The sequence below is a fragment of the Leifsonia tongyongensis genome (assembly GCF_010686705.1).
Classification (GTDB): domain Bacteria; phylum Actinomycetota; class Actinomycetes; order Actinomycetales; family Microbacteriaceae; genus Diaminobutyricibacter; species Diaminobutyricibacter tongyongensis.
Genome location: NZ_JAAGWY010000002.1, coordinates 571,445 through 686,485, shown reverse-complemented (window position 1 = coordinate 686,485; position 115,041 = coordinate 571,445). Strand labels below are relative to the sequence as shown.

Sequence of the window (115,041 nt, the reverse complement as noted above, 5' to 3'; positions counted from 1 at the left end):
AAATGGTGTCGTCGGCTAGCGGGTGGGGATCGGCGCACTGATCGCGTCGTATACCCACGCGACGTCCTCGTGGCCGTGACCCTCCTGGCTTGCCTCGGTGTAGAGACGCTCCAGGCTGTCGAGGTAAGTGGTGGCCGAATGCCCGGCCGTCGCCTGTGCAAGGCGCAGGTCTTTCAGCAGGCCGTCGAGTGCGAACTGCGGAGCCCGGTTGCCTCCCAGGATCACTGCGCTCTTGAGGTGCGCGTACGGGCTGTCCGATGCCGACCCTGCGATGGCGTCCAGGAAAGCCTGGGTTTCGAGCCCGAAGGCGCGGGCGAGCGCAACCGACTGGGCGGTTCCGGCCGTGAGGCTTGCGACCCAGGTATTGCAGACAAGCTTCAGATCGGAGGCATCGCCCAGACGATCGCCCACAACGACCGTCCTCGATCCGATCGCGTCGAAAACGGGCTGCAATGCCGCGACGGCTCCGCTCTCGCCCGATGCGAGCACCGTCAGTGCTCCGCGTTCGGCGGGGTCCTTCGTACCGAGTACCGGCGCGTCGACGACGCTGATGTGGTGACCGGATGCGGCAGCTGCGACGCTGCGCATCCCGTCCGCTCCGATCGTTGCGCTCTGCATCCAGATTGCGGTGTCGCGTACTCCCGGAAGGAACTCGGCGGCAACGCGCAGGACTGCGGCGGCGTCGAAGAGCATCGTGAGCACGACGTCGGCGTCGCGCACCGCGCCGTACGGGTTGGATGCGGCGCGCGCACCCGCGTCGACGAGAGGCTTCGTCTTCTCGACGCTTCGGTTCCATACCGTCACATGGATCCCGGATCGCAGGAGCGAACGGGCCATAGCCGCTCCCATCGTTCCAGTGCCGAGAATTGCCACGCGAAGATCAGCGGGCTGGGGATTCGATGATTCGGACATGACTTCCTTCGATCAGTTGCCGGCGAACGGCAGGTGGGGGATGTTTTCCAGACTGACAGGGGGTTGTCGTGGTGTCTAAGACCGCTCATTGACTGGCCGATAAGCGGCATGTATCAATGGGCTGGAGGAGATGAGATGAACACCGAACAGTTGGAGAAGGTCCGCGTCGGAGCCGGCTTCGTCGCGGCGCTCGACCAGAGCGGGGGGAGCACTCCACAGGCGCTGCGTCGGTACGGCATCCCTGACGACGCCTACTCGACCGATGCCGAGATGTTCGACCGGGTGCATGAGATGCGAACCCGGATCATCACCAGTCCCAGCTTCGACGGCGGCCGGGTGATCGGAACGATCCTGTTCGAGGACACGATGAACCGCCAGATCGGCGGTCGCCCATCCGCCGACTACCTGTGGAACGTCAAGGGAAGCGTGCCCTTCCTCAAGATCGACGCGGGGCTGTCCGCCAGCGCAGACGGAGCCCAGCTGATGAAGCCGATCCCGAACCTCCCCGGACTGCTCGATCGCGCCATCGACAACGGCATCTTCGGGACGAAGATGCGTTCCTTCATCACGCTGCCCGGTCGGGGCATGCAGGCCGTGGTCGAGCAGCAGTTCTCCGTCGCGCAACAGGTGCTGGCGGCGGGACTGGTTCCCATCGTCGAAATCGAGATCGACATCCACAGCACGCGCAAGAGCGAAGCGGAGGATCTCTTGCAGGAATCCCTTCTCGTCGAGGTCGACAAGCTGGACGCGAACCACAGGATCATGCTGAAGCTGACCCTCCCCGATACCGACAACCTCTACCGGCCTTTGGTCGAGCATCCGAACGTGCTCCGGGTGCTCGCACTCTCAGGTGGCTACAGCAGGGATGAGGCTGACGAACGTCTGGCGCGGAACAATGGCATCATCGCGAGCTTCTCCCGAGCACTGCTCGAGGGGCTCACTGTGCAGCAGAGCTCCGAGGATTTCGACCGGATGCTGAACGAGACGATCGCCAGTATCGCCGAGGCATCGAGCACCTGAGCATTCTCCTTCGAGATATCCGCCGCCCACATCGCGGTAGACCGTACAGTATGCTCAGGCACGTCTGGGAGGGCCGGGTCAACGGGGAAGGGTGGACTTGTGACGACGAAGCGCGGTCACATCGGGCAACTCGGGCGGGCGGCGATAGGCGTTGCGGTGCTGGCAGCGCTGACCGGATGCGCGACGGCTGCCACTGCCGATCCACAGGCGATACCCACGCCCACTCCTACGCAGTTGGCGGTGACGGTTGCGATGCCCGATCTCGGGCCCTCGCCGGCGCCTGCCCCGCAGACCGCAGCACAGACCGAGCAGCGTCGTCTCTCGAACGCCGATCAAGCCTGGCAGCAGGTGCTGCTCCAGTACCCATCAGCTGTTCGACCCCAGGTCACCTTCGGCGGGTACATCACCGATGCCACCGAGGTAGCGGTCATGTCTCAGTGCTTGACCGAGCAGGGGGTGCCGATCGCCAACGGATACCCGGCCGGTGCGAAGAAGGGCGACGCGCCCAGCAGTGTCGGCGCAGACGCCAGCGATGAGAAGGAGGCGATCGGCGCTTGGGTGTGCAACGTCGAGCATCCATACCGGCCCGCCCCGCCGCTGACCCCACAGCAGCTGGGGTACCTCTACGACTACCTCACCGAGTTCCTGGTGCCCTGTTATGAGGCCAACGGCGTCGCTGAACCGCCGGCGCCGTCGCGCGCTACGTTCGTCGCGACGTGGCCGCACCAGAACTGGTACCCGAGCGATGGAGCCCTGATGGACGGCGACAAGGCAGCGGCGATCACGAAAGCGTGCCCACCGCCGAAATGATCGTGCCGATGCGCCGTCGTGCTCGAAGTCAGGATGAGCGAGTGAAGGACAGCCGATCGCGAACGCGCGCCGGGCTGCCGCCCGATGGGCTCTCACGGCGAGGTTGGATCGTGTTGGTCGGTTCCACCGTCGCTGTCGCGGTCGTGCTCGTGGCCACCGCAGCCTTCCTGACAGGAATTCCGGCCGGGCACGCTCAGGGGCACGCTTCGTCGGCGCCCCAGGTGGAGTGGTTGCCGACCCCGAATCCGGACCTGGCGCCGACCCCGCTGGGTCTGCCTCCACGTCCGACCCCGACAGAGGTCGCCACCGTTCCCGTGCAGCCCGTGGACTCGCTCAAGACAGGCGACTGTCTTCAGACCTTTCCCTCGCGGTGGGCCGACGGTTATCCAGTGGTCAACTGCGCCGCGCAGCACATCGCGCAGGTGCTCTCCAGGGGCGATCTGCCCGAGCCTGCCGGCGCACCCTTCCCGGGGACGAACGCGCTGGATGCCCGGGTCTCCGATCTCTGCACCGCTCTGGGCCTCTTGAACTGGGATTGGGTTGCGGTGTGGAACGAAGACGTCCAGGTCGACATCCGCTACCCGAACACTGCCGCACAATGGGCATCGGGCGCGCGTTCGTACTACTGCTTCGTCTACACGTTCTCACGCCATGAGCTCACCGGCAGCGCGGTCGCGGTCCATTGAGCACCTTTCGTCGATTCCGGCTCTCTAGCCCTGACCTTGGTCCCACAACCGCCATCCTGCCTTCGTCTGCCGGAAGCACAACGACCACGGCTCGGTGCCCGCATCCATAGATCCGTCGCTGCTTGCCGTGATCGTGATCTGGTAGTCGATGCATTCGCCGTCGGCGCCCGTCCGGCCAACGGTCTTGTATGAGATCAGTCGTGGGTCGTCGCACCATGCCCAGGTGTTGGTGGTTGTGAGCGCGCGGGTCGTCCCGCAGTCCTGATGCTTCGCAGCCTCGACGTAGGTGTGGGCGACGGTCGACATGGGTGCGAATGCACCGGGGAGTGGGCCTCGCGGCGCAAGACGCGGACAAACCCGGACACTAGTTGGGCGAACGGGACGTGAATCCTCAACCGGCGTGTCCAAGCGGCTGAGAGCGATAGGTTCAGGGCGTGAAGAGCACTTCGATCGGCTTTTCGAAGACCTGAGCGATACGGAATGCCAGCGGAAGCGAGGGATCGTACCTTCCCGTCTCGAGGGCGACGACGGTCTGACGCGACACCTCCAGTCGCTCCGCGAGCATAGCCTGCGTCCATCCGCGTGCTTCCCGCTCGGAACGAATCAGGTTGTCCATCAGGCGCTTGGGGCTCCGGTGACGAGGTTGGTGACCTCCCACGAGACGATCCCGGCGATGGCCACGATCCACCCGTTGTCGGGCACCTCGAGCCCGGCAGAGTTGAGCGTGCCGAGCGTGATGGCCGTGACGATCGCCACAGTGAAGCCGACCGCCAGCCCGGGGAAGAACAACTTGGCCTGGTATTCGTCCATCTGTCGCACACGAAGCACGATGGCGACCACGATCCACACGATGGGAATCAACGGCAGTAGTGCCCACACGAGACGCCAGGGACCCGCACCGTGGCCTAACGCGTAGAGTGCGAAATTCGCGAGCAGGAACGATCCCGCTCCCACCCACATCCGTACGCGGAAGGCGCGCCGTCGGCGCAGTTCGAGCGGTGATTCTCCTCCGGTGTCAAGGTCGCTTGTCATACGTCGATCGTAGGTGGAGCGCAGAGCCTAGTCAAGGGTCCTTGACACCGTGCATATGGGTGCGCCCGCCCGTTTGGGACGTCCCCGCCACGTCGAGCTGGCGGGAATGCCGCGAAGTGGCGGGCAGGGCTCAGCGGGCAGGACTTAGGGCGTGCCGCTGACCAGCTCCGTGGCGGCGGCGTCGAACGTGGCGAACGGCCCGAATCCGACGGGGCCGCCATCGGTCGGAAGGTCTTGCGGGTAGGCGACGTAGCCGCCGTCCTCCATCAGGATCTGCCCGACGCTCTCGGTGCCGTATGGCGTGTTGCGCACGATCGACCAGGTGTCCGCCTCGCTCACCTCGCAGAAGTAGTCCTGGCCGTCATAGGTCGTCGTCCACTGCTCTTCGTTGCTCACGGGCCAACCATATTCGACACTCCGCAACCGGCGAAAGGTGGCCGCTTCCGGCAAGCGGTATTAGCGTGGGTAGTGCGACGAGTCGCCCGAAGGCTCACCAGCATTGACAAGATGACCCGCTGAGGTCGCCGACAACACTGGTTTGAAGGGCTTTCCGATGCGTCCATTTCTGCGTTCCGCTGTGACCGGGATGGCCGCGCTCGCACTCATCGCGGGTGTCGCGACAGGCACCGCCCCACCCCTCAGTGCATCCGCGTCTCCCGCAGGGACTTCCGCAACTCCGACGCCGTCGGCGCCGAAGCCGACCCCGATATCCACGCCGAGTCCGTCGGCGTCGCCGAAACAGGCGCCCGCGCCAGCCCCGGCCGAGCCCCCAGCTCCGTCACAGTCACCGTCCACCGCGCCGGGCGCCGGGCAGGCCGCCCCGCAGCCCGATCCGCTCACACCCGACCCGTCGCTCGCGACCATGAATGCCACCGGCAACCACAGCATGGGCTCGACCGTCCGCCAGTTCGAGGGTGTTCCCGCGCCGAAGGCGTCGACGCGAATGGCTGCACCCATGGCCGCCCCGATGGCCGCAGCCCCGATGGCTGCGGCGACCGCAGCAGGGCCGCCAGGCGTCCCCGGGCTCGACGTCAGCGGCTGGCAGGTCCTCAACGCATCGAACTGGGCGACCATCCGGGCCAACGGCGCCCGTTTCGTCTACGCGAAGGCGACCGAGGCGACCGATTACACCAGCAGTCAGTTCTCTGAGCAGTACAACGACTCGTATGCCGCCGGGCTCGCCCACGGCGCGTACCATTTCGCGACGCCGAACACCTCGTCCGGTGCTACCCAGGCCAACTGGTTCATGGCCCACGGCGGCGCGGGGACCAACGATGGCCGCACCATGCCTCCGCTGCTCGACATCGAGTACAACCCGTACGGGGCCACCTGCTACGGCCTGAGCCAGGCGGCGATGGTGTCCTGGATCCATGACTTCGTCAATACGATCCACGCGCGGATCGGCCGGTGGGCGGCGATCTATTCGACGACGAACTGGTGGACGAGCTGTACGGGCAACAGCAACCAGTTCGCAGCCAGCCCGCTTTTCATCGCGCGCTACCCGAACAGCATCTCTGAGGGTGCTGGAACGCTTCCCGCCAGCTGGTCGAACTACACGCTCTGGCAGTACGCCGACTCGGGCGTCTTCCCTGGGGACCAGGACGTCTTCAACGGCAGCTCCGCCGCCCTGACCGCGTACAGCCTCGGCTCCAGCATCGCCAGGACGGTCGCGAACCCCACCGTCTACCTGATCTCTGGGGCGAACAAGTACCCGATCCCGAACGCGACGATGCTGAGCGTGTTCGCTCCGTTCGGAAAAGTCACGTACGTGTCCCAGGCGTTCCTCGACACGATGGCGACACAGCAGCCCGCCGGCCGCATCCTGCGTTCCCCGGCCGGCGCCATGTATTTCGTCGACTCCGGGATCAAGCTGCCGTTCAACTCGTGCACTCTGGTCGCCGACTACGGCGGACGCTGCGATCCCAGCGGTTACGTTCAGGTCTCGGATGGCCAGATCGCCGCCTATGTGACCGGTCCGGCGGTCGGTCCGATCATGAATACGCTCTCGGGCGCCCGGTACTACATCAGCGGAGGCCTGCGTCACCAGATCCTCGACACGGCGTCGCTGACCGCGTCCGGCGCACCGACGGGTCCCGCCAACTGGCTGTCCGACGAAGTCGTCTCCTACCTGCCGTTCGGCACGCCGATTGTGCGCGACAGCGTCTACGTCGCCCAGACCGATACGTCGTCGTACTACCTTCTGGCGGGCGGGCTCAAGCATGCCGTCGACCCGAGCGTTGTGGCGCTGGCCGGTAGCTCGACGCGCAGAGTGGGGTCGCTGCAGGCCGGAAGTCTCGCGAAGATCCCGTCCTCCACCGCGCCGTTCATCGGCGTGATGCAGGTGTCCGGGAACCCGGCCATCTCCGTCCTCGGCACGGGCGGCCTGTACACGTGGGCGCAGGGCGTCGGGGGCGCATCCCTCGACCCGGTGACGGTCTCGCAGGCGTTTGTGGGCTCGTACACGGCGATGGGCGCGGTCCAGCCCGGAACGGCCATCATGTCGGCATCCGGCGCCACCGTCTACCTGACGATGCCGACTGAGGTACTGCCGGTCGGAGCGTGGGATTCGTTGATCGCACTGTCGGGCGGAAAGGCGCCGACGATCGTGACGGTGCCGCAGAGACTGATCGCTTCGCTTCGCTTCGGGCCGGTGGCTCTGACCGCGGGCACCTTGGTCCGCACACCGCAGAACGCGACCGTGTACCTCGTCAACGGCGTGACGAACAAGGTCGCCTTCAGTGACATGCTCTTCGCGTACCAGGCCGGCATCACCAAAGTGACCTACACGACGCAGGCGAGGCTGAACGCCTACCCGACAGCGCCCACGAGGCTCGTGTTCGGTATCACCTGCGGGTCCCAGCGGTACGTGAGTGCGGGCGGATCCGTCCACCCGATCGGTGCATCCTTGCTGCCCGACTATCCGATCACCTTCGTGCCGCTCGACACGTTCACCTGCGCGTTGCTGCACAAGGGGACGGCCGCGACAGCATTCATCCGGACGCCTGACGGCTCGATCTACTATCTCAACGCCGGCAAGAAACAGCCCATCACGAGCTTCGCCCGCTACCAGCAGCTGTCGGGCGGGAAGGGCTATCTGAACGTCGCCCAGAAGCTCGCGAACCTCATCCCGACGGGCGCGAGGGCCTAGCCGGCCCACGCGCTCCCGGTCAGTGCTTGGGCGCCACCGACTGCACGGTGAGCAGGTGGATGCTCGGGTTGTCGCACGCCTGCAGCGCGGTGAATGCCACGAACGCCGAGGCACTCGATCCCGGGGGAGCGATACGGAAGCCGTCGGGTGTCACCACGGTGCATCCCGAGAAGTTCTGTGCGACTGCGACACGCAGCTGGGCCGTCACGGATGATCCGGGAGACACGAGCTGTTGGGCGGGCGGTGTCGTCGGGTCGTTGTCGGCCGGTGGCCCGATCGGGGTGCCGTTTCCGTTGCCGACGAACGACACGGCGGGATAGCCGGTGAGGGTGCAGCCCACGCTGCCTTTGTTCGTGAAGATGATCGGAACGTAGCGGCTGCCCGCGGCGCCCTCCGTCTCGCCGAGGGTGATCGTCAGCGTGGAGACCCCGCAGGTGCCCGTCCCAGCGGTCGCGGTGGGAGTCGGTGTCGGCGTGGGCGTCGGTGTGACGGTCGGGCTCGGTGTGGTCGTCGGCGACGGGGTCGGGGTCGGCGCCGGTGTCGCGTTCGATGTGGCGACCAGCCAGATGATGATCCCGACGAGGAGCGCGGCGAACACGCTGAGGATGATGATCGCGAGCGTGCGCCCACGTGTACCGGGAGTCTGCCCGCCCGCTTGCCCCGATGAATTGCTCTGAGCCATGATCCCCCACGTTCTGTCCAGGCACGGGATGCACCCATCCCGCCTTCAGCCAGTATGGTGCCGAGTCCCAGCGGTCCACCAGAAGCGGGCCGAGATGTCGCAGGTCTCTCGGGTTCTCAGTTTCGGCGAGCGAGGTGCGCGACCAGCGCATCCAGGACCGCGACCTGCCCGGCAACCACCTTCGCGCGGGCGACGTCGGCTGGGAACCAGCGCGCGTCGTCGATCTCGGGGAACTCCTGCAGCCGGCCCGACCGTGGGGGCCACTCCAGCGAGAAGGTGTTGCTGACGATCGCGGCGGGGGAGAACTCCGCTTCGGCCGCGAACGCGATGACGGTCTTGCCCGACGACTGGCGGAACTCGCCCAGCTTCTCGTACTCGGCGTCGGGTGCCGGCGTTCCGATCTCCTCGAGGAACTCGCGCCGGGCCGTGCGGAGCTCGTCCCCGTCGTCGGTCTCGTCGACCAGGCCCTTCGGAATCGACCACGCGCGGTCGTCCTTCCCCGCCCAGAACGGGCCGCCCATGTGTGCAATCCACACCTGGAGGCCGTCGTCGGCCGTGCGGCGATAAAGCAGGATCCCGGCGCTTCGGTTCATGGCGGAACTCTAGATCATGTGTTCGCCGGAGCGTTACGCAGCGCGACGAGCAAGGGTTCGAGCCGCTGGCGGGCGACTAACGTAGGAAGGGTGAATTCGGGCGATGCGTGGGTGGAAGGCCCGAGCGGCGAACGGTACTGGGGGCGGTTCGGCGCGGCCGGCCTGCTGGTGCTCGACCGCTACCGCGGCGTCCTCCTGCAGCATCGGGCTGAGTGGAGCCACCACGGTGGAACGTGGGGCCTTCCGGGCGGGGCACGTCACGAGGGGGAGTCCGCGGTGGACGGCGCGTTGCGCGAGGCGGCGGAGGAGGCGGATGTTCCTCCCGGCGCCCTGCAGCTGCTTTTCACGAGCGTGCTCGACCTCGGATTCTGGTCGTATACGACGGTCGTCGTCGCGGCGACAGCGCCGTTCGAGCCGCACATCGTGGATGTGGAGAGCATCGAGCTGCGCTGGGTGCCCGTCGGCGAGGTGACTTCACTGCCCCTCCACCCAGGGTTCGGCGCAGCGTGGCCTGAGCTCAGGGCACGGATCGCGAGCCTGTCCGACTGATCGCCGGGCCCGGCGAGGGTGCGCGCCCGGCGGCTCGGTACGTGCCCGCCACGTCGAGCGGGCGGGATCGTCCCGAACGGGCGGGCACAGCAGGCTAGGTGGGTGGCACCTCAGGAGGCGAGCGGCGTCCCGTAGGCGTGGCGCGGCATCAGGAGGTGGTGGGGCACGTCGATGAATCCTTCGACACAGCCGAAGTAGCCTGCATTGCCCGGGTAGCTCGCGCGCCCGGGGAACCGCGGAGCGCCAGGATACCCGGGGTCGACATGGTGTCGCTGCTCGATCCGCCAGAGCAGCCTGTCTTCGACCACGGTGCCCAGGTAGGCCCCGTCGCGGGTGGCGACATCGTCGTTCGACCAGGGGAACCATCCGATCCATTCGCCGTCTGGATCGAACAGGTACCGGCCGTCGTATTCGATGCGAAAAGCTACGAAAGCTCCTTTGCTGTCGTAGAGATACACTGTCATCGTCTTCGCCTCCCGCGAGGGAGTCCTCCTTGAAATGAATTATCCTCACTTTTGGGGTTGGATGCAACGGGCCCATTCGTGGCAGGTTCGGTCGTGGCAGGCCTGACAATGGATCAGTGCACATCGTCCTCGCCCGCCCCACAGTCGAGCGCACGGTAGCCATCGAACTGGACGATGACGCGAACGAGTTCGCGGAGCACGAGATCGCCAAGGGTGAGCTTGCGCATTTCGTCGCCGAGGCCGAAAAGCGGCGTCCGCGATGGGTGTGGAACGACACCCGGGCGTGGTACCCGTCCCTTCTCGCGGAAGGGGTGCGCGTCGACCGGTGCGTCGACCTGTCGCTCAGCCATCGCATCCTGCGTCTCTCGACCCTGAGCGCGCGCTCCGAGCTCGCCCTCGCGCCGCCGAGCGGATGGGATGCCGCCGCAACACTCGACGAGCAGCCCGGCGAGGCTGCCGCCCTCTTCGACCTCCACCCCGACGGCGACGCCGCGGAGGCCGCCCCGGATGCCGGCTCGGCTGCCGGTCCGACCTCGGTCCTTGCAGAATTCCGCCTCCAGCAGGCCGCGGTCGCGGGCAGCCAAGAGCCCGGGCGGCTCCGTCTCCTGCTGGCTGCCGAGTCCGCCGGAGCCTTGATCGCCGCCGAGATGCAGTACGCAGGACTTCCCTGGCGGAGTGATCTGCACGATGCGTTGCTGTCCGAGCTGCTCGGACCCCGCCCGATGACAGGAGCACGCCCCGCCAAACTCGAAGCTCTCGCCGGCGAGGTGCGCTCCGCACTCGGCGCGCCTTCGCTGAACCCGGACAGCCAGGCCGACCTGTTGCGGGCTCTCCGACGCGCAGGCCTCGTGGTCACGTCGACCCGGTCATGGGAGTTGAAGAAGGTCGAGCACCCGGTCATCGCTCCCCTCCTCGAATACAAGAAGCTGTCGCGCCTGGCGAGTGCGAACGGGTGGGCCTGGATGGACAGCTGGATCCGCGATGGACGGTTCCACCCCGATTACATCCCCGGCGGTGTCGTCACCGGCCGGTGGGCGACAAAGGGCGGGGGAGCGCTCCAGCTCCCGCGCCAGGTGCGAGGGGCCGTGGTCGCGGACCCCGGGTGGAAGCTGGTCGTCGCCGACGCCGCGCAGCTCGAGCCGCGCATCCTGACGGGGTTGTCCGCCGACACGGCGATGGCGGCCGCCGGGCGCGGGAAGGACTTGTACGAGGGCATCGTCGCATCGGGAGCGGTCGACGAACGGGCACACGCCAAAGTGGCGATGCTCGGAGCGATGTACGGTGCGACCACCGGCGAGAGCGGGCGACTCATGCCGCGGCTCGCGAGGGCGTTCCCGAAAGCGATCCGGATGGTCGAGGAGGCTGCGCGAGCCGGTGAGCGGGGCGACGTGGTCACCTCCAGGCTGGGGCGTAGCTCACCGCGCCCGGGCGCGGCCTGGCTGCAGACCCAGGGGAGCGCATCCGCCCCCGACTCGACGGAAGCGGACGAGCGGCGAGCCCGAAGCCAGGCGCGGGACTGGGGGCGGTTCACGCGCAACTTCGTCGTCCAGGCGAGCGCGGCCGAGTGGGCGCTGTGCTGGATGGCCGAATTGCGCAAGAGACTCGACTCGCTGACCCCACCGGGAAGCCGGATCGAGCACGGGCCACACCTCGTGTACTTCCTCCATGACGAGGTGATCGTCCACGCTCCGGAGGACGTGGCCGACGACGTCGCGGACACCGTGGCGGCGTCCGCGCGCGAGGCCGGGCGACTGCTCTTCGGAGCCTTTCCTGTCGACTTCCCCGTCACCACTGCCGTGGTGGACACCTACGCTGAAGCGAAGTAGCAATAAACCTGTGTCGAAGGTGGTTGGGAACTGAGACGTGAAAGAGGATGGACACCATGACTGAGACCGCAACCGCACCCGCCGACCCGCGCGACGCACTCGCGACCTACCACCGGCGTCGCGAGCAGGCCGTCACCGCGCCCAAAGGCAACCTTGCACTCGTGAACACGCAGTGGATCACAGGAGACCCTGAGGCGCCCGCACAGAGCGTCTGGGGCGTGCCCGGCCTATGGGCGCCGCTTCCGAAGGGGCAGTCCGGGCTGAAACTCACGGCGACCGCAGCCGATGGCATCACCGTCGACGGCGAACTCGTCGACGGCGACGTGATCGTGCGCGGCAAGGACGACGCGAGCCCGAGCGACATCGTCTTCAGCGACACGGTCAGCGGATTCGTGATCGCGAGCGAGGAGGGCGAGTACGCGCTGCGGGTGTGGGATGCGAACTCCGAGGCCATTCAGGAGTTCGGCTCCATCGACGCCTTCGACTACAACCCGGAATGGGTCATCCAGGCGAGCTTCACGCCCATCGAGGGTGGACTGACCGTCGGCTTCGAGCACCTCAAGGACGACGGCAAGACGCGCGACATGGTCATCCCGGGTGAGATCCGCTTCGAGAAGGACGGGGTCGAGTACAACCTGGCCGCCTTCAAGGCCGGCCGCGCGCTCCAGCTGGTCTTTTCCGACGCCACCAACGGCGATACGACCTACTCGGTCGGTCGTTTCCTGTTCGTCGCCCCGCACCCCGACGGCACCGTCACGCTCGACTTCAACCTCGCGGTCCTGCCGCCGTGCGCGTTCAGCTACAACTTCAACTGCCCGCTTCCGCCGAAGCAGAACCGTTTCGCCGTGAAGATCGAAGCCGGCGAGAAGAACGTGCTCGACAAGGCGGGCGAACTGCTGCACTGAGCGCGGGTCAGTTCTCCACGACGGCGTCGTTGACAGGCGGTCGCCCCCGCCGCGGGCGTTCAGTGCTGCGTTCCTGGAGCAGGATCTTCGGGTCGTCCTTCAGGGCTGCCGCCACCTCGTCCAGCCAGGTGATGGCCGCACGGGCGCCGAGATCGGCGGCCCGGTTCGCGGCCAGGCAGGCGCGCGTGTCTGCATCGTGTTCGAGCTCGCGGATCTTCTCGGTGAACGACAGCCGGTAGTCGTCGATGATCTGGAGTGCATCCGCCGACTCGACCGACGCGGCGACCAGCACCTGGTCCTGCATCTCGTCCCAGTCCGGGCGGGAATCCGCCGGTCCGCGGCTGAGCCACGCGATCGCCTGGTCTCTGCCGGAGTCGGTCAGAGCGTAGAGCGGGAGCCCGTCGTCGGTCGTGCCTGCAGACTCGACGAGCCCCTGGTCGGTCAGCCGGTCCAGCGTCGAATACACCTGGCCGGCGTTGAGCTGGCGACGATGGGCGGCACGTGCGAGGAATTCGGCCTGCAATTGCGAGCCGTATGCGGGCCCGAGCGACAGCAGGGCGAGAAAAGCGTTCTGCACAGACATCGAGCGGCCTCCTGTATCTCTACCGAGCATGCTATTACCTGCGCCTGCCCGAACCGCCGAATCACAATCTTGTAACTCCGCGCCGTTGTACGGCATAATTCAACCAGCGGCTCCGGCCGCACAACTTCATACACGTGCTGCAGGCATCCGTTCCACTGGTCGTTGGGGAAGACGTACCAAACCGAACGGAGGACACCATGGCAGCACCAACAGCTCGGGGAGTGCTTTTCGTGCACTCCTCACCTGGCGCGCTCTGCCCCCACATCGAATGGGCTGCTGGGCGCGCACTCGGGCGTGCCGTCAACTTCACGTGGGAGACGCAGCCCGTCCTTCGGGGTGCACACCGTACGGAGTATTACTGGGAAGGGCCGCAAGGCACCGGCGCTGCCATCGCGTCGGCACTGCGCGGGTGGGAGCACCTGCGCTACGAGGTGACCGAAGACCCGGGACCGGGCTCCGACGGGGCGCGCTGGATGCACACCCCCGACCTCGGCATCTTCTTCTCGCAGACCGACAGTGCCGGAAACACCGTCATCCCCGAAGACCGCGTGCGCTACGCGATGGAGGTCGCGGCCGGCGATGCGCTGGAACTGCACCGCGAGCTCCGGCTCGCGCTCGGGCAGGCCTGGGATGACGAACTCGAGCCGTTCCGTCACGCCAGCGATGTGACACCCGTGGTCTGGCTCCACAAGGTGGGCTGACACCCGCACCGAAACTCCCACCCGGCGGGCCGGCCCAGGCACACGCGCTGCCGCCCGGGGGTGGTGACGAACGAATCCCCGGCTGGAGACATCCAGCCGGGGATTCGTTCATGTGGTGCGAAGAACACTCGGTAACGCGAAGCGGAGGGCGCTCGCGCGGCCGAAGCGAAGCTACGCTGCGCCCCAGGAGCGGCGGCGCAGCCAGAAGAAGCAGCTCAGACGGAACGGAAGGCGACGACGGCGTTGTGACCGCCGAAGCCGAACGAGTTGCTGATGGCGAGCAGGTCGCCGTCGCCGAGCGGGCGCGGGGACGTGACGACGTCGAGCGGGATGTCGGGGTCCTGTTCGACGAGGTTGATCGTGGGCGGGGCCATACGCTCGTGCAGGGCCATCACCGTGAAGAACGCCTCGATCGCACCGGCGCCACCGAGGAGGTGGCCGGTGGATGCCTTCGTTGCCGACACGGGGATACCGTGCAGCGATTCGCCGAACACTCGGAGCAGCGCGTTGTACTCGGCGATGTCGCCGACCGGCGTGCTCGTCGCGTGCGCGTTGATGTGGCTCACATCGGAGAGCGTCGCGCCCGAGTTCTTGATCGCGGCGATCATGGCCCGTGCCGCGGCCGAACCCTCGGGGTCGGGCGCCGTGATGTGGTACGCATCACTGGTGACAGCACCGCCGACGAGTTCGGCGTAGATCTTCGCCCCACGGGCTTTCGCGTGCTCTTCCGTCTCGAGTACGAGGGCGGCAGCGCCCTCGCCGAGCACGAAGCCGTCGCGCGACACGTCGTACGGACGCGACGCGGTCTCGGGGGAGTCGTTGCGCTTCGAGAGCGCCTGCATCGCCGCGAACGACGCGATCGGCAGTGGGTGGATCGCGGCCTCGGAGCCGCCGGCGATGACGACGTCGGCGAGACCCTGCTGCAGGTGGTCGTAGGCGTTGGCGATGGATTCGGTGCTCGAGGCGCACGCGGAGACGACGGTGCGGATGCCGGCACGCGCGTGCAGGTCCATCCCGATCGCAGCTCCCGGGCCGTTCGGCATCAGCATGGGTACCGTCATCGGAAGTACGCGACGCGGCCCGCGCTCGCGCAGGGTGTCCCACGCGTCGAGGAGGGTCCACACCCCGCCGATGCCGGTCGCCCAGTCGATGGCGAGACGCTCGGGCTCCACTTCGGGTGCCCCGGCATCCGCCCACGCTTCGCGACCCGCGATGAGCGCGAACTGGCTGGACGGGTCGAGCCGCTTGACCTCGTGGCGCTCGAGCACGTCGGCGGCCGCGACCTTCGCCTGTGCGGCGAACGTGACGGGCAGCTGGGTGCGCTCCACCCATTCGTGGTCGAGGGTCGAAGCCCCGGATGCACCGGCGAGCAGTGCGCTCCACGATTCGGCGGCGGTGCCACCGAGCGGCGACGCAGCGCCCACACCGGTGACGACGATCTTCTTGGTCATAACGGCAACTCTCCGTAATTTGCTACTGACCGCGCGCGACAGGCTCGCAGGCGGCAACGGACGAGGGCCGACCCGGATTCGATTCGGGTCGGCCGCCCGTACGTGTGGTTCTAGTCCTGTGCCTTGACGATGAACTCGACGGCGTCGCCGACGGTCTTGAGGTTCTTGACCTCTTCGTCGGGGATCTTCACATCGAACTTGTCCTCGGCGTTGACGACGATGGTCATCATCGAGATCGAGTCGATGTCGAGGTCGTCGGTGAACGACTTGTCCAGCTCAACCGTGTCGGTTGCAATGCCGGTCTCGTCGTTGATGAGTTCGGCCAGGCCGGCAAGAACTTCTTCGGTGGACAATGCCATTGTTTTTCTCCTTGAGGGGTGTCGTTTGACCGTTGACAAGTTTAGGGCAGCACAACGACTTGCGCGCCGAACACGAGTCCGGCCCCGAAACCGATCTGCAGGGCGAGTCCGCCGCTGAGCTCGGGGTGCTCTTCGAGCAGTCGGTGGGTGGCGAGCGGAATCGATGCTGCCGAGGTGTTCCCGGTCGTCTCGATGTCGCGGGCGATGGCGACGGTCTCGGGAAGCTTGAGCTGCTTCGCGAACTCGTCGACGATCCGCATGTTCGCCTGGTGGGGGATGAACGCGGCCAGCTGGTCGGGTGTGACCCCGGCCGCGTCGAGCGCCTGCTTGGCGACCTTGGCCATGTCCCAGACGGCCCAGCGGAACACGGTCTGGCCTTCCTGGCGGAGGGTCGGCCAGGGCTTTTCGCCGTCGCGGAACTGGGTGAGCGTGCCGTCCATGCCGACAGCGCCGGCTTTCGAGCCGTCGGAGCCCCAGATGGTCTTCGAGATCCCGGGGAATTCACTCGGACCGATGACGACAGCACCCGCGCCGTCGCCCAGCAGGAACGAGATGGAGCGGTCGGCGGGGTCGACGACGTCGGAGAGCTTCTCGGCTCCGATGACGAGAGCATAGTGGGCGACACCGGCGCGGATGAGGGCGTCGGCTTGTGCGATCGCGTAGGCGTAGCCGGCGCAGGCGGCATTCATGTCGTAGGCGGCAGCAGGGTTGGCGCCGACGCGATCGGCGACCACCGCAGCCATCGACGGGGTCTGCTGGCCGTTGCTGATGGTGGCGATGATCACGGCGTCGATGAGCTGGGGGTCGACACCCGACTTCGCGATCGCCTCCTTCGCAGCGTCGGTTGCGAGGTCGACGGCCAGAACATCGTGGCTGGCCCGGGTGCGCGTGATGATGCCCGTGCGCTGGCGGATCCACTCGTCGGACGAGTTGATCGGCCCGACGAGGTCGTCGTTGGGCACGACGAGGTCGCCGCGCGCTGCACCGATGCTGAGGATGCGTGTGTACTGCGGGCCGTGGGACTGCTGGAGAGTCGGGTGGGTCATCGGTGTGTTTTCCGTCCTGCTCAGGCCTGCTGGTCGATCAGCTCGAAAGCTGCGGGGAGGTCGTCGGGTGTCTTGATCGCGACGGCCGGGACGCCTTTGAGGCCGCGCTTGGCGAGACCGACGAGGGCGCCGGCCGGGGCGACCTCGTTGATGCCGGTGACCCCGGCGGCGAAGGCGTCCATGCAGAGGTCCCAGCGCACGGGCGAGGAGACCTGCCCGACGAGCAGGTCGACGAAGGCTTGGCCGGATTCGACCCGCGAACCGTCGCGGTTCGTCCAGATCGGCAATGTCGGGTCGGACGCGGTGAGTGTCGCAGCGAAGGCGGTCAGATGGTCGACGGCGGGCTGCATGTAACGCGTGTGGAAGGCTCCGGCGACCTGAAGCGGAATGACGCGGGCGCGCGCGGGCGGGTTCTCGGCGAGCTGGGCGAGCGCGTCGAGGGCGCCGGCGACGACGATCTGACCGCCGCCGTTGAAGTTCGCCGGGTACAGCCCGAGCGCATCGAGCTGTGCGAGCAGCTCGGTCTCGTCCGCACCGATCACGGCGCTCATACCTGTCGGGGTCTCGGCTGCTGCGCGAGCCATCGCCGCGCCGCGCTCGCGAACGAACGCGACCGCATCCGTCTCGCTCAGGATGCCCGCGCCGGCCGCCGCCGTCAGCTCACCGACCGAGTGTCCCGCGATACCGCCGACGCGCTCGCGACGCCCATCGGCGAAGAGCGCGGACAGCGTGAGAAGTCCGGCGGCCACAATGAGGGGCTGGGCGACTGCGGTGTCGCGGATCGTGTCGGCGTCGCTGACCGTGCCGTGGGCGACGAGGTCGATGCCGACAGCATCCGAGATGCCGGTGAGCTGGTCGCGGAAGGTGGATTCTGCGATCCACGGGGTCAGGAAACCGGGGGTCTGGGAGCCCTGGCCCGGGCACACGATCACAATCACCGTACTAGTCTGCCAATCCGCCGCCGTGCGGCTGTGTCGAACGCCTACGAAGTATCTGCCGAATCCTGTGCCGATGTCGACAAAGAGGCTTCGTTCATCCTACGCACCCTCCGCCGAGCACAGTGCTCAGGAGGCGAAGTGAGCGGCAGCGAACGCGAGCTCGGCGGGGGCGAAGCGGCGCCAGTAGTCGGCGTCATGGCCTCCGGGGGTGAAGCCGCCGGACGGCCGTGGCTTCAACCCTGACACGTAGTCGCGCACCGCGGGGTAGAAGCCGTCGCCGGTACCGCAGTCGATTCGCAGTGGGATGCCCGCGAGCGCCGCCTCGTGGCCGAACGGCGTGTTGGCGTCGAAATCGGATGCGCCGTCGAACGCGATGTGCGCCGCCTCGGCGGACGTATGCCACAGCGCCGGACTCACGGCGACGACCGACGACACGCGGTCCGGTCCGAGCGTGCCGGCCAGATGCAGCGCGCCGTATCCGCCCATCGACCAGCCGTAAAGCGCGATGCGCCACGTGTCCAGGCCGCGGTCGGTCAGCAGCGGCACGAATTCGTCGATCACCATCGCTCCGGCATCCTCACCGGATGCGCGCTTGTGCCAGTACGTGTTGCCGCCGTCGACGGAGGCGATGGCGAACGGGCGCGAGCCGTCCTTCACCGCCTGGGCGAGAAATCGGTCGAGACCGAGATGACCGGCCCCGAACGCGTTGGTGTGGTTGTCCGAATAGCCGTGGAGCGCGACGAGGACGGGCAGCTTCGCACCGGGCTCGGATCCCGGAGGATAGCTGACCGCCCAGCCCGTGTTCGCTCCGAGGCGTGCCTGTGAGGTGAAGGAGCCGCTGATCATCGTGCCGGCGGCGATATCGGGGACGGTGCCCGCCGGGCCGTTCAGCCCGAGAAGCTGGTGCATGAGGACGCGCCCGGGGAGCACCCTGTTCTCGACGGCCAGCCCCGCTGCTCCGGTCAGCGCCGCCAGCCCGACCACGCCGGCCCCCACGCTGATGAGGGTGCGACGCGACACCGCGCCGCGCTGCGGATCCGTGCCCGTCACGGGCGCCGAGGTGCGTCGGGCTCGGCGATCGAGCCGACGATGAGCGCAGCCTGCAGGATGAGGGCTTCGCGCGCGCCCGTCGCGTCCCAACCGATCACCTCGGAGACGCGTTTCAGCCGGTAGCGCACCGTATTGGGGTGCACGAAGAGTTCGCGCGCCGTGGCCTCCAGAGAGCGCCCGTTGTCGAGGTAGCACCAGAGCGTCGTGAGCAGCTCGGTCGAGTGCGACTGGAGCGGCCGGTAGATGCGGTTGATCAGGGTGGCGCGCGCGAGCCCGTCGCCGGCGAGTGCCCGCTCAGGCAGGAGGTCGTCGGCGTGGACCGGGCGCGGGCAGTTGCGCCACGCCTTGGCGACGGCGAACCCGGCCAGTGCCGCTTTGGCGCTCTTCGACGCATCGACGAGTGTCGGGACTTCGTGCCCCAGCACCAGGTGTCCGGCGCCGAAGCCGGGCTCCAGCTGGGTCGCGATCTCCATGAAGCTGACCAGCGGCGTGGCGCCGATGGCGTCGTCGGGGGCGGAGTTGCTGGGCCAGGCGCGACCGATGACGAGCACGAGGCGACTTCCCTGCACTCCGATCAGGACATCCGCCGACATGTGCCGCGCCGTGCGGCGCAGCTGGTCGACATCGAGCATCTTGGGCGCCGTGCCGACCAACACGCTCACCTCGCCGTGCCCGTGCCAGCCCAACGCCGCGATGCGGCTGGGCAGCTCATCGTCGTACTCGCCGGTGAGGATCGAATCGACGACGAGTGCCTCGAGGCGGGCATCCCACAGCCCACGCGCCTCCGCGGCGCGCGCATAGACATCCGCGGCTCCGAAGGCGATCTCGCGCGAGTAGAGGAGGATCGCCTCGCGCAGGGCCTCCCCGCCGTTCTTGACCCGATCTTCGACGACCTCGACCGTGACCTTGATCAGCTGGAGCGTCTGCTGCAGGCTGACCGAGCGGAGCAGCTCCCGCGGCGCCGCACCGAACACGTCGGCGGCGATCCACGGCGTCGACCGGGGGTCGTCGAACCACGAGATGAATGACGAAATACCGGCCTGGGCGACCAGCCCCACCGCGGACCGCCGCCCCGGGGGCATGTCGCGGTACCACGGCAGGGTGTCCTCGAGGCGCTTCAGCGTCGCCGTCGCGAGCTCACCGGAGATCTTGCGAAGCCAGGTGAGCGTCTCTTCTTTCGTCTTAGGCACTGGTGCCCGGCCCGGTGTCAGCTCTCGCCGCCGGCGGTTCCGGTGGTGCCGGCGTTCACGTCGTGCAAGCGGTACTTCTCGATCGCACGGATGGGCGCGCTCGGGTCGACCTGTCCGCGTGCGGCGAGCAGTTCGAGCGTGCGCACGACGAGCGAGGGTCCGTCGATCTTGAAGAACCGCCGCGCTGCCGCCCGGGTGTCGGAGAAGCCGAAGTCGTCGGCGCCGAGCGTGGCGAACTCGCCGGGCACGAACGGACGGATCTGGTCGGGGACCGAGTGCATGAAGTCGGAGACGGCGACGAACGGCCCGTGCGCGCCCGACAGCTTGCTCGTCAGGTAGGGCACGTGACGCTCCTGGTCCGGGTGGAGGAAGTTGTGCTCCTCGGCGGCCAGGCCGTCGCGGCGCAGCTCCGACCACGACGTCACCGACCAGACATCGGCGGAGACGCCCCAGTCCTGCGCGAGCAGGTGCTGGGCTTCGAGTGCCCACGGAACGGAGACGCCGGATGCGAGCAGCTGCGCCTTCGGCCCCGCCACTTCGCCTTCGCGGAGCCGGTAGATTCCGCGCACGACGCCGTCGACGTCGAGGCCGTCCGGCTCGGCCGGCTGGACGATCGGCTCGTTGTAGACCGTGAGGTAGTACATCACGTTCGGGTTCGGGTGCGCTCCGCCGTACATCCGGTCAAGACCGCTGCGCACGATGTGCCCGATCTCGTAGCCGTAGGCCGGGTCGTAGGCGACGACGGCCGGGTTGGTGGAGGCGAGCAGCAGCGAGTGACCGTCGGCGTGCTGCAGGCCTTCGCCGGTCAGCGTGGTGCGGCCGGCTGTCGCGCCGACCATGAAGCCGCGCGCCATCTGGTCGCCGGCTGCCCACATGGCGTCGCCGGTGCGCTGGAAGCCGAACATCGAGTAGAAGACGTAGACCGGGATGAGCGGCTCGCCCTGCGTCGAGTACGAGGTTCCCACAGCGGTGAAGGCGGCGAGCGCGCCCGCTTCGTTGATGCCGACGTGGATGATCTGGCCCTGCGGGCTCTCCTTGTAGGCGAGGAGCAGTTCGCGGTCGACCGAGGTGTAGTGCTGGCCGTTCGGGTTGTAGATCTTCGCATTCGGGAAGAACGCGTCCATACCGAACGTGCGTGCCTCGTCGGGGATGATCGGGACGATGCGGTGACCGAAGTCCTTGGCGCGTAGCAGGTCTTTCAGCAGCCGGACGAACGCCATGGTGGTGGCGATCTCCTGGGTGCCGGAGCCCTTCCGGGCGATCGCGTAGGCGGAGTCGTCGGGCAGCGAGACCTGGGTGTACTTCGTGCGGCGCTCGGGAACGTAGCCGCCGAGCGCGCGACGGCGCTCGTGGAGGTACTGGATGGCCTCATCCTGCTCGCCCGGGTTGTAATAGGGCGGCAGGTACGGGTTCTCTTCGAGCTGCGCGTCGGAGATCGGGATGCGCATGCTGTCGCGGAACGTCTTCAGATTGTCCAGCGTCATCTTCTTCATCTGGTGGGTCGCGTTGCGGCCCTCGAAGCTCGGGCCGAGACCGTAGCCCTTGACCGTCTTGGCGATGATGACCGTCGGCTGGCCCTTGTGCTCGCTTGCCGCCTTGAACGCCGCGTAGACCTTGCGGTAGTCGTGGCCGCCGCGCTTCAGGTTCCAGAGCTGGTCGTCCGTGTAGCCCTCGACGAGCTTGAGCGTGCGCTCGTCGCGACCGAAGAAGTTCTCGCGCACGTATGCGCCGTTCTCCGCCTTGTACGTCTGGTAGTCACCGTCGGGCGTGACGTTCATCAGGTTCAGCAGCGCGCCGTCCGTGTCGCGGGCGAGCAGCTCATCCCATTCGCGACCCCAGACGACCTTGATGACGTTCCAGCCTGCGCCGCGGAAGAAGCTCTCGAGCTCCTGGATGATCTTCCCGTTGCCGCGCACCGGGCCGTCGAGGCGCTGCAGGTTCGCGTTGATGACGAAGGTCAGGTTGTCGAGACCTTCGTTCGCGGCGACCTGGAGCTGTCCGCGGCTCTCGACCTCATCCATTTCGCCGTCGCCGAGGAACGCCCAGACATGCTGGTCGCTCGCGTCCTTGATGCCGCGGTTGGTCAGGTATCGGTTCAGCTGCGCCTGGTAGATCGCGTTGATCGGGCCGAGGCCCATCGAGACGGTCGGGAACTGCCAGAACTCGGGCATGAGGCGCGGGTGCGGGTACGACGAGAGGCCGTTGGGCGCGTGCGACTTCTCCTGGCGGAAGCCGTCGAGCTGGTCTGCGCTGAGCCGGCCTTCGAGGAAGGCGCGGGCGTAGGTGCCGGGGGAGGCGTGGCCCTGGATGAAGATCTGGTCGCCGCCGCCGGGGTGGTCCTGGCCGCGGAAGAAGTGGTTGAAGCCGACCTCGTAGAGCGCTGCGCTCGACGCGTACGTCGAGATGTGGCCGCCGACGGCGATGCCGGGGCGCTGCGCGCGGTGGACGAGGATGGCGGCGTTCCAGCGGATCCAGGCGCGGTAGCGGCGCTCGATCTCCTCATCGCCGGGGAACTCGGGCTCGTTCTCGGGGGAGATCGTGTTGATGTAGTCGGTGGTGGGGACCATCGGCACACCCAGGTGCAGTTCTTTGGAGCGCTTCAGCAGGCTCAGGATCACGTCGCGTGCCCGCTGGTGTCCCTGGGCTGCAACCAGTGCGTCGAGGGATTCCTGCCATTCGGCGGTCTCCTCCGGGTCCGAATCGATGTGATTCACCGAGTACGGGTCCTGGTCGTTTACAGTCACCCTCGACCTCTTTCTTGTGTCGGATAGATCGCGTGTGGGGCTCATCTCTGTCGGATTGCGACAGGAATGAGGCACCATCTGCAAGCCTAGCCACTCTCGGAACCTCCTGCGGACCGCTCGCTGCGAAGTGTGAGCGGAGGGGTCTAAGCTGTGTGATCGTGCGTCGGCGGGCTGCCGTCCGGATGCACGGCGAGAGGTACCGACAGGAGAGCGCAATGGCACTGGAGAACGACACCCAGGCACCCGATTTCGAGCTGGTCAACCAGTTCGGCGAGACATTCCGGCTGAGTGACTTCCGGGGCAAGCGGGCGGTCGCGCTCGTCTTCTTCCCGCTCGCGTTCTCCGGTACGTGCACGGGCGAGCTCTGCGAGCTGCGCGACAACCTGGCGCTCTTCAGGAGCCACGACGTCGAGCTCGTCGGCATCTCTGTCGACTCGAAGTACGCGCTGCGGGTCTGGGCCGAACAGGAGAACTACGACTTCACCCTCCTCGCCGACTTCTGGCCGCACGGCCAGGTCGCCAAGGAATACGGCGTGTTCCTGCCCGAGAAGGGGTTCGCGAACCGCGCGACGTTCCTGATCGACGAGACGGGCATCATCCGTGCGAGCTTCATCACGGCGCCGGGCGAGGCACGGTCGCTGGATGCGTACCGCGCCGCGCTCGAGGAACTGCCGGCCCACGTCGCCTGACGGGCACCCGCCCGCCGCGCCGCCCGGTACTATTGACACGTCGCTTCGGCGATGAGGGGCCTTTAGCTCAGCTGGTAGAGCGCCACGTTTACACCGTGGATGTCATCGGTTCGATCCCGGTAGGGCCCACTCTTTCCCCCGTTTCCCCTCCTGTGCTCGACCGCCGTCTGTCGGTGGGCGCGCGTAGGGTTTCAGCATGGCGGTCGAGGTCGTGAGTGCGGTGGGGCACTACGACGGCTTCTTCGCGGTGGTGGGCGTCAAGAAGCCGGGCGGTGGCGGATGCTGGTGCATGAGCTACCGGGATGCGCGGCTGAACAATCTCGAGCGTCCGCTCTACATGCAGGACGAGTGCTCCCGCGAACCGGGGCCAGGCGTTCTCGCCTACGTCGACGGCGAGCCCGCCGGCTGGTGTTCGATCGCCCCGCGCTCCAGTTACCGGCGCCTGATGCATTCGCGGACCATCCCGTTCCTCGACGAGCGTGATGCCTGGGCGGCCGTCTGTTTCGTGGTGCGCCCGCCGTTCCGCGGCCAGGGGCTCATGAACACCCTGCTCGGCGGCGCGGTCGAGCACGCACGCGCCCACGGTGCCGAGGTCGTCGAAGGCTATCCGGTCGAGTCGGACACCCCCGGCAGGGTCGACCTCATCTCCGGCTACGTCGGCACGACGAGGCTGTTCGAGCGGGCGGGCTTCGTGAGGGCCGCCGAGACCACAGCGCACAGCGGCGGTCGCGTGCGCTGGATCATGCGCAGGGAACTCGGCTGACCGAGCGGGAGGGCGCCGACCGGATGCGCGTCAGCCGCCCGACTCCAGCACGTCCTTGAGCGCCTGATAGCTGACAGGCGCGCCCTTTCGGGCCGCCGACCGGACCATCGGCAGCAGGGCGACGCCGATGCCCTGCCCCTCGAACGACAACGCGAACGTCACTCGGGAGCCGGCGCCACCGTCGATCGGGTCGATGGTGACCGTCATACCGGGCCGGATAGGCCCGTCGATGCCCCGCACGACCCAGCGGTTCGGCACGTCGGCCTCCACCACCTCCTGCGTCATCGTGCGGTCGGCTGGGCCGACCCGGCGCGTCGTACTGAAGCGCGACCCCACCTCGCGCGGTGTTCCGCTGATCATCCGTGCCTCGACCACATCCGACTGCCATTCCTGGAATGTGGTCGGGTCGGTGCCGTAGGCGAAGACCTCGGCGGGGCTTCTCGCGATATCGATCGTGAACACTTCAGCGTCGCTCATGTGGGCAGCCTAGGCTTACTCGGGTGAATCGCGCGATCATCCTGGGCGGCAACGGGGTTCTGGGACGAGCGATCGCCCTCCGTCTCACGGCCGCCGGCTGGAACGTCGACGTGACAGGACGGGACCCGTCGCACTTCCCGGCCGAGCTCGCCCAGGCCGGCGTGCGCTTTCACCGTTCGGAACGTCGCGAAGCGAACGACCTGGCCCGCGTCATCGGAGGCGGCGCCGACCTCCTCGTCGACGCGGTCTGCTACACGGGGGCCGATGCGCGGATGCTGCTGCCGCAGCTGGGAGCCATCCGCTCGACGGCGATGCTGTCGAGCAAGGCGGTGTACGTCGACAGGCACGGCAACCACGTGAACTCGGATATCGCTGCGCAGTTCGACGGACCGGTCGGCGAGGACAACCCGACCATGCCCCCGGGCAACGGTGAATACGACTCTCGCGAGGGCTATGGCGCGAACAAGGTCGCGGCCGAGCAGGTGCTCCTGCAGAGCGGATGGCCGGTGACGGTGATCCGCGCGTCGAAAGTCCACGGTGCCGGCGCCGCTAACCCGCGCGAGTGGATGTTCGTCAAACGCGTGCTCGACGGCAGACCCGCCGTGCTGCTGGCGCATGGCGGCCGCGGAGGCGATCACACCACGGCCGCGGTGAACACGGCCGCACTCGTCGAGACCGTTGCGGCGCATCCGGGTTCGCGGATCCTGAACAGCGCCGACCCGGATGCACCGACCGGCCTCGACATCGCCCGCACCGTCGGCCGCCATCTCGGTCACGACTGGGAGGAGATCCTTCTCCCTGACGACGCGGACCCTGCGCTCGGCGCGCATCCGTGGGATTTCGTCCCGCCGATCGTTCTCGACACGCGCGCGTCCGTCGAACTCGGCTACCGTCCCGTCGGGACCTACGCGGAGACCATCGGCGCCGAGCTCGAGTGGCTCCTCGCCTCGGAGCGGCACCGGCCGGGCGCATCCGACCCACACGTCGCCCGGTGGACCGACTACGCGGCCGAGGACCGCTACCTCGCCCGGGCCACCTGATCCGCGAAAGCGGAGAGGAGACACGGGCGCACGCAGGAGCGTATGGTGTCGGCCATGGATGTCGACCCGAGAAACGACCTCTGAGATGGCTCGCCGCAGGCAGGCGAAATCGTCCGACAAGGGCGGACGCACGAACATCGACACGGCGGGCGCCGCCGCGCAGGACGGAGCAGTGGCCGACGGTTCGCCGAGCTATCCGATCCTCACCGAGGAGCAGCTCGCCACCCTCCGCTCATACGGCGATGTGCACCGCGTCTCGGCCGGCGAACTGGTGTACCAGGTCGGCGAGCCGATCACCGACCTGGTACTCGTCGACAGTGGAGCGATCGACATCATCTCGGAAGCGACGGCCGAGTCTCCCGAGGTCCTGATCACGCGTCACCATGCGGGGCGGTTCCTCGGCGAGCTCAATATGCTCACCGGACAGTTCTCCTACCTGACCGCGCGGGTTTCCGAGGACGCCGTGATCCATCGCATCCCGCCCGACCGGTTCCGGCGCCTGATGGCCGAGGAGAGCGAACTCTCGTCGATCATCCTCACCGCCTTCCAGGCGCGGCGCGGGCTGATCCGGACGATCGCCTCCCACCACCTGGAGATTCTGGGCAGTCCGACATCGGCGACGTCGATGGCCCTGCGGACGTACGCGGAGCGGCTCGATGTGCCGCATCTCTGGTTCGACGCCGAGTCGGTCGCGGGAGTGGCCCTCATGACGGCGACGAACGTGACGCGCGAAGAACTCCCGGTGGTGTTCGTACCGGGCGGCGAGGTCAGGAACGCGACGCCGGCGCTGCTCGCCGAACGGCTCGGGCTGGCCTATCGGAGGAGCGACAAGCAGGCCGATCTCGTGATCATCGGGGGCGGTCCCGCGGGGCTCGCCGCTGCGGTCTACGGCGCCTCGGAGGGGCTTCACACCGTGCTTGTCGACGCGCTCGGTCCCGGCGGGCAGGCTGCCGCCAGCTCGCGGATCGAGAACTACCTCGGCTTTCCGAACGGCCTCAGCGGGGGCGAGCTGACGAGTCTGGCCGCGGTGCAGGCGCTCAAGTTCGGCGCGAGCATGTATGCGCCGTGCGAAGTCATCGGGCTCGACCAGGCGGCGGATGCGGTCAGCATCCAGGTCGCAGACGGCACGACCATCGAGGCGCGAGCCGTCATCGTCGCAACCGGGGCACGCTATCGCGGGCTGGCGCTGCCCAACTGGAAGCAGTTCGAGGGCGCCGGCATCTACTACGCGGCCACGAAACTCGAAGCGACCGCGTGTGCCGGGATGCCCGTGACCGTGGTCGGGGGCGCCAACTCGGCGGCGCAGGCAGCCCTGTTCCTCGCGGGCAACAGCTGCCAGGTCGACCTGCTGATCCGGGGGAGCGACCTCGGAGCCGGCATGTCCAGTTACCTGGCCGACCGGCTGAACGCAAGCAGGCTCATCCGTGTGCGCACGTCGACGCAGGTCAGCGAGATCCACGGCGACGCATACGTCGAGGCGGTAACGATCACGAACAGCTCGTCGGGCGAGGTCGTACGTCAGGCGTGCGGTGCGATCTTCTGCTTCATCGGCGCGACGCCGGCGACGTCCTGGCTGGACGGCGTCGATCTCGACGATCATGGCTTCGTCCTCACCGATGCGAACCTGGACGCGGCCGCCTTCGCCGAACGACGTGGCGCACAGGGACGCGGCCCGCTCCCGTTCGAGACGTCCGCACCCCGCATCTTCGCGGCAGGCGACGTGCGCCTCGGGTCGATGAAACGGGTGGCGGCCGCGGTGGGCGAAGGGGCAAGCGCCGTCTCATCCGTTCACCGGGCGATCGCGCTCTCCGTCTGACCGGCCGGGCCTCTCGATCCGCCGGTGTAAGATCACGAAGTCCGGTCGCGGATGTCGCGGCGAATCCACGGGCGACTCCGGCCGGCTGCAGCGATGAACGACGATCGGGGAACATGACCACTGGCAGCGCGGCGACTCACAACCTGGCCCTGGAGCCGGCGACCGAGCCGGATGGCGAATTCGGTCCGAGCGGCGGTGACGGTGCGACGCCCCGCTCCTGGCCGAACACGCACAAGCGGCCCGATGTCGTCGTCCGGAAGGGTGTCGCGCGACTCGTCAACGACCACCTCACGCCGAGCCAGGCGCTCGTCACCGACCTCCTGTTCATCGGTGATGTCCTGACCGAGGCGGGAATCGACTTCCTGATGGTTCGTGGCAACGACGAGCGCCCTGTCATCGCAATCGACCAGTCCCTGAAGGGCCGCGTCGAATCGGCGCTTGCCTCGGCCTGCGCAGACGAACCGCTCTATTCGAAGACGATCGACGCGAAGGCCCGGCCCGTACTGCTCGCCGACGGCGCGCTGTCGCCGAAACGCAAGGCTCGCATCTTCCGCCTGTACCGCCCGCGCATCGCCCCGGTCGGAGGGCTCAGCTACGGCGCATCGACCGGAGTCGAACTGCAGCTCTGGCGGTTCGGCGAGGACGTCATCGACTGTCCGGTCGAGAATTCGCTGACGAGGCGCTTGCTGCCCCGCTCCGAAGCGATTCGCACAACGGTCGAGCTCTACGGGCGCACCTGGCAGACGTTCCGGGGGATGTTCGACCCGCACGCCTCGGATGTGCGGTTCGACATCGACATCGTCTTCTCGTGGGTCGACGGCACCGATGTCGAATTCCAGCGTCAGCGCGCGAAAAGGATGAAGAGCTACGTGGTGGGGGAGGGCGACGACTCCGAGGCCCGCTACCGCCAGATCGACGAGCTGAAGTACGCCCTCCGCTCCGTGTACCTGTTCGCCCCGTGGGTGCGGCGCATCTTCATCGTGACGGACTCGCCTCGTCCGTCGTGGCTGGCGGAGCATCCGTCGGTCGTGGTCATGCCGAGTGAGGAGTTCTTCAGCGACCCTGGTGCCCTTCCCACCCACAATTCGCAGGCCGTCGAAAGCCAGCTCCAGCACATCCCGGGCCTGAGCGAGCATTTCCTGTACTCGAACGACGACATGTTCTTCGGAAGGCCCGTGCAGCCGGGCATGTTCTTCTCGCCCGGTGGCGTCACGAAGTTCATCGAGGCGACGACGCGCATCGGGCTGGGCGAAAGCGACCCCGCGCGCAGCGGATTCGAGAACGCCGCCCGTGTCAACCGCCAGCTGTTGTGGGATCGCTTCGGCGTGGTCATCACCCGGCACCTCGAACATGCGGCCACTCCGCTGCGGAAGAGCATCCTGCTCGAACTCGAGCGCGAGTTCGCCGACGACTTCGCCCGCACCCAGCACAGTGCGTTCCGCGCAGCCACCGACATCTCCGTGACGAACTCGCTGTATCACTACTACGCGCTCATCACGGGCCGCGCCGTCCAGCAGGAGAGGGCTCGCGTGCGCTATGTCGACACGACGGCGCGCGCACAACTCGCCGCGCTGCCCGGGATGCTCAAAGAGCGCTCGTACGACTTCTTCTGCCTCAACGACGGCAGCTTCCCGGAAGTGTCGGCCGCCGAACGGGCGACGCTCGTGCTCGACTTCCTCGAGAAGTACTTCCCGATCGCGGCCCCGTGGGAGAAGGAAGGCGCCCCGTGGGAGAAGGAAGGCGCCCCGTGGGAGAAGGAAGGCGACTGAGGCGAGGCTTCAGACCCCGGCGAGAATGGCGATCGGTGTGGTCGGAGGTTCGCTCGCAGCCGAAGCGGCCCGCGTGGACACCGGAACGGCCGGGATCGCCGGCGGAATCGAGATGTTCGACCGGTGCAGCAGTTCGGCCGACTCCTCAGGCGTGACATACGACACCGTCGGGAACTGTCCGACAGGAACGACGGAGTGGAGCACGGTCGAGCCGTAGACGTGCACGAGGTTGAACGCCTGGGCACCGTCTCGTCCGCGCGTGCCCCCGACCGGCACATTCAGATCCTGGGTGTAACAGGTGGCGGATGCGACGGACACCGGGATGCCCGCGAAAGTCGCATTCGTCGAATAGTGGAGGTGGCCCGCGATGATGCTGCGCACATCCGACCCCTCCAGCACTTCGGCCAGCGAGGCCTGGTCGCGCAGTTCCACCGAGACGGCGAGGTCGAGCACGCTGGGAACGGGCGGGTGGTGCATCGCGAGGATCGTGCCGTGGGGCGCCGGGATCGCCAGCTCCTCGGCGAGCCAGTCGAGCTGGCTGCTGGTGACCTCGCCGTAGTGCTCACCGGGCACCGTCGAATCGAGGGAGATCACCCGCAGGCCGTTCACGTCGTACACCCGGTCGATGGTCGCCATCGACGGTGCGAGGTCGAGCAGTTCGGAGCGGAACGCGGCGCGATTGTCGTGGTTGCCCATCACCCAGATGAGCTGAGCGCCCAGCCGGTCCGTGACGGGCTCGACGATCGACCTGAGCTTGGCGTACGCAGCGGGGTCGCCTTTGTCGGCCAGGTCGCCGGTGAACACGACCGCCTCCGGTCGCGCGCCGGCCTGCTCGAACTCGTCGAAGATCCGGCGCAGGTGGGCGTCGGCGTCCACGGCGTCATAGAGGAGACCGTCGCCGGTGACCAGGTGGGTGTCGCTCAGGTGGACCAGGAAATGGCTCGGTCGGGGATATTCCGCGATCCGTGCTGCCAGCGCCGGCGTGCTCATACGTCAATCCCACCAGCACAAACTGAACGCGAGGTGGACAAAGCGCGGCGCGTTGGAAAAGGCTGCGACACGCGAGCGCTCTGGTCGGGTCAGGTGCGCGGGGCTGGAAGGTCGAGGTTCCAGTGCCGCGAGACCGTGACGGCGTACTCCTCACCCTCGTCGGCGTGCTCGGCCGGCCCCCTCGAGATGAAGAAGCGCGAGATCACCCGCTGGCTGCCTTCGGCGTCGCTGTAGAGCACATCGACGACGAACGAATCCTCGGTTGCCAGGTGCCTCCGGATGCGCTTCGAGTATTCCGACTCCGGGTCGCGGATCGCGATCTGGCAGAAGCCGGGGTCTGTCGTCGGCACGTAGATGTCGCGGGTCAGCCGGTAGAACTCCGACGGGTCGGCGTGCTCCGCTCGTGGGTCGTCCGGGATGCTCCACCCGTGCAGCACGGCGAGACCGCTCCCGACGTTCCGCAGTGACAGCACGGCATAAACGGCTTCGGCAGTGATCTCGACTGCGGCCCGTCCGCCGTGGACGGTCACCCACTTTCCCTCGAGGTACCGCACTTTCTGGACGGGGTCGCTCCAATTGGAGGGGAGCAGGATGGGGCGGAGGCCCTCCAGGAGCGCGCGCTCTGCGCTCCGGGCCGACCGGTTGGCCGAACGCGTGGCCAGGAAGGTCGCTACGGCGAGGAGGGTCGTCCCGAGTGCGGTGGCGAGGTTCGAGACCAGGAGCCAGTCGATCATCCGCTGCCCTCCTCCGGAGCGCTGGTCGCTACGGGGCGTAGCGCGCGACTTGCCAACAGTGAAACAGTTCTTGACTATGAAGATAGACGAGATGATCGATCTCTCGGTCGTCGTCGGCCCTGCGACGCAGGTCTACCCGGGAGATCCCGCGGTGGAGTTTGCCGCTCACGCCACCATCGACCGTGACGGCTTCAACCTGCTGAGCGTGCACCTGGGGTCGCAGACCGGTACGCATGTCGACGCTCCGTACCACTTCCTCGAATACGGCATGCGGATCGACGAGGTGCCGCTCGAGCGGTTCGTCGGCACCGGCGTGATCGTCGAGGCGACCGAACTGGGACCACGTGGCCGGATCACGTGGGACCACGTCGAGCCGGTCGCGCACCTACTCGGCCCCGGTGCGATCGTTCTCCTGAAGACCGGGTGGAGTGAGCTCTTTGGATCGCCGGAGTATTTCGACAATCCGTTCCTCGAGGCCGATGCCTGCCGTCGCATGCTCGACGCCGGCGTGCGGACCTTCGGGATCGACGCGACCAGCATCGACGAGACGCCTGACACTGATCATCCGGGCGAGGGATTCCCGGTGCACCACCTGATCGCCGAAGTCGGCGGCATCATCGGCGAGAACCTCACCAATCTGGCGGCGGTCGACTTCGACGATCCGTTCATCTGCATGTTCCCGCTCGCCTTCGAGGCGGCCGACGGCGCCCCGGTGCGCGCCGTGGCCATGCGCGTGCGGCGCTAGGACACCGCGGTGGGTCAGCGGCCGGCGAGCAGCGCCTCGGTCTCGGCGAGCAGTACAGCCGTGCTGAAACCGCCCAGCGCCGTGCCCAGTTCCTCGAGTGCCGGGAACGTCGGCGCGATCCGGATGTTGCGGTCCCGAGGGTCGTCTCCATACGGGAACGTCGCCCCGGCCGGTGTTACTGCGATGCCTGCCTGGCCGGCCAGAGCGACCGCCCGGCGCGCGCATCCGTCCGCGACGTCGAGGCTGACGAAGTAGCCGCCCGCGGGCGCCGTCCAGCTGCCGGCGCCGAACGGTGCGAGGCGCTCACGGAAGATGGCGTCGACGGCGTTGAACTTCGGCTCGAGGATCGCGCGATGGTGTGCCATGTGCGCCTCGACCCCCGCCTCGTCGCGCAGCAGCTGCACGTGGCGCAGCTGGTTGATCTTGTCGGGGCCGATGGTCTGGACCGACATGTTGCGGACGATCCAGTCGATGTTGGCCGGGGAGCTGCCGAAGAACGCGACGCCCGAACCGGGGTAGGTGACCTTCGACGTCGAGGCGAAGACGAGGGGCCGATTCGGGTGACCCGCCTCTGCGGCGAGCGCCAGCACGTCGAGCGGCTCCGGTCGCGCATCCGTGAGGTGGTGCACGGCGTACGCGTTGTCCCAGAAGAGCCGGAAATCCGGCGCCGCGGGCGCCGACACGAGTTCGCGGACGATCCGCTCGCTGTAGACCACGCCGGACGGGTTCGAATAGACCGGCACGCACCACATGCCTTTGATGGTCGGGTCGGTCGCGAGCAGGCTGCGGACGACCTCGGGGTCGGGGCCTTCCTCCGTCATCGGCACCGCGATCATCCGGATGCCGTAGCGTTCGCAGATCGAGAAGTGGCGGTCGTACCCGGGCACCGGGGCAAGGAAGGTGACGGTGTCCTCGCGCGACCAGGGTCGCACACCGTCGGGCACACCGTGCAGGAGTGCCTGGACGATGACGTCGTGCATCAGGTTGAGGCTCGAGTTGCCGAGGGCGAGCAGCTGCGCCACGGGAACACGCAGCGGGCCGGCGAAGATCGACCGAAGCTCCGGCAGGCCGAGCGGGCCGCCGTAATTACGCAGGTCGGTTCCCGCCTGGTCGCGGAACTGACCTTCCCCCGGCAGCGAGAGGAGTCCGCCCGAGAGGTCGAGTTGCTCGGCGGAGGGTTTGCCGCGCGTCAGGTCGAGTTTGAGACCTCGCGCCACGAGGGCGTCGTACTGCGCCGAGAAGTCGGCGTGAAGCGCGCGGAGCTCGTCGACGCTGCGTTCGTTCAGAGGGGTTCCGGTCGATGCACTGGCTGCTGTCACGCTCTGATCGTAGCCGCGCAGAGGCCCAAGCGCCTCCCTCGATCCGCCCGGGATCGGGTCAGCGTCTGGACTGTTCGTCCGGCACGCGCGCCGCCCGGGAATCGCGGGAAGATTATGCGACCATCAGCACGTGACTTCAGTTGAACAACCGGTGCGTGGGCGCTCGACGCTCCGGATGACCATCGCGTTCGTCGTCGGCATCATCGTCGCTGTGCTGGTCGGAATGAGCACCAAGTGGACCTACGCAGTTGTCGCCGGGTGGGCGGCAGCCTGCGTCATCTACATCGTCTGGGTCTGGGCGGTTGTCTGGGGCTACGATCCGGCGTCGACCAAAGCTCACGCGCTGCGCGAAGACCCGGGCCGCGGCCTGTCGGACGTGCTCCTGCTGGTCGCGAGCGTCGCGAGCGTCGTCGCCATCGTCTTCATTCTGGTCCAGGCGCACCTGCTTCACGGTTTCGAGCGTGGAGTCCTCGCCCTCCTCGCCGTTCTCAGCGTCAGCCTTTCGTGGATTCTGATCCACACGCTCTTCATGCTCCGCTACGCGCAGCTGTACTTCGTCGACGACTCGCGGCCGATCGACTTCAACCAGAAGGCGACCCCGCAGTACAGCGACTTCGCCTATCTGTCGTTCACCCTGGGCATGACCTTCCAGGTGTCGGACACCAACGTCTCGGATGTTCGCATTCGCAAGACGATCCTTCGGCACTCCCTGCTGTCGTACGTTTTCGGCACGGTGATCCTGGCGACGACCGTCAACCTGGTCGCCGGCCTCACGGCCTAGTCTCCTGCCGCCCGCTCATAGCGGATGAAGCGGTAGCGCAGTCCTGTCCGGGAGACGTGCCAGCCCGTCTCCGGGTCAGTCGCCGCCGCAACCCATTCGCCGCCGACCGCCGGAGCGAAGGTGTCGCCGTCGACGTCCAGGTCGATCTCGGTCACTTCGAGACGATCGGCCAGGACGATCGCCGACGAATACAGTTCGGCGCCGCCGATGATCCAGATCGTCGTATCCGCGTCGACGGTTCCGGATGCGGCGATCGCCTCATCGATCGAATGCGCCGTGACTGCGCCGTCGGCCCGCCAGTCCGGCCGTCGGGTGACGACGATGTTCGGCCTGCCCGGCAGCGGGCGGAACCGCTCGGGCAGCGACTCCCAGGTGCGCCGCCCCATCACCACGGCCGATGCCCCGGTGACGGCGCGGAAATGTGCCAGATCCTCGGGCAGGTGCCAGGGCATCGCCCCGCCCGAACCGATCACGCCGGCGTTCGCTTCTGCCCAGATCAGCCCGATGGTCACCGGTGGCTCACACCGCGACCGCGGCGCGGATGGCCGGGTGGTGCTGGTAGTCCTCCACGACGAAGTCCTCGAACCGATAGTCGAAGATGCTGGCGCGTTCGTTCAGGATGCGCAGCCGTGGCGCCGGGAACGGGTCGCGTGAGAGTTGCTCGGTGACCTGCTCGACGTGGTTGTCGTAGATGTGGCAGTCACCGCCCGTCCAGATGAATTCACCGGGCTCGAGCCCGACCTGGGCGGCCACCATGATCGTCAGCAGTGCGTAGCTCGCGATGTTGAACGGCACGCCGAGGAAGAGGTCGGCGCTGCGCTGGTAGAGCTGGCACGACAGGCGTCCGTCGGCGACGTAGAACTGGAAGAACGCGTGGCACGGCGCGAGGGCCATCTGCGGGATCTCGGCGACGTTCCAGGCGGAGACGATGATGCGGCGGGAATCCGGGTCGGTGCGAAGCGTGTCGATGACCTGGGTGATCTGGTCGATGTGGCTGCCGTCCGGGGCGGGCCACGAACGCCATTGCACCCCGTAGACAGGGCCGAGCTCGCCGTTCTGGTCCGCCCACTCGTCCCAGATGGTCACCCCGTTCTCGCGGAGCCAGCCGACGTTGCTCTCACCGCGGAGGAACCACAGCAACTCGTAAGCGATCGACTTGAAGTGCACGCGTTTGGTCGTGATCAGGGGAAAGCCGTCGGCGAGGTCGAATCGCAGCTGACGGCCGAAGACGCTGCGCGTCCCCGTGCCGGTGCGATCGGATTTGGGGGAGCCGTTCTCGAGAGTGTCCCGGAGCAGGTCTTCGTACGGGGTGGGGATCGTGGCGCTCATCGAGTCGATGGTACGACGAGAGAGGCCCCGACGCGTGGATGACCCCCGGACTGGCGGCAGCCGAACCGGCGAGTGGGCTGAAAACGGGCGGTGAACGGGCTCCACAGACAGTGGGCGTGGCTAGGCTTTTGACATGGGCAGCGAAGAGGTGGGCGACGACGCCCCTGTCGTGAACGAGCCCGGTCGGAGGCGGGCGACGTACACCCCACCGGTGCGCCGCAAACCTGCCGAGAAGCCCGAGAACGCCGAGAACCCCGAGAACCCCGAGAAGGACGCCGCCGTGCATGACGCCGCCGTGCATGACGACGACGAGCTCGCAAGCGCTCTCGAGGCCCAGGTCTCCGCGCTGACCATCAGCACGCCTGTCGTCGCGGCTCCGGATGCGCCCCCGCCGGCTGATGGAGACATCCTGACCGACGACCAGGTCGTGAAACTGATCGATGACGACATCGCCTCACATGGGGACACGCTGAGCGCGATCGCGAAGCTGGAGGAAGTGCTCGCTGTGCGGGCTGCGACCATGGCGATCCCCATCCAGTACCCGGATGCGCAGGCCGAGCCAGAGCCAGAACCCGAGCCGGAGCCGGAACCTGAGGCCGAGCCAGAACCCGAGCCAGAGCCGGAGCCGGAGCCGGAGCCGGAACCCGAGGCCGCACCTGAGGTCGCAGAAGATCTCCCAGTTACGCCGGCAGTGTCAGCGACGGCCACGAGTTTCGACGACATCCTCGCTCCGCGTGCACCGGAAGCGCCGGCCAATGAGCCCGAGCCGACCTTCAGCAGCTGGATCGCGCCCGTCGCGATCGCGACTGGGGTGCTGAAGGTCATCCCCGAGCCTCCGACGCCACCAGACGAGCCGCCCGCGCAGGAGGAGCCGCCCACGCAGGAGGAGCCGCCCGCGGACGAGACGCCCGCAGAGCCCGAGCTGCCGATCGGCGCGAACGAACCGCTCGATCGGGTGCCGCTGCCTGGCGACAGTCCAGAGGAGCCCGCGCACGAGACCTCATCGGTCGCCGAGGAGGTCCCCGCCCGGCCCCCGCTGAGCGTCGACTCCGTCCCGCTGCCCATCGCCCAGCCGGAGGCGACTCAGGCCCACGACGTGCTTCCCGCCGGAATGGACGCGGACGTGGAGGACGATGCGGACGACGTCCGGATCCCGGCGATCGCGGCCACCGCGCTGGCCCCCATGCCGAGTCCGCGGGTCGGCGTCGACGAAGAGGTCCTGTTCGACGGTGAGCCTGCGCCTCAACCACTGTTCCGGCCCGAGACCGAGTCACTGGAACCGACTCCGCTGGATCGACGCGTCGGCCACGCGGCGCGCATGTTCTGGCTCTGGTTCGGCGCGACGTCATCGCTCGTCAGCGTCGGTGTGGGCGCCTTGCTCTTCACGTTCGGTCTCAGCCTCCGACAGATGATCGTCGCAACGCTGATCGGCGTCGCCCTGTCGTTCCTTCCGCTCGGTCTCGGCACACTCGCCGGCAAGTGGAGCGGCCAGCCGACCATGGTCGTCTCACGCGCGACCTTCGGGATCAAGGGCAACGTCCTGGCGGCCGTGCTCGCGCTGGTGACCCGCCTCTTCTGGGGCGCGGTGCTCCTGTGGCTGGTGGCGACGGCCGTCGCCTCGCTCTTCACCTCGCTCGGTGTGGCGGTCGACCCCGTGATCATCACCGCTGCCGCGCTCATCGTCGCGATCGTCGTCGCGGCTGTGATCGCCTACTTCGGTTACGCGCTCGTCGCCCGGGTGCAGCTGGTGGTCACGATCGCATCCGCTGCGCTCATTATCGGCACGATCGTCGTCACGTGGCGCTCGGTGCATTTCGGGGTCGCGCTCGCGCTCCCCGATGCGGTGTGGCTCAAAGTCGTGACCGGGGCCGTCCTGGTCTTCAGCTATCTCGGACTCGCCTGGGCGAACAGCAGCGCCGAGCTCGCCCGGTACCAACGACGGCGCTCATCCGGTGCCGCCTCCATGCTCTGGGCGACCTTCGGGGCCACGCTGCCGCCGTTCGTGCTGATCTCCTACGGTGGGCTGCTCTCCGCTTCGCAGCCCGGCCTCGCCGCCGACCTGGCCCACAATCCCGTCGACGCCTTCGGCCAGCTCGGGCTGCCTGCGTGGTATCCGGTCCCCCTTCTCCTCGCGATCGTGCTCAGCCTGGTGTCGGCGATCGTGCTCAACATCTATTCGGGCGGTTTCAGCCTCCAGACGCTGGGGCTCCGGCTCGAGAGGCGATGGAGCGTGCTGATCGTCTCGGCGGGGATCGCCATCGTCGGAACGATCCTCCTGACGGTCGTGCCCGATTTCACCGGTGTCCTCGGCCTGCCCACGACTCTCGCCGTGCCCGTGGCCGCGTGGGCGGGATTGTTCGCGTCCGACATCATGATCCGGACGCGCCGCTTCCATCACGAATCCCTGCTGCGGAGCGGAGGGGCCTACCCCGACTGGCGCTGGGTCAACCTGGCGATGCTCGTCATCGCGAGTATCGTCGGGCTCGGCCTCGTGCACTCCAGCATGGTGTGGCTGCACTGGGAGGGCTTCCTGTACCCGCTGCTCGGCGTCGACCCGGACGGGGACCTGGGGACGAGCAACATCGGAGTCCTCGTCGCACTCGGCCTCGGTCTGATCACGCCGATCGTCTCAGGCATTCCCGCTGTACGGCGCCAGGAGCGGGCGCATTGAGAACCGGCCGGTGTGCCCCCGCGCCCAGCAAGTAGGCTCTATTCGTGCCCCACACTCTTGCCACTGTCCTCGAAGCCGTCGAGAAGCTCTGGCCGCTGTCCGGAGCGGAGAGCTGGGATGCGCCGGGGCTGGTGTCCGGCGACCCGGCTGAGACGATCGAGACGGTGCTGCTCGCTGTGGACGCTGTCGGCGACACGGTCGACGAGGCGATCGAAGCCAACGCCGACCTGCTTCTCGTGCACCACCCACTGCTGCTCCGAGCCGTGACGAGCGTCGCCGAAGACCGTTACAAGGGCGCTCTGCTCGCCCGACTCATCCGGGCGAACTGTGCGCTGCTCGCTGCGCACACGAACGCCGACGTCGTCTCAGACGGCGTGTCGGCCGTGATAGCGGATCGTCTCGGGCTCACCGACCTCGCGCCGATCGTGCCCGGCCCTGACGGAGTCAGCGGAATCGGCCGGGTCGGAACCCTGGCCGAGCCGGTCTCGCTCGGGCATCTCGCCCGCGAACTGGCCGAGCTACTCCCGCCTACGGCCGGGGGCGTGCGCGTCTCGGGCGACTACAACCAGCCGGTTCAGCGCGTCGCGCTCTGCGGGGGAGCAGGCGACTCGCTTCTGGCGACGGATGCGGTTACCGGCTCCGACGTGTACATCACGGCCGATCTGCGCCACCACCCCGCCTCCGAAGCCCGCGAGCAGGCACTCATCGGCGGTGGACCCGCCCTCATCGACGTATCGCACTGGGCGAGCGAATGGTTGTGGCTCGAGACAGCTGCACGCCAGCTCGCCGAAGCGCTGCCGGGGCTCGACGTCAGCGTGAGCGAGACGCGCACCGACCCGTGGGATTTCGTGGTCGTCCAATGAGAACATCCCCGTCACGATCGAAGGTCAGGAACCCGTGAAAGCAAGCCCCGCCGACCAGAACGAACTGCTCCGGCTCCAGACGGCCGACACGCGACTCCAGCAGCTTCAGCATGCCGAAGCCAACCTGCCGCAGACCGCCGAGCTCGCCGCTCTCGCACCGGACGTCGACGCCATCCGCTCCAGGTGGATCGCCCGAACCGGTGAGCTCGACGACGCACGCACCGAGCTCAAGCGCGCCGAATCGGATGTCGAAGTCGTCGAAGCGCGGATCGCCCGCGACTCCGGGCGTCTGCAGCACACCTCCTCCGTGAAGGACGTTCAGGCCCTGGAGACGGAACTGACGGCATTGCGCCGGCGTCGCAGCGACCTGGAAGAGATCGAGCTGACGGTGATGGAACGCATCGAAGAACTCGAAACGCTCGTCAACGACATCGACGAGGAGCGCACGGTGCTGGGCGGGCGCGTGGACGCGCTGGAAGCGGCCCGGGCCGAGGAGAAAGGCAAGCTCGACGCTCAGCGAGAGGCACTCGCGAAAGACCGTGCGGCGATTGCCGGCGCCCTCCCGGCCGACCTGGTCGAACTCTACGAGAAGCAGCGCGCACGCTACGGGATCGGCGCTGCGCTGCTCGTCCGCGGGGTGTCGATGGGGAGCAACGTGAAGCTCAACGAATCCGATCTGGCGGTCATCCGTCGCGCAGCCCCCGACGACGTCGTGCTGTGTCCCGACAGCAGCGCCATCCTCATCCGCAACGAAGAATCGGGCCTCTGAGGCGTGCACCGGTAGGATCGAAGGCGAATGGGCCGGCAAGACGGTCGCGTCGGTCCGCTTCGGCGGTCCGCCGAGGAACGTCCGGGCTCCACAGAGCAGGGCGGTGGGTAACACCCACCCGGGGCAACCCGCGAGACAGTGCCACAGAAAACAGACCGCCGCGTGCCTTCGGGCGCTGCGGTAAGGGTGAAACGGTGGTGTAAGAGACCACCAGCGACCGGGGTGACCCGGTCGGCTCGGTAAACCTCGCCCGGAGCAAGGTCAGACAGGGAACGTTGAGGCTGCTCGCCGAGTTCCCGGGTAGACCGCTGGAGGGCTGCGGCAACGTAGTCCCGAGATAGATGGCCGTCCACGGCGCGCAAGCGCCCGGACAGAACCCGGCGTAATAGCCGGCCCATTCACCTACGGTTCATGGGCCGGCTATGAGTGCTTGTTGGCGCGCCGCCGCCTCTGCGGCGCGCTGTGCGAAGCGCCGTACACGCCGCCGCTTCGCACCTGCCGGCCCATTCGCCTACGGTTCATGGGCCGGCTATGAGTGCGTGTTGGCGCGCCGCCGCCTCTGCGGCGCGCTGTGCGAAGCGCCGTACACGCCGCCGCTTCGCACCTGCCGGCCGGGCGCGCGACTACTCGGGGTCGGGCACGAAGCGGTAGCCCATCCCGGGCTCGGTCAGCAGGTAGCGCGGTTGCGACGGGACCGGTTCGAGCTTCTTGCGTAGCTGGGCCAGGTACAGGCGCAGGTACCCGGTGTCGTTGGTGTACTGCGGGCCCCACACCTCGGTGAGCAGGGACTGCCGCGTCACCAGGCGCTGCGGGTTCCGCAGCAGCATCTCCAGGATCTGCCACTCCGTCGGGGTCAGCCGGACCGCCTCGGTTCCGTTCTCCGTCGCCCGCACCACCTGTCTGGCGGCGAGGTCGACCGAGATGGGTCCGAAACGCACGACCGGTTCGTCGGCGACGGCGGGCGTCCGCCGGGTCAGGGCACGGATGCGCGCCAGCAGCTCATCCGCGGCGAACGGCTTCGTCACGTAGTCGTCGGCGCCGGCATCGAGAGCCCCCACCTTGTCGGTCGATCCCGTGCGACCGGAGACGACGAGGATGGGGGCGTGCGTCCAGCCCCGTAACCCTTCGATGACCTCGATTCCGCTCATGCCGGGCATCCCGAGGTCGAGGACGACGAGTTCCGGGTGATGTTCCACGGCCTGGTTGAGTGCTTCCGCCCCGTTTCGGGCGACCGACACCTCGTAGCCGCGGGCCGTCAGCATGATGCGGAGCGCCCGCAGGATCTGCGGATCGTCGTCGGCGACCAGGATTCTCATCGCACCTCCTCCCGCTCGGCGATCGGGAGCGACACGACCATGGTCAGGCCGCCGCCCGGAGTGTCTTCGGCGTCGATGGTTCCGCCCATCCCTTCCACGAATCCTTTGGAGAGCGCAAGACCGAGGCCGATTCCGGTGGTGTTGTCCGTGTCGCCGAGACGCTGGAACGGCACGAAGACCGCGTCGCGCCGATCTTCGGGGATGCCGGGGCCGTGATCGACGATGCGTATTTCGACCGTTCCGCCGAATTCGCTCGCACCGATCATCGGAGGCGATTCCGGCGGGCTGAACCGGATGGCGTTGGTGAGCAGGTTCACGAGCACCCGCTGCAGCAGAACGGCGTCCGCGAGCACGGGCGACAGGTCGGACGAGAGGTCGAGTTCCACGTCCGCCGGCCCGAACTCGAGCTCGTCGAGGACGGGCAGGATGAGGTCGTCGATGTCCGTGGGCGCGATCGAGACGGCGAGCACGCCCGCCTGCAGTCGGCTCACGTCGAGGAGGTTGGTGACCAGGTTCGCCAGGCTGCGGAGACTGAGCTCTGCGGTTTCGAGCAGGGCGTCACGGTCGGCGTCCGACCAGGTGACGTCCCTCGAGAGCAGGGAGGTGACCGCGGCTGTAGCGGCGGCGAGCGGGCGCCGCAAATCGTGTCCCACCGACGCGAGGAGGGCGCTTCGTACGCGATCCGCTTCGGCCAGCGGCGCCAGCTCGCTCGCGGTCGCCGCGAGGTCCCGGGCTTCGAGTGCGGCGTCCAGCTGGGTCACGATGACCGCGAGCAGACGACGGTCGGCTGACGGCAGGTCGCGCCCGAAGAGCTCGAGGGTGCCACGTTCGCCGACCGGGATGCTCTGGACGTGCCCGCCTCCGGGCTGTTCGCCGTCGGTGTAGAGCACCTCGCCGTCGCACACCAGGCGCGCCTCGTCGAGCCCGAACGCTTCCCTGGTGCGGGTGACGAGCGCCTGGATCGTGTCCTCTCCCCGGATCACGCCTCCGGCCACCGTCGCGAGGAGTTCCGCTTCCGCGCTCGCTCGTTTCGCAGCGCGGCCGCGGCGGGCGGCGCGATCGACGACCAGGCTGACGAGCGCTGCGATCACCACGAACAGGATCAGCGCGTACAGGTGGAACGGCTCGCCGATGGTGATCGAGTAGAACGGCTTGACGAAGAAGTAGTCGAGGGTCACCGCGCAGAGCAGTGCGGCGAACACGGCAGGCCAGAGACCGCCGACCATGGCGACCAGCACGACGAGCAGTTGGTAGGTGAGCACATCCGCCGTTATCGACTCGGTCGAGCGCAGCGGCACCAGGATCGCGGTCAGAAGGGGAGCGCCGACGATCGCGAGGGCGAAGCCGTAGATCCGTCGGCGCACGGTGAGGCCGCCCCTGAAGCGGGGAAGCGTCGCACCGCCGCCTCGTGCACGGGAGACGATGTGGACGTCGATGTCGCCCGATTCGCGGATGACGGTCGAACCGATCCCGGCGCCGGTGAGCGCGGCGCCGAGCCGATTGCGCCTGCTCACGCCGATCACGAGCTGCGTCGCGTTGTTCGATCGGGCGAAATCGATGAGGGCCAGCGGAATGTTGTCGCCGATGACCTGGTGGTAGGTGCCGCCGAGCTGCTCCACGAGCGCACGCTGGGCCTCAAGTGCCCCAGGGCTCTCTTCCCGCAGGCCGTCCTGGCTGGTCACGTGTACGGCGAGGAGTTCGCCACCGGATGAGCGCGCCGCGATTCGCGCACCGCGGCGGACGAGCGTCTCGCCGTGACGGTCGCCGGCCAGGGCGACGACGACCCGCTCTCTCGTCTCCCACGTGCTGTCGATACCGTGCGCGGCGCGGTACTGCTGGAGCGAGCTGTCGACCTCGCCTGCCAGCCAGAGCAGGGTGAGTTCACGCAGTGCGGTGAGGTTGCCGAGGCGGAAGTAATTCGACAGGGCCGCGTCGATGTGCGCCTCCGGGTAGACGGCCCCGTCGGAGAGCCGGGCTTGCAGCGCCTGTGGTGCGAGGTCGACCACTTCGATCTGATCGGCCGTTCGCACGACCGCGTCCGGGAGCGTCTCGCGCTGCCGCGTCCCGGTGATCTGCTCGACCACATCGTTGAGCGATTCGATGTGCTGGACGTTGACGGTGGTGACCACGTCGATGCCTGCGTCGAGCAGCACCTCGACATCCTGCCAGCGTTTCTCGTGGGGTGAGCCGGGCGCGTTCGTGTGGGCGAGTTCGTCGACGAGGGCGAGCTGTGGGCGGCGCGCGAGCACGGCGTCCAGGTCGAGTTCGGTGAGGTCGGCGCCGCGCTCGGTGACGACACGTCGCGGCACCACCTCCAGCCCGTCGAGGAGAGCGGCGATGCTCGCGCGGCCGTGTGTCTCGACCAGCGCGACGACCACGTCTTTGCCGAGCCCCTGGAGTCGGCGGCCCTCTTCGAGCATGGCGAACGTCTTGCCGACGCCGGGTGCGGCGCCCAGCATGACTCGAAGTCGTCCGCGGGTCATGCTCCCTCTCGCACTACGCGGCGCCGGGGCGCGCCAACGCTGCCGCCCCGAGGATGCCCGCATTGTTGCGATAGACCGCGGGAACCATGGGGGTCCTCAGCTTGAGGAGCGGCATGAACTCCTCGTAGTTCTTCGAGACACCCCCTCCGATGATGAAGAGGTCGGGCGAGAACAGGAACTCGACGGTCTCGTAGTAGCGCTGCAGGCGCTTCGCCCACTGTTCCCAGCTCAGGTCTTCGCGTTCTTTGGCGGCGTAGGAGGCGCGCGATTCCGCATCCGCCCCATCGATCTCGAGGTGTCCGAGTTCGGCGTTCGGGATGAGCACACCGTCGTAGATGAGGGCCGACCCGATTCCGGTACCCAAGGTCGTGAGGATGATCAGGCCGTCCTTGTCCTTCGCAGCGCCGAACTGCGATTCCGCGTAGCCGGCCGCATCCGCGTCGTTGACGAAGTGGATGTCCCGGCCGAGGCCGGTCTCGAAGAGTTCTTCGGCGTGGAGCCCGATCCACTTCTTGGACACGTTCGCGGCCGACATCGTGATGCCGCGCTTGACGATCGCCGGAAAGCAGACGCCGACCGGTGCGCTCGGGTCTTCTGCCGCGAGCTGTGCGACGATCGTCTTCGTCGTCTCGACGATGTCGTTCGGTTTGCCGCCGGAGGGCGTGGGCAGCTTCACCCGGTCGCTGATGAGCGCACCGGTCGACAGGTCGACGAGGCCTCCTTTGATTCCCGTACCGCCGATGTCGATTCCGATTGCGGTCGTCAGAGAGGTCATACGGGAAATCTACTCTCTAGGCCACGGTGAGCACTTCGGCGCCCCGCTCGGTGACGACGAGGGTGTGCTCGAATTGCGCCGTGATGCTCTTGTCTCGTGTGGTGACCGTCCAGTCGTCTGCCCAGAGGTCCCATTCGTGGGTGCCGAGGGTGAGCATCGGTTCGATGGTGAACACCATCCCGACCTGCATTTCGGTGTCGTAGAGAGGAGCCGAGTCGTAGTGGGGGATGATCAGGCCGGAGTGGAACGTCGCACCCACCCCGTGGCCGGTGAAGTCCCGGACGACGCCGTAGCCGAACCGTCGGGCGTAGGATTCGATCGCCCGACCGATGACGTTGACCTGGCGCCCCGGCGCCACGGCCTTGATGCCCCGGTTCAGGGCCTCCCTGGTGCGCTCGACGAGCTCGCTGACGGCGTCGGATGCGCTACCGGCGATGAACGTCCGGTTGCTGTCGCCGTGGAACCCGTTCCTGAACGCGGTGATGTCGATGTTGACGATGTCTCCGTCGTCCAGCACCGTGTCGTCGGGGATGCCGTGGCAGATGACTTCGTTCACCGAGGTGCAGATCGACTTGGGGTAGCCCCGGTAGCCCAGCGTGGACGGGTAGGCGCCGTGGGAAATGAGGAACTCGTGGCCGATCGCATCCAGTTCGTCCGTCGTCACACCCGGCCGCACCGCAGCCCCGACCAGCTCGATCGCCGCGGCCGCGATGCGCCCCGACTCGCGGATGAGCTCGATCTCGTCCGGTCTGTAGACGTCACCGCGCGTCGAGGGCGTCGGACCCGGCCGCCCGACGTATTCCGGTCGCGGAATGCTCGATGGGACGGGCCGCATCGGGGAGATGCGCCCGGGTACCAGATGACCGGCGGAATCCTTGGGCATAGGATCAAGCTTATGACCGCCGAGAACAGGCACGGCATCGCCCAGGATGCCGAACATCGCTACTGGTACAACATGAAGACCGGAGCGGTCGAGCAGGGATTCATCTCACCGGCGCCCGACCGGGTCGGTCCGTTCGAGACGCGCGAGGAAGCCGAGCACGCGTTGGAGAAGCTCCGCGAGAACAGCGCGAAGTGGGCTGAGGAGGACGCCCGCGACGAGTAGCCGGCCCGGCCCGCGTCACTCGTAGGAGTGCTCGGGCCCCGGGTAGACGCCGCCGCCGACATCGGCCTTGAAGGCCGCAGCCGCACCGGCCAGCACGCCTTTGAGGTCGGCGTACTGCTTGACGAATTTGGGGATCCGTCCGGTGGTGAATCCGGCCCAGTCCGTCCAGACGAGCAGCTGGCCGTCGACGTGAGGACCGGCACCGACCCCGATCGTCGGGATGCGCAGCTCTTCCGTCACGCGCGCAGCCGATGCGGCAGGGACCATCTCCATGACGACCGCGAATGCCCCGGCGTCTTCCACGGCGTGGGCATCCGCGAGCAGTTGCTCTGCCCCCTCGCCGCGTCCCTGGATGATGTGGCCACCCAACCCGTGCTCGCTCTGCGGCGTGAAGCCGATGTGAGCCATCACGGGGATGCCCGCGTCGACGATGCGGCCGATCTGGTCGGCGCTGCGGACTCCGCCTTCGAGTTTCACGGCGTGGGCTCCGGTCTCCTTCATGAAGCGGATGGCTGTGTGCAGCGCTTCGAGCGAGCCGGTCTCGTACGATCCGAACGGCATATCGGCGATGACGAAGGCACGTTTGACGGCCCCGGCGACGGCGCGCGTCAGGGGGATGAGGTCGTCGACGGTGACGGGAAGCGTGGTGTCGTAGCCGAGGACGTTGTTGCCGGCGGAGTCGCCGACGAGGAGGAAGTCGATGCCGGCCGCATCGAAGATCTGGGCCGTGAGCTGGTCGTAGCTCGTCAGGCCGGTGATCTTGATCCCCTGCTCCTTGGCTGCCTGGAAGTGCCTGGTGCGAACTCGTTTCAGGTCGGGAAACGATGGTCCGGCTGAGAGGTCTGACATGCGCTCAGTCTAACGATCCACCGGTGGCGCGGTTCGGCGCGTTTCGGGGCCTTCAACCAGTAACCTAGGAGGGCTGACGAAAGGGGCAGGATGGACAAGCAGCGCGACTTCGTTCTTCGCACGATCGAGGAACGTGGCATCAAGTTCGTGCGGCTGTGGTTCACCGATGTCGTCGGAACGCTGAAGTCCGTGGCCATCGCCCCTGCCGAGGTCGAGGGGGCGTTCGCCGAGGGCCTCGGGTTCGACGGCTCCGCGATCGAGGGGCTCACTCGCGCCTTCGAGTCCGACCTGCTCGCGCATCCGGATCCCACGACCTTCCAGATCCTTCCGTGGCGCGGCGAGGTCGACCCGACCGCGCGCATGTTCTGCGACATCACGACACCGGATGGCCAGCCGTCCGTGTCCGACCCGCGGAACGTGCTCAAACGCACGCTCGAGAAGGCCGCCGACCGCGGGTTCACCTTCTACACGCATCCCGAGATCGAGTTCTACCTCCTGAAGTCGTCGCAGTTCGGTCCTGAAGGGCCCGAGCCGGTGGACTCCGCCGGCTACTTCGACAACGTGCCGGGTGGCACGGCTCACGACTTCCGGCGACGCTCGGTGCGGATGCTCGAAGACCTGGGCATCTCCGTCGAGTTCAGCCATCACGAGGCGGGTCCGGGGCAGAACGAGATCGACCTCCGTTACGCGGATGCGCTGACCACGGCCGACAACATCATGACGTTCCGCACGGTCATCAAAGAGGTCGCCATCGAGCAGGGCGTCTACGCCACGTTCATGCCGAAGCCCCTGTCCGGCTACCCGGGGTCGGGTATGCACACCCACATGTCGCTCTTCGAGGGCGACACCAACGCGTTCTTCGAGGCCGGCGCCCAGTACCAGCTGTCCAAGATCGGGCGGCAGTTCATCGCCGGACTCCTGCGGCACGCTCCCGAGATCACCGCCGTGACCAACCAGTTCGTCAACTCCTACAAGCGCCTGTGGGGCGGCGACGAAGCGCCCAGCTTCGTGTGCTGGGGCCACAACAACAGGTCCGCACTCGTCCGGGTTCCGCTGTACAAGCCGAACAAGGGCCAGAGCTCGCGCGTCGAGTACCGCGCGATCGACTCTGCGGCGAACCCCTACCTGTCGTTCTCGCTCATGCTCGCCGCGGGTCTCAAGGGCATCGAAGAGGGATATGAGCTCCCGCCCGAGGCAGAGAACAACGTCTGGGCGCTGAGCGACGCGGAACGTCGGGCACTGGGCTACAACCAGCTGCCGGCGAGTCTCGACCACGCCATCTCGCTGATGGAGGACTCCGAACTCGTCGCCGAGACGCTGGGGGAGCAGGTCTTCAACTATGTCCTGCTCAACAAGCGCCAGGAGTGGCATGCCTACCGAGCGCAGGTCACGCCGTACGAGCTTCGGACCAACCTCGAGATCCTCTAGGCGCACGACGCCACGGCAGTCCGTTCGATGACGCGCGAACAGCTCACACTGACGTCCCTGGCGCGAGCCGGGTTCGCCGACCTCGGCAAAGCGGGGGAGCGGCTTGACGAGCTGTCCCTGCTCTCAGGGCTTCCCGCAACGGAGGCCTTGGCCAGTTTCGCCCTGTCTGCCGAGCCGGACTCCGCACTGACGGAGGCGCTGACGCTTCTGCGCCGGGTGCCCGACCAGGCACGTCCCTTCTTCCGGAACCAGTCCGCCGCGCAACGCCTGCTCCGGGTGGTCGGAGCGTCGGCGGGGCTTGCGGAATTCTTCCTCCGGCAGCCCTCCGAGCTGGCCTCGCTGGCGCGTCCGGTCGAGTCACTCCCGACGCCGGACGAGCTGCGGGCCGACCTGCTCGCCTCCGTCGGTGCCGTCGACGGCTTCTCCGATGTCGTCGACGAGGCGGCCTGGACGCAGCTCCGTGTGCGCTATCGCCGGCGACTTGCGCAGATCGCGAGCTTCGACCTGCAACAGGACGATTCGGTCGACGGACTCGACGCAGTCGCCGCCGCCCTCTCCGACCTCGCAGCCGCCGCCCTTGAGGCCTCCCTGGCCATCGCCCGACGCATGGCCAGCGGTTCGGGCCCAGGCCGTTTCCCGGAGTCCGAGGTGCGCGCGACCCGGTTCTCGGTGATCGGCATGGGCAAGGCCGGCGCACGCGAACTGAACTACGTGAGCGACGTGGATGTGATCTTCGTCGCCGAGGGCGACGAGGAGGCCGGTGTGTCAGCCGGACGGGCCGTCGACATCGCGACCAGGCTGGCGGTCCTCACCATGCGAGGGATCGATGCGCCCGCTCTGGAACCCGGTCTCTGGGAGGTCGATCCCAACCTTCGGCCGGAGGGCAAGGACGGCGCGCTCGTGCGCACCCTGGAATCGCACCTCGCGTATTACGATCGCTGGGCGAAGGGATGGGAGTTCCAGGCGCTGTTGAAGGCGCGCCCGCTCGCCGGCGATGCTGTCCTCGGCGCCCGCTACGTCGAGGCCCTCGCGCCCAAGGTCTGGGCGAGCGCATCCCGTGAGAACTTCGTCGAATCCGTGCAGCGGATGCGCGAACGGGTCACCGACAACATTCCGGACGACGAGGTGGACTACCAGCTCAAACTCGGCCCGGGCGGCCTGCGCGACATCGAGTTCACGGTGCAGCTGCTCCAGCTCGTGCACGGCCAGCTCGATGACCGCGTACGGCAGGCCGGGACTCTCCCCGCACTCGCCGCCCTGGCAGCACAGGGCTACATCGGTCGGGCCGAGTCCGCTGACTTCTCACGCGACTACCGCACCCTGCGTCTGATGGAGCACAGGCTGCAACTCCGTCACCTCAGGCGCACACATCTCATGCCACGCGACGAGGCGGACGTACGCGTGCTGGCGCGTGCGACGGGTCTGGCCTCCGGCGCCGCCGAGCTTGACGAGCGCTGGCGTGCGATCAAGCACCGGGTGCGAGGACTCCATGAGCGCCTGTTCTATCGCCCCCTTCTGAGCGCCGTCGCCGCCCTGCCCAACGAAGAGCTGAACCTGACGAGTGCGCAGGCCGAAGCCCGCCTCGCGGCGATCGGTTTCCGCGACCCGCGCGGCGCGCTGGTGCACATCGGTGCCCTCACCGGTGGCGTGTCGCGGCGAGCCGCGATCCAGCGCACGCTCATCCCGGTGCTGCTGCAGTGGTTCGCCGACGGCGCCGACCCCGACTACGGGCTCCTCACCTTCCGCCGGCTGAGCGAAGATCTGGGCTCCACGCACTGGTTCCTGCGGATGCTGCGCGACGCATCCGGTGCCGCGGAGCGCCTGACCCGCGTGCTGTCCGGCTCCCGCTTCGCCGGCGAGCTGCTGGGCGGCATTCCCGAGTCGGTGGCGTGGCTCGAGTCGGAGGAAGAGCTTCGTCCTCGTACGGCACCGCTGCTTCACGAGGAGACGCGGGCGATCCTGTCGCGCCACACCTCTGCGGACGCCGCGGCCGCGGCGCTGCGGGCCGCACGAAGGCGGGAGGTCCTCCGGCTCGCTTTCTCTGCCATCCTCGGGTTCTGCACACTCGACGAACTCGCGCAGGGACTCACCGATGTGACGGAGAACATCCTCTCCGGAGTGCTGGAGGCGATTCGCAAAGAACGTCCGGATGGCCGGAGCATCGAGTTCGCGGTCATCGGAATGGGCCGCTTCGGTGGCCGCGAGCTCGGGTTCGGCTCGGATGCCGACATCATGTACGTCTTCCGGGCCGGGCAGACGGACGCCGACACGGCGCACTCCACGGCGAAGGCGATCGTCGCCGAACTCGGCCGCCTCACGGAGGACAACCGTCTGCCGCTCGACCTCGACATCGGTCTGCGCCCTGAAGGCAAGAACGGGACGCAGGTGCGCTCGCTGGACTCCTACCGCGCGTACTACGAGCGCTGGTCTCTCACCTGGGAGGCGCAGGCCCTCCTGCGCGCGAGGGGCGTCGCCGGCGACGCGCCGCTGCTCGCCGATTTCACAGCGCTGGCCGACGAGGTGCGCTATCCCACCGCGATCAGCGAGCAGGCCGTGCGCGAAGTCCGCCGTATCAAGGCGCGCGTCGAGAACGAGCGGCTGCCCCAGGGCGCCGACCCCAACCGGCACCTCAAGCTGGGGCGTGGCTCTCTCAGCGACGTGGAATGGTTCGTACAGCTCATCCAGCTCGAGCACGCCGCTGAGTTCCCTGCGCTCCGGACGACCTCCACGCTCGAGGCCCTCGCCGTCGCAGCCGAGGCCGGGCTGGTAGCCGAACCGGATGCCGAGCGCCTGCGGGATGCGTGGATCCTGGCATCCCGGGCGCGCTCGGCCATGACGTTGTGGTCGAACAAGACGGCGGATGTGCTCCCTGTCGACCGCGTTCAGCTCGAGGGCGTCGCGCGCCTCCTCGAGTATCCGCCGGGCTCGGCGAGCGCACTCGAGCAGGACTATCTCGCCGTGACGCGACGCGCCAGGGCAGTCTTCGAGCGCTCCTTCTACGGTCGTGTGGAGCGTCCGGCACCCTCGACGGCGTGACGTCGCGGTGCGCCCCCGCTAGAGTGCGGGCATGACAACTGAGCCTGCCCCATTCGTCAACCCAGCGCTGCCACTCGAGATCGGTGCCACCGCCGAGTGGAGATCGCCTGCCGGCACCTACCAGCTCACGCAGGTCGACGCCGACACGATGTCCGTGACGGTCGCCGGCGACCCGTCCTACGAGGCGCTGATCACGCGCACCGACGAGTTCTACGACATCACGTCGAACTCCGAGACCGGCAACTTCACTGGCACTGCGGAGACCTGGGACGAGATCCTCGCAACCTTCCTCGGCCGGGCGGACGCGAGCTGAACAGCAAGAGGCCCGGTCAGGAATAACTCCTGACCGGGCCTCTGTGCGCTGTGTGTGACTACACGCCGTAGTAGAGCTCGTACTCGAACGGGTGCGGACGCTGCGCGAGGGGCTTGATCTCCTTCTCGCGCTTGTAGTCGATCCACGTCTCGATGAGCTCCGGGGTGAACACGTTGCCCGCGAGCAGGAAGTCGTGGTCGGCCTCGAGAGCGTCGAGCACCTCGGAGAGGGTGCCGGGCACCTGCGGGATGCTCTTCGCCTCCTCGGGCGGGAGTTCGTAGAGGTCCTTGTCGACGGGCTCGTGCGGTTCGATGCGGTTCTTGATGCCGTCGAGGCCCGCCATGAGCTGTGCCGCGAAGGCGAGGTAGGGGTTGCCCGAAGCGTCCGGCGCACGGAACTCGATGCGCTTCGCCTTCGGGTTGGTGCCCGTGATCGGGATGCGGATGGACGCCGAACGGTTACCGGCCGAGTACACCAGGTTGACCGGCGCCTCGAAGCCCGGAACCAGGCGGTGGTAGGAGTTCACCGTCGGGTTCGTAAAGGCCAGCACCGCGGGGGCGTGCGCGAGCAGGCCGCCGATGTACCAGCGTGCGATGTCGGAGAGCCCGCCGTAGCCGGCCTCGTCGTAGAACAGCGGCTTGCCGTCGTTCCAGAGCGACTGGTGGGTGTGCATCCCCGAACCGTTGTCGCCGAACAGCGGCTTCGGCATGAAGGTCGCCGTCTTGCCCCACTGGTTCGCCGTGTTCTTGACGATGTACTTGAACTTCAGGATGTCGTCGGCCGCGTGCACCATCGTGTCGAAGCGGTAGTTGATCTCCGCCTGTCCGCCGGTGCCGACCTCGTGGTGCGCGCGCTCGAGGATGAGCCCGGCGTCGATCAGCTTGAGCGAGATGTCGTCGCGGAGGTCGGCCTGCTTGTCCACGGGGCTGACGGGGAAGTATCCGCCCTTGTACGGGGTCTTGTTGCCGAGGTTGCCGCCCTCTTCGTCGCGGCCCGAGTTCCAGGCGCCCTCTTCGGAGTCCACCGAGTAGAAGCTCGAGTTCTGCTTCACTTCGTAGCGCACGTCGTCGAAGATGTAGAACTCCGCCTCGGGTGCGAAGTATGCGGTGTCCGCGATCCCGGTCGAAGCCAGGTACTTCTCGGCCTTCTTGGCGACCTGGCGCGGGTCCTTCGCGTAGATCTCACCGTTGCGGGGGTTGTAGATGTCGAACACCATGATCAGGGTGCGCTCGACGCGGAAGGGATCGATGTAAGCGGTCGAGACATCGGGGATGAGCTGCATGTCGGACTCGTGGATCGACGCGAAGCCGCGGATGGACGAGCCGTCGAACAGCTGGCCGACAGAGAAGAACTCTTCATCCACGGTCGATGCGGGGATGTTGAAGTGCTGCTGGACACCGGGAAGATCGGTGAAGCGGATATCAAGGAACTTGACGTCGGTGTCCTTGATGAACTTGAGCACCTCGGAAGAATCACGGAACATGCGGAGGACTCCCAATGGCTTGGAACGGGACGGACCGCACCTGCGGCCCGCCCTCTGAGGGTATGGGGAGGGGGTTTCCCTGCGGTGTCGCTAATGTTTCCAACATGTTACGCGTACCCCGGGCCGGTAAACTCAGGGGGTGCCCAGCCAGAATGCCCAGCCCGCCCGTTTCGGAGACATGGCTCCGAGCCGTTACCCGGGGGAGCGGCTCGGCTTTCCGGAGGAGGGGCGCGGTTCGATTGCGCGCCCGGGCCGGCGCATCATCGCCCTCCTGATCGACTGGGGGCTCGCCATCCTCATCGGCTACCCGTTCTTCCACAACGACGCGTGGGCGAACCTCGGCATCTTCGTGCTGATGCAGATCGTGTTCATTCCGACGATCGGCGGCAGCATCGGGCACCGGCTGCTCGGGCTGCGCCTCGTCGCTCTGAGCGGAGGATGGATCGGGCTGTGGCGCCCGATCGTCCGGACGCTTCTCCTCGCGATCGTCGTGCCCGCGCTGATCTGGGATTCGGACCAGCGCGGATTCCACGACAAGATCGCGGGGACGGTGCTGCTGCGCCTTTAGCGGTCAGCGAGCACAGGGTTAATCGAGCACAGGGTCAGCGGGAGCGCTGCGGCCGAACCTTGAGCGGGTCGACACCCTTGGGGATCGGCATCTGGCTGCCGAGCGAGCTGAGGCGGTTGCTGATGGCGAGCACCTCGGCCTTGGTGAGTGTCGGCTTGATCCGCGTGAGGGCGCGAGGGACCTTGTGGAGCGGCACCGAGTCCGCGTCGGGGCCGACACTGATCGTGGTCACCGGCACGTTAGGGAGCACGCGCGTGACGCGCCTCCGCTCCTCGTCGACCATCTTGCCGGTGCGCGACTGCGGGCCTTCGCTGATGAGGACGACTCCACCGCGACCTACGGCGCGGTAGACGGCGTCATGCGTCTTGCCGTTGACGGCGACGGGCATCTCGGACCCACGCCAGCTCTTGCGCAGCGAACTGCGGAGCACGGCACCGACCGCACCCGGCTGGCCCTCGATCTGCGAATACGCGGCGCGTTCCGCCCGCCGGCCCAGGATGATCAGGGCGAGCAGCACGCCGGCCAGCACGCCGGCGACGATCCACAGCACCATCGTGAAGACGCTGCCGTCGGAGAGGAAGATGGCGAGAAGGATGCCGGCGATGATCGGGAGTGCGAAACCACCGACGATGTACAGCAGCGCCCGCGAGTCGTAGCGGCGGGTCATCTGGAACACCTGCCACATCTGCTTGAGACGGCCTGGTTCCTTCGTCGCGGACGTGTCCTTGCTGCGTGCCATGATCTCTAGGATACCGACTCGTCAGGGCCTGTCGTGACCGCGTTCGCGGTCAGGAGACAGCCTGGGCGAACCCGAGCGACGCATCCGCCAGCTGCCGGAGTTCCTCGGGGATGTCCCGTCCCTTTGCAACCATCGACTGCGCCCACAGTCTGCCGGCCCGATACGACGAGCGGACGAGCGGACCTGCGAGTACTCCGAGAAATCCGATCGCTTCCGCTTCCTGCTTGAGTTCGACGAATTCCTCCGGGCGAACCCACCGTGCGACCGGCAGGTGGCGAGGGCTGGGGCGAAGATACTGGGTGATGGTGACGATGTCCGTGCCTGCATCGTGGAGGTCCTGCAGCGCCTGGCTGACCTCTGCGCGCTCCTCGCCCATGCCGAGTATGAGGTTCGACTTCGTGATCAGGCCGGCGTTGCGGCCCTGTGTGATCACGTCGAGCGAGCGGTCGTACCGGAAGGCGGGGCGGATGCGCTTGAAGATCCGGGGGACCGTCTCGACGTTGTGGGCGAAGACCTCCGGATGCGCGCTGAAGACTTCGCCGAGGTATTCGGGGTTCCCCGAGAAGTCGGGGACGAGGATCTCGACGCCGGTGCCGGGGCTCTGCCGGTGGATCTCCCGGATCGTCTCCGCGTACAGCCACGACCCTTCATCCGGGAGGTCGTCGCGGGCGACGCCGGTGACCGTTGCGTAGCGCAGGTTCATCTGGGCGACGGATTCGGCGACGCGACGCGGCTCATCGGTGTCGTAATCGGCGGGCTTGCCGGTGTCGATCTGGCAGAAGTCGCACCGGCGCGTGCACTGGGACCCGCCGATCAGGAAGGTGGCCTCACGGTCCTCCCAGCACTCGTAGATATTGGGACAGCCCGCCTCCTGGCACACGGTGTGGAGTTGTTCGCCCTTGACGAGCGCCTGCAGCTCGCGGAACTGTGGACCCATCTTGGCTTTTGTCTTGATCCACTCCGGTTTGCGCTCGATGGGTGTCTCGGCGTTGCGGACCTCGAGCCGGAGCATCCGGCGTCCTTCGGGCGCTGCGGTCATGCGACGGTCTCCAGTTCGGTGTTGCCGAAGACGCGTGCGAAGGCGTCCTCGATGTGCGGCACGACATCGGCCGGTGTCACGGTGCGTCCAAGGACCTCACTGATGGAGGTGACCCCCGCATCCCGGATGCCGCAGGCGACGATGTGCTCGTAGGCGTCGAAACCGTTGGAGCAGTTCAGCGCGAATCCATGCATGGTCACGCCTTCTGCGACGCGGATGCCGATAGCGGCGATCTTGCGGTCCGGTCCGTCGCCGACGATCCAGACTCCCGACCGCCCCTCGACCCTCACCCCAGGAACGCCGAGCGTCGCGAGTACGTCGATCAACAGGCTCTCGAGCTGGCGGACGTAGCCGACGACGTCGATGGGTTCGACGAGATGAAGGATCGGATACCCGACCAGCTGCCCCGGCCCATGCCAGGTGATCTTGCCTCCGCGGTCGACATCGATGACGGGTGTGCCGTCTGTCGGCCTCTCGGAGTCCTCGGTGCGCTTGCCGGCGGTGTACACCGACGGGTGCTCGAGAAGGATGACGGTATCGGGCGCCCGGCCTGCGACAACGGCGGCATGAAGGTCACGCTGCTGCTGAAGGGCCTCGAGATACGGCACGGAGTTGGCGCTTAGCCCCGCGACGACGAAGTCGATCACTCGAACAGTCTAGGTGCATCGGGAGGGCGTTTCGGCATAGTTGGACTGAGTCCAATAACTACTTTCACGCCTCCTCCCCAATCGCGGCGCTCCGCAATTCGTCCACGGATGCGCGCATCCGGCCGCGCCGCGCCGATCCGCTGGGGTGGACTCGATCCATGACGAGACGGCGCGAACGGACAGCACAGGCCAGCGAGGCGCGGCTGGAGCTCCGGGTCGATGCCGCAGCGGCCTCGGTGGGGCTCCGGGTCCTCCGCGAGCTCGGCGATGGCGGTACCTCGCGGGTGTGCCTCGTCGTCCCGCGCGACGCCGACCCGCTCCGTTCACTGGATGCGTCGCGTGCAGCCATGAAGGTTCCACGATTCGAGGCGGTCTCCGATCGGCGCGTTCGAGAAGACCGGGTGCTCGCTTCCGTGCGGTCGCCGCATGTGGTCGCTCTGCTCGGAACACCCGACGCGGGAACGGGCACGCTGCTTCTCGAACACCTTCCCGGTGGGACGCTCGGCGAGCTTCTCGCTCGACGGGAATTCCTCCGGATCGGGGAAGCGGTCACGATCGTGGTGTCGCTGGTGCGTGCACTCGCCGTGCTGCATGCCGCTGGATACCGGCACGGATCGCTTTCGTCGTCCAAGGTCATGTTCGCGGCGGACGGACGGCCGGTGCTCGTCGGGCTCTCGCATGCGGTCGCCGTCGCGCCCAGTCCCATGGGAGGAGCGGCGCCGGCGGAGAGCGCTGACGATGCCGGGTTCCGGGAGATCGTCGGCCTTGTGGCGAGCGCCGTGGGTGACGCCGCAATCGAGCCCGCTGTGGCGGAGCTGATGGCCCTGACGAGACCCGGGCTGGCTGAGTCGATGGATCCCGCCGCGTGGCTCCAGCTCGAAACCCGCATCTTCAGGGTCGGTCGCCCCGAACCGGTGCTGCTGGTTCCACTGTCCGCGCCGCTGATCTCCGCGGCGGGAAGGGGTGCGCCCACCGATGCGGTCCGGCGCCCAGGGGAGGCGACAATGATGTTCCGGGCACGGTTCGGCGGTGATCGCCTAGCCGGTTTGCTGAGGCTCGCGCGCCAGAAGCGAAAGCTGCTGATCTACTCGGCCGGCTGCATTCTGGTCACCGGAGCCGTCGTGGTCGCGCTGGTGGCGCCCCCGTCAGGCGATCGGGGGCGCGCCGCCACTGCGGCGACGGACGCACCCTCAGGAGCCCGTCACGAGGCACTGGCGCCGTCCTCCGTTGCGCCGACCAACCCGTCTCCCACTCCGACCCCTGGGGCCTCACCAGCCGCTGTGAGCGAGGCGCAGCCCGTCGATCCTGTCGACGCGGCTGCGCGGCTTCTTCGCGCGCGCTTCGAATGCTTTGCAAGCAATCCTGCTGACGAGCATTGTCTTGACGCAGTGCTGCAGCCCGGTTCAGCGATGGAAGGCAGCGATCGGGCCGATCTGCGGCTCGGCGACCATGCTGCCTCGGCTGCCCGTCGCGACTATCGGGCCCACGAGGTCTCGCTGATCGAGCGGATGGGAGACGCGGCCCTCCTTGCGCTCACCCCGAGCGCTGCGTCCACACGTACGGATGGAACATCGGCACAGACGAAGCCGGCCTCGCTCCTGATCGTCAGGGGTGAGGCCGGCTGGAGGCTCCGTGAGCTCTTCGAGAACTAGTTCCGGATCAGATTCCGAGGTTCGCTTCGAACGCGCCGCCTTCGAGCCGGTTCTTCACCGCCACGAGGAAGCGTGCTGCGTCGGCACCATCGACGATGCGGTGATCGTACGACAGCGCCAGGTACACGGTCGAGCGGATCGCGATCGAGTCGGTTCCGTCGGCGCTCACGACGACAGGCTTCTTCGACACGATGCCCGTACCGAGGATCGCCACCTGCGGGAGGAAGACGACCGGCGTATCGAACAATGCGCCACGCGAACCCGTGTTCGTCAGCGTGAAGGTTCCACCGGCGAGTTCGTCGGGCTTGAGACGGTTCTCGCGCGTGCGCTCGGCCAGGTCCGCGATCTCGCGCGCAAGACCGGCGATATCGAGGTCACCTGCGTTGCGGACGACCGGGGTGAGGAGGCCACGCTCGGTGTCGACCGCGATCGACATGTTCTCGTGGTCGGGGTAGACGATCGAATCGCCGTCGATGGTGGCGTTGATCACGGGGTAGGTCTTCAGCGCTTCGGCCGCGGCAAGAGCGAAGAACGGAAGGAACGAGAGCTTGACGCCCGTCTTCGCCTGGAAGTCGCCCTTCACGCGGTCGCGGAGGGCTGCGACCTTGGTCACATCGACCTCGACCACCGTGGTGAGCTGCGCCGACGACTGCATCGAGAGCACAGCGCGTTCAGCAACCACCTTGCGCAGCCGCGACATCGGCTGGGTGGTGCCGCGGAGCGGCGACACCTCAGGTGCAGCTGCAGCCGCAGGCGCCTCGGAGACAGCAGCGGCAGCGGGAGCGGCACCGGCCTCAAGAATGTCCTGCTTGCGGATCCGACCGCCGACACCGGTACCGGTGACGCTCGAGAGATCGACACCCTGCTGGTTCGCGAGCTTGCGAACGATCGGCGTGACGTATCCGGAGCCGGCGTGGGCGCCGCTGGGGGCTGCGGCGGGAGCCGGTGCAGCGGGAGCGGCGACGGGCGCCGGCGTGGCGACAGGCGCAGCCGGGGCTGCGGGCGTCTCGGCGACCGGAGCAGCAGCTGCGACGGGCGCGGGCGCGGCGGGCGCTTCGGCGACCGGTGCCGGTGCGGCGACGGGCTCGGCCGGAGCGGCAGGCGCCTCGGCCACGGGTGCGGGTGCGGGTGCGGCGACAGGCTCGGCCGGGGCTGCGGGCGCTTCGGCGACCGGAGCGGGCGCAGGTTCGGCAGGAGCCCCAGCCGGCGCGGGAGCAGACTCTGCGGGAGCAGCCTCTGCAGGAGCAGCCTCGGCGGGCGCGGCCTCAGCCGGGGCGGCCTCGGCTGCGGGAGCGGCAGGAGCCTCACCCGAACCGGATCCGTCGCCGATCGTTACGAGCGGAGTGCCGACCTCGACGGTCTCGTCCTCCTGCACGAGGATCGCCTCGATCACACCTGCCACGGGGGAGGGGATCTCGGTGTCGACCTTGTCGGTCGATACCTCGAGCAGGGGCTCGTCGACCTCGACACGGTCCCCTACGTTCTTCAACCAGCGGGTGACCGTGCCTTCCGTGACACTCTCACCGAGTGCCGGGAGGCTGACGGATTCGCTCATGACGTTGTCTCCTTCAAAACCATTTTTCGTTCAGTAGCTTATTGCAGGTCCGTGCGCCAGGCGCGGGATTACAGGGTGTGGAGCGGCTTTCCCGCGAGGTACATGAACGCCTCGCCGAGAGCTTCGCTCTGCGTGGGGTGCGCGTGAACCAGCGGAGCGATGTCCTCGGGGTAGGCCTCCCAGTTCACGGCGAGCTGTGCTTCGCCGATGAGCTCGCCGACACGGGCCCCGATCATGTGCACGCCGACGACGGGCCCGTCGTTCACGCGAACGACCTTGACCGAGCCCGAGGTTCCGATGATCTCGCTCTTGCCGTTGCCGGCCAGGCTGTAGTCGTAGCTGGAGACGTTGTCCGCCCCGTACTGCTCGACCGCGCGCGCTTCGCTCAGACCGACCGAGGCGACCTCGGGGTCGCAGTACGTGACCTTGGGGATGTTCACGTCGGGGATGACGACAGGATTCAGGCCCGCGATCTCCTCCGCGACGAAGATGCCCTGCTGGAAGCCGCGATGTGCGAGCTGGAGACCGGGGACGATGTCGCCGACGGCGTAGACGCCCGGGATGTTGGTCGCGAGGCGCTCGTTGGTGATGACGAAACCGCGGTCCATTGTGACGCCGACCTCTTCATACCCGAGATTGGCCGTCACCGGGCCGCGACCGACCGCGACGAGCAGGAGCTCGGCGTCGACCGTGTCGCCGTTCTCGAGCGTGACGACGACACCGTCGTCGTTCTGGGTCACGCCCTGGAAGCGCACGCCGAGACGGAAGTCGATGCCGCGACGGCGGAAGGCCCGCTCGAGCGACTTGCTGATCGCCTCGTCCTCATTCGGGACGAGGTGCGGGAGCGCCTCGACGATGGTCACGTCGGCCCCGAACGACTTCCACACGCTGGCGAACTCGACGCCGATGACACCGCCACCGAGCACGGCGACCTTCTTCGGCACGAAGTCGAGCTCGAGTGCCTGCTCGCTCGTGATGACGCGGCCACCGATCTCGAGACCGGGAAGCGAACGCGAGTACGACCCCGTCGCCAGGATGACGTTCTTGCCGACGATCGTGTCGTCGCCGACCTGGACGGTCGTGGGGGAGGTCAGGCGGCCCGTGCCTTCGATGACCGTGATGCCGCGAGCCTTGACGAGGCCCTGGAGTCCCTTGTACTTCTTGGCGACGATGCCCTCGCGATATGTGGTCACACCGGCGATGTCGATGCCCTCGAACGTGGTGTTGATGCCGAATTTCGACGACTCACGCGAATAGTCCGCGACCTCGGCCGCGTGCAGCAGTGCCTTCGTGGGGATGCAACCCCGGTGAAGACAGGTGCCGCCGACCTTGTCCTTCTCGATCATGCCAACGGTGAAACCGAGCTCGGCCGCGCGCAATGCTGCCGCGTAGCCTCCGCTCCCACCGCCGAGCACCACAATGTCAAAGTTCTGCTCAGACACCCAGCTACTCCCTCGCGCATCAGGATTCGTGACACGACCCTGCCCGGGAGAGGTAACTCGAGGGCAGGCGTTGAAAGGCAAGATTTTCTTGCCTCTACGACCTTACTACTGTCCCGAAAAGTCCTCGGCCAGCCGGAGCAGCGCGCGTACGCTGACGGCGGACGGGCCCTTGCCGGTGAACCCGAACGGCGACGTCGGCCCCTTCGCGGGACCCGCGATGTCGAGGTGCGCCCACGGAATACGGGTTGCGTCGTCCCCTTCGCCGGTGGTGCCCACGAACTCCTGGAGGAATACCCCGGCCAGCAGCATCCCGCCGGCCGTGTTGCCCGGGTTCGCATTCGCGATATCGGCGACCTCCGAATTGATGGTCGCCCGCAGCTCGCCGGGGAGCGGCATCGGCCAGACCAGTTCCCCGGTCGCACCCGCCGCGTCGACGACCCGCGAGACGAGGTGGTCGTCACCCATGACGGCGGCATAGCGGGTTCCCAGCGCGACCAGCGCCGCACCCGTGAGCGTCGCGACGTCCACGATCGCGTCCGGCTGCTCTTCGCTCGCCGCAACGAGACCGTCGGCCATGACGAGGCGACCTTCCGCATCCGTGTTCAGAACCTCGACGGTCTTGCCTCCGCGCATCCGGAGCACGTCATTCGGGCGGATCGCCGTACCGGACGGCATGTTCTCGGCGATGCACAGCCACGCGGTCACCCGGACCGGAAGTCCGAGCCTGGCTGCAGCGAGGGTGACGGCGAGAACGGTCGCCGCTCCGGTCATGTCGTATTTCATGCCGACCATTCCCGTCGGCGGCTTGAGCGAGAGTCCGCCGGTGTCGAAGGTGATGCCTTTTCCGACGAGCGCGAGATGCTTCCCTGCTCCGGCCGGCGAGTAGGCCACTTTCACCAGGCGCGGGCCCCGTGCCGAGCCCTGGCCGACGCCCAGGATGCCTCCGAATCCGTCCGCCTCGAGCATGGCCTCATCCCACACGGTCACCACGACGGGCAGCTCTGCGCCGCGATCGGTCGCCGCCGCGGCCAAGGATGCCGGGTAGAGGTCCGACGGGGGAGTGTTGACCAGGTCCTTGACCAGGGTCACGGCCTCGGCGACCGCTGTCGCATGCGCGATCAGCCCATCCGCATCCGTAGCGTCACCCACGACGGTGATCGAGGCGACCGGCTGCTTGACCGTAGCGGCCGACGCCACCCGGTAGGCAGTGAAGGCGTAGGCGCCGAGGGCCGCGCCCTCGAGAATCGCCCCGGCCTCCTCGTCACCCGCGAACGGGATGGCCACAGCCACGCGGTCGAACCCGGCGAGCTGGCGGATGGCCGATCCGGCCGCATATCGCAGCGTGTCGGCATTCCGCTCGGCCGGCAACCCGATCACCGCGACGGGAGCCTCGCCAATGCCGCGCGGGATACGTGCCAGTTCGTCGCGCCCGCCGCCGAAACCGATGGCGACGAGCTGCGCGCCGATCGACTCGAAACCGGGGGCGGCGTGCAGTGCGATGGAGCCGTTCGTGACGGTGGCGCCGATCACCACCGCATCGATGTCGCGACCGGAGGGAAGGGATGCGGAGAACGCGAGGGAAGGCACAGTCATGGTTCGAATGTAGTCGTTCGCTGGTGTTCGCTCTCGGCGTGCGCACTCTCCCGCGGTTCCCTGCAATGGCGCAGCGACCGCCCTTTAGAGTTAATTCATGCGGGATGCGCGCGAACTCTACGAACTCAATCCGGACCTCCGCGAGGTCCCGGAGGGGTTGAACCTGGTCGCCGGCCTGACCGGATTCGCAGATGCGGGAGCGGGCGTCACCCAGCTCGGCACCTATCTTCTCGGAACCCTCGACCACGAGGTCGTTGCGACCTTCGACGCCGACATCCTGCTCGACTACCGCGCACGCCGCCCGACGATCTACTTCGACCAGGACCACCTGACCGACTACGAGCCGGCCACCCTCAAGCTCTACCTCGCGTACGACGAACTGCGCCAGCCCTTCCTCCTGCTCACCGGTTTCGAACCGGACTTCCAGTGGGAACGGTTCACAACCGCGGTTCTCGGACTGATCGACACCCTGAAGGTCAAGGCGGTCACCTGGGTGCACTCCATCCCGATGCCCGTACCGCACACCCGGCCGATCGGCGTGACCGTGAGCGGCAACAGGGGCGACCTCATCGACGCGATGTCGATCTGGAAGCCTCACACGCAGGTTCCGGCGAATGCGCTGCACCTGGTCGAGTACCGGCTCCAGCAGCTCGCCTACCCGATCGCGGGCTTCATCCTGCTGATCCCGCACTATCTGGCCGACACCGAGTACCCCGCCGCCGCGATCACCGCCCTCGAGTCGATCAGTGCCGCCACCGGGCTCATCTTCCCGACAGACCGCCTGCGCCAGGAGGACCGCGACTTCGTGGCCAACATCGACGAGCAGGTCGCGTCGAATCCGGAGCTCGGCCGGCTGGTCGGTGCCCTCGAGGAGCGGCACGACAGTTATATGCAGGACACCCAGTTGCGTTCCCCCTTGACCGACGAGGACGGCGAGCTCCCGTCGGCGGACGAGATCGCCCAGGAGCTCGAGAACTTCCTCGCCTTCCGTCGCCACGGCGACGACGAGAACGGTCAGTCGCGCTAGCGGCATGGTCGAGCGGCCCTTCATCGAGGATGCACGCCTCGCGAGCATCCGCACGGCCTACGACACGGTCGCGGTCGACTACGCAGAACTGCTGCGCGACGAGCTGACGGTGAAACCGTGGGATCGCGGCATGCTCGCGACCTTCGCCGAACTGGTGAGCGCAGACGGCCCCGGGCCTGTCGCGGATCTCGGATGCGGGCCGGGGCGAATCACGGCACACCTGCACGACCTCGGCCTCGACGCCTTCGGCATCGACCTGTCGCCCGGGATGATCGACGTCGCTCGGGCAGCCCACCCCGCGTTTCGGTTCGACGTGGGCACGATGACCGACCTCGCGATCCCGGACGCCTCGCTTGCCGGAGCCGTCGCGTGGTATTCGATCATCCATTCGCCGCCGGAGCAGCTTCCGGTCGTGTTCGCGGAGTTCGAGCGGGTCCTCGCGCCCGGAGGCCGTCTCCTCCTCGCCTTCCAGGTCGGCGACGAGCATCGTCACATGGACGCCGGGTACGGCCACTCCATCTCGCTGGACGCCTGGCGGCTGTCGCCCGACGCGGTGGCGTTGCTCCTCGAGGATGCAGGCCTGCAGGTGGATGCGCGCCTGGTCCGGCAGCCGGATTCGTGGGAGAAGGTGCCCCAGGCGTTCCTGGTCGCGCGGAAGCCTGCGGACGAGCCGGTCGCGTCGGCGTACTAGCCTCGTAGAGTGAATTCGCGACGATCCTGGCTGATCTTCGCGGTCGGAGTGTTCGGCTACCTGGTCGCCGTCATGCAGCGGACGACGATCGGGGTCGCAGGCGTTGCGGCGACCGAACGGTTCCACAGCACAGCGTCCGTCCTGTCGACGCTGGCCGTTGTGCAGCTGATCGTCTACGCCGCGATGCAGATCCCTGTCGGTGTGCTCATCGACAGGGTCGGGTCGCGCTGGCTGATGACCGTGGGCACGGCGCTCATGATCGCCGGGCAGGTCACCGTCGCGCTGGCTCCCACGATCGGGATCGCCGTTCTGGGCCGCATCCTGGTCGGCGCGGGCGATGCCACCATCTTCACGTCGCTCATCCGTCTCACCAACTCCTGGTTCACCGGCAGGCTGGTTCCGCAGCTCTCCCAGTGGGTCGGAAACATCGGTCAGCTCGGGCAGGTGCTCTCCGCCGTCCCGTTCGCCCTGATCCTGCACCAGTCCGGTTGGACGACGGCGTTCCTGAGCGCGGCGTCGTTGTCGGTCGTCGCCCTCGTCGGCATCGTGGCCGTGATCAGTGATCGCCCTGCGGGGTCGTCCGAGGGCCCGCGACCGGCCACCTGGGGGGAATCGCTGCGCCTGCTTCGTGCCAGCCTCCAGAGGCCGGGGACGCAGCTCGGGTTCTGGTCGCACTTCGTCACACAGTCCTCCGGAACCGTGTTCAGCCTCATGTGGGGCTTCCCTTTCATGGTCTACGGGCTGGGAATCGACCCGAGCGTGGCGGCGGGCCTCCTCATCGTCATGGTGGTCGCCGGCCTGATCTCGGGCCCCATCCTCGGGCTTCTCACCGCTCGCTTCCCGTTGCGGCGCAGCAACCTGGTCCTGGCGATCGTCGCCATGATGGGGCTCGCCTGGGCGACGGTGCTGCTCTGGCCGGGGACCCCTCCCGACTGGCTGCTCATCGTCCTCCTCGTCGTGATCGGGATCGGCGGGCCGGGCTCCCTGATCGGGTTCGACTTCGCGCGCACCTCGAACCCGCTGCACAGCCTCGGGTCGGCCAACGGCATCGTCAATGTCGGCGGGTTCCTCGCGAGCTTCGTGATGATGTTCCTGATCGGTGTGGCGCTGGACGTCGAGAACAATCTGCACGTCGCTGCCGGCCAGCCTTCCGATCTGTACGCACTGGATTCGTTCCGCTGGGCGTTCGCCATCCAGTACGTGATCGTCGGCATCGGCGTCGTCTTCCTGGTCCGGGCGAGGAGGCGCACGCGTCGCCGGCTGTCCCAGGAAGAGGGAATAGAAGTGGCCCCCTTGTGGGTTGCACTCAACGAAGCGTGGAGACGGCGCAGGCGCGAGGCAGCCTGATAGGGGCCGTGGCAGGGGGCTCACCCAAAGCGTGCAATAATTGATGATCGGACCCGTTCATATCCTGGGTGCGACGTATCTGCGGATCGTCGCGAAGAGACTCAGGACTTGACATGGGTCTTAGTAATGTCCGCATGCAACCTGAGCCAGGCCGTGGCACACGAGTGCGAACCCGTCTCCGCTTGGTATGAAAGGTGTTCAGATGGCAACCCGACCAGCAAAGACCGTCGACGCGGAGGTGCCCGCACAGGCAACCGCAGCGGCGGTGAAGCCGGCTCTCAAGCCGGCCACGACGAGCAAGGCGGCGACCGCCAAGAGCGGAACCAAGACGACCCCTGCGCGCAGCGGCGCAGCGAAGGCGGCGGCCAAGCCCGCCGCGAAGACCACACCGGTCTCCGAGGCGAAGCCGAAGAAGGGCACGAGCGCAAAGGCTGCCGATGATGTTGATGTAGACGTCGACCTCGATGACGCCGTCGTCGAGATCGATGAGACCGAAGAGGTCGAGGTCGAAGAGGTCGTCGACGTCGTCGACGTCAAGGTGGAGACCGAAGAGGTCGAGGTCGATGCCGACGCCGACTCCGGTGACGACGACGATGAGAAGCCGGCGACCCCCGAGGAGCCGCTTCCGACCGGTGCGCTCGTGCTGCGCGCCGTCGACGAGGACGACGACATTCCCGTCTACTCTGCGGCGATCACGGGTGCGACGGCCGACCCGGTCAAGGACTACCTGAAGCAGATCGGAAAGGTCGCGCTTCTGAACGCGGCCGAAGAGGTCGAGCTCGCGATGCGCATCGAGGCCGGTCTGTTCGCCGAGGACAAGCTGGCGAACACCCCGAACCTCCCCAAGGAGCTCGAGCGCGAGCTCAAGTGGGTCGCCCGTGACGGGCAGCGTGCGAAGAGCCACCTGCTCGGCGCGAACCTCCGTCTCGTGGTCTCGCTGGCCAAGCGTTACACCGGCCGTGGCATGCAGTTCCTGGACCTGATCCAGGAGGGCAACCTGGGCCTCATCCGTGCGGTCGAGAAGTTCGACTACACGAAGGGGTTCAAGTTCTCCACGTATGCCACCTGGTGGATCCGCCAGGCGATCACGCGCGCGATGGCCGACCAGGCCCGCACCATCCGCATCCCCGTCCACATGGTCGAGGTCATCAACAAGCTCGCACGTGTTCAGCGCCAGATGCTCCAGGACCTCGGTCGCGAGCCCACGCCTGAAGAGCTGAGCCGCGAACTCGACATGACTCCCGAGAAGGTCATCGAGGTGCAGAAGTACGGTCGCGAGCCGATCTCGCTTCACACCCCGCTCGGCGAGGACGGCGACAGCGAGTTCGGCGACCTCATCGAGGACACCGAGGCCGTGGTCCCGGCGGACGCCGTCGGGTTCACGATGCTCCAGAAGCAGCTCGAGAGCCTCCTCGACTCCCTGTCCGAGCGCGAGGCCGGCGTGATCCGGATGCGCTTCGGGCTGGGCGATGGGATGCCGAAGACGCTCGACCAGATCGGCGACACGTTCGGCGTGACGCGCGAGCGCATTCGCCAGATCGAGTCGAAGACGATGGCGAAGCTGCGCCACCCGTCACGATCGCAGTCGCTCCGCGACTACCTCGAGTAGGCAACCGGGTGCGGTACAGGCTGGCGGTCCTCGCCGGTCGTCTCGCTCGCTGGGTGCTGCGGCTCCGTGGGGGCGGCTCTGCCGTCCCCGGCCGGGTAACGCTCGCGATCGCGCCTCGGTTCCTCGAACGCTCGATGAGCAGACTCCCGCTCGGAGTCCTGTTCGTGAGCGGGTCGAACGGCAAGTCGACGACCACGAACATGCTCACCGGGATCCTGCGCGAGCACGGTCTCGAAGTCGTCACGAACCCGTCGGGCGGAAACCTTCCCCAGGGGATCGCGTCGGCTCTGCTGGCCACCGTGCCGCTCGACGGCTACGTCCGGGGTGATGTGGCCGTGATCGAGGTCGACGAGGCGTACGGTGTGAACCTGGCTACTGTCCTGAAGCCCCGCGGCGCCCTTCTGCTGAACGTGCAGATCGACCAGCTCAACCGGTTCTTCGAGCCCACCCGGGTCGTGGGGATGCTCCGCTCCATCGCCGACACCGCATCCGAGTTCGTCGTGGTGAACGCCGACGACGACAGCCTTCGCGGGGTCGGCGCCGACCTGGCCGCGCAGGGACGCGACGTGACCGTGTTCGGCGTCGCGCCATCCCTCATCGAGGCTTCACCCAACGGGCTGGCGAATGTCGAAGACTTCGCGCCCGGTGACGAAAGCGCGCTCCCCGCGCCGCGCGTGATCGTCGGCGGGCTCGCCGCGCGCACCGCGAGGCTGGACGTCGACGGCTCGCCGATCGAGATCGCCCTGCCCGCGCGCGGACTCCATTACGCGGTCGACGCGGCCGGGGCGACAGCGACGGCGGTCCGCGTCCTCGGCGACAGGTTCTCGGCCGACGCGACAGCACGCGCGATGCTGTCACTCCGCACGGTTTACGGACGCGGCGAGACGCTGCGCGTCGGCGACGAGGACGTCGAGATCATCATGATGAAGAACCCGCCGAGCCTCCAGCTGAATCTCGACTACCTCGAAGAACCACCGGAGCAGGTGTTCGTCGCCGTTGATGAGGGCACGCCGGATCCCTCCTGGGTGTATGACATCGACCTCTCGTCGATCACCCACGTCGACGTCGTCTCGGGTACCAAGGCCTGGCAGTTCGCGACCCGCTTCGCCTACGCCGGAATCCCCGTGACATCGGTGCTTCCGGAGCTTCGCCCGGCTCTCAAAGCCTTCCTCGACCTGCCCCGGCCGTCCCGGGGGACCAAGACCATGATCGTCAACTACGAACAGATGATGCTCATCCGCAAACAGCTCGGCTTCCTCGAGCTGGAGGGAACGGCATGACGGCGCCGCTCCGCATCCTGCACCTGTATCCGCGGGAACTGGGCATCAACGGTGACGCCGGAAACGTGACAACGCTCGTGAAGCGGTCAGAGTGGCGCGGTCTCGAGGCGGCCGTCATTCAGCACGAGGTCGGCGATGAGCTCGTCTCCGCGGTGGACATCGTCCATGTCGGCAGCGGTCCGCTCTCGTCGCAGCGGATCGTCCATGCGGATCTGCTCCGTATCGCGCCCGCGCTGCGTGAGCTCGCGTCGTCCGGTGTCCCGATCCTCGCGATCGCCGGCGGCTGGCAACTGCTCGGACACCAACTGGTCACGGCCGACGGCGAGACGCTCGCAGGTGCCGGGGTGTTTCCGTCGCGAGCCACGCTCGGCACCGCCCGGCGTGTGGGCGAGATCGTCGTCGAATCCTCTGACGGGATTCTGGCCGGTTTCGAGAATCATTCGGCGAAGACCGTGCTCGATGACCGTGCCGAGGCGCTCGGCGCTGTCCGCGAAGGTTTCGGGAACGGTCCGGATGCGTCGGGTGCTCGCCTCGAGGGCGTTCGAGTCGGGGAATCGCTCGGCACGCACCTGCACGGCCCGGTCCTTCCGATGAATCCGGTTCTCGCCGACCGGATGCTCAGCGCGGCGTTGGGGCGGCGTGGCGAACAACTGCCTCAGCCGGTCTCCCGTGAGCTCAGCAGCGCCGACGGTTTCGCGGCGAATGCACGGCGGGCGATCGCGGAGCGGACGGGCGCGCGGCTCTCCCGTTAGCCCACGTAGACGCGCTGAACGCGTGGCATCACGCCGGTGACCATCTCGTCGCCGATCGTCTCAGCCCAATCCGCCCACTTCTCGGCTGTGGGCTCGCCGTCGAGTCCTGGGCCGAACACGACAGCCGTGTCGCCGACCCGGACGCGGTCGTTGCCGCTGTCGATCACTGTCGTGTCGACTCCGATGTCGACGATGGGCCTCCGCGCGCCGTTCAGGAAGACAGATGCCTTCGCCACCCCGAGCGTCGGTACGCCGTCGCCGAATCCGATCGCGAGGCGCGTCCGCGTGGTTCCGTCGAGGTGGACTTCGGTGACCGGAGCTTCGAGCCGCATCACGGGGACGAGCCCGAGCTCGGCCCCGGACGTGTCGTCGAATGGGGAGATCCCGTAGGCCGCAATGCCGAAGCGCACCAGGTCGAAGCGCGCCTCCGGCATCCGGATGCCCGCAGAGCTGGCAGCAAGGTGAAGGATTTCGAACTCCGCGCCGCGCTCGCGTGCGACAGCGACGGCCCGTTCGAACTCGGCCAGCGCGGCCTCGTCGTCGGCGATGGATGCGTCGGCCAGGTGCGACCACGCTGCACGGATCCGCACGACTCCGGCCTCCTGCAGTGCGAGCGCGGCGTCGACGAGCGCGGGCCAGTCCTCAAGGCTCGCGCCGTTGCGGCTGAGCCCCGTGTCGACCTTGAGATGGATGACGGCAGGGCGGTTGGCGGCTGCGCTCTCGATCGCGTCGAGTTGCCAGAGTGCGGAGATGCCGAGCTCGATGTCGGCTTCGATGCCGGCCTGGAAGTCGGTCTGCGGGCCGTGCAGCCAGGCGAGAAGCGGAACCGTGATCCCGGCGTCGCGCAGCAGGAGGCCGGCTGGGATCTCGAGGACCGCCAGCGAGGTCGCTCCCGCTTCGAGTCCTGCCCGGGCGACAGGAAGCAGACCGTGCCCGTACGCGTTCGCCTTGACGGCGAGCATCACCTCGGCCGGGGCGGCGAGCTGCACAAGACGGGCGACGTTGTGGCGGAGTGCGGCCAGGTCGATGATGGCGCGGGGGAGCGACGGACTGTCTGAGGGGGTCGTCATGAGTAGATCCGCTCTATCCGGCTGCCGAGCCCGCTGACGATGACGTCCGGCGCGAGACCTGTCGCATCGGCCCAGTGCGAGAGTGTGGGTTCGCCGACCTCAGGGTCCCCGAAGAGAACGGCCTGGTCGCCGACCGTGGCGGTGTTGCCGTCGAGATCGACGACGAACTGGTCCATCGCAATGCGCCCGGTCACCCGGCCGGTGAAGTCTCCGACTTTCACCGGAGCCCGGTTGGATGCGACACGCGGGATGCCGTCTGCGAACCCGAGCGCCACGAGCGCCAGCGTCGTCGGCTTCGTGGTGCGGTACGTGTAGCCGTAGGAGACGCCGCGGTCCGCGGGCACGTTCTTGACAGCGATGACTTCGCCGACGAGCCGGAGGGTGGTCCGCGCGGGCGACCCGTCGAAGCCGTACAGGCCGGGCCCGACGAGGGTGGATGCGAGCGGGCCGGCCGGATGGATGACCGCTGTGCTGATCCCCACGTCGGCGAGGGCTGCGACGTCGGTGGTCCTGGAGACGAGGAAGCCGGCCCCGCCGGCCTCGGCCAGCGCAAGCGCTACTGCGACGAGGCCGTGCCCGTAGGCATCGGCTCGCACGTCGATGAGAACCCGGTCGGGCGATGGTGCGCTGCGCGCGAAGTTCCCCGTCAGGGCCGAAAGGTCGACGAATGCCTGCCTGCGCACACCCATCGTCACCGATCGAACCCCTTCGCGTAGTCCAGCTAACGCGCGGTCAGCTACCGCGTAGTCCAGCCAACGCGCGGTCAGCTACCGCGTTCCGCGTGGAAGCAGTGAGACTAAGCGCGCTGCTCCTCGAACAGGCGAGCGGTCTCATCGTGCCAGCTGTGCGCGATCTCGGACAGCTTCTCCTGGTGCTTCTTGCCGTGGTGAGCGCAGAAGAGGAGTTCGCCGTTGTTCACGACGACACGAATGTACGCCTGGGCGCCGCAGCTGTCGCAGCGGTCAGCGGCCGTGAGTTGCGGCCCGCCGGCGAGCTCGTCAACCGCACCGTTCTCCGTGGTGATCGTCGACATGTGATGCTCCTCTCAATCCGAACCGTTCAACTCGGTAGGACTATAGAACCACGTTCACCTGTGAGAAACGATGCTAACGCCGGGTATTTCGCTCAACGCGTAGACCCCGTTCGGGAGGGTGTCGGTGGCGTATCGTGCCCGCCGCGGTCAGTACGCTTGACGGTGGCAAGGCGTTCAGCAGCACGGGCGCCTCAACGTGTGCAAGGAGCGTTCGTGTCGAGCTCAGACTATTCAGCCAGGCATCTCTCCGTCCTGGAGGGACTGGAAGCGGTGCGGAAGCGCCCCGGGATGTACATCGGGTCCACCGATTCCCGTGGGCTCATGCACTGTCTCTGGGAGATCATCGACAACTCCGTCGATGAGGCGCTGGCCGGTCACGGCAGCCACATCCAGGTCATCCTTCACCCCGACGACAGCGTCGAGGTGCGCGACTCCGCGCGAGGAATCCCGGTGGACATCGAGCCGAAGACCGGCCTCAGCGGCGTCGAGGTCGTCTTCACCAAGCTTCACGCCGGCGGCAAGTTCGGCTCAGGGTCGTATGCCGCCTCCGGCGGTCTGCACGGAGTCGGAGCATCCGTCGTCAACGCGCTCTCGGAGCGTCTCGACGTCGAAGTCGACCGCGACGGCAAGACCTGGGCGATGTCGTTCCACCGCGGTGAGCCGGGGGTGTTCGCCGATCATGGACCGGCGACTCCGGATGCTCCGTTCAAGCCCTTCGAGAAGGGCAGCGAGCTGCGGGTGGTCGGAAAGGTGGCGAAAGGCGTCACCGGTACGCGCATCCGCTACTGGGCGGATCGGCAGATCTTCACACGCGGGGCTGAGTTCCAGGGCGACGACCTCCTGGGCCGTGCCCGCCAGACGGCTTTCCTCGTGCCCGGGCTCACCCTGACGATCGCGGACAACCGTGCCGAGGAGCCCGTCGACACCACCTTCAGCTACCAGGGCGGCATCTCCGAGTTCGTCGACTACCTCGCACCGGACAGCGCGCTCACCGACACGTGGCGCCTCACCGGCGAGGGACATTTCACCGAGACGGTGCCGGTGTTGTCGGACTCGGGCGCGATGATGCCGACCGAGCTGCGCCGCGACTGCCAGGTCGACATCGCGCTGCGCTGGGGCACCGGCTACGACACTGTGATGAAGAGCTTCGTCAACATCATTGCGACGCCGAAAGGCGGCAGCCACCAGCTCGGTTTCGACCAGGGGATGCTCAAGTTCCTGCGCCAGCAGGTGGAACAGAACGCACGTCGTCTCAAGGTCGGCAACGACAAGCTCGAGAAGGACGACGTGCTCGCAGGCCTCACCGCCGTGCTGACGGTCCGGTTGCCTGAGCCGCAGTTCGAAGGCCAGACCAAGGAAGTGCTCGGCACGCCCGCCGTGCGCGCGATCGTCGCCCAGGTCGTGACCAAGGCCATGACGGACCGCTTCACGTCGAGCAAGCGCGACGACAAGGCGCAGTCCGCACTGCTGCTCGACAAGGTCGTCGCCGAGATGAAGTCGCGGATCTCGGCGCGCGCCCACAAGGAGACGCAGCGGCGCAAGAATGCGCTGGAGACCTCATCTCTCCCCGCAAAGCTCGTGGACTGCCGCTCCAGCGATGTCGCCAACAGCGAGTTGTTCATCGTCGAGGGCGATTCCGCACTCGGCACCGCCCGCCGCGCCCGTGACAGCGAGTATCAGGCGCTGCTGCCGATCCGCGGCAAGATCCTCAACGTGCAGAAGGCGTCGGTCTCCGACATGCTGTCGAACGCCGAGTGCGCATCCATCATCCAGGTGATCGGTGCGGGCTCCGGTCGCAGCTTCGACCTCGCCTCGGCCCGCTACGGCAAGATCATCATCATGAGCGACGCGGATGTCGACGGTGCGCACATCCGGACCCTCCTGCTCACGCTGTTCTTCCGCTATATGCGGCCCATGATCGAAGAAGGTCGCGTGTTCGCGGCCGTGCCTCCACTCCACCGGGTGGTGGTCATGAACCCCGGCACGAAGCCCAACGAGACGATCTACACCTACTCCGAGGCCGAGCTGCAGGGCGTGCTCGCGGGACTGAAGCGGTCCAACAAGCGATACCAGGAGCCCATCCAGCGCTACAAGGGACTGGGGGAGATGGATGCGGACCAGCTCGCGACCACGACGATGGACCGTACGCACCGCACGCTCCGGCGTGTCCGGGTGCCCGATGCCGAGCAGGCGGCTCGCGTCTTCGAACTGTTGATGGGCAACGACGTCGCGCCCCGCAAGGACTTCATCATCGCCGGTTCCGGCGACCTGTCGCGGTCGCGCATCGACGTCTGAGGCGTCAGGCGGCGGCGAGAGCCTGGTAGCGGCCGCGGGGCAGGAAGAGTGCGCCGACGAGTGCGATTCCGGATAGCGCGATCAGGGCGGTCGCGGCGTCGTGCAGGGCGGCCACCGGTCCTGACGTGATCGCGCTCTGCGTGAAGAGCGTGACGATCACCGCGATGCCGATCGACCCGGCGATGCGCTGCCAGATACTGAAGAGCGTGTTGGCGTCGGCGAGCCGGGCATCGTCGACACCCCGCAGCATCACCGCGAGCAGTGGCGAAATGACCAGACCGATCGATGCTGCTCGGCACGCCAGCACGAGCGAGGTCACCCAGAGCGGCGTGGCAAGGTCGATCGCGAGCAGTGCCACGCTTGCGGCGGTCAGCAGGGCGAAACCGAGCGCGACGGTCATGCGCACGCTGAGGCGCGTGAGCAGCTTCGGCCCGAACGCAAGGCTGAGGCCGGTGAGCACGCCCTGGGGGAGCAGCGCCGCGCCCGCAGCCAGGGCCGAGTATCCCTGCGCGGTCTGCATGAACACAGGCAACAGGAAGATGGCGGCGTACGTGACCACGGACGCGAACGCACACAGCACGAGGGAGAGCACTGCAGGGAGCCGGGTCACGAGGGTCAGGTCGACGATCGGATGCGCGGACCGCCACGCCCAGGCCGCGTAGCCTCCTAGAAGCGCGAACCCCGCGATCACCGAAAGCCAGGTCTCGGGGGTGTTCCAGCCACCCGTCTCACTGTTGCCAGCGCCGAACAGGAGAGTCGCGAGTCCCGCTGCGAGCAGGAGCCAGCCGACGATATCGAAGCGGGTGCCGGGCTGCCGCGACGGAGCGAGTGAACGGGGGATGCGCCTGGTGCTGATCGCCGCGGCGACACCGATCGGGATGTTGATGAGGAAGATCGCGCGCCACCCCCACACCCCGATGAGCACGCCTCCGAGGCTCGGGCCGAGGGCAGGCCCGAGAAAGAGCATGATTCCCGCCACCGGCGACATCGAGCGGGCGCCGCCGCCGCTTCCCAGCAGCATGCTCATCGCGAGCGGAACCATCGGCGCCCCGGCGAGTCCCTGGAGCACGCGTGCGGCGACAAGCAGCTCAGCAGTAGGAGCGAGAGCGCAGAGCAGCGAAGCTGCGGTGAAGGCGGCGACGCTCGTGAGGTACACCGGCAGAGTTCCGAAGCGACGTGCCAGGTACGACGTCGCAGCGAGTCCGATCCCGAGCGCGAGGAGGTAGCCGCTGACGGCCCACTGCACCGTCGCGATGGGCGCGTCGAGCTCTGCTGCGATCGGCGAGACGGCGACGTTGACGATGCTGGAGTCGAGCATCGACAGCAGGGGCCCTGCGAGGAGCGCGAACTGCACGAGCGCCCCCAGCCGGGTACGTGGAGCGGCAGGTGCCTCCGACGCCGTCATGGTCAATCCTCCGACAGCGGAGCCGTGGCCGCCGCGTCCCGTAGCCCAGCCAGCCAGGTTCGCTCTGCCTCGCACCGGCGGATCAGCTCGGTGGTCACGTCACGGCTCCAGAGGTCGCGCCTGCCACGGTCGAGCAGCGCGGTCAGGTGATGGATGCGAGTCTCGAGTGCCGCATCCCGCGCATCCAGGATGGTGAGCCGTTCGGCCGGTTCGAGCAGCGAGAACTGCCCGAGCCTGGTCAGGAACTCGAGATCGTCGCCAGCTGATTCCGGCGGCAGTTCGGCCAGCATGTCGTGAAGGAGTTCGAGGCCAACTGGCGTGATCGAGTAGACGTGCCGGGCCGGCCGGCCTTCCTGCTCCTCAGAGCGCTTGACGACGGCGCCGGCCTCTTCGAACCGTTTGAGTGCGGGGTAGAGCGAGTTGTTGTGAAGCACCACTCCGGTCGTCTCCTCAACGCGCTTGCGCAGCTCGTACCCGTGCGCAGGCTGCCGACGCAGGTGCCGCAAGATGAGGATGTCGATCGAGGACATACCGTCCAGTGTGACCTAGGTAACACTGGACTGTCAAGACCCATGTTGGTTCTCAGTGACTCCCTCTCAGAAACGAAGCAAGCCGCTTGCCGATCCGTTCCCCTGAGCTGATTGTCCGGTAGTAGCCGTGGTCTGCTACCCAGAATCTCGGGCCATCAGCGACACGCGGGTCCGCGGTGTAGAGGGTGACGTGCACGGTTCCTTCCTTCGATGTCCAGTTCTGCCCGAGGTATCGGGTTCTCAGACTCAGATATCGTCCAGTAGCGGTCTTGTAGGTATCGTCCGTCCCGGCTAACAGTCCTTCGGTCGTGACTGGTTCGTCCAATTCGATTACAGGCAAATCGAGTCTTTCGTCTCGGTCGGCGGGACTAGGCAACCAGGCGACAACAGTGCCGGTCACGGGTGCGCCGCCCGTGGCCGCATCGCCCCATCCGACCGAAAGACGTGCTGATGTAGCAATTCCCATAGGTCACAGCTTGCGGGGTGAGAGCACCATGGCCTGACAGCCGCGCGGTGTTCAGTGATTGAAGAGGCGGCTTCGCGACGACGGGGTCTGGTGGCCGGGCGCGGCGAGTGAGAACGCTTGCGGGCGCCGAGCGTAGTTCGACCTCGAAGGGTCGATGTTGGCCCACCAGATGGTGGCGGCGACAGCGGAGATCACGATGACGAAGGCGATGGTCGGAGTGACCGAGTGAGGAACGTTCTCCGCTTGCTCGAACACGGAGCCCACGGCTGCTGCGAATCCTCCGCTGACGATGACGAGCACAGCAACGATTGCGACCCTGCCGATTCCCTGGGCGAGGAACATCCCGATGGTCAGGAGGGGGATCGCTGCGATCCAGGGTAGGACGAGCATGGCATTGGCTTCGGCTTCAGCTCTGAGCAGTATGCCCGGCGCCAGGAAGATCCACGCAAGCAGGGCCACGAGAGCGAATCCGGCGAACGTGGCCACGGCCCTCCGCGCGCCGCTGTGTGCAATACGTCCGATGGGTTGGATGACGAGCTCGCGGAGAAGGCCGGCGGCCACGAGAGCCGCGGTGAGGGATAAGCCGCCCGTGAGGGCGACGACGAGGGAGGCAAAGGTTGTCATGTTCCCTCCTCGTTCTGAGCGCTGGCCGACTGGCACGCCCGAATCCACGATGTCAATTCGAGCTGCTGTACCGGAAGATTGGCGAAAGTGAGAGTTTCCATGCTCAACTCTTTCCCACACCGGGCCGAGAAGAATCAGGCGTGAGTCGGATCAGTGTCATCCTGGGTGCTGATCTGCGGAGCCCTCACTGATCGGTCAGGAGTCAGCCGAGCTGCCGCCCCACGCTGCCGACGACCGCGTCGAGTGGGGTGCCGGACCCGTCGCGGCGCGAACCGCCGGCGGGCAGTGTGCGTGCCACGCCATCCGGTGCCACGGCGAGAGCCGGCCCGCGACCGACCCACGCCAGCGCGAGTTCGCTCTCGCCCTTGAGGAAGCGGTGCGATCGGACGCCGCCAGTAGCGCGTCCCTTCGCCGGGAATTCGGCGTAGTCGCTTACCTTGGCGCTTCCGGGGTCGGCGCCCGGCAACGTCTCAACGCTGGTCGTGACCGTCACGACGACGGCGGCATCGCGCTCGGAAGCCGGGATGGACGAGAAGTACACGACCCGCGCATCCGCAGCCAGGTTGATCCCGGCCATGCCGCCGGCAGCCCGACCCTGTGGCCGCACCGTCGACGCGGGAAAGAGCAGCAGCTGCGAATCGGACGCCACGAAGACGAGCTCGTCGGAGTCGGCTCCCTGGACGGCGCCGACCACTTCGTCTCCGGGCTTCAGCGCGATGATCTCGAACTCGGGCTTGTTCGCCCAGTCGCCGGCCGTCACGCGCTTGACGACGCCCTGTCGCGTCCCGAGCGCGATCGACTCGTCGGACGTCAGCGAGACGAGGGCGAGGATACGCTCCGAGCGGTCGGAGAGTGCGAGGTAGTCGCCCACACGCACGCCCGCCGCCAGCTGGATCGAGTTGGTGGGAACAGCCGGAAGGTCGACGGGGGAGAACCTGATCAGGCGACCCTTCGAGGTGACCGCACCAATCTCGGTACGACTCGTGGTATCGAGGGTCGACAGCACGGCGTCGTGCTTGCTGCGCCGAGCAGGCGGCTGGATGCGGTCGAGTCCGCCGTCGTCATCCGGCTGCTGGTCGACGCGTACGATGCGTCCGGTGGTGCTCAGGAGGACCCGGCACGGTGTGTCCGCCACCTCGAGCACGACGGGCTTGCCGCGTGACGACGTCGTGGCGATCGACGGCCGCGCTTCGGTGAGCAACGTACGCCGCGGGGTACCGAACTTCGCCGCGACCTGCTCGAGTTCGTCCGAGACCATCTGGCTGATGCGCTCGCGACTGGCGAGAAGCGCTTCGAGCTCGGCGATCTCGGCGAGCAGCTGTTCCTTCTCGGTCTCGAGTTCGATGCGCGAGAAGCGGGTCAGCCTGCGCAAGCGCAGTTCGAGGATGTAGTCGGCCTGCAGTGTGCTCAGGTCGAACACGTCCATCAGCCGTGTGCGAGCCTGATCGGTGTCGTCGCTGGTGCGGATGACCTGGATGACCTCGTCGATGTCCACGATGGCGATCAGGAGGCCTTCGACGAGGTGCAGTCGCTCCTGCCTGCGTGCGAGCCGGTATTGCGACCGTCGCGTGACCACGCTGATGCGGTGATCGAGGTAGACACGGAGCAGCTCGCGCAGTCCCAGGGTCTGGGGGCCGCCGTCGACGAGTGCGACGTTGTTGATGCTGAAACCGTCTTCGAGCGGGGTGTGCCGGTACAGCTGTTCGAGCACGGCCTCCGGACTGAATCCCGTCTTGATGCCGATCACGAGGCGGAGGCCGCGCGTGCGGTCGCTGAGGTCGGTGACGTCGGAGATGCCGCTCAGCTTCTTGGAGTTGACGCCGTCCTTGATCTTCTCGATGACCTTCTCGGGGCCGACGAGGTAGGGGAGTTCCGTGACGACGAGGCCGCTCTTGCGGGCGGTGATGCTCTCGACGCTGACCTTGGCGCGCGTCTTGAAGCTGCCCCGGCCGGTCGCGTACGCATCGCGGACGCCGGCCAGGCCGACGATGGTTCCACCGGCCGGCAGGTCGGGACCGGGAACGTACTCCATCAGCTCATCGAGGGATGCGTCGGGGTTCGCGAGCAGATGGCGCGCGGCCCCGACCACCTCGATGAGGTTGTGCGGAGCCATGTTCGTCGCCATGCCGACCGCGATGCCGCTCGCACCGTTGACCAGGAGGTTGGGAAACGCAGCGGGCAGTACGTCGGGCTGCATCAGCTGGTTGTCGTAGTTGGGGACGAAGTCGACGACGTCCTCGTCGAGGTCCTCGGTGAGGGCGAGGGCGGCGGCGGCGAGACGGGCCTCGGTATAGCGCGGGGCAGCCGGCCCGTCATCCAGCGAGCCGAAGTTGCCGTGCCCGTCGATCAGCGGGACGCGCAGCGTGAAGTCCTGCGCCATGCGCACGAGCGCATCGTAGATCGCGCTGTCACCGTGGGGGTGGAGCTTTCCCATCACCTCGCCGGTGACACGGGCCGACTTGACGTGCCCGCGATCGGGGCGGAGCCCCATCTCGGTCATCTGGTACAGGATGCGCCGCTGCACAGGCTTGAGCCCGTCGCGTGCATCCGGAAGCGCGCGCGAGTAGATCACCGAGTACGCGTACTCGAGGAACGACCCCTGCATCTCGGTGGTGACGTCGACGTCTTCGATTCGTTCCGTCGACGGAGCTGCTGTGGGGTCGTTAGTCGGATTCATGCGTGCAATCTGGGAGGCGTGCCGGGTGGCACCGAGGGGACGTTTCACTACAGCCGGCCCCGCTCGCCTGTGACAAACTGGGCCGGATGCCCCCCATGCTACCGGCCGCCTTCACGACACAGCTGAGCCTTGCCGCTGTTCTGTCAAGTTCGATGGATGCGGTCCTCGGTGTGCAGAATCCGCTCGGTCTGCGCAGGGTCGAGCGGATGATCGTGGTGGTGGTCGACGGGCTGGGCGCGAACTCGCTCCGGGCGCGCTCGGGACATGCGCGATTCCTCGCGCCGTTCCTCACGAAAGCGTCGACGATCGACTCCGGTTTTCCCACGACGACGGCTGCCGCACTCGCTACGCTCTGCACGGGGACGACGCCGGGCACGCACGGGCTGGTCGGCTACCGGGTCCTCGATGCCGCATCCGATCGGATGGTCAACCAGCTCAACGGCTGGGATGACCGGCTGGATCCTGCGACCTGGCAACGGTCGGAGACCGTCTTCGAGCGGGCGACGATGGCCGGGGTGCGCAGTTATGCGATCGGCCAGCCCCGCTACCGCGACTCCGGCTTCACCCACGCGGTGCTGCGCGGAGCCGAGTACGTGCCGGGCAAGCAGGTGGCGGACCGTTTCGCCGCCGCCAGGGACATCCTTCGTCGGCCGGGCCCGAGCCTGACGTACCTGTACGTGAGCGAGCTCGATACGGTCGCCCACGCGTCAGGCTGGGAGTCGCCGGCCTGGACGGCCGAACTGGAGGCGCTGGATGGCCAGCTCGCGACGCTCTCGGCATCGCTCGGGCGCAACGACGGCATCCTCGTCACCGCCGACCACGGCGTCATCGACGTGCCGCAGAGCAGCCATGTGCTCTTCGACACCGTTCCGAAGCTCGTCGCGGGCGTCGAGTTCGTCGGGGGCGAGCCCCGGTGCCTCCAGCTCTACCTCACCGATCGGTCGCCTGCCGCCGCCGACCGCCTGGCGGCGACGTGGCAGGACGTCGAGGGGGAGCGCTCCTGGGTGGCCACCCGGGAGCAGGCCGTCGAAGCAGGATGGTTCGGGGATGCGGTCGACGAGGTCGTGCTTCCGCGCATCGGCGATGTCCTCGTCGCGGCCCGCCGTCGTATCGCGTACTACGACTCCCGTGACCCTCTGCAGTCGGGCCGGAACATGGTCGGGCAGCACGGGTCGCTCACCCCGGAGGAGACACGCGTCCCCCTGATCCGCCTGGGCGCGATCGCCTGACCGGTTCGCCGGCATCAGGCGCGAGCCCGGAACCTCAGGCCAGGTCGTCGTCCGTGCGCGCGCCGAAGACGATTTCATCCCAGCTCGGCATCGAGGCGCGGCCCTTTTTGCCGATACGCCCCTGAGGCCCCGTGTTCGACTGCCCCGTGTTTGTCTGCCCCGTGTTTGTCTGCCCGGAGTTCGACTGCCCGGAGTTCGACTGCGAGCTGGTCGCAGACTGCGGGGGAGGCGCGGGAATCTCGGCGGGCGTCACGGAGATCACGTCCAGCTCATCCAGCGGCACGTCGACGGCCCGGACGCCGTGATCCGGCGACGGCGCATCCGCTTTCTCCTGAAAACTGGCGGCCTCGCGCTCACCGCGACGGCGGCGGAGCGCCTCGAGGAGGTCAGCGGTCTGGTGCAGGTCCTTCGGCTCGACATCGTCGGAGCGCTTGATGGCGGAGATGGAGATCGAGTTGTTCGCCGACGGGATCGTGCGGCTGTAGGCGACGGGTTCGAGGAAAGGAGCCGCATCCGGCCCGAGGAGGTCGCTCGGCGTCTCGTGGAACGTGAAGGCGCCGCTGTCGAACCGCGACTCGTCCGGTTCGGACGAGTGGGGCGCGACGGCCCGCAGGCGGGGAATGAGCGCGCCTTTCAGCTCTCCCTGCTGCGACAGCGTCGTCGCTTCCGAGTTCAGTGGGGCGAGTGAGTGCTTGCGGGCGTCGTAGCCCCACCGTGCATCGTGGTCGATCTGGTCGGCCGTGAATTCGAGCTTGACGATCCAGCCCGCCTCGGCGTCCTTCCAGCTCGCCCAGCGTTCGCCGGAGACACCGAGCGATGCGAGGCGATCGCGGATGACGGCGCCGAAGGTCGCGCCCTCGCCGAGCGGGTCGACGTCGGCGGTCGTGTGGACGGGCACGCTCAGCGCAGAGGCGACGATGTGCTCGCGTTCCGCGACGATCGGGCCCTCGAAGCGCTGGATGTACTCGAGGGTCGCCCCGGTGACGGCGGCCACATCCTCGGCGGACATGCCGGAACGGATGTGAGCCTGCACTTCGCGCGGCGAGAGTTTCGGTGCGTTCGGGGCGGCTTCGGTCTTGCGCTGGCGAAGCCGGGACTGCAATACCTCGTCGATGGCGATGCGGAACCGCTCACCGTCGTCGCTCGCGGCGAGCAGTGCACCGTTCTCGACTCCGATGACCTTTAAATCCTGCATGATGAAATGCCTTCCCACCTCTCCGCCTACGTCGCAAGAATGCCACGTGCCACCCCCATTTCCGGGGAATAACCGTGGCGCGCCGGAAGTTGATCACCGAGCAGTGGCAATGAGCTACGCGAGTGGTTTGCTATTCACTGCGGTTTGATGCAAACTATGGCCGCCGATTGCGAACAATCGGTCGTTAATACGAGAAGTGGATGGGCATGGCAACGGATTACGACGCACCGCGGAAGACCGAAGACGACTCGGAGTCGATCGAGGCCCTCAAGGAGCGTGTCCCGGACAAGATGTCCGGAGTTGTCGACGTTGACGATGCGGACAACCCTGGTGGCTTCGAACTCCCCGGCGCGGACCTTTCCGACCTCGACCTCGACGTCGTGGTCCTCCCGCCCCAGGCCGACGAATTCACCTGTGTGAACTGCTTCCTGGTGAAGCACCGTTCGCAGATCGATCACGAGACGAAGCTCGGACCGATCTGCGTGGAGTGCGCCGCCTAGGAGGCGGAATTCGCAGCCGCGAGTCGACCTTCATCGAGAGCCCGGACCAGACGGTCCGGGCTTCTTGTCGAGAGCAGCCAGTACGGCGCGGGATCCTGGGGGTCGAGAATGGGCACCTTGACGACGGGCTTGACCCAGCCGCGGATGAGCAGCCAGGCACGCGCATCCAGCCGCTGGCCCCGTTCGAGCGCGGCCGCATCCGCACCGTAGCCGGTCGGCTCGCCAACCAGGGCGAGCGGGATGCTCGCACGGCCGGCGAACAGTTCGCTGTCGGTCACGCGGATGACCGGCGATGAAGCGATCAGCATGCCCACGCATCCGGCGTACAGCAGGATGGCCGTGATGATGCCGGCCACCATCGAAATGGGCGCGAAGACGATGATGCTCGCCGGGATGACGAGGGCTGTCGAGATGTACAGCCAGGGAGCGGCCCAGAGCCGTTCACGATAGAGAACCATGGCTCTATTCGATCAGACTTCTGCACTACCCTCGACACGTGACCGATACCGTTGACGTTCCCATCGTCGCCGAGCATGTGCCGGCCTACGCCCACCCTGGCGACGCCGGCGCCGATCTCTGCGCCGCCGTTGCCGTGACCCTCCGGCCTGGTGAGCGCGCTACCGTCCCCACCGGGGTGTCCATCGCGCTGCCCGACGGTTTCGCCGGTTTCGTGGTTCCCCGCAGCGGGCTCGCCGCTCGCCACGGCATCACGATCGTCAACTCACCGGGGACGGTGGATGCGGGCTATCGCGGTGAGATCCGGGTGACCGTACTGAACACGGACAGTTCGATGCCGTACGATATCGCCGTCGGCGACCGGATCGCCCAGCTGATCGTGATGCCGGTGACGCGGGCGACGTTCGTGCCCGTCGACAGCCTTCCGGAGAGCCGCCGCGGAACCGCGGGATTCGGCTCGACCGGCTACAGCGCGGAGCACAGCACCGTGCCCCACGACAGCGTCAAGTCAGGAGAACCAGCGTGACCGACACGAGCAGCACTGATCCCGTCAGCTGGGAGAAGTCGGCGCCGGCGGATCGCGAGACCGAAGGGCCGCTCGACGAGAGCGAAGCCAATCCGGTCCGGCCGTATGTGGACCTCGGCGGGGTGAAGATCCTTCCCCGTGAAGGCCTGCACCTGCGCCTCGAGGTCGAGGAGGAGTCCCAGCGCGTCGTGGCCGTCGGTCTCGACTATGCCAATTCCACGTTGCAGGTCCAGCCGTTCGCAGCTCCCCGCTCCAGCGGACTCTGGCATGAGATCCGCGAGCAGATCGCCGAGCAGGTCGAGCGCCAGGGTGGACGCACGACCGTACGCGACGGGGTCTTCGGGCCGGAACTGGTCGCGGAGATCCCTGTCGCATCGACCCAGGGCCCCGGCGGCGAGACCCGCGTCGCGCGCTTCGTCGGTGTCGATGGCCCGCGCTGGTTCCTGCGCGGCGTGATCGCCGGCGACGCGGCCATCAAGGCAGATGCAGCGGCGTTGGTCGAAGACCTCTTCCGCAGCATCGTCGTCGTTCGCGGCAACGTCCCCATGCCTCCCCGCGACCTGATCCCGCTCCGGATGCCGGCTGCTCCCGCTGCAGGCGACGGAACGATTCCCGTGTGAGCCTGCCGAACATGTCCAGCACCGGCCGACCATCGGAACCGAACGACGACGAGCGCGAGGCCAGTGTGCCCGGCGCCATCGGCGAGAGCCTCGCGAAGGCCGCGCGCACGTCGGGTATCGGTCAGCTCGCCGACAGCGAGACCTCGACCGGCACGGCGCTCATGGCCGCGCTCGGAGGCGTCCGCGGGCTGCTGGAGACCATCCTTCCGGGCCTGGTCTTCCTCATCCTCTTCACCTTCACGACGAACGTGCCGCTGTCGCTGGGAGCCTCCGTCCTCGTCGCCGTCGTGTTCACCGCGGTCCGGATCATCGGCAAGACGCCCGTCACGCAGGCCATCGCGGGCCTGATCGGCGTCGGCGCCTCGGCGATCCTCGCGCTCATCACCGGGCGCGGCGAAGACAACTTCCTGTTCGGCATCGGCCTGAATCTGCTCTACGGCGCTGCGTTGCTCATCTCGATCCTGGTTCGCTGGCCGCTCATCGGCCTGGCGTCCGGCTACCTGATGGGCGATGGTCTCGCGTGGCGTAAGGACCGGACGAAGTTCCGGGTGATGCAGGCGCTGACCTTCCTCTGGTTCCTTCTGTTCGCGGCCCGCCTGATCGTCGAGCTGCCGCTCTACCTCGCGCACACCGACGCCGCGACGACCGGCCTCGGAATCGCGAAACTGATCATGGGCGTTCCGTTGTACGCGCCGCTCCTGCTCGTCACCTGGTTCGTCGTCCGGGGACTCTACGGTGTCGGCGGATCGCCGAAGAACGACGAGAAGCACGAACCAGCCGGCGACGACCGGCCCGAGTCGAACCGGACCTGAGGGCCGCCGTGACGTACGCGCGCACAGGGGAGGGACTGACCCGCGCGGAGGTGGCAGAACGCCACGCGAGCGGGCGTGGCAACACGGTGACGCAACCGACGTCGCGTTCGATCTCGGACATCCTTCGTGAGAACGTCTTCACACTTTTCAACGGCATCCTGACCGTCTGCTTCATCGCCGTGATCGTGCTCGGCGACCTGCGCGACGGATTCTTCTACGGCGTCGTCGTCGTGAACGCGCTGATCGGCATCGTCCAGGAGGTGCGCGCAAAACTCGTGCTGGACCGCGCGGCCCTCCTCGCCGCGCCGGAGAGCCGGGTGAAACGCGACGGGTCGGTCGAGACCGTGGCCCTGGGGGACGTGGTCCTCGACGACCTCCTCGTCCTGAGACCGGGGGACCAGATCCCAGCGGATGCGGTGGTGGTGGAGAGCAACGGGCTCGGCCTCGACGAGTCCCTCCTGACCGGCGAGGCGGACCCGGTGCTGAAGGACGACGGCGACCGGCTCCTCTCGGGCTCCCATGTCGTGAGCGGTACGGGCTACGCGACCGTGACGGCTGTCGGGGCCGACTCGTACGCGAGCAGGCTGACGTCGGAGATCCGCAAGCACTCGCTCGTGCATTCCGAACTGCGTGACGCGACCAACCGCATCCTCGTCTACCTGTCCTGGATCCTCGGGCCGGTCATCCTGATCACCCTCATCGGGCGGGTACTGACCTACGGCGGACTCGCCACCCTCGGCGAGAACGGGCGCTGGCGGCGTGCCCTGCTGGATGCCGTCGCGGCCGTCGTCGGGATGATCCCCGAGGGCCTGGTGCTCCTCACGAGCCTCGCCTTCGGGGTGGCTGCGATTCAGTTGGCCGCCCGTAAGGTGCTCGTGCAGGAACTCGCTGCGGTCGAAGTGCTGGCCCGCGTCGACGTCCTGTGCCTCGACAAGACCGGCACGCTCACGAGCGGCGAACTGGCGTTCGACCGCACCGTGAGTCTGGGGGATGCGGTACCGCAGTCCCACGCAGAGCTCGCCCTCGCGGCGTTCGGGGCCGACGACGCCGGGAACGCGACCGCGGGCATCCTGTCGCGGCACTTCCGCTCGGATGCCGTGACCGTCGAGCGACGCATCCCGTTCAGTTCGGCGACGAAATACAGCGGGGTCGTGCTGTCCGCGAGCGGCGAACGGTCGTCCTGGCTGCTCGGTGCGCCCGAACGGCTTCTGACGGAGCATCCCGACGAACTCGCCCGCGCCAACACGATCGCCGCGACCGGTCAGCGCACGCTCGCCCTGGTGCGGGCCGTCGATCCGCTTCCGACCGAGGTGCATGCGCCCATCCGGGGCGTGCGCGTCGAGCCCGCTCAGCTCGTCGTCTTCGAGGAGTCGGTGCGACCGACCGCACAGGCGACGCTCGCCTACTTCCGCACTCAGGCGGTCCGCGTCGTGGTCATGTCGGGCGACAATCCGGTGACCGTGTCGGCGATCGCGCGCACCCTCGACCTGGAGGGCGAGGCGGTCGACGCGTCGAAGCTCGACGGGGATGCGGAACTCGCGGCCGCCCTGCAGACCTCTGACATCTTCGGCCGGGTGAGCCCGGAGCAGAAGCGCACAGCCGTGGGCATCCTCCGCGAGATGGGACGCACGGTCGCGATGACCGGCGACGGTGTGAACGACGCCATGGCGATCAAGGATGCGCACCTCGGCATCGCGATGGGCACGGCGACCGCGGCGACGAAGGCCGTCTCCCGTATCGTGCTGCTCGACAACCGCTTCGACCGGCTCCCCGACGTGCTCGCGTTCGGTCGTCGTGTCATCGCGAACGTCGAACGGGTCTCGAACATCTTCCTCGCCAAGACCGTCTACGGAATTCTTCTCGCCCTGGTCAGCGCTGTGCTGCTGCTGCCGTTCCCGTTCCTTCCGCGGCAGCTCACCCTCGTGTCGACGCTGGCGATCGGCATCCCGTCGTTCGTGCTCGCCCTCGCGCCCAACCGGCGCATCTACACGCCAGGGGTACTGCGGCGCATCCTCACGTATTCGATCCCGACGGGCACCATCGCCGCCGCCGCATGCGTGCTCGCATACCTGCCGCTCTACCGGAACATCCCGCTTCAGGAGGCCAGGAGCATCACGACGGTGACCCTGTTCTGCGTGTCGCTCTGGATCCTGTGCGTTCTCACGCGGCCGCTCAGCTGGCCGAGGCTCGCCCTGCTGGCCGGTGTGGTCGTCGCGATGGTCCTTGTCTGCGTGCTGCCCCTCCCGAGGGAGTTCTTCATGATGCATATCCCGGTGTCGCTCGAACTGCTCTGGGGTATCGTCGTGGGTGCGATCGGGGCGGTGGGAATCGAAGTCTTCTACCGCTTCGCGAAGCGGCGCGGACTGGTGTTCGACCGGGAATGACCGGGCATTCGACACGTCCTGCTGCGTAAAAGTGCTGTGCTAGATTTATCTCGACGTCAAGATATATTGAACATGGGGGCTGGTCATTTCCACGCCTGCCGATGAAGGAGAGGGCAACGTGTCTGCGGTAAACAGCTTTGGAGCAAAGGACACCCTCCGGGTCGGGTCGACGGACTACGAAGTCTTCCGGATCGACGCCGTCCCGGGCTACGAGAAGCTCCCGTTCAGCCTGAAGGTCCTCCTCGAGAACCTGCTTCGCACCGAAGACGGCGTGAACATCACGGCCGACCACATCAACGCCCTCGGCGCGTGGGAGCCCACCGCCGAGCCCGACACCGAGATCCAGTTCACTCCGGCGCGTGTCATCATGCAGGACTTCACCGGCGTGCCCTGCATCGTCGACCTCGCGACCATGCGTGAGGCGGTCTCCGCCCTCGGTGGCGACCCCCGCAGGATCAACCCGCTCGCGCCGGCCGAGATGGTCATCGACCACTCGGTCATCGCCGACCTGTTCGGCACCGAGAATGCGCTCGAGCGCAACACCGACATCGAATACGAGCGCAACGGTGAGCGCTACCAGTTCCTCCGCTGGGGCCAGACGGCCTTCGACGACTTCAAGGTCGTCCCGCCGGGCACCGGCATCGTGCACCAGGTCAACATCGAGTACCTGGCCCGGGTCACGATGACCCGCCAGGTGGGCGACGCGCTTCAGGCCTACCCCGACACCTGCGTCGGCACCGACTCGCACACCACGATGGTCAACGGTCTCGGCGTTCTCGGTTGGGGCGTCGGCGGAATCGAGGCGGAGGCGGCGATGCTCGGCCAGCCGGTCTCGATGCTCATCCCGAAGGTCGTCGGCTTCAAGCTCACCGGTGCCATCCCGACCGGCGTGACCGCCACCGACGTCGTGCTCACCATCACGCAGATGCTGCGCAAGCACGGTGTGGTCGGCAAATTCGTGGAGTTCTACGGTGCCGGCGTCGCCGAGGTGCCGCTCGCGAACCGCGCGACCATCGGCAACATGAGCCCCGAGTTCGGCTCCACGGCCGCCATGTTCCCCATCGACGAGGTCACCCTCGAGTACCTGCGCCTCACCGGCCGCAGCGACGAGCAGATCGCCCTTGTCGAGCAGTATTCGAAACTGCAGTCGCTCTGGCACGACGCCGACAAGGAGCCTGTCTTCAGCGAGTACCTCGAACTCGACCTGGGCACCGTCGTCCCCTCGATCGCCGGCCCGAAGCGTCCGCAGGACCGCATCATCCTGGCCGAGGCGAAGGATCAGTTCGAGAAGGACCTGGTCGACTACGCCGAGATCTCGCACGACATCGTCGACCTCACCATCTCGGAGTCGTTCCCGGCCTCCGACCCCGGCGAGCTCAGCCCCGAGGACACGAACAGCCACCACGAGCACCACCATCACAGCCACGCACCGAAGTCGGCATCCAGCCCGACGCCAGTGACCATCGCCGAGACCGGAACGTCGTTCACCCTCGACCACGGTGCGGTCGCCATCGCAGCGATCACCTCGTGCACGAACACGTCGAACCCCTCTGTGATGCTGGCCGCGGGCCTCCTGGCCCGTAACGCGGCGCAGAAGGGTCTGACGTCCAAGCCCTGGGTCAAGACCACCCTTGCGCCCGGCTCCAAGGTCGTCACGGACTACTACGAGAAGGCCGGCCTCACCCGTTACCTCGAAGACCTCGGCTTCTACAACGTCGGCTATGGCTGCACGACCTGCATCGGAAACTCGGGACCGCTGATCGAGGAGATCTCGCAGGCGGTCAACAGCAACGACCTCGCCGTTACCGCGGTGCTCTCGGGCAACCGCAACTTCGAAGGCCGCATCAACCCCGACGTCAAGATGAACTACCTGGCGAGCCCGCCGCTCGTGATCGCCTACGCCCTCGCGGGTTCGATGAACTTCGACTTCGAGGTCGACGCGCTCGGCAAGGACAAGGAGGGTAACGACGTGTTCCTCCGCGACATCTGGCCGGATGCGGCCGAGGTTCAGGAGACCATCGACTCGTCCATCAACGAGGGGATGTTCACCCACCAGTACTCGAGCGTCTTCGAGGGAGACGACCGCTGGAAGTCGCTTCCGACGCCCACCGGTTCGGTGTTCGAATGGGATGCGAAGTCGACCTACGTGCGCAAGCCCCCGTACTTCGACGGCATGACCCTCGAGACGACGCCGGTCACCGACATCGCCGGCGCCCGGGTGCTCGCCAAGCTCGGCGACTCGGTCACGACCGACCACATCAGCCCGGCCGGCAACATCAAGGCCGACAGCCCCGCCGGAAAGTACCTCGACGAGCACGGCATCGACCGCAAGGACTACAACTCCTACGGATCGCGTCGCGGCAACCACGAGGTGATGATCCGCGGGACCTTCGCGAACATCCGCCTCAGGAACCAGCTGCTCGACGGTGTCGAGGGCGGGTACACGCGGGACTTCACGCAGGAGGGCGGCCCGCAGTCGTTCATCTATGACGCGTCGCAGAACTACCAGGCGCAGGGCACGCCGCTCGTCATCCTCGGCGGCAAGGAGTACGGCTCCGGCTCGTCGCGCGACTGGGCGGCCAAGGGCACCAGCCTTCTCGGGGTGCGTGCGGTGATCACGGAGAGCTTCGAGCGCATCCACCGGTCCAACCTGATCGGCATGGGCGTCGTCCCGCTCCAGTTCCCCGTAGGCGAGACCTGGGCGTCGCTCGGCCTCGACGGCACCGAGGTCATCAGCATCACCGGCCTCGAGCAGCTGAACGAAGGCACGACGCCGAAGACCGTCCACGTCGTCGCAGAACCCAGTGGCGACTCTCCCGCCGGCAAGGCGACCGTCGAGTTCGACGCGGTCGTCCGCATCGACACACCCGGAGAAGCCGACTACTACCGCAACGGCGGAATCCTGCAGTACGTCCTGCGGAGCCTCGTGGCCTGAGCGCATCCAGAACGAGTGCCGCTGTTTCGGCTGAAACAGCGGCACTCGGTCATTCCGGAGCGCGCACGCCTAAAGTGGAACCCATGAGTATCCTCGAGACCATCTCCGGTCCCCGCGACCTGGACGCTCTCTCCAAGCAGCAGCTCGTCCAGCTCGCCGCCGAGATCCGGGAGTTCCTGATCTCGAACGTCTCGAAGACGGGCGGCCACCTCGGCCCCAACCTCGGCGTGGTCGAGTCCACCATCGCCATCCACCGGGTATTCGACTCGCCCCGGGATGCCATCGTCTTCGACACCGGCCACCAGTCGTATGTGCACAAGCTGCTCACCGGCCGGCAGGATTTCAGCATGCTCCGCCAGCGCGGAGGACTCGCCGGCTATCCTCAGCGCTCCGAGTCGGTCCACGACATCGTCGAGAGCTCGCACGCGTCGAGCTCCCTCTCCTGGGCCGATGGCATCTCACGCGCCTTCTCGATGACCGGCCAAGACGACCGCCACGTGGTCGCCATGGTCGGCGACGGCGCACTCACGGGCGGGATGACGTGGGAAGCGCTCAACAACATCACCGACGACAACACGCGCAAGCTCATCATCGTCGTCAACGACAACGGCCGCTCGTACGCTCCCACGATCGGCGGGATGGCGCGCTTCCTCAACACCGTCCGCACCCGGCGCAGCTACCGCAACCTGTACCTGACCAGCCGTAAGGCATTCGACCGCCTGGGCACCCCGGGGCGGTCGCTCTATCGGGGGATGCGCGGCGGGCTTCACGGCTTCCTCAGCCGGTTCTGGAACAACGAAGCGCTCTACTCGAACCTCGACATCAAATACATCGGGCCCGTCCAGGGTCACGACATCGATGCGATGGAGGAGGCGCTCCGCCAGGCGAAGAACTACGGCGCTCCTGTCATCGTGCACATGATCACGCAGAAGGGGCACGGCTACAAGCCGGCGGTCCGTGACGCCGCCGACCAGTTCCACGCCGTCGGGCAGATCGACCCTGAGACGGGCGAGTCCATCGAGAGCTCGAACAAACAATCGTGGACCTCCGTCTTCGCCGACGAGATCGTCAAGCTCGCCGAGCGCAACCCTCGACTGGTCGGCATCACCGCCGCGATGCTCCGTCCGACGGGTCTGCACAAGTTCGCCGAGCGTTTCCCCGACCGCGTGCACGACGTGGGGATCGCGGAACAGCATGCGGCCACGAGCGCAGCGGGTCTCGCGTTCGGGGGACTGCATCCCGTGGTCGCCATCTACGCAACCTTCATCAACAGGGCCTTCGACCAGGTGCTCATGGATGTCGCCCTGCACAAGGCGGGTGTCACCTTCGTGCTCGATCGCGCCGGCGTCACAGGGCCGGACGGCCCGAGCCATCACGGCATCTGGGACCTGGCGATCCTGCAGGTCGTCCCGAACATCCGCCTCGCCGCACCGCGCGACGGCACTCGGTTCCGGGAAGAACTCGGCGAGGCCGTGGCCGTCGATGACGCGCCGACAGTGCTGCGCTTCCCGAAGGGCAGCGTCGCCCCCGACATCGAGGCGCAGCGGCGCACCGCAGACGGCGTGGACGTTCTCCGCGAGGCGCCGCACAAGGATGTCCTCCTCGTCACCGTCGGACCGATGGCCGACCTCGGCCTCAAGGTCGCCGAGCGGCTCGCCGCCCAGGGTATCGGGGCGACCGTGGTCGACCCGCGCTGGGTCGTGCCCGTGCCGCGATCGATTCTCACTTTCGCCGCAGAGCACAGGATCGTCGTCACCATCGAAGACGGCATCCGCGTCGGTGGGATCGGAACCCGGGTGCGCCAGGACCTCCGCGAAGCCGGCATCGACACCGCGGTCGACGAGCTCGGTCTGCCTGACGCGTTCCTCGATCACGCGACGCGTGAGCAGATCCTCGAAGACGCGGGGCTCACGCCGCAGAAGATCGCTCGCGACCTGGTCGCCCAGGTGCTCGGGAGCAAGGTGCCGGTCGCGCGTCCGCTGCCCCCGGAGGCCGCCAACGGCCAGGACGTCGACCAGCGCAGCGCAGGAGAGAAGCGTCTCTGAACGCTGACGCTGCTTACGGAGCAGCGACCACGATCGGCCGGTAGGGGCTTTCGGCTTCCCTCGACTGGAACTCGAGAATGGCGGGGTTGACGATCAGGCCGTCCCGGATCTCGATCGCCCGGCGGATCGTGTCGTCGGCCTCCCACGCCACCGGACCACCCATCACGGTGCGCACGAACGGAGTGAGCGCCTCGCCGATCTCCCAGGTGGCGGAGTCCCACAGGTAGGACGGGCTGTGGTCGACGGCGTAATAGCGCACATGGTCGCCGACCTCGAAGATCGGCTCGTCGAACGTGGTGGGTCTCGCCCAGGTGAAGCCCATCCCTTCATCGCACGAGACGTCGACGATGAGGCTTCCGGGGGCGAATGCGGCCAGGTCCTCCTCGTCGAGATAAGTCAGTGGCGCGTTCGGATCCTGCAGCGTGCAATTGACCACGATGTCGGCTTCGGCGAGGAACGGAGCCAGGGGCGCTCGGCCGTGTTCGGTGATCACGTGGCTGAGATGCGGGGCGATCACGTCGTGGTCGAACTGCACGATGTGGACGGAGTGGATGGGGGAGCCGACAGCGGCTACATCACGGTTCGTCAGCACCTGCACGTCGTGCACGCCGTGCGCGTTCAGCGCCGTGACGGCCCCGCGTGCGGTCGCACCGAACCCGATCACCACCGCGCTCAGGCGACGACCGTAGTCGCCCGTGAGGCCCACGATCTCGAGAGCGTGCAGCACAGAGCAGTAGCCGGCGAGCTCATTGTTCTTGTGGAAGACGTGCAGCCCGAAGCCGCCGCTGCGTTTCCAGTGGTTCATGGCCTCGAACGCGATGAGGGTGAGCCCCTTGTCGATGGCCAGCTGGGTCATCTCCCGGTCCTGCACGCAGTGCGGCCATCCCCAGAGGATCTGCCCGTCGCGGAGGTCGTGCAGATCGCTGTGCTGCGGTTTCGGCAGCACGATGACGTCGGCCTCGGCGATCACCTCGGCACGTGTTCCGATGCCTCCGACGAGCGGGCGCAGCTGATCATCCGTGAGTCCGAACCGCAGTCCGTACCCGTGCTCCAGCATGATGCCCGATCGCAGGTCGGCGTCGATGCGGTCGAGGCGCGCGGGATGGAGCGGCAGTCGACGCTCCCGCGGTTTGCGTGAGGTCGCGAGTACCCCGAGACTCAGGGGCGGCGGGTCGAAGCTGATCGCATCGAAGAACTTGGTTTCCTGCGGAACATCCATGATGGCTCCCTTGGTGGGCGCCACGATGGCTCCGTGTGCGTGACTCTATGCCCCGAACCTGTGCGGCTGTCAGGTTCGCCCGATCAGGTGAGCCGGTAGACGAGTTCGACGGCGCCGCCCTCGAACGGTGTCGTTCGCACGAGAGGCAGGGGAGCCGTGGGCCGTGCCACGGGCAGCAGCGGCTTTCCGGAGCCGACGAGGACGGGCATGATCGTCACCCGCAGTTCGTCCAGCAGGCCGGCGTCTGCGAACTGGGCCGCCACGTTGCCGCCACCGATGACCCAGACGTCACGATCGCCCGCCGCCTCACGGAGTTCGGCATCGAGTTGCGCGATATCACCGGCCCAGAAGACCGCCAGAGAGCCCTCGATGACCGGCAGGTCGCGATGGGTGAGCACCCAGGTCGGGATTCCCGGGTACGGCCATTCGAGGTTCTGCTGCCTCAGCAGGAAGTCGTAGGTCGCCGACCCCATCACGATCGCTCCGATGCCTGCGACGAACTTCTCGTAGTCGTCTTCGAAAGCGGTGAACCCGAATTGCTCCAGCCAGTCGATACCGTTGTCCGCATCCGCGATGAAGCCGTCGATCGACGAGGCGACGTAGTAGACGGTGTGTGCCATGCGCCGCACGCTACCAGCGACGGCCGACGACGGCATCCGTTTGACTTCGAGTGCACTCTAAGTTCTATCGTGGCCACATGACCACAACACCAGCGGCGATGTCGATCTCCGACGTCGCCGAGCTCACGGGCCTCTCGACGCACACGCTGCGGTACTACGAGCGTGAAGGGCTGATGCTCACGCCGGTCGACCGTTCGTCGTCGACCCATCGTCGTTACACCGAGGCCGACCTCAACTGGGTCACGTTCCTGACGAAGCTCCGGCTCACGGCGATGCCGATCGCGCGGATGCGCGACTACGTCGAGCTCGCCCGCCGGGGAGACGACACCACGGCCGAGCGTCTGGAACTGCTGCTGATCCATCGCATGAACGTGGTGAAGCAGCTCGACGAGATGAAGAAGAGTCTCGCCGCCATCGACTACAAGATCTCGCTCTACAAGGAAAAGGTGAATGCATGAAGAAGATCACACTCGGAACCGGCAAGCTGGAGGTCTCGCGCCTCGGGCTGGGCTGCATGGGCATGTCGGCGTTCTACACCGGTGCTGGCACGGATGAGGCGGGCTCGATCGCGACGATCCACCGCGCCATGGAACTCGGCGTCACCTTCTTCGACACGGCGGAGATCTACGGGCCGTACACGAACGAGGAACTCCTGGCGAAGGCGTTCGCGGGCAAACGAGAGCAGGTCGTCATTGCCACGAAGTTCGGCACCATCCTGCACCGGTCGACCAACGAGCGCGGGCTCGACGGCAGCCCGGAGAACGTGCGGCTGTCGGTCGAAGGTTCCCTGAAGCGCCTGAACACCGACTACATCGACCTCTACTACCAGCACCGGATGGACCCGGGTACGCCCATCGAAGAGACCGTCGGTGCGCTCAGCGAGCTGATCGAGGAGGGCAAGATCCGTCACTACGGGCTGTCCGAGGCGGCGCCCGAGACCATCCGCCGCGCCAACGCGGTCCACCCGGTGACGGCGCTCCAGACCGAGTACTCGCTGTGGTCGCGCGATGTCGAGAAGGACATCCTGCCGACCGTGCGCGAACTCGGAATCGGATTCGTACCGTATTCGCCACTGGGTCGCGGATTCCTGACCGGAACCATCCGGTCGCTCGACCAACTCGACGAGGGCGACTTCCGGCGGTACAACCCGCGGTTCGAGGGTGACAACCTCGCCGCGAACATCCGCATCGTCGAGCAGGTGGACGCCGTGGCGAGCGAGATCGGGGCGGCACCGGGCCAGGTCGCCCTCGCCTGGCTGCTTGCGCAGGGCGACGACATCGCACCGATCCCGGGGACCCGGCGGGTGGCGAACCTGGAGCAGAACGTGGCCGCGGATGCGATCGTCCTGACGGATGCGCAGCTCGCGTCCCTCGGCGCTGTCGCCGCGCCCGTCGGCGACCGCTACGCCGACATGACGCCGCTCAACCGCTGAAACAGGGGAAGGGCGGGCCCTCGGGAGAGGACCCGCCCTTCGCGAACAGCAGCTAGCCGATACCGCGGATCGGCGGGTGGTGGAAGGTGTCGCCGAAGACGCGCTCGCTCGCACCCACACGGTCGAGGTAGGGCGTGATCCCGCCCATCTGGAACGGGAAGCCCGCTCCGAGGATCATGCAGAGGTCGATGTCTTCGGCCGCGTGGACGACATCGTCTTCGAGCATCCGGTGGATCTCGTCGGCCAGGCCGTCTTCGAGGCGCGAAAGGATCTGCTCCTTCGTCCACGGCGACGTGCCGCCGGACACGATCTTCGCCGCGCCCTTGTCCAGGCCCTTGATCTTTCCCTTGGAGTCCTTTTCGAGGAGCGTCCCGTACTCGGCCAGCTTGTGCAGGTTCTCACTGCGGTAGAAGCGGTCGGGGAAGGCGGCGTGGTGCGTGTCGAGCACGTGCGCACCGACCGTGAGCCCGACCAGGTCGAGGAGCGCGGAGGGCGCCATCGGGAGTCCGAGCGGTGCGAACCCTTCGTCGACCACCTCGAACGGCGTCCCGTCGTCGACCGCGTGCATCGCCTCGCCGAGCACTTTCGCCAGCACGCGGTTGACCACGAAGCCGGGGGTGTCGGCGGTGATCACGGCGTTCTTGCGCAGCTTCGCGGCGGTCACCATCGCGGTCGAGAGCGTCGCGTCATCGGTGTTGGGGGTCTTGACGACCTCGATGAGCGGCATGACGGCCACCGGGGTGAAGAAGTGGAAGCCGACGAGGCGTTCCGGATGCTTGAGTTTCGCGCCGATCTGCTCGACCGACAGCGACGACGTGTTCGTCGCGAGGACGGCCTCGGGCGAGACGTACTCCTCGAATTCGGCGAAGACGTCCTGCTTGACCGCCAACTCTTCGAAGACGGCCTCGATGACCCAGTCCGCGTCGGCGAAGAGCGACCGGTCGGTCGTGCCGGTGACGAGTGCGCGCAGGCGGTTGGCTTCGTCGGACGAGATCCGACCCTTGTCGAGCAACTTCGCGATCTCGTCGTGGATGTAGGCGACGCCCTTGTCGACGCGGGCCTGGTCGAGGTCGGTGATGACCACAGGCACCCGCAGGCGTCGCACGAACAGCAGTGCGAACTGGCTGGCCATGTAGCCTGCGCCGATCACGCCGACCTTGGTGACCGGTTTCGCCAGCGCCTTGTCGGGCGCTCCCGCCGGCCGCTTCGCGCGCTTCTGCACGAGGTTGAACGCGTAGATGCTCGCCTGGAACTGGTCACCTGTGACGAGCTCCGCGAGGGCCACGTCTTCGCGTTCGAAGCCCTCTTCCTTCGTGCCGCTCTTCGCCGCCTTCAGCAGGTCGAGTGCGCGATACGGGGACTTCGGGACGCTCCCGATGCGGCTCTCGAGCATCTTGCGGGCGATGCCGATCGCGGCATCCCACTTCACGAGCCGCTCCACTTTGCCGGGAGCGTTGGGCCGCTTCACCGTGATCTCGCCCGCGATGACCCCGTCGGCCCACCGGATGGAGTCTTCGAGGAAGTTCGCCGAGTCGAAGATGGCGTCGGCGATGCCGAGGTGGAACGCCTCGTCGGCCGTAAGCACACGATTCTGCTTGAGCGGGTTCTCGATGATCACCTTGAGGGCGTTCTCGATGCCGATCAGGTTGGGCAGGATGTACGCGCCGCCCCACCCCGGGATGAGGCCGAGGAACACCTCGGGCAGCGCGAACGCCGCCGTCGACCGGTCGATCGTGCGGTAGTCGGCGTTCAGGCCGATCTCGACACCGCCTCCGAGCGCCAGACCGTTCGTGAAGACGAACGAGGGAACACCGAACTCCGCCTGCTTGCCCAGCACGTGGTGGCCCAGCTGGGGGAGCAGCCTGGCGACCTCTGCGCTCGGCAGCTCGCCGACCTTGCTGAGGTCGGCGCCGGCCGCCAGGATGAACGGCTTGCCCGTGACCGCGACTCCGTGGATCTCACCCCGCTTGGCACGTTCCGTGAGCGTGTCGAACGTCGTGCCGAGCTCCAGCAGCGTAGCCGGGCCCATCGTGTTCGGGCGGGTGTGGTCGCGACCGTTGTCGAGGGTGACCAGGGCAAGCGTCTTGCCTCCGCGCAGCGGCACGTCGCGCATATAGGAGTGCGTGACGACCTCGTCGGGGTCGATGTCGAGCAGCGGGCTGAAGTCGAGCTTCGAGTAGTCGGTCATTGACGCCTAGGCCTTTCCGTTGAAGTGGGGGTTCTCCCAGATGACCGAGCCGCCCTGGCCGAGTCCGATGCACATCGCCGTCAGGCCGTAGCGCACCTCCGGGTGCTCTTCGAACTGCGCTGCGAGCTGGATCATGAGGCGCACGCCGGATGCGGCGAGCGGGTGACCGATGGCGATCGCGCCACCCCACTTGTTGACGCGGGGGTCCTCGTCATCGATGCCGAAGTGGTCGAGGAGCGACAGCACTTGGATGGCGAAGGCCTCGTTGAGTTCGAACAGCCCGATGTCGTCGATGGTGAGTCCCGCCTTGCGCAGGGCCTTCTCGGTCGACGGGACCGGACCGATGCCCATGATCTCGGGCTCGACGCCGGCGAAGGCGAAGCTGACCATGCGCATCTTCGGACTGAGTCCGAATTCCTTCACCGCGTCTCCGGAGGCCAGCAGGCTCGCCGTGGCACCGTCGGTGAGGGGCGACGCGTTGCCCGCGGTGACGCGTCCATGCGCGCGGAACGGGGTCTTCAGGGTGGCGAGGCCTTCCATGGTGGTCTGGGGGCGCATCCCCTCGTCCTCCGTCGCGAGGCCCCAGCCGGTTTCGCTGCGGATCGCGACCGGAACCAGGTCGGGCTGGATCTTTCCTGCGGCGTAGGCCGCGGCCACCTTCTGCTGGCTGCGCATCGCGAAGCGGTCGGCACGCTCTTTCGTGAGCTCCGGGAAGCGGTCGTGGATGCGCTCAGCGGTCACGCCCATGTTGAGGGCGTCTTCGCTCACAAGGCGCTCCGCGAGGAACCGCGGGTTCGGGTCAGCGCCGAATCCCATCGGGTGCCGGCCCATGTGCTCGACTCCACCGGCGATCGCCAGGTCGTATTGACCGAACCCGATCCCGGCGCCGAGAGTCGTGACGCTGGTCATCGCACCCGCGCACATGCGGTCGATGGCGAAGCCGGGGACGGACTTGGGGAGGCCCGCCAGGAGGGCGGCAGTGCGACCGAGGGTGAGCCCCTGGTCGCCCTGCTGGGTGGTCGCTGCGATGGCCACGTCGTCGATCCGGTCCTTCGGAACGTTCGGGTTGCGCTCCATCAGGCCGATGATGGCCTTGACCGCCAGGTCGTCCGCCCTGGTGTTCCAGTACTGCCCTTTTTCGCCGGCTCGCCCGAACGGAGTACGGACTCCGTCGACGAAGACGACATCAGCTTTCTCGGCCACAATGCCTCCCACTTATCACGTCGGCTTCGATCCTAAGGTCGGCCGTTCGGCGGAAAGAATCGTTTGCCTGAACCTACGAATCGGCTTCGGCAGGGTCGTCGGCTTTTTGTACAGCATCCACAAACGACTGAGCGATCACCTGTGAGGTTGCCTCAATTTGCCAGGGTCTGGCGCCCAAATGAGCGAGAGAATCGCCGATCGCGGCTGCCGTCGGGTCGGTGGGAGGCGACCAGGCGATGCGCCGCAGCGTCTCGGGGGTGAGCAGGTTCTCGACCGGGATCGCGACGCGCTCCGACAGTTCGGCGATCGCCGCCCGCGCCGCCTTGAGCCGGGCATCCGCTTCCGGATTCCGGTCGGCCCAGGCACGGGGCGGAGGCAGGCTGTCGGCGTTGCCGCGCATCACCGGCAGGTCGGTGGTCGTTCGACCGGCTTCGATCGCCGCCCACCAGCGGTCCAGTTCGGTACGGCTCGCCCGGCCGTTGAACTCGCGGAGAGACGCTAGTGCCCGCTTGCTCTCCGGCAGGATGCGCGCGACGGCCGTGAGCGACGCATCCGGTACGAGACGCCCGGGCGCGATGTCGGTCTGTCGTGCGAGTTCGTCGCGCGCCAGCCACAACTCGCGCGCGACCGCGAGGTTGCGGAGCCCGCGGATGGAGTGGACGCCCGAGAGCCGCCGCCACGGCTCCGCACGCGCCGGCTTCAGGTCGCGCTGGAGTTCGTCGTCGAATTCCTGGGCCGCGATCTCGGTCTTTCCCGCTTCAGCTAGCAGGGCGGCCATGGCGTCGCGAAGGTCGGGGAGCAGCTCGACGTCCAGGGCGGCGTAGTTCAGCCAGGGCTCCGGGAGAGGGCGCGTCGACCAGTCGGCCGCCGAATGCTCTTTCGCGAGGTGGATGCCGAGGAGCTCTTCGACCACCGTCCCGAGGCCGACCCGCGGCATCCCGAGGAGTCGAGCAGCGAGTTCCGTGTCGAAGATGTGCGCAGGGTCGAGACCGACCTCGCGAAGGCAGGCCAGGTCCTGGGTCGCCGCATGCAGCACCCACTCGTCGTCTGCGATCGCGGCGTCCAGCTCGTCGAACCGCCCGACGGCGGGAGGATCGAACAGGAAGGTGCCTGCGTCGCGCCGGAAGATCTGGATCAGATAGGCGCGCTGTGAATAGCGGAAACCGGATGCGCGCTCCGCATCCACGGCGATCGGTCCGGTGCCGGCTGCGATCGCCTCCGTCGCCTCGAGGTACGCCCCACGTGAATCGATGACGGTATGGTCAGCCACGATTCGCCCGTCTCGGGGAGAGGAGGCTCACGCCCTCTCCCGTAGGAGGCAACCCGGCAAGCATGCAGAGCAGTTCGCCCCAGCCTTCGACGTGGGCCGCCACATCGTGCTCGAGGGGGGTCCAGGATGCGCGCAGCTCGATCTGGGAGCCGTCGGCCTGCCTGGCCAGTTCGCCGAAACCGGTCGAGATGATCTTCGTGGCCGTGCCGGACGCCGCGGTGTATTTGGCGCCGCGGGCGTCGAGGGCGTCGACGAGCCACGACCACGCGACCTCGGCGAGGAACGGGTCCAGTCCGATCTCGGTCTCCAGCGGCGCCTGCGCGAAACAGACGACGCGGAACCGGCCGCCCCAGGCCTCCGGCTCGTCCGGATCGTACAGGAGGATGAAACGGCCCGTGCCGAGATCCGAGTCGCTTCCGTGGCGTGCCGGCCGCACATCCGCCGAAAGCGCCACGGCGTAGGGTGCGAGCTGGCCCGGCGCCGGTATCTCGGTGATAACGAGCTCCGGCCGTGCCTTGGCCCTGCGAATCGCCTCCAGCGCCGCAGTGAACTCCGCTGGAATGTGCGGTGCTGAGGGTGTAGTCGACACGTACGAAGACTAGAGTTCGTAAGCGTTGCGCGAGCGAAGGCACGCCGCGGCAACGGAGGGAGGCGGCACGTGGCCGGGACGAACGGACGAGCGAAGATCCTCTGGACGGCGATGGGCACGGTCACCGTGCTCAGCCTGGCGGGCATCGCCTTCGTCGGGTATGCGATGGCCCGCGTTGCGCGCGCCGTCGTCGTACCGGTGCGGAAGCGGCCACAGAATCAGCGGATCCTGGCGGTCGACCCGGTCGAGAGCACGGTCACGCTGGCTGGGACACCGGATGCGTCGGTGCCCGGGCGGTACGGTCTCTGGTTCGACGACGACAGTGGTTACGCACGCATCGGCGGCGTGGTCGACCGTTCGAACGGGACGGTCACCCGCACCCTCATCGACGTGGTCTTCGGCGAGCTCCACCCCACGAACCGTGCCCGCCTGAGCGGGTGGTACTACCTGACTCCGGAAGAACTCGGATTCGACGTCGAGAGCGTCGAGATCGAGACGACGCTCGGGCAGGCGCCCGCCTGGCACATCCCGGCGGGGGAGATGGGCGCCGACCAGTCCCGCTGGGTCATCCAGGTGCACGGCTGGGGGGCGGCGCGACCGGAAGGCCTGCGGGCGGTGCCGGTGTTCCACGCATCCGGGTACTCGTCGCTGCTGATCTCGTACCGCAACGACCCCGACGCGCCCGCCAGCGAGGACAAGCGCTACGGGCTGGGCGGGACCGAATGGCTCGACGTCGAGGCGGCCATCCGTTTCGCGAAGGACCGGGGGGCGACGTCGATCGTGCTCATGGGCTGGTCGATGGGCGGCGCAGTGGTCCTCCAGACGATCACCCGCTCGCCGTCGGCCGACCTGATCACAGGCCTCGTGCTCGAGTCGCCGGTGATCGACTGGATCGATGCGCTCGAGTACCAGGCGAAACTCCTGAAGCTCCCGCCCGTCATCACGCTGGGGGCACTGCGCATCATCGGCTCGGAGTGGGGCGCCCCGATCACCGGGCAGGGCGCGGCGATCGACTTCGCCAGCATGGACTTCGTCGCGCGCGCGGCCGACCTGAGCCTGCCGATGCTCGTACTCCACAGCGATGACGACGGCTGGGTCCCCTCGACGAGTTCACGCGCCCTCGCGGTCGCGCGACCGGATATCGTAACGTTCGTGCCGTTCGCGACAGCACTGCACACGAAACTCTGGAACTACGACGAGGAGCGCTGGCGCCGCTCGATCGCCGAATGGCTGACGGCACACGTCACCGATTCGAGCCGGTCGCGGGAGCGCTCCGCCTAGGCGGCGGCCAGTTTTTCGCGCACCTGCCGCTTGGTGCGGCCGAGGAGCGCGGACATCCCACGGATGCGCAGCGGGGACACCGCCTGCGTGAGGCCGAGCATCTGCGGATAGTCGTCCGGAACGGCGAGCACCTCGTCCGCGGTCAGCCCGGCGAGTCCCTGGGCGAGGATCGAGGCGAAGCCACGCGTCGTCGGGGATTCGCGCGGGGCCGTCGCGAAGAGGTGGACGACATCGTGCTCGTCGACCTCGACGAAGATGTAGACCGGCGACTGGCATTCCACGACGCGCTCGAACAGGTCGGGGTGGTCACGGTAGCGCTCAGGCAGTTCCGGCAGGTCGTTCGAGAACTCCAGCAGCAGCTGGAGTCGATCGGGCTGTTCGAGCGCCAGAAAGTCCTCGCGGATCTCCGCGAGGGCAGGTGCCAGTGTCATGTCGGTCATCGATCCCATTCTCCCAGCATCCACAACGCGCAGGAGCCGGCGGTTCTTCCCCGTGGGAATGAACCGCCGGTCACACAGCGATCAGCGCGTCGGAACCTCGCCGCGTTCGGTGCCCTGCACGACGGGCACACGCACAGCGCTGCCCCACTCCGTCCAGGAGCCGTCGTAGTTGCGCACGTTCTCGAAGCCGAGGAGGTGGGTGAGGACGAACCAGGTGTGGCTCGACCGCTCGCCGATACGGCAGTACGCGATCACGTCGTCGCCTTCGACGAGACCGGCCTCGCCCTTGTAGATCGCATCGAGGTCGGCGCGGGACTTGAACGTCGCATCCGGTGCCGCGGCGCGCGCCCACGGCACGGAGGCGGCCGACGGGATATGGCCGGCGCGGAGCGCACCCTCGGTGGGGTAGCCGGGGATCTCGGTGCGCTCTCCGCTGTATTCCTCGGGCGAGCGGACGTCGATGAGCGGCTTGCCGAGGTGCGCGAGCACGTCGTCCTTGAAGGCGCGCACCGTGTGATCATCGCGCTCGACGACGGGGTACTCGGCCGGGGCCGGCGACGGCACGTCGGTGGTGATCTCCCGGCCTTCGGCGATCCATTTGTCGCGGCCGCCGTTGAGGAGCCGGACGTCCTGGTGCCCGAACAACGTGAAGATCCACAGCGCGTACGCAGCCCACCAGTTGTTCTTGTCGCCGTAGATGACGACCGTCGAGTCCCGGGAGATGCCCTTCGAGCCGGCGAGACGGGCGAAGGCCTCACTGTTCACGAAGTCGCGCTCGACCGGATCGTTGAGATCCGTGTGCCAGTCGATCTTCACGGAACCGGGGATGTGGCCGGTGTCGTAGAGCAGCACATCCTCATCGGATTCGACCACGACGAGGCCGGGGGCGCCGAGGTGCTCCTGGAGCCACTCCGTGCTGACGAGCCGCTCGGGATGCGCGTAGTCGGCAAAGGACGGGGACGGATCGGCCTCGATGGCCATGGGCTACCTCCTGCTGGCGCCTTGTGGGCGCGGGAACAATCGTGTCGGGTCGGTTTAGGCTTGAGGCCGGACTCCACTCACGAACCTACGCATCAGGCTACGCGGCGCGAACGGGTCCTGTAAGACTTCGACACAAAGGTGCCTTCCCCATGACTCTCGAACAGACCGGTGCCGTCGTGCGCCTCACCGAGCGCACGCCGTCGATCACCGGCGCCGAGATCGCGGCCGAGCTCGTGCCGCCGCCCCAGTTCGAGCACGCCACGTTCGAGTCGTACCGGCCCGACCACGACTATCCGTCGCAGGCGGCGGCCGTCGAGAAACTGAAGACGTTCGCGAAAGCCTGGGAGCCGCAGCGCCCGGCCGGCTTCTTCAGCCGCAGTCGCAAACGCATCGAGACGAAGCCCGGCGTCTACCTCGACGGCGGGTTCGGCGTGGGCAAGACCCACTTGCTCGCAGCGCTCTGGCACGAGGCGCCCGGCCGCAAGTACTTCGGCACGTTCATCGAGTACACCGCCCTTGTCGGGGCTCTCGGCTACGCCGGAGCCGTCAAGCTCCTCAGCGGCTCGACCCTGATCTGCATCGACGAGTTCGAGCTCGACGACCCGGGCGACACCATGATGATGACCCGCATGCTCTCCGAGCTCGTCGCATCGGGTACGCGCATCGCCGCGACGTCGAACACCCCGCCGAACGCCCTCGGTGAGGGCCGGTTCGCCGCCAGCGACTTCCTCCGTGAGATCCAGGCGCTCTCCGGCCACTTCGAGACGGTGCGGATCGACGGACTCGACTACCGCCGGCGCGACACCGAGGGCCGCGCGCTCACAGTCGACCCCGAAGCCTTTGAGAAGACCGTGGTCGCACTCGCCTCCCGTGGCGAAGCCGTGACGAGCGACGCGTTCGACGACCTCGTCGCGCACCTCGCGACGGTCCACCCGTCGAAATACATCAAAATGATCTCCGGCATCGACGTCATCGGCCTCACCGACGTGCAGGTGCTCCACGACCAGATGGCCGCACTGCGTCTCGTCGCGTTCATCGACCGCGTCTACGACGCCGAGATCCCGGTCGTCCAGACCGGCGTACCGCTCAACACCGTGTTCGATGACGAGATGCTCGGGGGCGGCTACCGCAAGAAGTACCTCCGCTCGGTGTCGCGCATGATCGCGCTGACGACCGGCGAACTGCCGCCCCACGGCGACGAAGACTGACCTCCCGGCGTTTGCGCGGCTCTCTGGGTGCGGATCCGAGGGCGGCCGAAACACGATGTTTACACGCATCCGCCAGCCGTAACACCCGCGAAACACGAGGGCGCATCCACCGAAACCTCTCACGGCGAAACTGACGACACCCCGAAAAGCGCCACACCTGATTGCGTCGACCGGGACATCGTGTGCAATCACAAGAGAGGTAGACCATTCGTATGTTGCTTCACTCAGCAGCGGCCTATGACGCCCAGACCGCAGTCAACTCCCTTTGGCTCCTCGTCGCGGCCGCGCTCGTTCTGATCATGACCCCCGGGGTCGCCTTCTTCTACGGAGGCATGGTTCGCGCCAAGAGCGTCATCAGCATGATGATGATGAGCTTCGGCGCCATGGCCATCATCGGCGTCCTCTGGGTGCTCTACGGCTACGGGCTGTCCTTCGGCCCGGCATCCATCCCTCACGTCCTCGGTACGCCCGACTGGGGCCTCATGAGTCTCATGGGCAAGGACGGCGTCACCCCCGACCTGAACGGCCTGGCGTTCGCCGGATTCCAGGCGACATTCGCCATCATCACCGTCGCCCTGATCTCAGGCGCCATCGCCGACCGCGCGAAATTCGGCGCATGGATGGTATTCGCGGCCATCTGGGCGACTGTCGTCTACTTCCCCGTCGCCTTCTGGGTCTTCAACCTGAAGGACGGCTGGATCGCGACCATCCTCCACGTGAACGACTTCGCGGGTGGTACTGCGGTCCACATCAACGCCGGTGCGGCCGGCCTCGCCCTGGCCCTCGTGCTCGGCAAGCGCGTCGGCTTCCAGAAGGGCATGGCCAAGCCGCACAACGTTCCGCTGACCCTCCTCGGCGCCGCGCTGCTGTGGTTCGGCTGGTTCGGGTTCAACTCCGGCTCGGAGGCTGCCGTCGACGGCGTCGCAGGAATCGCGTGGATCAACACGCTCGCGGCCCCTGCAGCGGCAACGATCGGCTGGCTGATCGTCGAGAAGATCAAGGACGGCAAGCCGACGTCGATCGGTGCAGCATCCGGTGCAGTCGCGGGCCTTGTCGCGATCACCCCGGCCTGTAACATCCTGACCCCCGGCTTTGCGATCCTCCTCGGCCTTCTCGCCGGTGCGGTCTGCGCCATCGCGGTCGACCTGAAGTTCAAGCTCGGCTTCGACGACTCGCTCGACGTGGTCGGAATCCACCTCATCGGCGGTCTTCTTGGGACGCTCTACATCGGTGTCTTCGGGTTCACTCACGTCTACGACGCGGCGGGTAACGCGACCGCCCAGTACTCGAGCCTGTTCTACGGCGGCAGCTTCCAGCAGCTCGGGGTGCAGGCGATCGGCGCCTTCTCGGTGATGATCTACTCCTTCGTCCTGGCGTATGCCATCGGCTGGGTCATCCAGAAGACGATGGGCTTCCGCATCAAGAACGAGGACGAGCTGGCCGGTGTCGACACCGTGGTCCACGGTGAAGAGGGCTACGCGCTCGAGAACGCCTGATCCTCCCGGTAGTGGTGAGCGGGGTGTCGCCTTCGGGCGGCGCCCCGCTTCTCGTTTGCCCCGCTTCCAGAATTAACGCAAGTATTCTTTGGATGGCGCACCGCGTGGCTGCGCTGCGACCGTCCGCACACGCGAGGAAGGGTCCATGGACACTGCTGCCCAGGTGGACGCCCTCCTGCTCCTGGTTTCCGGCGCCCTCGTCTTCGCCGTCGTTCCGGGGTTCGCGCTGCTCTACGGCGGGATGATCAGCAGCGCCGGTGCGGTGTCTGCGATGCGCGCGACGCTCGCCGGTGCCGGCGTGGCGGGAGTGCTCTTCGTCATCGGCGGCTACGGGATGCTCTTCGGCCCGCCACTCGTCCCTCACGTCGTCGGCGTCCCGGGTGCTGTGCCCGGAGATGCGTTCGCCCTCGCCCGCGCCTGCTACGCAGGTGCGGTGTGCGTGCTCGCGGTGACGATCGTCGCGTCAGCGGTCGCTCCCCGCGTGACCCTGCGCGGCTGGGTCGTATTCGCCGCGATCTGGGTGGCGGTCGTCTACTTTCCGGCGGGTTTCGCCGTGTTCGACCTGACCGAAGGATGGGCGACCGCGACGCTGGGCGTCGTCGACTTCGGGGGAGCGATTCCGGTGAGCATCGCTGCGGCCGCGGGCGCCGCGGGGTTGCTGCTGGTCTGCGGGCGGCAACCGGCGCACGAGATCCGGGAACGGCGCAACGTTCCGGTGATGGCGGCCGGGGGAGCGCTCGTCTGGTTCGGGTGGTTCGGGCTCACCATCGGCAGCGAGGGCGCCGTCGACGGTTTCACGGGGCTGATCTGGATCAACACTCTCACCGCATCAGCTGCCGCGACGATCGCGTGGGTGACCGTCGACCGCATCATGATGCGCCGCCCGACGGTGACGAGCGCCGTCTGCGGAGCGGTGGCCGGACTGATCGCCATCACCCCTGCATCCGGAATCGTCACGACCGGCTGGGCACTGCTCCTCGGCGCACTGTCGGGAATCGCGTGCGCCGTGATCGTCGACGTGGCTGCGCGCGCGCAGTTCGGGACACCGATGGTCGTCGTGGTCATCCATCTCGTCGGCAGTCTCGTCGGACTGCTGTTCATCGGGCTGTTCGCAAACGGCACCGGGATGGTCTACAGCGGCAACTTCGATCAGCTCGGCGCCCAGGTGCTGGCGGCGCTCATCGTCGCGGTGTGGTCGTTCCTCGTCTCGTGGGGTGCGGCCGCGCTCATCCAGCGCACGATCGGGCTCACGGCGACCGCCCACGTGTCGTGGCGCGAGGACGCTCCCGTCGAACCGTCGGCGGGCTAGCCCGAGAGGGGCCGGTCCAGGCGGTAATGTTCGGTGGGTGTCGACGATCTCACGTGTCCTGTCCGCCATCGCTGCACTGTTCCGGCCCGCCGAGCGGCCTCCGCGCCCTACCGCCGACCTCCAGGCGTCGCCCGGGCAGCACGGACCCAGCGCGACGGTCGAAGTCGACCCTCGACGGATCGGGCCGGTGACCATGTCGTATGTGCCGCGCGTCGACGGCGATGCCGACCCTGGCGAGATCGTCTGGACGTGGGTCCCCTTCGAAGAGCGCGACGGGCGCGGCAAAGACCGCCCGGTGCTCGTCGTCGCCGCCGAGAGAGAGGGCACCGTCCTCGCCGTGCAGCTGACCAGCCAGGAGCATCCGGGCCGTCTCGGCTACGTTCCCGTCGGGACCGGTGCGTGGGACGCCCAGCGACGCCCCAGCTTCGTCAACATCGACCGCGTGTTCCGCCTTCACCCGGGCGGGATGCGCCGTGAGGCGGCGGCGCTCGACGAACGGCGCTACGGTGCGGTGCAGGCTGCGCTCGTCGCCCGGTACGGCTGGTCGGCGACCTGATGCACCCCGCCGGCTCAGGGCCGACGCTGCGACTGCCCCGCCTCCGCGAGAGCTTCGGCGACCGCCTGCTCGACGCTGAGCTCGCGGCCCTCGGCGATCGCCCGGTCGAGCTGTGCGCCCGCACCGTCGGCCACCAGCTGGTCGAGGTACGCCTGGTGGAAAGTGAACATGGGACCGTTGTGGAGACCACTCCGTTCGCGTAGTGCACGGGACGCGCCTGCGAGCCTCCCGGCCCGGTCGATGTCGCCGGCGAGGGCCGCAATGGCGACCATCCCTTCGAGCCCGTACGCGAGCCCTTCGACATGGCCGAGCCCAGCCGACACGGTGACGCTCAATGCGAAGTCGTCCCGCGCCTCATCCACCGCCCCGAGCTTCAGCTGTGCCCACCCGAGGTGGTACGAAGCGATCCGCTCTCCGATGTCGTCACCGGTGGCCTGCGTCAGGGCCAGGCTCTTCGAGAAGCGGTCGAGCGCCTCCGGGAGCTTCTGCTGCAGGAGCGCTACGCGACCGAGCAGCACCAGCGCCATCGATTCGCCCCACTGGCTCCCGCTCTCACGGAAGAGCCGAAGACTGATCTCCATCACGTCGCGGGCCCGCTCGGTGTCCGGCTTCTCGCCGGCCATCAGCGCCAACGCGAGCGAGATCCGGGTGAGGGCCTCGCCTTCGCGGTCGCCCGAGCGGTGGAAGAGCTCAGCACTGGTCGACAGGTCGGCGGCGACACTTCCATCAGGGTCGCGCCAGAACATGATGGTGCGGCTGAAGTACAGCGCGATCGCCCGGGTGTGGTCCGAGAGCGCATCCCCCGAAGCGAGTGCGAGATCCATCCAGGTGCGCACCTCGCCCAACAGGCCGGTCACCCACCAATACAGGTAGAGGCTGAACGCGAGATGGGCTGCGCGATCCCAGTCGCGGCTGCCGAGGAGGAAACGCTCAGCGCCGCGCAGGTTCTCCCGTTCCTCACCCAGGCGAAGGATCCACTCACGCTGCCCTTCTCCCTTGAGCTGCGCCTCCACGCGATCGCAGAGCTGCAGGAAGAACCGCGCGTGCGCATCCTGGACGAGCGCGAGGTCGCCGCTCTCGGCAAGGCGCTCCCGCGCGTATTCCCGCACGATGGCCTGCATGGTGAACCGCGGGCGGTCAGCGCTGACGCTCTGGCTGACCAGGCTGCTGTCGACAAGGGAGGTGAGGTCGCTGAGCACGTCGCCTCCCGCATCCCGATCGCTGTCGACCCGATCCCCGTCGGCCTGGTCTCCGTCGGCCTGGGTTCCGTCGGCGCCCACGAACTCCGCGGCCTCGAGCGAGAAGCCGCCCTCGAAGACGCCGAGACGCGCGAGCAGGCGGTCCTGGCCCGGCTCGAGGAGTTGGGCGCTCCACTCGATCGTGCGGCGCAGGGTCTGCTGGCGTTCGGGGAGGTCCCGCGACCCCGACACCAGCACGCTGAGCTGGCGGTCGAGCCGGTCGAGGAGTTCGGCGGGGGAGAGGACGCGGATGCGAGCCGCAGCGAGTTCGATGGCCAGCGGCATGCCGTCCACCGTCGCACAGACGCGGGAGACCGCATCCGCATTGTCTGCAGTGATCTCGAAGTCGGGTTTCACCGCACGGGCGCGCTCCGTGAAAAGGCTCACCGACGATTCTTCGGGGAGCGGTCCGACGTCGTAGCTCTGCTCGGCGCTCACGCGAAGCAGGACGCGGCTCGTCACGAGCATCGCAATGCCCGGCACCGCGGCCAGCAGGGCCGTCAGCGACCGGGCGGCGTCGAGGACCTGCTCGAAGTTGTCGATCACCAGCAGCATGTTCCGGTCGTTCAGAGCCGTGACGAGGTTGTCCATCAGCGGTGCTTCGCCGGTGTCGCGGACGCCGAGTGCCTGCGCGATCGCATTGAGCACACGGTCGGCGTCATGCACCGACTGCAGATCGACGAAGGCCGCTCCGTCTTCGAAATCGGGGGCGGATGCGCGCCCGGCCGCGAGAGCGAGCCGGCTTTTCCCAATGCCTCCCGGTCCGATCAGCGTGATGAGCCGCGCGCCCGCGGTGAGCATCCGATGGACGTCGTCGATGTCGCCCTCGCGACCGATCAGGTCGGTGAGGGGCACGGGCAGGCGGACGGGCGCGACGACGCGTTCGGCGTTCGCGGGGACGTCCGTGGAGGGTGCGACCTGGCTCTGTTCGAACCGCTCGGCGAGAAGGGTGGCGAGATCGGCTTCGACGAGGGTTGCGAGTTCTTTGGGGGTCTCGAAGTACTTGTACGCCGCCAGATCGTCATGCCTGATCCGGTCCAGCAGTTCGGTCAGCCGGGGTTCGCGGTTCTCAGCGGGGCCCTTGACGTAGAGCAGTCGGGGCAGTTCGGCCGGGCACAGGTTGTATTCGTCTTCGAGCCCGGACACCTCCTCGTCGGGCGCCACCCAGCCGTAGCGCTCCCAGTACAGGCCGATGAAGACGTCGCTCTGGTCGAGGTAGGCCCGATAGAGCTCGCGCGGAGGATGGGGCCTGGCACCCAGTTCGAACATGACCGGCGCGAGGTGAAGGCGTTCTATCGCGGCACGGGCCGCCCGTCGTTCGGGTGCGAGTTCCTGAAGGGTGGAACTGACGAAGATCCGCAGCCGCTGATCCGGCGTGCGAATAACATGAGCGCTCCTCATGTGTTGCATTCTGTTGCCGTTTGACGCAATAGTCCAGTGTTGAACGACCGGTCAGCGAGGATTTCGTGTGGGTGGGCGATACCGGACTCGAACCGATGACCTCTTCCGTGTGAAGGAAGCGCGCTACCAACTGCGCCAATCGCCCCTGTGCTGCCGTTGCCGGCTGCGAGTTTCGATACTAGCCGACAGGGGAGGCCGAACGCACATTGGCGCTGGAGCTATGGCGATTGCATCGCAATCGCGCGATGCCAGCGCCGAGCTAGCTGCGCTCGCGAGGAAGACCCCGGGCCTAAGGCGAGTACCCTTGCGGCAAGCAAAGAAGGGGGGTCCGGCTCATGCCGTTCTTCGTGATCGAACGAAACTACGCGGATCAGATCGAGATTCCGCTTGAGGCTGCGCCCGAAATCAATCTCATCAACGATGAAGAGGACGTCCGGTGGCTGTACTCATTTCTCTCGATCGATCACCGCAAGAGCTACTGCCTCTACGAGGCCCCGTCGATCGAGGCGATTCGCGCAGCAGCGGCCAGGGCTGGGATGCCCATCGACTCGGTCGTCGAGGTCGAGGGCAGGGTCATGCCGAGTGGTCAGCTGATTCCTCTGCACTAGATCAGTGCGTGCTCGCGGGCATATCTTGCCGCGGCCGTGCGGTTGGTCGATCCCGTCTTTGACAGGATGCTTCGCACATGATTGGCGGCCGTGTTCTCGCTGATCACAAGTTGTGCTGCGATCGCTTTGTTGCTCATCCCCTCGGCCACGAGCCGCAGCACTTCGACTTCTCGCGGAGTGAGCCCGTCCCGCCGTGGCGCGCTTGCAACGGGCGCGCTCTTGTCGAGTAAGCGAAGCACTCGGCTCATGCGGGCCGGCTCGGCTATCGACCGAGCGCGATCGGCCAGCGCGGTCGCCCTTTCCGAACCCGGATCCTCGCTACGGAGGCATGCGGCGGTGGCGGCCAGCGTGTAGGCGACGTGAAGGGGCGCGTCCATTCGTTCGTTCATCTCGAGCGCCGACGTGAAGCGGTCGAGCGGCGCGCCGAACTGACACAGCGATTCGATTTCGCCCAGATAGCAGTCCGCGCTCCCGAACACGGCGACGAAATAGCCCGCCATCAGGTTCAGCCCCTGGTATTCGAGCAGCCAGGGATGGATGACTGCGGCCAGTCCCGGATCACGCAGCCATACGGCCGCCTCGGTCATGAAGGCGAGGCACGCTGGCCAGTCCGAGGACTGGTGCGCGGCCGGATGATCGTGCTCGAGCATCCACGACAGCGTTCTCCGCGCAGGTTCGACCAAGTCGAGTTCCGTGTAGATGGAGAGAAGGCCGGGTGCCCACCTCGACACGGGCGACTCGTCGCCCGTGATGAACGAGCGTACGGAAGCGAGGGTGCCCCTTTCGCGACGGAGCATGAAGCTCTGCAAGGCGCCGGCGCCCGCCGTGGTGTCCGACCGGAACTCGCGCTCCGCGCGCTGGATAGCGCCGATAATCGATTCGGTCTCATCGAGCTGCCCGGCGGCGAGGGAGCGTCCGAATCGCACGCATTGCGCGAAGTAGGTCCAATACCAGCCCCAGTGTCGCGCCGTCTCTGTCAGGTCGCGTTCGGCCTGATCGAGCCCCGCTCGGTCGCCGGCGACATAACAGGTCGCGCTGCTCACGTAGGCCGCGCCGCCGAACGCCTCATTGTGCGGGCCGCCTGCGATGCGGGACAGTTCGCTGCTCCGCTCGAGCCGCGCTGTGATGCCACGAGGGCCCAATGTGTGTGAGACGCCCAGTCGCAGTGCTTCCGCGAGTGCCTGCCGGTCCCCGAGCCCTCGCGCGAAAGCGATCGCTTGGTCTCCCAGACGTGTCGCTTCGTCGAGTTCGCCGGTGAAGGCGGTTGCACGGCCCAGGGCCGCCAGCCCCTGCACGTAGAGAGCGTCGTCCGGCTCTGCTGGAATCCTCGACAAGGCCGAACTCAGCAGCCCGACCGCCTGGTCCCCGTGCAATCCCGGCCGCCAGCAGGCCTCCTCGAATTCGATCGCGGCACGGATGCACGACCGGGGGTCGCCGTCGTCGATCACCCGCATGGCGCCCGCGCGGGCCTGTGCGAAGTCCGAGACGAGTATCCAGCTGTGTACCGCCCGGAGTCGAAGAAGGTCACGCGCTTGCGGGTCTGGTACCAGGTCGGCCGCGTGCTCAAACGATCGCGCGGCGTCCTCGTGCGCCAGCCGATCGTCCGCCGCCTCTGCCGTGCGGGTGAGGTACGCGGCCGCACGGTCGCCGTAACCGAGCGCTCGTGCCTCCGTGTAATGGTGGGCGAGTCTCTGTACGAGGCGCGGCGCGGCGGGGAAGCTGCTCTCCAGCGTGTGGGCGACGAGCGCATTCATCGCCATCAGGTCTGCACGGGAAGCATGCTCGATCAGTGCCTGTCGCGCTATCGCGTGCGGGAACCGCAGCGCTTCCCGAGAAGGCTGGGGGGCCTCAAGAAGGCCCGACCCTACCGCGCTGTCGATGGCCGAAAGCGTGACCTCGACGCTCGAGCAACTCACTGCGATAAGTTCGGAGAGCTGGAACTCCTGACCCATAACCGCCGCCAGTTCGAGGACATCGCGCTGTTCGGTCGTGAGTACGGAGATCCGCGACCGCATGAGGTCCGGCGTCGTGCTCGGCAGTTCGAGTATGAGCGTGTCGTCAAGACGGCTGGATTCGGCAGAGGCGATGACGTGCCGCCACGTCTCACGCACGAGGAACGCGTTGCCACCGGTCAGTGCGCGGAGGACGACGGCGGATCCGGACGCGACGTCGGGGGATACGTCGCCCGCGACGGTCACGAACTGGGCGATCTCTTCGACAGTGAACGGTGCCAGCTCACGCCGTCTCACCCCCTCGAGTCTGCCGAGATTCGCGAGCACGTCTGCCAGCGGATCGGAATGATCCGGCAAAGTCGACCGGAACGTGCCGATGACGAGGAGCCGTGCGTCGACGGTGTCCGCGACGATTCGCGCGAGCAGGCGCAGAGCAGACGGCGCTGCCCAGTGAAGGTCTTCCGCGACGAGGATGATCGGCCGGACCTCAGTGGCCGCGAGGAGCAACTCGATCACAGCTTGAAAGAGCCGGGCCTGACCGATCTCCATGCCTTCTGTCATCACGGGGCTTGCGAACGCCTGCTCGAGCAGGTGCGCAGACTGCGCGAGGTCGCGGCCGCCGTCCGTGACGTCGACGAGCGCCAGGAGATCCCTGATCGGGATGTCGAAGGGCTCGAACGGTGTGCCGAGGTCCTGGACGCATGCTCCCGTCAGCACGACTGCGCCGTCGTCGTGCAGTGCCGTGCACGCCGTGCTCACCAGACGGGACTTGCCGATGCCGGGAGCGCCACTGATGAAGACAGCGCGCCCCGCCCCGAGCTTGACGTCGGACCACGCGGTCTCCAGTTCGGCGACCTCTTCGCGTCGGGCGACGAACGGTGGTTGTCCGGGAGTCACCCATCGTGGCGGAAGGGTCGTAACAGACCATCCCCGCATCTGCCCACACTAGCGCGACGCGATCGGACGGGTCCATGACTCGAAATGACTAGGGGGACGCGCCTGAAGGATGGTCAATTCCGGTCATGCGGTCGGTGCGGCCTGCTCCTACCGTTGGGCTCAGGGCGTTCAGGCCCTCATGCCACCCACCTTCCAGGAGGAGATCATGACCGTCACGACGACCCAACGGCCGGCGTCCGCTGAGGGGTGCGAATCCGGGCGCCGGTCCTTCGAAGCATTTCTTCTCGAAGGCGAACGGCACATGATTGCCGAAGGAATCGATGAGTCGGCCGGCTTCGCGGAGTTCTTTCGCGCTGTGCCTGCCGACCTCCGGACGATGATTGCAGGCTACTTTCACAGGCAGTCCTGGCTGAGTGATCTGCAGAGACAAGGCATTTCGACTGTCGGTGTTCGAATCGCCGGTGACGCCTCTGCTGCTTCGCAAGAGGACTGCACAGGACATCCCGATTCGGTCGTGCGCCAGTCGAAGTCGATGCCGATCGACCGAGTCGGGAGCATCGATCTGTTCCTCGAAGAGCTGGCCATCGATCCGACGTCAGAAGGGCCAATCGGTCACTCTCGCTCATCCGTGTTCCTCGATGTCACCACGGTCGATGCGCGGGGTGAGGTCGCGACGACAGGCAACCGGGTCTGCCGGCGCAAGGACTGCACGCCAGCAGCCTTCTGCGATCGGGTGCTGGCGACCATCGATATCGATCGGGCGGACGAGGACTGGCCACGCACGATCTCGTTCGAGGTCGATGCCCTCGAAGGAGTTGACGATCGCCTTCCCGAAGTCATCGGCGCAGCTCGCGGGTACCTGCGTAACGAGTTAGCCGGGATGCTCGCAGACCGTGGCGGACGCGTGAGCCTGGGTGGCGTCATGGCACTCGATGTCGCTGATCATGTCGACTCTCACGTGCGGGCTTGGCTGGATTGCTTCATCTCCTGGTTCACCGACCTGTTGCCGAGCAGTCCGCGGGAGGCAGGAGCGGTCGCTCTGGGGAGCGCCCAGTTCACCGCGACGCTGGGTGGACCGGAGCTCAGCTACGCGTACCGCAATGGCCACACCGGCAGACTGATCGAGATCTCTGGCCACTCCCTGGTTCGAAGCCGGCCAGAGGTACACACTTTCGGGGCTTCGGGCGGAGAATTGAAAGCGCGGTTCAGGCTGGGGCTCCGCGGTTCCGGAACGCTCAAGGAACCGCCGGCTGCGGACATCGGTTCGCAGGTTTTGGAAGCGGTCGGCATGGGGCAGCGGAGATGAACCGCTGCGAGAGCGGGCTTGTGCCCAACAATCGAACGCTTGTGTCGAGGAGACCGAGATGACTATGACATCACGCGGCGCAGTCGGTGCGCCGTACGAAGAGCTTGCAGCTGAGTTGAGCGGGAGCCTGACGACCCGCAGCGATCCCGGCTTCGATGCGGCCCGTGCCGTGTACAACGCCATGATCGACAAACGGCCCGCGGCGATCGCTCGATGTCGCGACGTTGCCGATGTGATCGCGTGCATCCGCTTCGGTCGCGAGAACGGTCTCGAAATCGCAGTACGCGGTGGCGCGCACAATGCCGGGGGACTCGGAACCTGGGACGACGCCCTCGTCATCGATCTTTCGTTACTGCGCACCATCGAGATCGATCCCGAGACTCACACGGTCCGCGTCGGTGGCGGATGCACCTGGGGGGAGGTCGACCAGGCGACGGTGTCGTCCGGCATGGCCACCCCCTCGGGGATCCTCTCCACGACGGGAGTCGGTGGACTGACTCTTGGCGGAGGGATCGGCTACCTTGCGCGCCGGTTCGGCCTCACCATCGACAACCTTCTCGCCGCTGAGGTGGTCCTCGCCGACGGTTCGGTGGTGACGGCGAGCGACACTGCCGACAGCGACCTGTTCTGGGCCCTGCGCGGCGGCGGCGGCAACTTCGGCGTGGTCACGTCGTTCACGTTCCGCTGCCACGACATCGGTGACCACGGGACGATCATCGGGGGCCCGGTGCTGTACGACTTCGCCGACACCGCGGCCGTGATGCGGTGGTACCGGCAGTTACTGCCGTCCCTTCCGGAGGAGCTGAACGGCTGGCTCGGCGTGCTCACGATCCCGGCCGGGCCGCCCTTCCCCGAGCACCTCTGGGGTCGCA

General features: G+C 67.3%; 102 protein-coding genes, 2 tRNA genes and 1 other RNA gene (1 of these 105 running past the window's edge). 51 read left to right on the top strand and 54 right to left on the bottom strand.

Annotation, left to right across the window (positions count from 1 at the left end):
• Positions 1-15 precede the first annotated feature (15 nt).
• A complete protein-coding gene (locus G3T36_RS11210; RefSeq protein ID WP_163289857.1) occupies positions 16-912 on the bottom strand; it encodes an NAD(P)-dependent oxidoreductase in 897 nt (298 codons plus the stop codon).
• A gap of 135 nt (positions 913-1,047) precedes the next feature.
• On the opposite strand from G3T36_RS11210, the gene G3T36_RS11205 reads away from it, so the two are divergent.
• The 3 genes from G3T36_RS11205 to G3T36_RS11195 all read left to right on the top strand — a co-directional run bounded on the left by G3T36_RS11205 (position 1,048) and on the right by G3T36_RS11195 (position 3,428).
• Positions 1,048-1,932: a fructose bisphosphate aldolase gene (locus G3T36_RS11205; protein WP_163289856.1), complete on the top strand. Its 885-nt coding sequence runs from the start codon at positions 1,048-1,050 to the stop codon at positions 1,930-1,932.
• Positions 1,933-2,031: 99 nt separating this feature from the next.
• Positions 2,032-2,742, top strand: a complete 711-nt coding sequence (locus tag G3T36_RS11200) for a hypothetical protein (protein ID WP_163289855.1) — start codon at positions 2,032-2,034, stop codon at positions 2,740-2,742.
• A gap of 110 nt (positions 2,743-2,852) precedes the next feature.
• The gene (locus tag G3T36_RS11195) at positions 2,853-3,428 is read left to right on the top strand and encodes a septum formation family protein (protein ID WP_163289854.1); all 576 of its coding nucleotides are present in this window, start codon (positions 2,853-2,855) and stop codon (positions 3,426-3,428) included.
• Positions 3,429-3,452: 24 nt separating this feature from the next.
• On the opposite strand, the gene G3T36_RS11190 is transcribed toward G3T36_RS11195, so the two are convergent.
• The 4 genes from G3T36_RS11190 to G3T36_RS11175 all read right to left on the bottom strand — a co-directional run bounded on the left by G3T36_RS11190 (position 3,453) and on the right by G3T36_RS11175 (position 4,856).
• On the bottom strand, positions 3,453-3,734 hold the full coding sequence (locus G3T36_RS11190; RefSeq protein WP_163289853.1) for a hypothetical protein: 282 nt from the start codon (positions 3,732-3,734) through the stop codon (positions 3,453-3,455).
• A gap of 121 nt (positions 3,735-3,855) precedes the next feature.
• Positions 3,856-4,044: a helix-turn-helix transcriptional regulator gene (locus G3T36_RS11185; protein ID WP_163289852.1), complete on the bottom strand. Its 189-nt coding sequence runs from the start codon at positions 4,042-4,044 to the stop codon at positions 3,856-3,858.
• Positions 4,044-4,460, bottom strand: a complete 417-nt coding sequence (locus G3T36_RS11180) for a hypothetical protein (RefSeq protein WP_163289851.1) — start codon at positions 4,458-4,460, stop codon at positions 4,044-4,046. The genes G3T36_RS11185 and G3T36_RS11180 overlap by 1 nt, the downstream gene beginning before the upstream one ends.
• A 144-nt stretch (positions 4,461-4,604) precedes the next feature.
• The gene (locus G3T36_RS11175) at positions 4,605-4,856 is read right to left on the bottom strand and encodes a hypothetical protein (protein ID WP_163289850.1); all 252 of its coding nucleotides are present in this window, start codon (positions 4,854-4,856) and stop codon (positions 4,605-4,607) included.
• 157 nt (positions 4,857-5,013) lie between these two features.
• Between G3T36_RS11175 and G3T36_RS19590 the strand changes: the two genes are divergently transcribed.
• Entirely contained in the window at positions 5,014-7,608 is a 2,595-nt protein-coding gene (locus tag G3T36_RS19590; protein WP_205245052.1) for a lysozyme, read from the top strand.
• Positions 7,609-7,627: 19 nt separating this feature from the next.
• On the opposite strand, the gene G3T36_RS11165 is transcribed toward G3T36_RS19590, so the two are convergent.
• Together G3T36_RS11165 and G3T36_RS11160 are read right to left on the bottom strand one after the other, a co-directional pair.
• Positions 7,628-8,290: a DUF4232 domain-containing protein gene (locus tag G3T36_RS11165; RefSeq protein ID WP_163289849.1), complete on the bottom strand. Its 663-nt coding sequence runs from the start codon at positions 8,288-8,290 to the stop codon at positions 7,628-7,630.
• A 116-nt stretch (positions 8,291-8,406) separates the two neighbouring features.
• Entirely contained in the window at positions 8,407-8,883 is a 477-nt protein-coding gene (locus tag G3T36_RS11160) for an NUDIX hydrolase (protein ID WP_163289848.1), read from the bottom strand.
• A 90-nt stretch (positions 8,884-8,973) separates the two neighbouring features.
• On the opposite strand from G3T36_RS11160, the gene G3T36_RS11155 reads away from it, so the two are divergent.
• The gene (locus G3T36_RS11155) at positions 8,974-9,432 is read left to right on the top strand and encodes an NUDIX domain-containing protein (RefSeq protein ID WP_163289847.1); all 459 of its coding nucleotides are present in this window, start codon (positions 8,974-8,976) and stop codon (positions 9,430-9,432) included.
• A 110-nt stretch (positions 9,433-9,542) separates the two neighbouring features.
• On the opposite strand, the gene G3T36_RS11150 is transcribed toward G3T36_RS11155, so the two are convergent.
• Positions 9,543-9,896, bottom strand: coding sequence for a hypothetical protein (locus G3T36_RS11150; protein WP_163289846.1), 354 nt, complete (start codon positions 9,894-9,896; stop codon positions 9,543-9,545).
• A gap of 116 nt (positions 9,897-10,012) precedes the next feature.
• Between G3T36_RS11150 and G3T36_RS11145 the strand changes: the two genes are divergently transcribed.
• Both G3T36_RS11145 and G3T36_RS11140 read left to right on the top strand, forming a co-directional pair.
• Positions 10,013-11,722, top strand: a complete 1,710-nt coding sequence (locus tag G3T36_RS11145; RefSeq protein WP_163289845.1) for a bifunctional 3'-5' exonuclease/DNA polymerase — start codon at positions 10,013-10,015, stop codon at positions 11,720-11,722.
• Positions 11,723-11,778: 56 nt separating this feature from the next.
• A complete protein-coding gene (locus tag G3T36_RS11140; RefSeq protein ID WP_163289844.1) occupies positions 11,779-12,627 on the top strand; it encodes a DUF1684 domain-containing protein in 849 nt (282 codons plus the stop codon).
• A gap of 7 nt (positions 12,628-12,634) precedes the next feature.
• Here G3T36_RS11140 and G3T36_RS11135 read toward each other — a convergent pair whose 3' ends face one another.
• Positions 12,635-13,210 (bottom strand): PadR family transcriptional regulator, encoded by a 576-nt coding sequence (locus tag G3T36_RS11135; protein ID WP_163289843.1) that lies wholly within the window; start codon positions 13,208-13,210, stop codon positions 12,635-12,637.
• A 197-nt stretch (positions 13,211-13,407) separates the two neighbouring features.
• Here G3T36_RS11135 and G3T36_RS11130 point away from each other — a divergent pair, with 197 nt between their 5' ends.
• Positions 13,408-13,911 carry a DUF3145 domain-containing protein gene (locus tag G3T36_RS11130; protein ID WP_163289842.1) on the top strand — a complete coding sequence of 168 codons (504 nt, stop codon included), beginning with the start codon at positions 13,408-13,410 and terminating at the stop codon, positions 13,909-13,911.
• Between the two features lie 215 nt (positions 13,912-14,126).
• On the opposite strand, the gene G3T36_RS11125 is transcribed toward G3T36_RS11130, so the two are convergent.
• The 7 genes from G3T36_RS11125 to aceE all read right to left on the bottom strand — a co-directional run bounded on the left by G3T36_RS11125 (position 14,127) and on the right by aceE (position 22,689).
• Positions 14,127-15,362, bottom strand: coding sequence for a beta-ketoacyl-[acyl-carrier-protein] synthase family protein (locus G3T36_RS11125; protein ID WP_163289841.1), 1,236 nt, complete (start codon positions 15,360-15,362; stop codon positions 14,127-14,129).
• Between the two features lie 110 nt (positions 15,363-15,472).
• Positions 15,473-15,721: an acyl carrier protein gene (locus tag G3T36_RS11120; protein WP_163289840.1), complete on the bottom strand. Its 249-nt coding sequence runs from the start codon at positions 15,719-15,721 to the stop codon at positions 15,473-15,475.
• Positions 15,722-15,762: 41 nt separating this feature from the next.
• A complete protein-coding gene (locus G3T36_RS11115; RefSeq protein ID WP_163289839.1) occupies positions 15,763-16,767 on the bottom strand; it encodes a beta-ketoacyl-ACP synthase III in 1,005 nt (334 codons plus the stop codon).
• A gap of 20 nt (positions 16,768-16,787) precedes the next feature.
• Positions 16,788-17,705 (bottom strand): acyltransferase domain-containing protein, encoded by a 918-nt coding sequence (locus G3T36_RS11110; RefSeq protein ID WP_163289838.1) that lies wholly within the window; start codon positions 17,703-17,705, stop codon positions 16,788-16,790.
• A gap of 126 nt (positions 17,706-17,831) precedes the next feature.
• Positions 17,832-18,755: an alpha/beta hydrolase-fold protein gene (locus G3T36_RS11105; protein WP_205245051.1), complete on the bottom strand. Its 924-nt coding sequence runs from the start codon at positions 18,753-18,755 to the stop codon at positions 17,832-17,834.
• Positions 18,752-19,945, bottom strand: coding sequence for a helix-turn-helix domain-containing protein (locus G3T36_RS11100; RefSeq protein WP_163289837.1), 1,194 nt, complete (start codon positions 19,943-19,945; stop codon positions 18,752-18,754). Before G3T36_RS11100 ends, G3T36_RS11105 begins: the two co-directional genes overlap by 4 nt.
• Positions 19,946-19,962: 17 nt before the next feature.
• Entirely contained in the window at positions 19,963-22,689 is a 2,727-nt protein-coding gene (gene aceE, locus G3T36_RS11095) for a pyruvate dehydrogenase (acetyl-transferring), homodimeric type (protein ID WP_163289836.1), read from the bottom strand.
• Positions 22,690-22,904: 215 nt separating this feature from the next.
• Between aceE and G3T36_RS11090 the strand changes: the two genes are divergently transcribed.
• From G3T36_RS11090 to G3T36_RS11080, 3 genes are all read left to right on the top strand, one after another.
• Positions 22,905-23,378 (top strand): peroxiredoxin, encoded by a 474-nt coding sequence (locus G3T36_RS11090; RefSeq protein WP_163289835.1) that lies wholly within the window; start codon positions 22,905-22,907, stop codon positions 23,376-23,378.
• Between the two features lie 56 nt (positions 23,379-23,434).
• Positions 23,435-23,507: transfer RNA gene (locus G3T36_RS11085), tRNA-Val, on the top strand.
• Between the two features lie 67 nt (positions 23,508-23,574).
• Positions 23,575-24,141 (top strand): GNAT family N-acetyltransferase, encoded by a 567-nt coding sequence (locus G3T36_RS11080; protein WP_163289834.1) that lies wholly within the window; start codon positions 23,575-23,577, stop codon positions 24,139-24,141.
• Between the two features lie 30 nt (positions 24,142-24,171).
• Here G3T36_RS11080 and G3T36_RS11075 read toward each other — a convergent pair whose 3' ends face one another.
• Entirely contained in the window at positions 24,172-24,618 is a 447-nt protein-coding gene (locus G3T36_RS11075; protein ID WP_163289833.1) for an SRPBCC family protein, read from the bottom strand.
• Between the two features lie 23 nt (positions 24,619-24,641).
• Between G3T36_RS11075 and G3T36_RS11070 the strand changes: the two genes are divergently transcribed.
• The 3 genes from G3T36_RS11070 to G3T36_RS11060 all read left to right on the top strand — a co-directional run bounded on the left by G3T36_RS11070 (position 24,642) and on the right by G3T36_RS11060 (position 29,243).
• A complete protein-coding gene (locus G3T36_RS11070; RefSeq protein ID WP_163289832.1) occupies positions 24,642-25,658 on the top strand; it encodes an NAD-dependent epimerase/dehydratase family protein in 1,017 nt (338 codons plus the stop codon).
• A gap of 85 nt (positions 25,659-25,743) precedes the next feature.
• Positions 25,744-27,474 (top strand): FAD-dependent oxidoreductase, encoded by a 1,731-nt coding sequence (locus G3T36_RS11065; protein ID WP_163289831.1) that lies wholly within the window; start codon positions 25,744-25,746, stop codon positions 27,472-27,474.
• 113 nt (positions 27,475-27,587) lie between these two features.
• Entirely contained in the window at positions 27,588-29,243 is a 1,656-nt protein-coding gene (locus G3T36_RS11060) for a stealth family protein (protein WP_163289830.1), read from the top strand.
• Between the two features lie 9 nt (positions 29,244-29,252).
• On the opposite strand, the gene G3T36_RS11055 is transcribed toward G3T36_RS11060, so the two are convergent.
• Both G3T36_RS11055 and G3T36_RS11050 read right to left on the bottom strand, forming a co-directional pair.
• A complete protein-coding gene (locus tag G3T36_RS11055) occupies positions 29,253-30,233 on the bottom strand; it encodes a phosphodiesterase (RefSeq protein ID WP_163289829.1) in 981 nt (326 codons plus the stop codon).
• Between the two features lie 89 nt (positions 30,234-30,322).
• Positions 30,323-30,967, bottom strand: coding sequence for a hypothetical protein (locus tag G3T36_RS11050; protein ID WP_163289828.1), 645 nt, complete (start codon positions 30,965-30,967; stop codon positions 30,323-30,325).
• 76 nt (positions 30,968-31,043) lie between these two features.
• Between G3T36_RS11050 and G3T36_RS11045 the strand changes: the two genes are divergently transcribed.
• On the top strand, positions 31,044-31,712 hold the full coding sequence (locus G3T36_RS11045) for a cyclase family protein (RefSeq protein ID WP_163289827.1): 669 nt from the start codon (positions 31,044-31,046) through the stop codon (positions 31,710-31,712).
• A 14-nt stretch (positions 31,713-31,726) separates the two neighbouring features.
• On the opposite strand, the gene G3T36_RS11040 is transcribed toward G3T36_RS11045, so the two are convergent.
• Positions 31,727-33,031, bottom strand: a complete 1,305-nt coding sequence (locus tag G3T36_RS11040) for an aspartate aminotransferase type Ic (protein WP_338031554.1) — start codon at positions 33,029-33,031, stop codon at positions 31,727-31,729.
• A gap of 130 nt (positions 33,032-33,161) precedes the next feature.
• On the opposite strand from G3T36_RS11040, the gene G3T36_RS11035 reads away from it, so the two are divergent.
• On the top strand, positions 33,162-33,812 hold the full coding sequence (locus tag G3T36_RS11035; protein WP_338031553.1) for a DUF1345 domain-containing protein: 651 nt from the start codon (positions 33,162-33,164) through the stop codon (positions 33,810-33,812).
• Here G3T36_RS11035 and G3T36_RS11030 read toward each other — a convergent pair.
• Together G3T36_RS11030 and G3T36_RS11025 are read right to left on the bottom strand one after the other, a co-directional pair.
• On the bottom strand, positions 33,809-34,324 hold the full coding sequence (locus tag G3T36_RS11030; protein ID WP_163289826.1) for a dihydrofolate reductase: 516 nt from the start codon (positions 34,322-34,324) through the stop codon (positions 33,809-33,811). The two genes, G3T36_RS11035 and G3T36_RS11030, sit on opposite strands and share 4 nt — an antisense overlap.
• A gap of 7 nt (positions 34,325-34,331) precedes the next feature.
• Entirely contained in the window at positions 34,332-35,141 is an 810-nt protein-coding gene (locus G3T36_RS11025) for a thymidylate synthase (RefSeq protein WP_163289825.1), read from the bottom strand.
• Positions 35,142-35,274: 133 nt separating this feature from the next.
• Here G3T36_RS11025 and G3T36_RS11020 point away from each other — a divergent pair, with 133 nt between their 5' ends.
• From G3T36_RS11020 to rnpB, 4 genes are all read left to right on the top strand, one after another.
• The gene (locus G3T36_RS11020) at positions 35,275-37,812 is read left to right on the top strand and encodes a purine-cytosine permease family protein (RefSeq protein WP_163289824.1); all 2,538 of its coding nucleotides are present in this window, start codon (positions 35,275-35,277) and stop codon (positions 37,810-37,812) included.
• 44 nt (positions 37,813-37,856) lie between these two features.
• Positions 37,857-38,675: a Nif3-like dinuclear metal center hexameric protein gene (locus tag G3T36_RS11015; protein ID WP_163289823.1), complete on the top strand. Its 819-nt coding sequence runs from the start codon at positions 37,857-37,859 to the stop codon at positions 38,673-38,675.
• 34 nt (positions 38,676-38,709) lie between these two features.
• Positions 38,710-39,444, top strand: coding sequence for a CT398-like coiled coil hairpin domain-containing protein (locus tag G3T36_RS11010; RefSeq protein ID WP_163289822.1), 735 nt, complete (start codon positions 38,710-38,712; stop codon positions 39,442-39,444).
• A 28-nt stretch (positions 39,445-39,472) separates the two neighbouring features.
• Positions 39,473-39,845: RNase P RNA component class A (gene rnpB, locus G3T36_RS11005), an RNA gene on the top strand.
• Positions 39,846-40,067: 222 nt separating this feature from the next.
• Here rnpB and G3T36_RS11000 read toward each other — a convergent pair.
• The 4 genes from G3T36_RS11000 to map are packed head-to-tail and all read right to left on the bottom strand — an operon-like array spanning position 40,068 to position 44,901.
• The gene (locus G3T36_RS11000; RefSeq protein ID WP_163289821.1) at positions 40,068-40,760 is read right to left on the bottom strand and encodes a response regulator; all 693 of its coding nucleotides are present in this window, start codon (positions 40,758-40,760) and stop codon (positions 40,068-40,070) included.
• On the bottom strand, positions 40,757-43,243 hold the full coding sequence (locus G3T36_RS10995) for an ATP-binding protein (protein ID WP_163289820.1): 2,487 nt from the start codon (positions 43,241-43,243) through the stop codon (positions 40,757-40,759). Before G3T36_RS10995 ends, G3T36_RS11000 begins: the two co-directional genes overlap by 4 nt.
• Before the next feature lie 13 nt (positions 43,244-43,256).
• Positions 43,257-44,018, bottom strand: a complete 762-nt coding sequence (ppgK, locus tag G3T36_RS10990) for a polyphosphate--glucose phosphotransferase (RefSeq protein ID WP_163289819.1) — start codon at positions 44,016-44,018, stop codon at positions 43,257-43,259.
• A 16-nt stretch (positions 44,019-44,034) separates the two neighbouring features.
• Positions 44,035-44,901 (bottom strand): type I methionyl aminopeptidase, encoded by an 867-nt coding sequence (gene map / locus G3T36_RS10985; protein ID WP_163289818.1) that lies wholly within the window; start codon positions 44,899-44,901, stop codon positions 44,035-44,037.
• Positions 44,902-44,913: 12 nt separating this feature from the next.
• Between map and G3T36_RS10980 the strand changes: the two genes are divergently transcribed.
• Complete coding sequence (locus tag G3T36_RS10980; protein WP_163289817.1) at positions 44,914-45,123, top strand: SPOR domain-containing protein; 210 nt, start codon at positions 44,914-44,916, stop codon at positions 45,121-45,123.
• 15 nt (positions 45,124-45,138) lie between these two features.
• Here the strand turns inward: G3T36_RS10980 and panB are convergent, their stop codons facing one another.
• Entirely contained in the window at positions 45,139-45,972 is an 834-nt protein-coding gene (gene panB, locus G3T36_RS10975) for a 3-methyl-2-oxobutanoate hydroxymethyltransferase (RefSeq protein ID WP_163289816.1), read from the bottom strand.
• Between the two features lie 90 nt (positions 45,973-46,062).
• On the opposite strand from panB, the gene glnA (G3T36_RS10970) reads away from it, so the two are divergent.
• From glnA (G3T36_RS10970) to G3T36_RS10960, 3 genes are read left to right on the top strand one after another with little or no spacing between them, the layout of a single operon-like run.
• Complete coding sequence (gene glnA / locus G3T36_RS10970) at positions 46,063-47,400, top strand: type I glutamate--ammonia ligase (RefSeq protein ID WP_163289815.1); 1,338 nt, start codon at positions 46,063-46,065, stop codon at positions 47,398-47,400.
• A gap of 27 nt (positions 47,401-47,427) precedes the next feature.
• Entirely contained in the window at positions 47,428-50,436 is a 3,009-nt protein-coding gene (locus tag G3T36_RS10965; RefSeq protein WP_163289814.1) for a bifunctional [glutamine synthetase] adenylyltransferase/[glutamine synthetase]-adenylyl-L-tyrosine phosphorylase, read from the top strand.
• Between the two features lie 31 nt (positions 50,437-50,467).
• Positions 50,468-50,749 (top strand): hypothetical protein, encoded by a 282-nt coding sequence (locus G3T36_RS10960; protein WP_163289813.1) that lies wholly within the window; start codon positions 50,468-50,470, stop codon positions 50,747-50,749.
• Positions 50,750-50,807: 58 nt separating this feature from the next.
• Here the strand turns inward: G3T36_RS10960 and glnA (G3T36_RS10955) are convergent, their stop codons facing one another.
• Entirely contained in the window at positions 50,808-52,232 is a 1,425-nt protein-coding gene (glnA, locus tag G3T36_RS10955) for a type I glutamate--ammonia ligase (RefSeq protein ID WP_163289812.1), read from the bottom strand.
• A gap of 178 nt (positions 52,233-52,410) precedes the next feature.
• On the opposite strand from glnA (G3T36_RS10955), the gene G3T36_RS10950 reads away from it, so the two are divergent.
• A complete protein-coding gene (locus G3T36_RS10950; protein WP_163290301.1) occupies positions 52,411-52,800 on the top strand; it encodes an RDD family protein in 390 nt (129 codons plus the stop codon).
• Positions 52,801-52,834: 34 nt separating this feature from the next.
• Here the strand turns inward: G3T36_RS10950 and G3T36_RS10945 are convergent, their stop codons facing one another.
• The 3 genes from G3T36_RS10945 to lipB are packed head-to-tail and all read right to left on the bottom strand — an operon-like array spanning position 52,835 to position 55,225.
• The gene (locus tag G3T36_RS10945; protein ID WP_163289811.1) at positions 52,835-53,539 is read right to left on the bottom strand and encodes a DUF4191 domain-containing protein; all 705 of its coding nucleotides are present in this window, start codon (positions 53,537-53,539) and stop codon (positions 52,835-52,837) included.
• Positions 53,540-53,588: 49 nt separating this feature from the next.
• On the bottom strand, positions 53,589-54,578 hold the full coding sequence (gene lipA / locus G3T36_RS10940; RefSeq protein WP_163289810.1) for a lipoyl synthase: 990 nt from the start codon (positions 54,576-54,578) through the stop codon (positions 53,589-53,591).
• Complete coding sequence (gene lipB / locus G3T36_RS10935) at positions 54,575-55,225, bottom strand: lipoyl(octanoyl) transferase LipB (RefSeq protein ID WP_163289809.1); 651 nt, start codon at positions 55,223-55,225, stop codon at positions 54,575-54,577. Before lipB ends, lipA begins: the two co-directional genes overlap by 4 nt.
• A gap of 158 nt (positions 55,226-55,383) precedes the next feature.
• Here lipB and G3T36_RS10930 point away from each other — a divergent pair, with 158 nt between their 5' ends.
• The gene (locus G3T36_RS10930; protein WP_163289808.1) at positions 55,384-56,877 is read left to right on the top strand and encodes a serine/threonine-protein kinase; all 1,494 of its coding nucleotides are present in this window, start codon (positions 55,384-55,386) and stop codon (positions 56,875-56,877) included.
• Positions 56,878-56,884: 7 nt separating this feature from the next.
• Here G3T36_RS10930 and sucB read toward each other — a convergent pair whose 3' ends face one another.
• The 3 genes from sucB to G3T36_RS10915 all read right to left on the bottom strand — a co-directional run bounded on the left by sucB (position 56,885) and on the right by G3T36_RS10915 (position 61,467).
• A complete protein-coding gene (sucB, locus tag G3T36_RS10925) occupies positions 56,885-58,432 on the bottom strand; it encodes a 2-oxoglutarate dehydrogenase, E2 component, dihydrolipoamide succinyltransferase (protein WP_163289807.1) in 1,548 nt (515 codons plus the stop codon).
• A gap of 68 nt (positions 58,433-58,500) precedes the next feature.
• Complete coding sequence (gene lpdA / locus G3T36_RS10920; RefSeq protein WP_163289806.1) at positions 58,501-59,874, bottom strand: dihydrolipoyl dehydrogenase; 1,374 nt, start codon at positions 59,872-59,874, stop codon at positions 58,501-58,503.
• A gap of 105 nt (positions 59,875-59,979) precedes the next feature.
• Positions 59,980-61,467 (bottom strand): leucyl aminopeptidase, encoded by a 1,488-nt coding sequence (locus G3T36_RS10915; RefSeq protein WP_163289805.1) that lies wholly within the window; start codon positions 61,465-61,467, stop codon positions 59,980-59,982.
• Between the two features lie 97 nt (positions 61,468-61,564).
• On the opposite strand from G3T36_RS10915, the gene G3T36_RS10910 reads away from it, so the two are divergent.
• From G3T36_RS10910 to G3T36_RS10885, 6 genes are all read left to right on the top strand, one after another.
• The gene (locus G3T36_RS10910) at positions 61,565-62,494 is read left to right on the top strand and encodes a proteasome assembly chaperone family protein (RefSeq protein ID WP_163289804.1); all 930 of its coding nucleotides are present in this window, start codon (positions 61,565-61,567) and stop codon (positions 62,492-62,494) included.
• Positions 62,495-62,498: 4 nt separating this feature from the next.
• Complete coding sequence (locus G3T36_RS10905) at positions 62,499-63,185, top strand: class I SAM-dependent DNA methyltransferase (RefSeq protein ID WP_163289803.1); 687 nt, start codon at positions 62,499-62,501, stop codon at positions 63,183-63,185.
• Positions 63,186-63,194: 9 nt separating this feature from the next.
• On the top strand, positions 63,195-64,532 hold the full coding sequence (locus G3T36_RS10900) for an MFS transporter (RefSeq protein WP_163289802.1): 1,338 nt from the start codon (positions 63,195-63,197) through the stop codon (positions 64,530-64,532).
• Positions 64,533-64,734: 202 nt separating this feature from the next.
• The gene (locus G3T36_RS10895) at positions 64,735-66,141 is read left to right on the top strand and encodes an RNA polymerase sigma factor (protein ID WP_163289801.1); all 1,407 of its coding nucleotides are present in this window, start codon (positions 64,735-64,737) and stop codon (positions 66,139-66,141) included.
• 8 nt (positions 66,142-66,149) lie between these two features.
• Positions 66,150-67,421: a MurT ligase domain-containing protein gene (locus G3T36_RS10890; RefSeq protein ID WP_163289800.1), complete on the top strand. Its 1,272-nt coding sequence runs from the start codon at positions 66,150-66,152 to the stop codon at positions 67,419-67,421.
• Positions 67,418-68,173, top strand: a complete 756-nt coding sequence (locus tag G3T36_RS10885) for a type 1 glutamine amidotransferase (RefSeq protein ID WP_163289799.1) — start codon at positions 67,418-67,420, stop codon at positions 68,171-68,173. Before G3T36_RS10890 ends, G3T36_RS10885 begins: the two co-directional genes overlap by 4 nt.
• Here the strand turns inward: G3T36_RS10885 and alr are convergent.
• The 3 genes from alr to G3T36_RS10870 all read right to left on the bottom strand — a co-directional run bounded on the left by alr (position 68,170) and on the right by G3T36_RS10870 (position 70,276).
• A complete protein-coding gene (alr, locus tag G3T36_RS10880; RefSeq protein ID WP_163289798.1) occupies positions 68,170-69,243 on the bottom strand; it encodes an alanine racemase in 1,074 nt (357 codons plus the stop codon). The two genes, G3T36_RS10885 and alr, sit on opposite strands and share 4 nt — an antisense overlap.
• Positions 69,240-69,932: an alanine racemase C-terminal domain-containing protein gene (locus G3T36_RS10875; RefSeq protein ID WP_163290300.1), complete on the bottom strand. Its 693-nt coding sequence runs from the start codon at positions 69,930-69,932 to the stop codon at positions 69,240-69,242. Before G3T36_RS10875 ends, alr begins: the two co-directional genes overlap by 4 nt.
• Positions 69,933-70,039: 107 nt before the next feature.
• Positions 70,040-70,276 (bottom strand): DUF7455 domain-containing protein, encoded by a 237-nt coding sequence (locus G3T36_RS10870; protein ID WP_163289797.1) that lies wholly within the window; start codon positions 70,274-70,276, stop codon positions 70,040-70,042.
• Between the two features lie 213 nt (positions 70,277-70,489).
• Between G3T36_RS10870 and G3T36_RS10865 the strand changes: the two genes are divergently transcribed.
• A complete protein-coding gene (locus tag G3T36_RS10865) occupies positions 70,490-72,571 on the top strand; it encodes a DNA gyrase subunit B (protein WP_163289796.1) in 2,082 nt (693 codons plus the stop codon).
• Between the two features lie 4 nt (positions 72,572-72,575).
• Here G3T36_RS10865 and G3T36_RS10860 read toward each other — a convergent pair whose 3' ends face one another.
• From G3T36_RS10860 to G3T36_RS10845, 4 genes are all read right to left on the bottom strand, one after another.
• Positions 72,576-73,976: a DHA2 family efflux MFS transporter permease subunit gene (locus G3T36_RS10860; RefSeq protein WP_163289795.1), complete on the bottom strand. Its 1,401-nt coding sequence runs from the start codon at positions 73,974-73,976 to the stop codon at positions 72,576-72,578.
• A 2-nt stretch (positions 73,977-73,978) separates the two neighbouring features.
• The gene (locus G3T36_RS10855) at positions 73,979-74,506 is read right to left on the bottom strand and encodes a PadR family transcriptional regulator (RefSeq protein ID WP_163289794.1); all 528 of its coding nucleotides are present in this window, start codon (positions 74,504-74,506) and stop codon (positions 73,979-73,981) included.
• Between the two features lie 517 nt (positions 74,507-75,023).
• Positions 75,024-75,596, bottom strand: coding sequence for a hypothetical protein (locus G3T36_RS10850; protein WP_163289793.1), 573 nt, complete (start codon positions 75,594-75,596; stop codon positions 75,024-75,026).
• 202 nt (positions 75,597-75,798) lie between these two features.
• The gene (locus G3T36_RS10845) at positions 75,799-78,273 is read right to left on the bottom strand and encodes a DNA gyrase/topoisomerase IV subunit A (protein WP_163289792.1); all 2,475 of its coding nucleotides are present in this window, start codon (positions 78,271-78,273) and stop codon (positions 75,799-75,801) included.
• Positions 78,274-78,359: 86 nt separating this feature from the next.
• Here G3T36_RS10845 and G3T36_RS10840 point away from each other — a divergent pair, with 86 nt between their 5' ends.
• Positions 78,360-79,502, top strand: a complete 1,143-nt coding sequence (locus G3T36_RS10840; RefSeq protein ID WP_240148436.1) for an alkaline phosphatase family protein — start codon at positions 78,360-78,362, stop codon at positions 79,500-79,502.
• Positions 79,503-79,536: 34 nt separating this feature from the next.
• Here the strand turns inward: G3T36_RS10840 and sepH are convergent, their stop codons facing one another.
• Positions 79,537-80,697, bottom strand: a complete 1,161-nt coding sequence (gene sepH / locus G3T36_RS10835) for a septation protein SepH (protein WP_163289791.1) — start codon at positions 80,695-80,697, stop codon at positions 79,537-79,539.
• A gap of 206 nt (positions 80,698-80,903) precedes the next feature.
• Between sepH and G3T36_RS10830 the strand changes: the two genes are divergently transcribed.
• On the top strand, positions 80,904-81,197 hold the full coding sequence (locus tag G3T36_RS10830; RefSeq protein ID WP_163289790.1) for a DUF4193 domain-containing protein: 294 nt from the start codon (positions 80,904-80,906) through the stop codon (positions 81,195-81,197).
• On the opposite strand, the gene G3T36_RS10825 is transcribed toward G3T36_RS10830, so the two are convergent.
• Complete coding sequence (locus G3T36_RS10825; protein WP_163289789.1) at positions 81,194-81,655, bottom strand: DUF3093 domain-containing protein; 462 nt, start codon at positions 81,653-81,655, stop codon at positions 81,194-81,196. The genes G3T36_RS10830 and G3T36_RS10825 overlap by 4 nt on opposite strands.
• A gap of 38 nt (positions 81,656-81,693) precedes the next feature.
• Between G3T36_RS10825 and dut the strand changes: the two genes are divergently transcribed.
• The 6 genes from dut to dxs all read left to right on the top strand — a co-directional run bounded on the left by dut (position 81,694) and on the right by dxs (position 90,975).
• The gene (gene dut, locus G3T36_RS10820) at positions 81,694-82,179 is read left to right on the top strand and encodes a dUTP diphosphatase (protein ID WP_163289788.1); all 486 of its coding nucleotides are present in this window, start codon (positions 81,694-81,696) and stop codon (positions 82,177-82,179) included.
• Positions 82,176-82,799, top strand: coding sequence for a DUF3710 domain-containing protein (locus tag G3T36_RS10815; RefSeq protein WP_163289787.1), 624 nt, complete (start codon positions 82,176-82,178; stop codon positions 82,797-82,799). The genes dut and G3T36_RS10815 overlap by 4 nt, the downstream gene beginning before the upstream one ends.
• An 11-nt stretch (positions 82,800-82,810) precedes the next feature.
• Positions 82,811-83,611, top strand: a complete 801-nt coding sequence (locus tag G3T36_RS10810) for a DUF3159 domain-containing protein (RefSeq protein WP_163289786.1) — start codon at positions 82,811-82,813, stop codon at positions 83,609-83,611.
• A gap of 8 nt (positions 83,612-83,619) precedes the next feature.
• Positions 83,620-85,995: an HAD-IC family P-type ATPase gene (locus G3T36_RS10805; RefSeq protein WP_163289785.1), complete on the top strand. Its 2,376-nt coding sequence runs from the start codon at positions 83,620-83,622 to the stop codon at positions 85,993-85,995.
• 118 nt (positions 85,996-86,113) lie between these two features.
• On the top strand, positions 86,114-88,930 hold the full coding sequence (gene acnA, locus G3T36_RS10800) for an aconitate hydratase AcnA (RefSeq protein WP_163289784.1): 2,817 nt from the start codon (positions 86,114-86,116) through the stop codon (positions 88,928-88,930).
• An 83-nt stretch (positions 88,931-89,013) separates the two neighbouring features.
• A complete protein-coding gene (gene dxs / locus G3T36_RS10795; protein ID WP_163289783.1) occupies positions 89,014-90,975 on the top strand; it encodes a 1-deoxy-D-xylulose-5-phosphate synthase in 1,962 nt (653 codons plus the stop codon).
• A gap of 13 nt (positions 90,976-90,988) precedes the next feature.
• On the opposite strand, the gene G3T36_RS10790 is transcribed toward dxs, so the two are convergent.
• Both G3T36_RS10790 and G3T36_RS10785 read right to left on the bottom strand, forming a co-directional pair.
• Positions 90,989-92,194 carry a N(5)-(carboxyethyl)ornithine synthase gene (locus tag G3T36_RS10790; RefSeq protein WP_163290298.1) on the bottom strand — a complete coding sequence of 402 codons (1,206 nt, stop codon included), beginning with the start codon at positions 92,192-92,194 and terminating at the stop codon, positions 90,989-90,991.
• An 83-nt stretch (positions 92,195-92,277) separates the two neighbouring features.
• Positions 92,278-92,814 carry a dihydrofolate reductase family protein gene (locus G3T36_RS10785; protein WP_240148435.1) on the bottom strand — a complete coding sequence of 179 codons (537 nt, stop codon included), beginning with the start codon at positions 92,812-92,814 and terminating at the stop codon, positions 92,278-92,280.
• Positions 92,815-92,891: 77 nt separating this feature from the next.
• Between G3T36_RS10785 and G3T36_RS10780 the strand changes: the two genes are divergently transcribed.
• Together G3T36_RS10780 and G3T36_RS10775 are read left to right on the top strand one after the other, a co-directional pair.
• Positions 92,892-93,272: a MerR family transcriptional regulator gene (locus G3T36_RS10780; RefSeq protein ID WP_163289781.1), complete on the top strand. Its 381-nt coding sequence runs from the start codon at positions 92,892-92,894 to the stop codon at positions 93,270-93,272.
• Positions 93,269-94,246 (top strand): aldo/keto reductase, encoded by a 978-nt coding sequence (locus G3T36_RS10775; RefSeq protein WP_163289780.1) that lies wholly within the window; start codon positions 93,269-93,271, stop codon positions 94,244-94,246. Before G3T36_RS10780 ends, G3T36_RS10775 begins: the two co-directional genes overlap by 4 nt.
• A 52-nt stretch (positions 94,247-94,298) precedes the next feature.
• Here the strand turns inward: G3T36_RS10775 and G3T36_RS10770 are convergent, their stop codons facing one another.
• The 4 genes from G3T36_RS10770 to G3T36_RS10755 form a co-directional block, all read right to left on the bottom strand.
• Entirely contained in the window at positions 94,299-96,434 is a 2,136-nt protein-coding gene (locus G3T36_RS10770) for a 3-hydroxyacyl-CoA dehydrogenase NAD-binding domain-containing protein (protein WP_163289779.1), read from the bottom strand.
• A 6-nt stretch (positions 96,435-96,440) separates the two neighbouring features.
• Positions 96,441-97,637, bottom strand: a complete 1,197-nt coding sequence (locus G3T36_RS10765) for an acetyl-CoA C-acyltransferase (RefSeq protein WP_163289778.1) — start codon at positions 97,635-97,637, stop codon at positions 96,441-96,443.
• 73 nt (positions 97,638-97,710) lie between these two features.
• Positions 97,711-98,907, bottom strand: a complete 1,197-nt coding sequence (locus G3T36_RS10760; protein ID WP_163289777.1) for an HRDC domain-containing protein — start codon at positions 98,905-98,907, stop codon at positions 97,711-97,713.
• Positions 98,900-99,496, bottom strand: coding sequence for a DUF3000 family protein (locus G3T36_RS10755; protein WP_163289776.1), 597 nt, complete (start codon positions 99,494-99,496; stop codon positions 98,900-98,902). The genes G3T36_RS10760 and G3T36_RS10755 overlap by 8 nt, the downstream gene beginning before the upstream one ends.
• Before the next feature lie 69 nt (positions 99,497-99,565).
• Here G3T36_RS10755 and G3T36_RS10750 point away from each other — a divergent pair, with 69 nt between their 5' ends.
• Complete coding sequence (locus G3T36_RS10750) at positions 99,566-100,777, top strand: alpha/beta hydrolase family protein (protein ID WP_338031550.1); 1,212 nt, start codon at positions 99,566-99,568, stop codon at positions 100,775-100,777.
• Here G3T36_RS10750 and G3T36_RS10745 read toward each other — a convergent pair.
• Both G3T36_RS10745 and G3T36_RS10740 read right to left on the bottom strand, forming a co-directional pair.
• Entirely contained in the window at positions 100,774-101,217 is a 444-nt protein-coding gene (locus G3T36_RS10745; protein WP_163289775.1) for a SufE family protein, read from the bottom strand. The two genes, G3T36_RS10750 and G3T36_RS10745, sit on opposite strands and share 4 nt — an antisense overlap.
• An 81-nt stretch (positions 101,218-101,298) precedes the next feature.
• Positions 101,299-102,198, bottom strand: coding sequence for a sulfurtransferase (locus G3T36_RS10740; RefSeq protein WP_163289774.1), 900 nt, complete (start codon positions 102,196-102,198; stop codon positions 101,299-101,301).
• Between the two features lie 149 nt (positions 102,199-102,347).
• Between G3T36_RS10740 and zapE the strand changes: the two genes are divergently transcribed.
• The 4 genes from zapE (at position 102,348) to G3T36_RS10720 (ending at position 106,767) form a co-directional block, all read left to right on the top strand.
• Positions 102,348-103,406, top strand: coding sequence for a cell division protein ZapE (zapE, locus tag G3T36_RS10735; RefSeq protein ID WP_163289773.1), 1,059 nt, complete (start codon positions 102,348-102,350; stop codon positions 103,404-103,406).
• 212 nt (positions 103,407-103,618) lie between these two features.
• Complete coding sequence (locus G3T36_RS10730) at positions 103,619-104,902, top strand: ammonium transporter (RefSeq protein WP_163289772.1); 1,284 nt, start codon at positions 103,619-103,621, stop codon at positions 104,900-104,902.
• Positions 104,903-105,047: 145 nt separating this feature from the next.
• Positions 105,048-106,211 (top strand): ammonium transporter, encoded by a 1,164-nt coding sequence (locus G3T36_RS10725; protein ID WP_163289771.1) that lies wholly within the window; start codon positions 105,048-105,050, stop codon positions 106,209-106,211.
• A gap of 37 nt (positions 106,212-106,248) precedes the next feature.
• A complete protein-coding gene (locus tag G3T36_RS10720; protein ID WP_338031549.1) occupies positions 106,249-106,767 on the top strand; it encodes a type II toxin-antitoxin system PemK/MazF family toxin in 519 nt (172 codons plus the stop codon).
• A 14-nt stretch (positions 106,768-106,781) separates the two neighbouring features.
• Here the strand turns inward: G3T36_RS10720 and G3T36_RS10715 are convergent, their stop codons facing one another.
• Together G3T36_RS10715 and G3T36_RS10710 are read right to left on the bottom strand one after the other, a co-directional pair.
• A complete protein-coding gene (locus tag G3T36_RS10715) occupies positions 106,782-109,406 on the bottom strand; it encodes a DUF4062 domain-containing protein (protein ID WP_163289770.1) in 2,625 nt (874 codons plus the stop codon).
• Positions 109,407-109,478: 72 nt separating this feature from the next.
• Positions 109,479-109,551 (bottom strand) — tRNA-Val (locus G3T36_RS10710).
• A gap of 190 nt (positions 109,552-109,741) precedes the next feature.
• Here G3T36_RS10710 and G3T36_RS10705 point away from each other — a divergent pair.
• Entirely contained in the window at positions 109,742-110,014 is a 273-nt protein-coding gene (locus tag G3T36_RS10705; RefSeq protein WP_163289769.1) for a nickel-binding protein, read from the top strand.
• Here G3T36_RS10705 and G3T36_RS10700 read toward each other — a convergent pair.
• Positions 110,011-112,902 carry an ATP-binding protein gene (locus tag G3T36_RS10700; protein ID WP_163289768.1) on the bottom strand — a complete coding sequence of 964 codons (2,892 nt, stop codon included), beginning with the start codon at positions 112,900-112,902 and terminating at the stop codon, positions 110,011-110,013. The genes G3T36_RS10705 and G3T36_RS10700 overlap by 4 nt on opposite strands.
• A gap of 166 nt (positions 112,903-113,068) precedes the next feature.
• Here G3T36_RS10700 and G3T36_RS10695 point away from each other — a divergent pair, with 166 nt between their 5' ends.
• Complete coding sequence (locus G3T36_RS10695; protein ID WP_163289767.1) at positions 113,069-114,169, top strand: hypothetical protein; 1,101 nt, start codon at positions 113,069-113,071, stop codon at positions 114,167-114,169.
• Between the two features lie 58 nt (positions 114,170-114,227).
• A protein-coding gene (locus G3T36_RS10690) for an FAD-binding oxidoreductase (RefSeq protein ID WP_163289766.1) crosses the window boundary here: on the top strand, positions 114,228-115,041 show its 5' portion. Its footprint extends 599 nt past the window's final position; only the first 814 of its 1,413 coding nucleotides appear in the window; it begins with the start codon at positions 114,228-114,230; its stop codon lies beyond the right edge, outside the window.

Coding starts and splice junctions, on each gene's coding strand:
- G3T36_RS11210 (WP_163289857.1), bottom strand. CDS start 912: ATGTCCGAATCATCGAATCCCCAGCCCGCTGATCTTCGCGTGGCAATT.
- G3T36_RS11205 (WP_163289856.1), top strand. CDS start 1,048: ATGAACACCGAACAGTTGGAGAAGGTCCGCGTCGGAGCCGGCTTCGTC.
- G3T36_RS11190 (WP_163289853.1), bottom strand. CDS start 3,734: ATGTCGACCGTCGCCCACACCTACGTCGAGGCTGCGAAGCATCAGGAC.
- G3T36_RS11185 (WP_163289852.1), bottom strand. CDS start 4,044: ATGGACAACCTGATTCGTTCCGAGCGGGAAGCACGCGGATGGACGCAG.
- G3T36_RS11180 (WP_163289851.1), bottom strand. CDS start 4,460: ATGACAAGCGACCTTGACACCGGAGGAGAATCACCGCTCGAACTGCGC.
- G3T36_RS19590 (WP_205245052.1), top strand. CDS start 5,014: ATGCGTCCATTTCTGCGTTCCGCTGTGACCGGGATGGCCGCGCTCGCA.
- G3T36_RS11165 (WP_163289849.1), bottom strand. CDS start 8,290: ATGGCTCAGAGCAATTCATCGGGGCAAGCGGGCGGGCAGACTCCCGGT.
- G3T36_RS11160 (WP_163289848.1), bottom strand. CDS start 8,883: ATGAACCGAAGCGCCGGGATCCTGCTTTATCGCCGCACGGCCGACGAC.
- G3T36_RS11150 (WP_163289846.1), bottom strand. CDS start 9,896: ATGACAGTGTATCTCTACGACAGCAAAGGAGCTTTCGTAGCTTTTCGC.
- G3T36_RS11140 (WP_163289844.1), top strand. CDS start 11,779: ATGACTGAGACCGCAACCGCACCCGCCGACCCGCGCGACGCACTCGCG.
- G3T36_RS11135 (WP_163289843.1), bottom strand. CDS start 13,210: ATGTCTGTGCAGAACGCTTTTCTCGCCCTGCTGTCGCTCGGGCCCGCA.
- G3T36_RS11130 (WP_163289842.1), top strand. CDS start 13,408: ATGGCAGCACCAACAGCTCGGGGAGTGCTTTTCGTGCACTCCTCACCT.
- G3T36_RS11125 (WP_163289841.1), bottom strand. CDS start 15,362: ATGACCAAGAAGATCGTCGTCACCGGTGTGGGCGCTGCGTCGCCGCTC.
- G3T36_RS11120 (WP_163289840.1), bottom strand. CDS start 15,721: ATGGCATTGTCCACCGAAGAAGTTCTTGCCGGCCTGGCCGAACTCATC.
- G3T36_RS11115 (WP_163289839.1), bottom strand. CDS start 16,767: ATGACCCACCCGACTCTCCAGCAGTCCCACGGCCCGCAGTACACACGC.
- G3T36_RS11090 (WP_163289835.1), top strand. CDS start 22,905: ATGGCACTGGAGAACGACACCCAGGCACCCGATTTCGAGCTGGTCAAC.
- G3T36_RS11080 (WP_163289834.1), top strand. CDS start 23,575: ATGGCGGTCGAGGTCGTGAGTGCGGTGGGGCACTACGACGGCTTCTTC.
- G3T36_RS11075 (WP_163289833.1), bottom strand. CDS start 24,618: ATGAGCGACGCTGAAGTGTTCACGATCGATATCGCGAGAAGCCCCGCC.
- G3T36_RS11065 (WP_163289831.1), top strand. CDS start 25,744: ATGGCTCGCCGCAGGCAGGCGAAATCGTCCGACAAGGGCGGACGCACG.
- G3T36_RS11060 (WP_163289830.1), top strand. CDS start 27,588: ATGACCACTGGCAGCGCGGCGACTCACAACCTGGCCCTGGAGCCGGCG.
- G3T36_RS11055 (WP_163289829.1), bottom strand. CDS start 30,233: ATGAGCACGCCGGCGCTGGCAGCACGGATCGCGGAATATCCCCGACCG.
- G3T36_RS11050 (WP_163289828.1), bottom strand. CDS start 30,967: ATGATCGACTGGCTCCTGGTCTCGAACCTCGCCACCGCACTCGGGACG.
- G3T36_RS11045 (WP_163289827.1), top strand. CDS start 31,044: ATGAAGATAGACGAGATGATCGATCTCTCGGTCGTCGTCGGCCCTGCG.
- G3T36_RS11025 (WP_163289825.1), bottom strand. CDS start 35,141: ATGAGCGCCACGATCCCCACCCCGTACGAAGACCTGCTCCGGGACACT.
- G3T36_RS11020 (WP_163289824.1), top strand. CDS start 35,275: ATGGGCAGCGAAGAGGTGGGCGACGACGCCCCTGTCGTGAACGAGCCC.
- G3T36_RS11000 (WP_163289821.1), bottom strand. CDS start 40,760: ATGAGAATCCTGGTCGCCGACGACGATCCGCAGATCCTGCGGGCGCTC.
- G3T36_RS10995 (WP_163289820.1), bottom strand. CDS start 43,243: ATGACCCGCGGACGACTTCGAGTCATGCTGGGCGCCGCACCCGGCGTC.
- ppgK (WP_163289819.1), bottom strand. CDS start 44,018: ATGACCTCTCTGACGACCGCAATCGGAATCGACATCGGCGGTACGGGA.
- map (WP_163289818.1), bottom strand. CDS start 44,901: ATGCCCAAGGATTCCGCCGGTCATCTGGTACCCGGGCGCATCTCCCCG.
- G3T36_RS10980 (WP_163289817.1), top strand. CDS start 44,914: ATGACCGCCGAGAACAGGCACGGCATCGCCCAGGATGCCGAACATCGC.
- panB (WP_163289816.1), bottom strand. CDS start 45,972: ATGTCAGACCTCTCAGCCGGACCATCGTTTCCCGACCTGAAACGAGTT.
- glnA (WP_163289815.1), top strand. CDS start 46,063: ATGGACAAGCAGCGCGACTTCGTTCTTCGCACGATCGAGGAACGTGGC.
- G3T36_RS10965 (WP_163289814.1), top strand. CDS start 47,428: ATGACGCGCGAACAGCTCACACTGACGTCCCTGGCGCGAGCCGGGTTC.
- G3T36_RS10960 (WP_163289813.1), top strand. CDS start 50,468: ATGACAACTGAGCCTGCCCCATTCGTCAACCCAGCGCTGCCACTCGAG.
- glnA (WP_163289812.1), bottom strand. CDS start 52,232: ATGTTCCGTGATTCTTCCGAGGTGCTCAAGTTCATCAAGGACACCGAC.
- G3T36_RS10950 (WP_163290301.1), top strand. CDS start 52,411: ATGGCTCCGAGCCGTTACCCGGGGGAGCGGCTCGGCTTTCCGGAGGAG.
- G3T36_RS10945 (WP_163289811.1), bottom strand. CDS start 53,539: ATGGCACGCAGCAAGGACACGTCCGCGACGAAGGAACCAGGCCGTCTC.
- lipA (WP_163289810.1), bottom strand. CDS start 54,578: ATGACCGCAGCGCCCGAAGGACGCCGGATGCTCCGGCTCGAGGTCCGC.
- G3T36_RS10930 (WP_163289808.1), top strand. CDS start 55,384: ATGACGAGACGGCGCGAACGGACAGCACAGGCCAGCGAGGCGCGGCTG.
- sucB (WP_163289807.1), bottom strand. CDS start 58,432: ATGAGCGAATCCGTCAGCCTCCCGGCACTCGGTGAGAGTGTCACGGAA.
- G3T36_RS10915 (WP_163289805.1), bottom strand. CDS start 61,467: ATGACTGTGCCTTCCCTCGCGTTCTCCGCATCCCTTCCCTCCGGTCGC.
- G3T36_RS10910 (WP_163289804.1), top strand. CDS start 61,565: ATGCGGGATGCGCGCGAACTCTACGAACTCAATCCGGACCTCCGCGAG.
- G3T36_RS10905 (WP_163289803.1), top strand. CDS start 62,499: ATGGTCGAGCGGCCCTTCATCGAGGATGCACGCCTCGCGAGCATCCGC.
- G3T36_RS10895 (WP_163289801.1), top strand. CDS start 64,735: ATGGCAACCCGACCAGCAAAGACCGTCGACGCGGAGGTGCCCGCACAG.
- G3T36_RS10885 (WP_163289799.1), top strand. CDS start 67,418: ATGACGGCGCCGCTCCGCATCCTGCACCTGTATCCGCGGGAACTGGGC.
- alr (WP_163289798.1), bottom strand. CDS start 69,243: ATGACGACCCCCTCAGACAGTCCGTCGCTCCCCCGCGCCATCATCGAC.
- G3T36_RS10875 (WP_163290300.1), bottom strand. CDS start 69,932: ATGGGTGTGCGCAGGCAGGCATTCGTCGACCTTTCGGCCCTGACGGGG.
- G3T36_RS10870 (WP_163289797.1), bottom strand. CDS start 70,276: ATGTCGACGATCACCACGGAGAACGGTGCGGTTGACGAGCTCGCCGGC.
- G3T36_RS10860 (WP_163289795.1), bottom strand. CDS start 73,976: ATGACGGCGTCGGAGGCACCTGCCGCTCCACGTACCCGGCTGGGGGCG.
- G3T36_RS10855 (WP_163289794.1), bottom strand. CDS start 74,506: ATGTCCTCGATCGACATCCTCATCTTGCGGCACCTGCGTCGGCAGCCT.
- G3T36_RS10850 (WP_163289793.1), bottom strand. CDS start 75,596: ATGACAACCTTTGCCTCCCTCGTCGTCGCCCTCACGGGCGGCTTATCC.
- G3T36_RS10845 (WP_163289792.1), bottom strand. CDS start 78,273: ATGAATCCGACTAACGACCCCACAGCAGCTCCGTCGACGGAACGAATC.
- G3T36_RS10840 (WP_240148436.1), top strand. CDS start 78,360: ATGCCCCCCATGCTACCGGCCGCCTTCACGACACAGCTGAGCCTTGCC.
- sepH (WP_163289791.1), bottom strand. CDS start 80,697: ATGCAGGATTTAAAGGTCATCGGAGTCGAGAACGGTGCACTGCTCGCC.
- G3T36_RS10830 (WP_163289790.1), top strand. CDS start 80,904: ATGGCAACGGATTACGACGCACCGCGGAAGACCGAAGACGACTCGGAG.
- G3T36_RS10825 (WP_163289789.1), bottom strand. CDS start 81,655: ATGGTTCTCTATCGTGAACGGCTCTGGGCCGCTCCCTGGCTGTACATC.
- G3T36_RS10810 (WP_163289786.1), top strand. CDS start 82,811: ATGTCCAGCACCGGCCGACCATCGGAACCGAACGACGACGAGCGCGAG.
- dxs (WP_163289783.1), top strand. CDS start 89,014: ATGAGTATCCTCGAGACCATCTCCGGTCCCCGCGACCTGGACGCTCTC.
- G3T36_RS10790 (WP_163290298.1), bottom strand. CDS start 92,194: ATGGATGTTCCGCAGGAAACCAAGTTCTTCGATGCGATCAGCTTCGAC.
- G3T36_RS10785 (WP_240148435.1), bottom strand. CDS start 92,814: ATGGCACACACCGTCTACTACGTCGCCTCGTCGATCGACGGCTTCATC.
- G3T36_RS10780 (WP_163289781.1), top strand. CDS start 92,892: ATGACCACAACACCAGCGGCGATGTCGATCTCCGACGTCGCCGAGCTC.
- G3T36_RS10775 (WP_163289780.1), top strand. CDS start 93,269: ATGAAGAAGATCACACTCGGAACCGGCAAGCTGGAGGTCTCGCGCCTC.
- G3T36_RS10770 (WP_163289779.1), bottom strand. CDS start 96,434: ATGACCGACTACTCGAAGCTCGACTTCAGCCCGCTGCTCGACATCGAC.
- G3T36_RS10745 (WP_163289775.1), bottom strand. CDS start 101,217: ATGACCGACATGACACTGGCACCTGCCCTCGCGGAGATCCGCGAGGAC.
- G3T36_RS10740 (WP_163289774.1), bottom strand. CDS start 102,198: ATGGCCATCGAGGCCGATCCGTCCCCGTCCTTTGCCGACTACGCGCAT.
- zapE (WP_163289773.1), top strand. CDS start 102,348: ATGACTCTCGAACAGACCGGTGCCGTCGTGCGCCTCACCGAGCGCACG.
- G3T36_RS10730 (WP_163289772.1), top strand. CDS start 103,619: ATGTTGCTTCACTCAGCAGCGGCCTATGACGCCCAGACCGCAGTCAAC.
- G3T36_RS10725 (WP_163289771.1), top strand. CDS start 105,048: ATGGACACTGCTGCCCAGGTGGACGCCCTCCTGCTCCTGGTTTCCGGC.
- G3T36_RS10715 (WP_163289770.1), bottom strand. CDS start 109,406: ATGAGGAGCGCTCATGTTATTCGCACGCCGGATCAGCGGCTGCGGATC.
- G3T36_RS10705 (WP_163289769.1), top strand. CDS start 109,742: ATGCCGTTCTTCGTGATCGAACGAAACTACGCGGATCAGATCGAGATT.
- G3T36_RS10700 (WP_163289768.1), bottom strand. CDS start 112,902: ATGCGGGGATGGTCTGTTACGACCCTTCCGCCACGATGGGTGACTCCC.
- G3T36_RS10695 (WP_163289767.1), top strand. CDS start 113,069: ATGACCGTCACGACGACCCAACGGCCGGCGTCCGCTGAGGGGTGCGAA.